At 67.1% G+C, this 114,013-nt stretch carries 108 protein-coding genes and 1 tRNA gene (1 of these 109 only partly in view); 70 read left to right on the forward strand and 39 right to left on the reverse strand.

Going from position 1 to position 114,013, the window contains the following annotated elements; all coding sequences use genetic code 11:
• The 3 genes from ASE96_RS02405 to ASE96_RS02415 all read left to right on the forward strand — a co-directional run.
• Positions 1–953: the final stretch of an acyltransferase family protein gene (locus ASE96_RS02405; protein ID WP_442853882.1), read on the forward strand. Its footprint begins 1,120 nt before the window's first position; 953 of the gene's 2,073 nt are visible here — the last part of the coding sequence; the start codon falls outside the window, past its left edge; it ends in the stop codon at positions 951–953.
• 178 nt (positions 954–1,131) lie between these two features.
• Entirely contained in the window at positions 1,132–2,643 is a 1,512-nt protein-coding gene (guaB, locus tag ASE96_RS02410) for an IMP dehydrogenase (protein ID WP_056425419.1), read from the forward strand.
• A 112-nt stretch (positions 2,644–2,755) separates the two neighbouring features.
• On the forward strand, positions 2,756–4,597 hold the full coding sequence (locus tag ASE96_RS02415; protein ID WP_056425422.1) for an ABC transporter ATP-binding protein: 1,842 nt from the start codon (positions 2,756–2,758) through the stop codon (positions 4,595–4,597).
• Between the two features lie 68 nt (positions 4,598–4,665).
• Here the strand turns inward: ASE96_RS02415 and ASE96_RS02420 are convergent, their stop codons facing one another.
• From ASE96_RS02420 to ASE96_RS19685, 5 genes are all read right to left on the reverse strand, one after another.
• Complete coding sequence (locus ASE96_RS02420) at positions 4,666–6,567, reverse strand: S8 family peptidase (protein ID WP_056425423.1); 1,902 nt, start codon at positions 6,565–6,567, stop codon at positions 4,666–4,668.
• A 188-nt stretch (positions 6,568–6,755) separates the two neighbouring features.
• Complete coding sequence (locus ASE96_RS02425) at positions 6,756–7,274, reverse strand: hypothetical protein (protein ID WP_056425426.1); 519 nt, start codon at positions 7,272–7,274, stop codon at positions 6,756–6,758.
• A gap of 62 nt (positions 7,275–7,336) precedes the next feature.
• The gene (locus ASE96_RS02430; RefSeq protein WP_056425429.1) at positions 7,337–7,975 is read right to left on the reverse strand and encodes a hypothetical protein; all 639 of its coding nucleotides are present in this window, start codon (positions 7,973–7,975) and stop codon (positions 7,337–7,339) included.
• A 272-nt stretch (positions 7,976–8,247) separates the two neighbouring features.
• Complete coding sequence (locus tag ASE96_RS02435; protein ID WP_235500078.1) at positions 8,248–8,709, reverse strand: hypothetical protein; 462 nt, start codon at positions 8,707–8,709, stop codon at positions 8,248–8,250.
• A 130-nt stretch (positions 8,710–8,839) separates the two neighbouring features.
• Positions 8,840–8,971, reverse strand: coding sequence for a hypothetical protein (locus ASE96_RS19685; protein WP_268753734.1), 132 nt, complete (start codon positions 8,969–8,971; stop codon positions 8,840–8,842).
• A 17-nt stretch (positions 8,972–8,988) separates the two neighbouring features.
• On the opposite strand from ASE96_RS19685, the gene ASE96_RS02440 reads away from it, so the two are divergent.
• From ASE96_RS02440 to ASE96_RS02470, 7 genes are all read left to right on the forward strand, one after another.
• Positions 8,989–10,125, forward strand: a complete 1,137-nt coding sequence (locus ASE96_RS02440; protein WP_056425431.1) for a GuaB3 family IMP dehydrogenase-related protein — start codon at positions 8,989–8,991, stop codon at positions 10,123–10,125.
• A gap of 73 nt (positions 10,126–10,198) precedes the next feature.
• Positions 10,199–11,950, forward strand: a complete 1,752-nt coding sequence (locus tag ASE96_RS02445) for a glycerol-3-phosphate dehydrogenase/oxidase (protein ID WP_056425433.1) — start codon at positions 10,199–10,201, stop codon at positions 11,948–11,950.
• Positions 11,951–12,020: 70 nt separating this feature from the next.
• Positions 12,021–12,509, forward strand: coding sequence for a PTS sugar transporter subunit IIA (locus ASE96_RS02450; RefSeq protein ID WP_056425436.1), 489 nt, complete (start codon positions 12,021–12,023; stop codon positions 12,507–12,509).
• A gap of 63 nt (positions 12,510–12,572) precedes the next feature.
• The gene (locus ASE96_RS02455) at positions 12,573–13,436 is read left to right on the forward strand and encodes an SURF1 family protein (RefSeq protein WP_056425439.1); all 864 of its coding nucleotides are present in this window, start codon (positions 12,573–12,575) and stop codon (positions 13,434–13,436) included.
• On the forward strand, positions 13,433–13,945 hold the full coding sequence (locus tag ASE96_RS02460; protein WP_056425441.1) for a DUF3817 domain-containing protein: 513 nt from the start codon (positions 13,433–13,435) through the stop codon (positions 13,943–13,945). The genes ASE96_RS02455 and ASE96_RS02460 overlap by 4 nt, the downstream gene beginning before the upstream one ends.
• A 225-nt stretch (positions 13,946–14,170) precedes the next feature.
• Entirely contained in the window at positions 14,171–15,760 is a 1,590-nt protein-coding gene (gene guaA, locus ASE96_RS02465; RefSeq protein WP_056425444.1) for a glutamine-hydrolyzing GMP synthase, read from the forward strand.
• 270 nt (positions 15,761–16,030) lie between these two features.
• A complete protein-coding gene (locus tag ASE96_RS02470; RefSeq protein ID WP_200912969.1) occupies positions 16,031–20,143 on the forward strand; it encodes an AAA family ATPase in 4,113 nt (1,370 codons plus the stop codon).
• A 133-nt stretch (positions 20,144–20,276) separates the two neighbouring features.
• Here ASE96_RS02470 and ASE96_RS02475 read toward each other — a convergent pair whose 3' ends face one another.
• From ASE96_RS02475 to ASE96_RS02490, 3 genes are all read right to left on the reverse strand, one after another.
• Positions 20,277–20,900 carry an RcpC/CpaB family pilus assembly protein gene (locus ASE96_RS02475; RefSeq protein WP_235500111.1) on the reverse strand — a complete coding sequence of 208 codons (624 nt, stop codon included), beginning with the start codon at positions 20,898–20,900 and terminating at the stop codon, positions 20,277–20,279.
• A 371-nt stretch (positions 20,901–21,271) separates the two neighbouring features.
• Positions 21,272–21,529: an FmdB family zinc ribbon protein gene (locus ASE96_RS02485; protein WP_056425457.1), complete on the reverse strand. Its 258-nt coding sequence runs from the start codon at positions 21,527–21,529 to the stop codon at positions 21,272–21,274.
• Between the two features lie 145 nt (positions 21,530–21,674).
• On the reverse strand, positions 21,675–22,310 hold the full coding sequence (locus ASE96_RS02490; RefSeq protein WP_056425460.1) for a 5-formyltetrahydrofolate cyclo-ligase: 636 nt from the start codon (positions 22,308–22,310) through the stop codon (positions 21,675–21,677).
• A 114-nt stretch (positions 22,311–22,424) separates the two neighbouring features.
• On the opposite strand from ASE96_RS02490, the gene galU reads away from it, so the two are divergent.
• The 5 genes from galU (at position 22,425) to ASE96_RS02515 (ending at position 26,152) form a co-directional block, all read left to right on the forward strand.
• Positions 22,425–23,342, forward strand: a complete 918-nt coding sequence (gene galU / locus ASE96_RS02495; RefSeq protein WP_056425463.1) for a UTP--glucose-1-phosphate uridylyltransferase GalU — start codon at positions 22,425–22,427, stop codon at positions 23,340–23,342.
• Between the two features lie 5 nt (positions 23,343–23,347).
• Positions 23,348–23,968 (forward strand): GNAT family N-acetyltransferase, encoded by a 621-nt coding sequence (locus ASE96_RS02500; RefSeq protein ID WP_056425466.1) that lies wholly within the window; start codon positions 23,348–23,350, stop codon positions 23,966–23,968.
• 141 nt (positions 23,969–24,109) lie between these two features.
• Positions 24,110–25,069, forward strand: coding sequence for a hypothetical protein (locus tag ASE96_RS02505; protein WP_082492530.1), 960 nt, complete (start codon positions 24,110–24,112; stop codon positions 25,067–25,069).
• 163 nt (positions 25,070–25,232) lie between these two features.
• Complete coding sequence (locus tag ASE96_RS02510) at positions 25,233–26,033, forward strand: SDR family oxidoreductase (protein WP_056425471.1); 801 nt, start codon at positions 25,233–25,235, stop codon at positions 26,031–26,033.
• A gap of 46 nt (positions 26,034–26,079) precedes the next feature.
• Positions 26,080–26,152, forward strand: a tRNA-Ala gene (locus tag ASE96_RS02515).
• A 316-nt stretch (positions 26,153–26,468) separates the two neighbouring features.
• On the opposite strand, the gene ASE96_RS02520 is transcribed toward ASE96_RS02515, so the two are convergent.
• Positions 26,469–26,798 (reverse strand): hypothetical protein, encoded by a 330-nt coding sequence (locus tag ASE96_RS02520; RefSeq protein ID WP_056425474.1) that lies wholly within the window; start codon positions 26,796–26,798, stop codon positions 26,469–26,471.
• 17 nt (positions 26,799–26,815) lie between these two features.
• The gene (locus ASE96_RS02525; RefSeq protein ID WP_082492531.1) at positions 26,816–28,018 is read right to left on the reverse strand and encodes a hypothetical protein; all 1,203 of its coding nucleotides are present in this window, start codon (positions 28,016–28,018) and stop codon (positions 26,816–26,818) included.
• A 297-nt stretch (positions 28,019–28,315) separates the two neighbouring features.
• On the opposite strand from ASE96_RS02525, the gene ASE96_RS02530 reads away from it, so the two are divergent.
• From ASE96_RS02530 to ASE96_RS02565, 8 genes are all read left to right on the forward strand, one after another.
• Positions 28,316–28,894: a hypothetical protein gene (locus ASE96_RS02530; RefSeq protein WP_056425482.1), complete on the forward strand. Its 579-nt coding sequence runs from the start codon at positions 28,316–28,318 to the stop codon at positions 28,892–28,894.
• Between the two features lie 509 nt (positions 28,895–29,403).
• A complete protein-coding gene (locus ASE96_RS02535; RefSeq protein WP_156367475.1) occupies positions 29,404–30,063 on the forward strand; it encodes an LGFP repeat-containing protein in 660 nt (219 codons plus the stop codon).
• A gap of 202 nt (positions 30,064–30,265) precedes the next feature.
• Positions 30,266–30,667, forward strand: a complete 402-nt coding sequence (locus ASE96_RS02540) for a VOC family protein (protein ID WP_056425488.1) — start codon at positions 30,266–30,268, stop codon at positions 30,665–30,667.
• A gap of 47 nt (positions 30,668–30,714) precedes the next feature.
• Entirely contained in the window at positions 30,715–31,224 is a 510-nt protein-coding gene (locus ASE96_RS02545; protein ID WP_056425491.1) for a hypothetical protein, read from the forward strand.
• 36 nt (positions 31,225–31,260) lie between these two features.
• The gene (locus tag ASE96_RS02550) at positions 31,261–31,728 is read left to right on the forward strand and encodes a GatB/YqeY domain-containing protein (protein WP_056425493.1); all 468 of its coding nucleotides are present in this window, start codon (positions 31,261–31,263) and stop codon (positions 31,726–31,728) included.
• 235 nt (positions 31,729–31,963) lie between these two features.
• Positions 31,964–33,067, forward strand: coding sequence for a methyltransferase (locus ASE96_RS02555; RefSeq protein WP_056426602.1), 1,104 nt, complete (start codon positions 31,964–31,966; stop codon positions 33,065–33,067).
• A gap of 60 nt (positions 33,068–33,127) precedes the next feature.
• The gene (locus ASE96_RS02560; protein ID WP_056425496.1) at positions 33,128–34,720 is read left to right on the forward strand and encodes an ABC-F family ATP-binding cassette domain-containing protein; all 1,593 of its coding nucleotides are present in this window, start codon (positions 33,128–33,130) and stop codon (positions 34,718–34,720) included.
• 105 nt (positions 34,721–34,825) lie between these two features.
• Positions 34,826–35,140 carry a hypothetical protein gene (locus ASE96_RS02565; RefSeq protein ID WP_056425499.1) on the forward strand — a complete coding sequence of 105 codons (315 nt, stop codon included), beginning with the start codon at positions 34,826–34,828 and terminating at the stop codon, positions 35,138–35,140.
• A 68-nt stretch (positions 35,141–35,208) separates the two neighbouring features.
• Here ASE96_RS02565 and corA read toward each other — a convergent pair whose 3' ends face one another.
• Positions 35,209–36,204 carry a magnesium/cobalt transporter CorA gene (gene corA, locus ASE96_RS02570; protein ID WP_056425501.1) on the reverse strand — a complete coding sequence of 332 codons (996 nt, stop codon included), beginning with the start codon at positions 36,202–36,204 and terminating at the stop codon, positions 35,209–35,211.
• A 75-nt stretch (positions 36,205–36,279) separates the two neighbouring features.
• Positions 36,280–36,777, reverse strand: a complete 498-nt coding sequence (locus ASE96_RS02575; RefSeq protein ID WP_056425505.1) for an Lrp/AsnC family transcriptional regulator — start codon at positions 36,775–36,777, stop codon at positions 36,280–36,282.
• A gap of 174 nt (positions 36,778–36,951) precedes the next feature.
• Between ASE96_RS02575 and ASE96_RS02580 the strand changes: the two genes are divergently transcribed.
• Positions 36,952–38,190 carry an MFS transporter gene (locus tag ASE96_RS02580; protein WP_056425509.1) on the forward strand — a complete coding sequence of 413 codons (1,239 nt, stop codon included), beginning with the start codon at positions 36,952–36,954 and terminating at the stop codon, positions 38,188–38,190.
• Between the two features lie 76 nt (positions 38,191–38,266).
• On the opposite strand, the gene ASE96_RS02585 is transcribed toward ASE96_RS02580, so the two are convergent.
• The gene (locus ASE96_RS02585) at positions 38,267–38,773 is read right to left on the reverse strand and encodes an Lrp/AsnC family transcriptional regulator (RefSeq protein WP_056425512.1); all 507 of its coding nucleotides are present in this window, start codon (positions 38,771–38,773) and stop codon (positions 38,267–38,269) included.
• Positions 38,774–38,905: 132 nt separating this feature from the next.
• Here ASE96_RS02585 and ASE96_RS02590 point away from each other — a divergent pair, with 132 nt between their 5' ends.
• Entirely contained in the window at positions 38,906–40,069 is a 1,164-nt protein-coding gene (locus tag ASE96_RS02590) for a trans-sulfuration enzyme family protein (RefSeq protein WP_200912971.1), read from the forward strand.
• On the opposite strand, the gene ASE96_RS02595 is transcribed toward ASE96_RS02590, so the two are convergent.
• The gene (locus ASE96_RS02595) at positions 40,059–41,408 is read right to left on the reverse strand and encodes an MFS transporter (protein ID WP_082492532.1); all 1,350 of its coding nucleotides are present in this window, start codon (positions 41,406–41,408) and stop codon (positions 40,059–40,061) included. The two genes, ASE96_RS02590 and ASE96_RS02595, sit on opposite strands and share 11 nt — an antisense overlap.
• A 90-nt stretch (positions 41,409–41,498) precedes the next feature.
• Between ASE96_RS02595 and ASE96_RS02600 the strand changes: the two genes are divergently transcribed.
• The gene (locus ASE96_RS02600; RefSeq protein ID WP_056425519.1) at positions 41,499–42,482 is read left to right on the forward strand and encodes a LysR family transcriptional regulator; all 984 of its coding nucleotides are present in this window, start codon (positions 41,499–41,501) and stop codon (positions 42,480–42,482) included.
• Between the two features lie 145 nt (positions 42,483–42,627).
• Here ASE96_RS02600 and ASE96_RS02605 read toward each other — a convergent pair whose 3' ends face one another.
• Entirely contained in the window at positions 42,628–43,662 is a 1,035-nt protein-coding gene (locus ASE96_RS02605; protein WP_056425520.1) for a nitronate monooxygenase, read from the reverse strand.
• A gap of 36 nt (positions 43,663–43,698) precedes the next feature.
• Between ASE96_RS02605 and ASE96_RS02610 the strand changes: the two genes are divergently transcribed.
• The 9 genes from ASE96_RS02610 (at position 43,699) to ASE96_RS02650 (ending at position 52,713) form a co-directional block, all read left to right on the forward strand.
• Entirely contained in the window at positions 43,699–44,634 is a 936-nt protein-coding gene (locus ASE96_RS02610; protein WP_082492533.1) for a BadF/BadG/BcrA/BcrD ATPase family protein, read from the forward strand.
• Between the two features lie 45 nt (positions 44,635–44,679).
• Positions 44,680–45,132: an NUDIX hydrolase gene (locus ASE96_RS02615; protein ID WP_056425523.1), complete on the forward strand. Its 453-nt coding sequence runs from the start codon at positions 44,680–44,682 to the stop codon at positions 45,130–45,132.
• 362 nt (positions 45,133–45,494) lie between these two features.
• Positions 45,495–46,598, forward strand: coding sequence for a ribosome small subunit-dependent GTPase A (gene rsgA, locus ASE96_RS02620; protein ID WP_235500113.1), 1,104 nt, complete (start codon positions 45,495–45,497; stop codon positions 46,596–46,598).
• A 230-nt stretch (positions 46,599–46,828) separates the two neighbouring features.
• Positions 46,829–47,923 (forward strand): ABC transporter ATP-binding protein, encoded by a 1,095-nt coding sequence (locus tag ASE96_RS02625; protein ID WP_056425530.1) that lies wholly within the window; start codon positions 46,829–46,831, stop codon positions 47,921–47,923.
• Positions 47,923–48,693, forward strand: coding sequence for an ABC transporter permease (locus ASE96_RS02630; protein ID WP_056425534.1), 771 nt, complete (start codon positions 47,923–47,925; stop codon positions 48,691–48,693). Before ASE96_RS02625 ends, ASE96_RS02630 begins: the two co-directional genes overlap by 1 nt.
• Positions 48,690–49,436, forward strand: coding sequence for an ABC transporter permease (locus tag ASE96_RS02635; protein WP_056425536.1), 747 nt, complete (start codon positions 48,690–48,692; stop codon positions 49,434–49,436). Before ASE96_RS02630 ends, ASE96_RS02635 begins: the two co-directional genes overlap by 4 nt.
• Positions 49,433–50,395 (forward strand): ABC transporter substrate-binding protein, encoded by a 963-nt coding sequence (locus ASE96_RS02640; protein ID WP_056425539.1) that lies wholly within the window; start codon positions 49,433–49,435, stop codon positions 50,393–50,395. The genes ASE96_RS02635 and ASE96_RS02640 overlap by 4 nt, the downstream gene beginning before the upstream one ends.
• A gap of 166 nt (positions 50,396–50,561) precedes the next feature.
• Positions 50,562–51,782: a pyridoxal phosphate-dependent aminotransferase gene (locus ASE96_RS02645; protein WP_056425540.1), complete on the forward strand. Its 1,221-nt coding sequence runs from the start codon at positions 50,562–50,564 to the stop codon at positions 51,780–51,782.
• A gap of 76 nt (positions 51,783–51,858) precedes the next feature.
• The gene (locus ASE96_RS02650; RefSeq protein WP_056425542.1) at positions 51,859–52,713 is read left to right on the forward strand and encodes a polyphosphate kinase 2 family protein; all 855 of its coding nucleotides are present in this window, start codon (positions 51,859–51,861) and stop codon (positions 52,711–52,713) included.
• Positions 52,714–52,751: 38 nt separating this feature from the next.
• Here the strand turns inward: ASE96_RS02650 and ASE96_RS02655 are convergent, their stop codons facing one another.
• Together ASE96_RS02655 and xseA are read right to left on the reverse strand one after the other, a co-directional pair.
• Positions 52,752–52,982, reverse strand: coding sequence for an exodeoxyribonuclease VII small subunit (locus ASE96_RS02655; protein WP_056425544.1), 231 nt, complete (start codon positions 52,980–52,982; stop codon positions 52,752–52,754).
• A 52-nt stretch (positions 52,983–53,034) separates the two neighbouring features.
• Entirely contained in the window at positions 53,035–54,321 is a 1,287-nt protein-coding gene (gene xseA, locus ASE96_RS02660) for an exodeoxyribonuclease VII large subunit (RefSeq protein WP_056425547.1), read from the reverse strand.
• A 234-nt stretch (positions 54,322–54,555) separates the two neighbouring features.
• Between xseA and ASE96_RS02665 the strand changes: the two genes are divergently transcribed.
• Positions 54,556–55,398: a hypothetical protein gene (locus tag ASE96_RS02665; protein WP_056425550.1), complete on the forward strand. Its 843-nt coding sequence runs from the start codon at positions 54,556–54,558 to the stop codon at positions 55,396–55,398.
• 44 nt (positions 55,399–55,442) lie between these two features.
• On the forward strand, positions 55,443–56,534 hold the full coding sequence (locus ASE96_RS02670; RefSeq protein ID WP_056425552.1) for a 4-hydroxy-3-methylbut-2-enyl diphosphate reductase: 1,092 nt from the start codon (positions 55,443–55,445) through the stop codon (positions 56,532–56,534).
• 23 nt (positions 56,535–56,557) lie between these two features.
• Here ASE96_RS02670 and ASE96_RS02675 read toward each other — a convergent pair whose 3' ends face one another.
• Positions 56,558–57,859, reverse strand: a complete 1,302-nt coding sequence (locus tag ASE96_RS02675; protein ID WP_056425555.1) for a DNA recombination protein RmuC — start codon at positions 57,857–57,859, stop codon at positions 56,558–56,560.
• Between the two features lie 106 nt (positions 57,860–57,965).
• Between ASE96_RS02675 and ychF the strand changes: the two genes are divergently transcribed.
• From ychF to ASE96_RS02695, 4 genes are all read left to right on the forward strand, one after another.
• Positions 57,966–59,051, forward strand: coding sequence for a redox-regulated ATPase YchF (ychF, locus tag ASE96_RS02680; RefSeq protein WP_056425558.1), 1,086 nt, complete (start codon positions 57,966–57,968; stop codon positions 59,049–59,051).
• A 324-nt stretch (positions 59,052–59,375) separates the two neighbouring features.
• On the forward strand, positions 59,376–61,157 hold the full coding sequence (locus ASE96_RS02685; protein ID WP_056425562.1) for an ABC transporter family substrate-binding protein: 1,782 nt from the start codon (positions 59,376–59,378) through the stop codon (positions 61,155–61,157).
• A gap of 177 nt (positions 61,158–61,334) precedes the next feature.
• Complete coding sequence (locus ASE96_RS02690) at positions 61,335–62,876, forward strand: ABC transporter permease subunit (protein ID WP_056425565.1); 1,542 nt, start codon at positions 61,335–61,337, stop codon at positions 62,874–62,876.
• Positions 62,873–63,973 carry an ABC transporter permease gene (locus ASE96_RS02695; RefSeq protein WP_056425567.1) on the forward strand — a complete coding sequence of 367 codons (1,101 nt, stop codon included), beginning with the start codon at positions 62,873–62,875 and terminating at the stop codon, positions 63,971–63,973. Before ASE96_RS02690 ends, ASE96_RS02695 begins: the two co-directional genes overlap by 4 nt.
• Positions 63,974–64,006: 33 nt before the next feature.
• On the opposite strand, the gene ASE96_RS02700 is transcribed toward ASE96_RS02695, so the two are convergent.
• A complete protein-coding gene (locus ASE96_RS02700) occupies positions 64,007–64,636 on the reverse strand; it encodes a PH domain-containing protein (RefSeq protein WP_056425569.1) in 630 nt (209 codons plus the stop codon).
• 79 nt (positions 64,637–64,715) lie between these two features.
• On the opposite strand from ASE96_RS02700, the gene ASE96_RS02705 reads away from it, so the two are divergent.
• The 5 genes from ASE96_RS02705 to ASE96_RS02725 all read left to right on the forward strand — a co-directional run bounded on the left by ASE96_RS02705 (position 64,716) and on the right by ASE96_RS02725 (position 72,224).
• Positions 64,716–66,545 (forward strand): ABC transporter ATP-binding protein, encoded by a 1,830-nt coding sequence (locus tag ASE96_RS02705; protein WP_056425572.1) that lies wholly within the window; start codon positions 64,716–64,718, stop codon positions 66,543–66,545.
• Positions 66,546–66,797: 252 nt separating this feature from the next.
• Positions 66,798–68,483 (forward strand): peptide ABC transporter substrate-binding protein, encoded by a 1,686-nt coding sequence (locus tag ASE96_RS02710; protein ID WP_056425575.1) that lies wholly within the window; start codon positions 66,798–66,800, stop codon positions 68,481–68,483.
• A 141-nt stretch (positions 68,484–68,624) separates the two neighbouring features.
• Positions 68,625–69,554, forward strand: coding sequence for an ABC transporter permease (locus tag ASE96_RS02715; RefSeq protein WP_056425578.1), 930 nt, complete (start codon positions 68,625–68,627; stop codon positions 69,552–69,554).
• Complete coding sequence (locus ASE96_RS02720) at positions 69,544–70,494, forward strand: ABC transporter permease (protein ID WP_056425579.1); 951 nt, start codon at positions 69,544–69,546, stop codon at positions 70,492–70,494. The genes ASE96_RS02715 and ASE96_RS02720 overlap by 11 nt, the downstream gene beginning before the upstream one ends.
• A gap of 11 nt (positions 70,495–70,505) precedes the next feature.
• The gene (locus ASE96_RS02725; RefSeq protein WP_056426610.1) at positions 70,506–72,224 is read left to right on the forward strand and encodes a dipeptide ABC transporter ATP-binding protein; all 1,719 of its coding nucleotides are present in this window, start codon (positions 70,506–70,508) and stop codon (positions 72,222–72,224) included.
• Positions 72,225–72,336: 112 nt separating this feature from the next.
• On the opposite strand, the gene ASE96_RS02730 is transcribed toward ASE96_RS02725, so the two are convergent.
• Positions 72,337–73,011: an SGNH/GDSL hydrolase family protein gene (locus ASE96_RS02730; RefSeq protein ID WP_235500081.1), complete on the reverse strand. Its 675-nt coding sequence runs from the start codon at positions 73,009–73,011 to the stop codon at positions 72,337–72,339.
• A 430-nt stretch (positions 73,012–73,441) separates the two neighbouring features.
• On the opposite strand from ASE96_RS02730, the gene typA reads away from it, so the two are divergent.
• The 3 genes from typA to ASE96_RS02745 all read left to right on the forward strand — a co-directional run bounded on the left by typA (position 73,442) and on the right by ASE96_RS02745 (position 76,931).
• Complete coding sequence (gene typA / locus ASE96_RS02735) at positions 73,442–75,370, forward strand: translational GTPase TypA (RefSeq protein WP_056425584.1); 1,929 nt, start codon at positions 73,442–73,444, stop codon at positions 75,368–75,370.
• A 34-nt stretch (positions 75,371–75,404) separates the two neighbouring features.
• Positions 75,405–75,782: a hypothetical protein gene (locus ASE96_RS02740; protein ID WP_235500082.1), complete on the forward strand. Its 378-nt coding sequence runs from the start codon at positions 75,405–75,407 to the stop codon at positions 75,780–75,782.
• A gap of 339 nt (positions 75,783–76,121) precedes the next feature.
• The gene (locus tag ASE96_RS02745) at positions 76,122–76,931 is read left to right on the forward strand and encodes a type IV toxin-antitoxin system AbiEi family antitoxin domain-containing protein (RefSeq protein ID WP_056425591.1); all 810 of its coding nucleotides are present in this window, start codon (positions 76,122–76,124) and stop codon (positions 76,929–76,931) included.
• 468 nt (positions 76,932–77,399) lie between these two features.
• Here the strand turns inward: ASE96_RS02745 and ASE96_RS02750 are convergent, their stop codons facing one another.
• A complete protein-coding gene (locus ASE96_RS02750) occupies positions 77,400–77,666 on the reverse strand; it encodes a putative acetyltransferase (protein WP_235500084.1) in 267 nt (88 codons plus the stop codon).
• Positions 77,667–77,831: 165 nt separating this feature from the next.
• On the opposite strand from ASE96_RS02750, the gene fdxA reads away from it, so the two are divergent.
• From fdxA to ASE96_RS02775, 5 genes are all read left to right on the forward strand, one after another.
• Entirely contained in the window at positions 77,832–78,158 is a 327-nt protein-coding gene (gene fdxA / locus ASE96_RS02755) for a ferredoxin (RefSeq protein ID WP_056425597.1), read from the forward strand.
• A gap of 12 nt (positions 78,159–78,170) precedes the next feature.
• Positions 78,171–79,319: a succinyldiaminopimelate transaminase gene (gene dapC, locus ASE96_RS02760; RefSeq protein ID WP_056425600.1), complete on the forward strand. Its 1,149-nt coding sequence runs from the start codon at positions 78,171–78,173 to the stop codon at positions 79,317–79,319.
• A 227-nt stretch (positions 79,320–79,546) separates the two neighbouring features.
• Positions 79,547–80,830: a citrate synthase gene (locus ASE96_RS02765; RefSeq protein ID WP_056425602.1), complete on the forward strand. Its 1,284-nt coding sequence runs from the start codon at positions 79,547–79,549 to the stop codon at positions 80,828–80,830.
• A gap of 186 nt (positions 80,831–81,016) precedes the next feature.
• Entirely contained in the window at positions 81,017–81,655 is a 639-nt protein-coding gene (locus tag ASE96_RS02770; RefSeq protein WP_056425604.1) for a TetR/AcrR family transcriptional regulator, read from the forward strand.
• 58 nt (positions 81,656–81,713) lie between these two features.
• Entirely contained in the window at positions 81,714–82,325 is a 612-nt protein-coding gene (locus ASE96_RS02775; protein ID WP_056425605.1) for a hypothetical protein, read from the forward strand.
• Positions 82,326–82,410: 85 nt separating this feature from the next.
• Here the strand turns inward: ASE96_RS02775 and ASE96_RS02780 are convergent, their stop codons facing one another.
• Both ASE96_RS02780 and dapD read right to left on the reverse strand, forming a co-directional pair.
• Entirely contained in the window at positions 82,411–83,262 is an 852-nt protein-coding gene (locus ASE96_RS02780) for a hypothetical protein (protein ID WP_442853874.1), read from the reverse strand.
• Positions 83,263–83,329: 67 nt separating this feature from the next.
• On the reverse strand, positions 83,330–84,340 hold the full coding sequence (gene dapD, locus ASE96_RS02785) for a 2,3,4,5-tetrahydropyridine-2,6-dicarboxylate N-succinyltransferase (RefSeq protein WP_056425608.1): 1,011 nt from the start codon (positions 84,338–84,340) through the stop codon (positions 83,330–83,332).
• 141 nt (positions 84,341–84,481) lie between these two features.
• On the opposite strand from dapD, the gene dapE reads away from it, so the two are divergent.
• Complete coding sequence (gene dapE, locus ASE96_RS02790) at positions 84,482–85,606, forward strand: succinyl-diaminopimelate desuccinylase (protein WP_056425611.1); 1,125 nt, start codon at positions 84,482–84,484, stop codon at positions 85,604–85,606.
• Between the two features lie 93 nt (positions 85,607–85,699).
• On the opposite strand, the gene ASE96_RS02795 is transcribed toward dapE, so the two are convergent.
• The 4 genes from ASE96_RS02795 to ASE96_RS02810 all read right to left on the reverse strand — a co-directional run bounded on the left by ASE96_RS02795 (position 85,700) and on the right by ASE96_RS02810 (position 88,982).
• The gene (locus tag ASE96_RS02795) at positions 85,700–86,533 is read right to left on the reverse strand and encodes an amino acid ABC transporter permease (protein ID WP_056425613.1); all 834 of its coding nucleotides are present in this window, start codon (positions 86,531–86,533) and stop codon (positions 85,700–85,702) included.
• A complete protein-coding gene (locus ASE96_RS02800; RefSeq protein WP_056425615.1) occupies positions 86,530–87,180 on the reverse strand; it encodes an amino acid ABC transporter permease in 651 nt (216 codons plus the stop codon). Before ASE96_RS02800 ends, ASE96_RS02795 begins: the two co-directional genes overlap by 4 nt.
• A 98-nt stretch (positions 87,181–87,278) precedes the next feature.
• Positions 87,279–88,157 carry a glutamate ABC transporter substrate-binding protein gene (locus ASE96_RS02805; protein ID WP_056425617.1) on the reverse strand — a complete coding sequence of 293 codons (879 nt, stop codon included), beginning with the start codon at positions 88,155–88,157 and terminating at the stop codon, positions 87,279–87,281.
• Positions 88,158–88,226: 69 nt separating this feature from the next.
• Complete coding sequence (locus ASE96_RS02810) at positions 88,227–88,982, reverse strand: amino acid ABC transporter ATP-binding protein (RefSeq protein ID WP_056425621.1); 756 nt, start codon at positions 88,980–88,982, stop codon at positions 88,227–88,229.
• Between the two features lie 199 nt (positions 88,983–89,181).
• Between ASE96_RS02810 and ASE96_RS02815 the strand changes: the two genes are divergently transcribed.
• From ASE96_RS02815 to ASE96_RS18715, 4 genes are all read left to right on the forward strand, one after another.
• Positions 89,182–90,141 carry a TIGR00730 family Rossman fold protein gene (locus ASE96_RS02815; protein ID WP_442853875.1) on the forward strand — a complete coding sequence of 320 codons (960 nt, stop codon included), beginning with the start codon at positions 89,182–89,184 and terminating at the stop codon, positions 90,139–90,141.
• A 43-nt stretch (positions 90,142–90,184) separates the two neighbouring features.
• The gene (locus ASE96_RS02820) at positions 90,185–90,547 is read left to right on the forward strand and encodes a DivIVA domain-containing protein (RefSeq protein ID WP_056425624.1); all 363 of its coding nucleotides are present in this window, start codon (positions 90,185–90,187) and stop codon (positions 90,545–90,547) included.
• Between the two features lie 59 nt (positions 90,548–90,606).
• Positions 90,607–91,926, forward strand: coding sequence for a glycosyltransferase family 39 protein (locus ASE96_RS02825; protein WP_056425627.1), 1,320 nt, complete (start codon positions 90,607–90,609; stop codon positions 91,924–91,926).
• 244 nt (positions 91,927–92,170) lie between these two features.
• Entirely contained in the window at positions 92,171–92,338 is a 168-nt protein-coding gene (locus tag ASE96_RS18715) for a DUF3117 domain-containing protein (RefSeq protein ID WP_082492535.1), read from the forward strand.
• A 120-nt stretch (positions 92,339–92,458) separates the two neighbouring features.
• On the opposite strand, the gene ASE96_RS02830 is transcribed toward ASE96_RS18715, so the two are convergent.
• Positions 92,459–93,091 carry an O-methyltransferase gene (locus ASE96_RS02830; protein ID WP_056425630.1) on the reverse strand — a complete coding sequence of 211 codons (633 nt, stop codon included), beginning with the start codon at positions 93,089–93,091 and terminating at the stop codon, positions 92,459–92,461.
• 298 nt (positions 93,092–93,389) lie between these two features.
• Between ASE96_RS02830 and sigE the strand changes: the two genes are divergently transcribed.
• The 3 genes from sigE to ASE96_RS02845 all read left to right on the forward strand — a co-directional run bounded on the left by sigE (position 93,390) and on the right by ASE96_RS02845 (position 95,544).
• On the forward strand, positions 93,390–94,025 hold the full coding sequence (gene sigE, locus ASE96_RS02835; protein WP_056425632.1) for an RNA polymerase sigma factor SigE: 636 nt from the start codon (positions 93,390–93,392) through the stop codon (positions 94,023–94,025).
• An 8-nt stretch (positions 94,026–94,033) separates the two neighbouring features.
• Complete coding sequence (locus ASE96_RS02840) at positions 94,034–95,068, forward strand: anti-sigma factor (RefSeq protein ID WP_156367476.1); 1,035 nt, start codon at positions 94,034–94,036, stop codon at positions 95,066–95,068.
• An 80-nt stretch (positions 95,069–95,148) separates the two neighbouring features.
• A complete protein-coding gene (locus tag ASE96_RS02845) occupies positions 95,149–95,544 on the forward strand; it encodes a hypothetical protein (protein ID WP_056425639.1) in 396 nt (131 codons plus the stop codon).
• Here ASE96_RS02845 and ASE96_RS02850 read toward each other — a convergent pair.
• From ASE96_RS02850 to ASE96_RS02860, 3 genes are read right to left on the reverse strand one after another with little or no spacing between them, the layout of a single operon-like run.
• A complete protein-coding gene (locus tag ASE96_RS02850) occupies positions 95,541–96,707 on the reverse strand; it encodes an Mrp/NBP35 family ATP-binding protein (protein WP_056425641.1) in 1,167 nt (388 codons plus the stop codon). The two genes, ASE96_RS02845 and ASE96_RS02850, sit on opposite strands and share 4 nt — an antisense overlap.
• An 11-nt stretch (positions 96,708–96,718) precedes the next feature.
• Entirely contained in the window at positions 96,719–97,507 is a 789-nt protein-coding gene (locus tag ASE96_RS02855; protein WP_056425643.1) for a DUF1003 domain-containing protein, read from the reverse strand.
• Entirely contained in the window at positions 97,488–98,771 is a 1,284-nt protein-coding gene (locus tag ASE96_RS02860; RefSeq protein ID WP_056425646.1) for a magnesium transporter MgtE N-terminal domain-containing protein, read from the reverse strand. Before ASE96_RS02860 ends, ASE96_RS02855 begins: the two co-directional genes overlap by 20 nt.
• A gap of 77 nt (positions 98,772–98,848) precedes the next feature.
• Here ASE96_RS02860 and ASE96_RS02865 point away from each other — a divergent pair, with 77 nt between their 5' ends.
• Positions 98,849–99,775 (forward strand): general stress protein, encoded by a 927-nt coding sequence (locus ASE96_RS02865; RefSeq protein WP_056425649.1) that lies wholly within the window; start codon positions 98,849–98,851, stop codon positions 99,773–99,775.
• 95 nt (positions 99,776–99,870) lie between these two features.
• On the opposite strand, the gene ASE96_RS02870 is transcribed toward ASE96_RS02865, so the two are convergent.
• Entirely contained in the window at positions 99,871–101,454 is a 1,584-nt protein-coding gene (locus ASE96_RS02870) for an aminopeptidase P family protein (RefSeq protein WP_056425651.1), read from the reverse strand.
• A gap of 92 nt (positions 101,455–101,546) precedes the next feature.
• Between ASE96_RS02870 and ASE96_RS02875 the strand changes: the two genes are divergently transcribed.
• Positions 101,547–102,392 carry a PHP domain-containing protein gene (locus ASE96_RS02875; protein WP_056425654.1) on the forward strand — a complete coding sequence of 282 codons (846 nt, stop codon included), beginning with the start codon at positions 101,547–101,549 and terminating at the stop codon, positions 102,390–102,392.
• Positions 102,393–102,474: 82 nt separating this feature from the next.
• Here the strand turns inward: ASE96_RS02875 and ASE96_RS02880 are convergent, their stop codons facing one another.
• From ASE96_RS02880 to ASE96_RS02890, 3 genes are all read right to left on the reverse strand, one after another.
• A complete protein-coding gene (locus ASE96_RS02880; RefSeq protein WP_056425657.1) occupies positions 102,475–103,344 on the reverse strand; it encodes a DNA-methyltransferase in 870 nt (289 codons plus the stop codon).
• 8 nt (positions 103,345–103,352) lie between these two features.
• Positions 103,353–105,104, reverse strand: coding sequence for a DEAD/DEAH box helicase (locus tag ASE96_RS02885; protein ID WP_056425659.1), 1,752 nt, complete (start codon positions 105,102–105,104; stop codon positions 103,353–103,355).
• A gap of 314 nt (positions 105,105–105,418) precedes the next feature.
• A complete protein-coding gene (locus tag ASE96_RS02890; RefSeq protein WP_056425663.1) occupies positions 105,419–106,918 on the reverse strand; it encodes an RNB domain-containing ribonuclease in 1,500 nt (499 codons plus the stop codon).
• 41 nt (positions 106,919–106,959) lie between these two features.
• Between ASE96_RS02890 and ASE96_RS02895 the strand changes: the two genes are divergently transcribed.
• A complete protein-coding gene (locus tag ASE96_RS02895; protein ID WP_056425666.1) occupies positions 106,960–107,631 on the forward strand; it encodes a ferritin-like fold-containing protein in 672 nt (223 codons plus the stop codon).
• Between the two features lie 58 nt (positions 107,632–107,689).
• On the opposite strand, the gene ASE96_RS02900 is transcribed toward ASE96_RS02895, so the two are convergent.
• Positions 107,690–108,412 (reverse strand): thiamine phosphate synthase, encoded by a 723-nt coding sequence (locus tag ASE96_RS02900; RefSeq protein WP_056425669.1) that lies wholly within the window; start codon positions 108,410–108,412, stop codon positions 107,690–107,692.
• 151 nt (positions 108,413–108,563) lie between these two features.
• Here ASE96_RS02900 and thiO point away from each other — a divergent pair, with 151 nt between their 5' ends.
• Genes thiO through ASE96_RS02920 form a run of 4 tightly spaced genes read left to right on the forward strand, consistent with a single transcriptional unit; the run spans position 108,564 to position 111,373 of the window.
• Positions 108,564–109,934, forward strand: a complete 1,371-nt coding sequence (thiO, locus tag ASE96_RS02905) for a glycine oxidase ThiO (protein WP_082492536.1) — start codon at positions 108,564–108,566, stop codon at positions 109,932–109,934.
• Positions 109,931–110,167: a sulfur carrier protein ThiS gene (gene thiS / locus ASE96_RS02910; RefSeq protein WP_056425671.1), complete on the forward strand. Its 237-nt coding sequence runs from the start codon at positions 109,931–109,933 to the stop codon at positions 110,165–110,167. The genes thiO and thiS overlap by 4 nt, the downstream gene beginning before the upstream one ends.
• Before the next feature lie 5 nt (positions 110,168–110,172).
• Complete coding sequence (locus ASE96_RS02915) at positions 110,173–110,991, forward strand: thiazole synthase (RefSeq protein WP_056425675.1); 819 nt, start codon at positions 110,173–110,175, stop codon at positions 110,989–110,991.
• Positions 110,992–111,037: 46 nt separating this feature from the next.
• A complete protein-coding gene (locus ASE96_RS02920) occupies positions 111,038–111,373 on the forward strand; it encodes a 4a-hydroxytetrahydrobiopterin dehydratase (protein WP_056425678.1) in 336 nt (111 codons plus the stop codon).
• On the opposite strand, the gene ASE96_RS02925 is transcribed toward ASE96_RS02920, so the two are convergent.
• From ASE96_RS02925 to ASE96_RS02935, 3 genes are all read right to left on the reverse strand, one after another.
• Entirely contained in the window at positions 111,370–111,672 is a 303-nt protein-coding gene (locus ASE96_RS02925) for a hypothetical protein (protein WP_056425681.1), read from the reverse strand. The genes ASE96_RS02920 and ASE96_RS02925 overlap by 4 nt on opposite strands.
• Before the next feature lie 70 nt (positions 111,673–111,742).
• Entirely contained in the window at positions 111,743–111,967 is a 225-nt protein-coding gene (locus ASE96_RS02930; RefSeq protein ID WP_056426621.1) for a DUF3107 domain-containing protein, read from the reverse strand.
• Positions 111,968–112,028: 61 nt separating this feature from the next.
• Positions 112,029–112,694 (reverse strand): TetR/AcrR family transcriptional regulator, encoded by a 666-nt coding sequence (locus tag ASE96_RS02935; RefSeq protein ID WP_056425684.1) that lies wholly within the window; start codon positions 112,692–112,694, stop codon positions 112,029–112,031.
• Positions 112,695–112,778: 84 nt separating this feature from the next.
• Between ASE96_RS02935 and moeB the strand changes: the two genes are divergently transcribed.
• Positions 112,779–113,990, forward strand: coding sequence for a molybdopterin-synthase adenylyltransferase MoeB (gene moeB / locus ASE96_RS02940; protein ID WP_056425687.1), 1,212 nt, complete (start codon positions 112,779–112,781; stop codon positions 113,988–113,990).
• Positions 113,991–114,013: the final 23 nt, after the last annotated feature.

A 114,013-nucleotide genomic window follows, 5' to 3' on the forward strand; every position in this document is an offset into this window, starting at 1 on the left:
ACTGGCCCCAAGGCCGTGCCTGGCGCACCGCCGTCGTGATCGCTGCGTGCGGCGCGCTCCTGGCCGGGCCGGTCTCCGTGTGGCAGAGCAAGATGATGGCCGACGAGGCCGCCGCCGCCGCGCAGCCGAAGGAACTGACCCCCGGCGCGGCCGCCCTGAAGCCCGAAAACGCCGGCAAACCGACGCCGGAGGCCAAGATCATCCCGGCTCCTCTGGCAATGAAGAACGAGTGGGCCGACATTGACGGGCTGTGCACGGACGGCAACGTCCCCAGTGATCCCCTTCTGGCGGGCTGCCTGCAGAACAGCCGCCCGGACAAGGTCACCAAACGCATCGTGGTGCTCGGCGACTCCCACGCCCAGCAGTACATGGCGGCGCTCGGCCCGATCGCGCGCAGCCACGGCTGGGAGGTCGTGGCCCTCCTGAAGGGCAACTGCCGCTTCGGCGGGGAGTCCCCGGACCGCGACGCCGAGTGCAACGCCTTCAACAAGGCCAGCGCCCAGTACGTCCTGGACCACAAACCCGACGCGGTCTTCACCGTCGCGTCACTGACGCACAAAGAGGCACCCTTCGAAACCGAGGTGCCGCAGTACCTCGAGGGAATCAAGCCGTTCACCGATGCCGGCATGGAAGTGGTCGGCATCCGGGACAACCCGCGCTTCCACCTGAACATGCCCGAATGCGTCCAGAAGAACGGGCCCGAGGCCTCGGAGTGCAACGTGCCGCTGCAGGAGTCCCTCGCCGGGTCCTCGCCCCTGGACGCTTACCGTGGGAAGGTGCCCGGGCTGCACCTGATGGACCTGAGCGACTTCATCTGCGCCGACGGGATCTGCCCGGCCGTCGTCGGGAATGTCTACGTCTACAAGGATGACAACCATCTGACCAAGACGTATGTCCAGACCATGATCCCCATGTTCGAAAAGCGGCTGCTCAAGGCGACCGGCTGGAAGTGACGCAGCGGCGTCCCCGGCCGGTGCCGTTGCTCACATTACCGCCCCGGAATATGGGGATCGCCGCCAAGGTTCTAGTATTTATTCAACACTTCTGCACAGGCCATGCCCGTAATGACGGGCTGGTCATCTGTTGCAATCCCTACCCGTGAACCCCGTAACCAAGGTAAGAGGCGCACTCATGACCCAGCCCGAACACAACCCCTTCGGCTTCATCGGACTGACGTATGACGACGTCCTGCTGTTGCCCGGCCACACGGATGTCATTCCCTCCGAGGCCGACACCTCCTCCCGGATCTCCAAGCGCATCTCGGTCCAGACGCCGCTGCTGTCCGCGGCGATGGACACCGTGACCGAATCGCGGATGGCGATTGCCATGGCACGCCAGGGCGGCCTCGGCGTCGTGCACCGGAACCTCTCCATCGCCGACCAGGCGGACCAGGTGGACCGGGTCAAGCGCAGTGAATCCGGCATGATCACCAACCCGCTGACCATCGGCCCCGAAGCCACGCTGGCCGAGCTGGACGAGATCTGCTCGCATTACCGGGTCTCCGGCCTGCCAGTGGTGGATGAGGGCATGCGGCTGCTGGGCATCGTCACCAACCGCGACACCCGCTTCGTCCCCGAAGCGGACTTCCCGCTCCGCCTGGTCAGCGACGTCATGACCAAGATGCCCCTCGTCACGGGCCACGTCGGCATCAGCCGCGAGGAGGCCTCGCACAAGCTGGCCACCAACAAAATCGAAAAGCTCCCGCTCGTTGATGAGCAGGGCCGGCTCAAGGGCCTCATCACCACCAAGGACTTCACCAAGGCCGAGCAGTACCCGCTGGCCACCAAGGACGACGAGGGCCGGTTGCGGGTCGGCGCGGCCATCGGGTTCTTCGGCGACGGCTGGGAGCGGGCCATGGCCCTGATCGACGCCGGCGTGGATGCACTCTTCGTCGACACCGCCAACGGGCACTCCCAGGGCGTCCTCGACATGATCCGCCGGCTGAAGTCCGATCCCGTGGCAGCACACGTGGACATCATCGGCGGCCAGGCCGCCACCCGCGAAGGCGCCCAGGCGCTGATCGACGCCGGTGCCGACGGCATCAAGGTGGGCGTGGGTCCCGGCTCGATCTGCACCACCCGCGTGGTCGCCGGCGTCGGCGTCCCGCAGATCACCGCGATCTACGAGTCCGCCAAGGCCGCCATTCCCGCCGGCGTTCCGCTGATCGCCGACGGCGGACTGCAGTACTCGGGCGACATCGGCAAGGCCTTGGTCGCCGGCGCGGACACCGTAATGCTCGGTTCCCTGCTGGCCGGCTGCGACGAGTCCCCGGGCGACCTGATCTTCGTCAACGGCAAGCAGTTCAAGCTGTACCGCGGCATGGGGTCCCTCGGCGCCATGCAGACCCGCGGGAAGAACACCTCCTACTCCAAGGACCGCTACTTCCAGGCCGACGTCTCCGGCGACGACAAGCTCATCCCGGAGGGCATCGAGGGCCGGGTGGCGTACCGCGGCCCGCTGGCCTCGGTGGCGTACCAGCTGGTCGGCGGCCTCCGCCAGACCATGTTCTACACCGGCGCCCCGACCGTGCCGGAGCTCAAGGCCCGCGGAAAGTTCGTCCGGATTACGGCGGCCGGACTGAAGGAGTCCCACCCGCACGACATCCAGATGACGGTGGAGGCCCCGAACTACGGTTCGCGCTAACCCGCGTTGATATGCGGCAAGCAGGCCATGGGGATCTCTCCCCATGGCCTGGTTGTTTCTGCGCACGGTAGCGTCGAAGCCGCCTGTCGGCGCCCGCAACTAGGCTGGAGGCATGTCTGAACTTCTGCCCGCGCGTGAGCCGAAGCGCAAACTGGCTCTGAAGCCCTACGCGCGGGCTGTGGCGCAGGTGCTGCGCGTCAGTTTCCGGGCCTCGCCGGCCGCCGTCGTGATGAAGGTCCTGGGTTCGCTGATCTCGGCGCTGCTGCCGCTGGTCACCACGTACTTCGCCGCCTTGACGACGACGTCCCTCGCCGCCGCCTATGCGGGCGACGCCGCGGCCGGGCAGCAGGCGATTGTCTACGTGATCATCACCGCGGCGCTGGGATTGTTCTGGGGCGCGTTCAGCAGTGTGGACCGGTACATCCAGCAGCTCATGAGCTTCAAGGTGGGCGCGATCGTGGGCGACCTGATGTATGAGCGGTTCCTGGCCCTCGAATTTTGGCGCTATGACGACAAAGAGACAGTGGACCTGTACGACCGGGCCAAGCGCTTCTCCGATTCCTACGCCCGCGTCCTGGACCGGATCGCCGCCATCTTCACCCAGCTGGTCTCGGTCATCCTCGCGATCGGTGCCCTGATGCTGGTCAGCTGGTGGATCGCGGTAATCGTCCTCGTGGCGATCGTGCCCAGCGTGTACCTGCAGTTCAAGCTCTCCCGCGAGCAGATCGCGCACTGGAACACCCAGGTCGATTCGCGCAGGCAGCGGCGGATGATCGAAACCAACCTCCTGCGGCCCCAGCACATCGCCGAGATGCGCCTCTACGGGATCGTCGGATACCTGATGGGGCTGCGGTCCCGGCTGCGCGACGCGGACGAACGGAGGCGGCTGGATTTCCAGAAGCGCTACATTCCCAAACAGCTCGCCGCGGACGCCCTGCAGTACGGCGCGGAGGTCGTCTCGCTGATCTGGGTGGTGGGGCAGATCATCGCCCGGGCGCAGCCGGTGGGGCAGTTCCTCTACGTCCAGCAGATCGTCAGCCGCGCCTTGTCCACCGCCAACAGCCTCGTCTCCTCGCTCAGCTCAATCGACGAGGACCTGGCGAACCTCAAGGACTACGAGCTCTTTATGGCGATGCCCGTGCACTCCGACCACGCCCCGCCCCTGCTGCAGGCACCCACCACCGTGGAGCTGCGGGACATCAGGTTCACGTACACCGGCAGCGAACTGGAGGTCATCAAGGGCATTTCCCTGACCATCCGCGAGGGACAGCACATTGCGATCGTGGGGGAGAACGGCGCCGGCAAGTCCACCCTGATCCGGATCCTCGCGGGACTCTACCGGCCGGACTCCGGGCAGGTGCTGCTCGACGGCGTCGACCTCGCCGCCGTCGACGTCAAGTCCTGGCACCGCCATCTGGCGGTGCTCAGCCAGGAGTTCCTGAAGTACGAGTTCGCCACCGCGGCGGAGAACATCCTCTTCGGCGACGTCGAATCACCGCGCGACGACGATCGGATCCGCCGCTCCGCGGCTGATGCGGAGGCTCTGGAGTTCATCAACAGGCTGCCCAACGGGCTGGACAACCACGTCAGCAACTGGATGGAGGACCCCCGCGGACGGAAGGGGAGCGGGTTGTCCGGCGGCCAGTGGCAGCGGCTCGCGATGGCCCGGAACTTCTACCGGAACGCCTCCTTCATGGTCATGGACGAGCCCACATCGGCCATCGACGCCCTGGCGGAACACCGGATCTTCACCCGCCTGTTCGCCGACCGCAGCAGCACCATCATCGCGATCAGCCACCGCCTCGCCACCATCGAGAAGGCCGATGTCGTCTACATGCTCGAGGACGGCCGGATCGTGGAACAGGGTACCCACAAGGAGCTGGTGGCTTTGCGGGGCCGCTACTTCCGGATGTTCGAATCCCAGCTCACCGTGGACGAGACCGAAGGCATCTGAGGGGGCACGAAGAATGGGCATGTCCTCCCGGGAGGGAGGGCATGCCCATTCCTGGGGCGCGGGCGCTGCTACGAGGTCGTCACCGAGGTGTCGTCCACGAAGAAGTAGGTCTTGAGCGAGGAATCCTCCGCGCCGAGGAAGCGCAGTGTGACGCTCTTTCCTTTGAAGGAGGACAGGTCCAGGGTCTTCAGCACATAGCCGGTGGACTTGTTCAGATTGGAGTAGGTGGCCAAGGTGGTGGTGACGCCGCTGCTGATGGCTTGGATCTTCAGCGTGTCGTAGGCGGTTCCGGTGGTGGTCTCGTCGGTCAGGGTCTTGAGGTAGAAGGACAAGGTGGAACCGGTGACGGAGGACGGGATGGAGATGGCTTGGTCGAGCGTGTACGACGTCGACGACCCCCAGCCGTTCAGGCCGGCGAAGCCGCTGCCGGTGCGGGCGTTCGTTCCGGTCTCAAACGTGTCCGCGTGGTTGGAGGTCCAAGAGGCCGAACCGCTCTCGAAGCCGGGGTTCAGCAGCAGGTTTCCCGACGGCGGCGGGGTGGTGCCGCCGAGCAGCCCCATGGTGGCCGTGGCATCGGAGAGGCCGGCGCCGCAGCCCTTGGTGCAGCCGCCCGGCATGGCCCGGGTGCCCTGCCGGAGCGTGGACTCGACCTGGGCCGGAGTGAGGGCGGGGGACTTGGACTTGATTAGGGCCACGAGGCCGGCGACGTGCGGGGTTGCCATCGAGGTGCCCTGGTAGCTGGCGTAGCCGGCGCCGCCGGGCGTCGTGGTTCCGGTGTTGATCGTGGAGAGGATGCCGCCGCCGCTGACCCCGGTGTCCCCGCCGGGAGCCGTGAGGTCCACGGTGGCGCCGTAGTTGGAGTAGTAGGAGAGGGCGCCGCTCGGGTTGCTGGCGGCCACGGTGACTACCGAGTTGCAGTTGGACGGGCGGAAGCCGGAGGCATCCTGGTTGCTATTGCCGGCCGCCACCACCACGGTGGTTCCCCGGGACACGGCGGCGTCGATGGCGGCCTGGTATGTGGTGCCGCAGGCGCCGGAGCCGCCCAGGCTCATGTTGATGACCTTGGCCGGGTTGGCGTTGGCGGGGACGCCGGAGACTGTGCCGCCGGAGGCCCAGATGATGGCGTCGGCAATGTCGGAGAGGGACCCGCCGCACTTGGCCAGGACCCGGACCGGGACCACCTTGGCGTTGGGCGCCACACCGGCCACGCCGGTGGCGTTGCCCGTGACGGCGGCAACGGTGCCGGCCACGTGGGTGCCGTGCCAGGAGGAATTGGAGGCCGCGGTCTGTCCGCATTCGCCGGCGGCGTACCAGTCGCCCTGGTCCTGGGCGTTGGCGTCCCGGCCGTTCCCGTCGCGGGCCGCAGTGGCGTCCGAGACGAAGTCATAGCCCGCCAGCACGTTGCTGTCCAGGTCCGGGTGCGCCGTGATGCCGGTGTCGATCACGGCGACGGTGGAGCCGGAGCCGGTGGAGACGTCCCAGGCGCCGGGGATGCGCATGCCGTTCGCCGCGGTGAAGTCCCACTGCTCGGCATAGCGCGTGTCGTTGGGCGTCAGGACCGCCGACATGCGGGCATCGGGTTCGACGGCGTTGACCTGTCCGGACGCGACAATCTCGTTCATGAAGTCCCTGGCGGCCTGGTCGGAGAGTGCCTTGTCGGAGGCGATCAGGGTTCCTCCGGTGGCCAGGGCGCGCAGCTCCTTCACACTGACCCCCTGCTGCCGGGCCGCCTTGCCCCACGCGTTCGCGCGACCGTTGGGGGTGGCGTTCCCCGGGGTCTTCTTAAAGCTCACGATGAACTGCGTGTACGCCTCGCCGGCGTTGACGTCCGGCGCCGGGAGGTTCTCCGAGGCAACCGGTCCGGTGCCGGGGGCGGCGAGCACCGGGCTGACGGCGAGGGTCATGGTGCCGACGACGGCGGCCAGCGACAGGGCCAGGACGCGGGACTTCCTGAGTGATGCACTTCCCATGGGTTCTGCTTTCTTTAACCGGGCATTGCGGAACGCCGGAACGGGGTGTGGAGGCCGGCGGGCGAGATCCCCGGCGGGCCGAAAGCAAACCTAGAGGCATTTTCACGATTTGTAAACCATTGACAAATGCTGTCAAGTCGGTGTGAACTATCGATTATTTTTGGGTGCGTCGGGTCTTCCGGCCCGCGTCAGCGGCGTTCAAGCCACTGCGCGTACAGCGTGGGACTTTTGATCATGAGCCGGCGCGTATAGGCAAGGCCCACAGCCAGGCCCAAAGGCCAGATCGCCAGCATTCCCAATAGCGGCAGAGATTTGGGTGAGCCGCCCCTGGGCGTGAATAACACCAGTGCACCAACACCCAGCGCGCTGGCGATCAGGATGGTCCGGACCATGATGGGAGTGGTCCGGATTCCCTGTTTCACCCGGGGGATGTCCGATCCGGGTTTGGGAGGTCTGCGGGTGAACCGATGCCCGGCCGTGAGGGCCCAGCCCAAGGCCGCGGAGACCGCACCCAGACTGGCTAGGACAATGCCCGCTTTCGCGCTCTGGCCAACGGCCAGGGCGAGTCCGGCCTGGACCGCGCCGGATACAGACAGGACTGCCGGGTACCACCAGGCGGAGAAGACCCAGGACCTGCGCTGGGCCAAACCGAATGCCGTGCCCTCGGGGTCCACCCCCGTGTCCGTTCCAGTGATGTCCGGCGTCATTGATTCCCCCAATGTTGTTCCGGCGCTCCGCCGGACTCCGAACCCAAACTAGCCCATCCCTGTCAGCCCTGAGATGGGTACTTCTTCCCATCGCCGCCGACCTGGAGCACCGTGGTCCGGACCCGCGCCAGGCTGGGCTCCGGGGGAACGCTGCTGAAACCGAACGTGACGGCGGGCCGGATGGCGGCCAGGGACCCGGCGTCGCCGCCGTCCCAACTGACGCTCGCCGAGTCGATGCGGTGCAGGTCGGTGACGCCGTAGTACTCCTGCCGCCCGCCCCTGGCCGCGCCGGCGGTGCGGACCCCGGCGCTCAGCCGGGCTGCGAGCGGGCTGACGGCCCGCAGCCACCGCGGATGCACGGCCACCGGCCGGGGGACCAGCCTGGCAAAGGCGCCCAGGCTTGTCCGGGCCCCGACGGCGGCACGGATCCGGAGCGGGCCGGCGTCGACCCTGAGCCGGTGCCCGCTGCGGGACGCGGCGACGTCAACCACCCGGGTCTCGTCGAAGTTGTAGACCTCAGCGATGAAGTCACCCACCTCTTCGGCCGGGGCGAGCAGGATCCGGTGGCCGGAGGGCAACTCCACCATGGCGTCGGCGAAGGCACCGAAGGGGGACTGCTGCCAGAGGCCCACCACCACGCGCAGGCCGGACTCCGTCCCGATCCCGGCGATGTGGCCGTCGAAAACCCAGCGTTTCGTCATCCCGCCAGACTACTGGCCGAGGCGCAGATGCTGCGCGTCAGATCCGGTGGATGCCCGTCCCCGCAGGACTCCTGCCTGCAGTCACTACAGGGGGCCGTAACCCGCGTTCCCGTGTGGATCGCGCCAAATGGCCAGATCGCCTTCCACCGCTGCGCGGAGCCCCGGGTCTGTCTGGATCCTTCGCCGGAAGGACCGCCGGGCCCGTCCCAGAACTACGGACGGGATGAGGATAAAGGCTGCCAGGAGAGCCACAATGAGAACGTACGCGCCGCTCACAGCGAGCAGCGTCGCAGTTCCCCGGGGGGGGCGATCCCGGGGAGAGCGGTGGCCAGAAGACCGCCCAGAATGAGGGCCAGCACGGAGACCATCATGACGCCGCCGCGCGCCGACCCCGGGCCACGGGCGATGAGGAGCCTTTTGGTGTTCGGCAGTGTGGCACGTACCCGCTTCCAGGAGACCAGGCCCAGCACAGTCAACGCAACGCCCGGCAAGCCGAGGATCAAGACCCAGGCGGGGTTGCCTGACATGGCCGAGACGAAGCCGCCCGCCAGGAGCAGGAGAGGCCCGGATCCGATGGCGCTGCTCCATGCCGCAGTGAGGGTGCCCTGGGCATCAGCCAATTGCCGCAGACGGGAGGGTGCGTTGGGCGGACTGACCCGTGCCAGTTCCGGAGAGGTCCAGTAGTCAAGCGTGTGCGCGGTCTGGCCCGCGGGGAAAGGAGTTGGAACGCTCATGTCGGCTATTGACCCATGGATTTTGACAGTGACCGCAACCGTTCAATATCGGCGCCAAAGAGGCCAGGGGTCATTGGTGGTCCTCCAAGGGGTAGGGCAAGGACGCTCGTCGAGGCCCAATTTCCTCAGGTTATGGCATTTCGTGGGCAGCTGCCATGGGCAGCACTGCCCATGGCAGCTGCCCGCTGCAGCCCCGGGCACGTTCCGGCTCCACGGTCACGCCGGGCCGCAGCGGCCCGCCATCGGCGTCGCGCGCGCTCACTGGGATAACCTAGAGCAGTGACTTACGAGATTGAGATTGGCCGAGGCAAGCGTGGGCGTCGTGCCTACTCCCTGGATGACATTGCGATCGTCCCCAACCGACGTACGCGTGACCCCAAGGATGTATCCGTCGCCTGGCAGATCGATGCCTACAAGTTCGACATGCCGGTCATCGCGGCGCCCATGGATTCTGCCATGTCTCCGGAAACTGTCATCGCGCTGGGCCGCCTCGGCGGGCTCGGCGTCCTGGACCTTGAAGGCCTCTGGACCCGCTACGAGGATCCGCAGGCCGTGCTGGACCAGATCGGCGCGCTCCAGGACGAGACCAACAGCCCTGCCGTCACACGCCGCATGCAGGAGCTCTACCAGGCCCCGATCCAGCCGGAACTGATCACGTCCAGGCTCGCCGAGATCCGCGCCGCCGGTATCACCGTGGCCGGCTCCCTCACCCCGCAGCGGACCCAGGAACACTACAAGACCGTCGTTGCCGCCGGGGTCGACATCTTCGTCATCCGCGGCACCACCGTCTCGGCCGAGCACGTCTCGAAGGACCACGAGCCGCTGAACCTCAAGCAGTTCATCTACGAACTCGACGTTCCCGTCATTGTCGGCGGGGCCGCCGGCTACACCCCGGCGCTGCACCTCATGCGGACCGGCGCCGCCGGCGTGCTGGTCGGCTTCGGCGGCGGAGCCACAAGCACCACCCGCCGCGCCCTCGGCATCCACTCGCCCATGGCGTCCGCCATCTCCGACGTCGCCGCCGCCCGGCGCGACTACATGGATGAGTCCGGCGGCCGCTACGTCCACGTGATCGCCGACGGCGGCATGGGATCCTCCGGTGACATCGTCAAGGCCATCGCCATGGGGGCCGACGCCGTGATGCTGGGCAGTGCCCTCGCCCGCGCCGAGGAAGCGCCCGGCAAGGGCTGGCACTGGGGCCAGGAAGCGCACCACCTTGAACTTCCCCGCGGCGACAGGGTCAACGTCGGCACCGTCGGGCCGCTCGAAGAGGTCCTGTTCGGACCGGGTCATCACACCAGCGGAACGTCCAATCTGATCGGTGCGCTGCGCCGTTCGATGGCGACCACCGGCTATTCGGACCTCAAGGAATTCCAGCGCGTCGACGTCGTGGTGTCGCCCTACGCCGGGAACTGACGCCCCCTGCCCATCCGGGGAAGTTGGAAGTAGTGTGGTGCACTACGAGCTTTGATCCGGATGGAGGCGTAAAATGAACAGTTTTCCCGGCGGTTCTCCCAAGACCGGTGGTGCCCTGGGGCCTGCGGAACGCGAAGCTTCGCTCGCGGTACTCAGGGGCACCACGGACCCGGGCAAGGAACTCGACATCCTGATCGTCGGTGGCGGAATCGTGGGGACCGGTGCCGCCCTGGACGCTGTCACGCGCGGCCTCAGCGTCGGCATCGTCGAGGCCAACGACTGGGCCGCAGGCACGTCCTCCCGTTCGTCGAAGCTCATCCACGGCGGCCTCCGCTACCTGGAAATGCTCGACTTCGCCCTCGTCAAAGAGGCACTTCACGAACGCGGCCTGATTCTCTCCGCGCTCGCCCCGCACCTCGCCCGCCCCGTCCCGTTCCTGTACCCGCTCACCAAGCCCTTCCTCGAACGGCCCTACGTGGGCGCCGGCATAGCCCTCTACGACGCCATGTCCATCTCCACCGGCCAGCGCCGGGGCGTGCCGTTCCACAAGCACCTGAGCCGCCGGGGGACGCTGCGGGCAGCGCCGAGCCTCAAAGACGACGCCTTCGTCGGGTCCATCCGGTACTACGACGGACAGGTCGATGATGCCAAATACTGCGCCAACCTGGTCCGGACCGCGGCCTACTACGGCGCCCACGCAGTGAACCAGATGTCCGTCGTCGCCTTTCTCCGGGAAGGCGAACGTGTGGTCGGCGCCAAAGTGGTCAACCATGAAGACGGCTCCACGTTCAACATCAAGGCCAAGCAGGTCATCAACGCCACCGGCGTCTGGACGGACGAAACCCAGGCCATGGTCACGGACCGCGGCCAGCTCAAGGTGCGCGCCTCCAAAGGCATTCACCTCGTAGTGCCGCGGGACCGCTTCCAGTCGACCGTGGGCCTGATCCTGCGGACCGAGAAATCGGTGCTCTTCGTCATCCCCTGGGGCCGGCACTGGATCATCGGAACTACGGACACCGACTGGCACCTCGACAAGGCCCACCCCGCCGCATCGAGCAAGGACATCGACTACATCCTCGAGCATGTGAACCGGGTCCTGAAACGCCCGCTGACGCGCGAGGACGTCGAAGGGGTCTACGCCGGGCTCCGCCCGCTGCTGGCCGGTGAAAACGACTCCACGGCCAAACTTTCCCGCGAGCACGTCGTGGCGCACCCGGTTCCCGGCCTCGTTGTGGTGGCCGGCGGCAAATGGACCACGTACCGGGTTATGGCCAAGGACGCCGTGGACGAGGCGACGCGCAGCATGGACGAACGTGTCCCGCCCAGCTGCACGGAATCCATTCCGCTGCTGGGCGCCAGCGGATTCAAAGCCGCGTGGAACCGCCGGAACCGGATGGCCGAGGAGACCGGGGTCCACGTAGCGCGGATCGAGCACCTGCTCAACCGCTACGGTGCCATGGCCCCCGAGGTGCTGGCGCTCATCGCCGGGAATCCGGAGCTGGCCGAGCCGCTGCCCGGCGCGGACGACTACCTGGCAGCCGAAGCCGTGTACGCCGCCACTCACGAAGGCGCCCGCCACGTGCAGGACGTCCTGACCCGCCGGACCCGGATTTCCATCGAGGCCTGGGACCGCGGTGTGTCCGCCGCGCCGGTAGTCGCTAAACTGATGGGAGAAGTCCTCGGCTGGAGCGATGCCCAGCGCGAGGGCGAGATCAAGCACTACCTGGCCAGGGTCGATGCCGAACGGCTCAGCCAGGAGCAGCCGGACGACGAATCCGCCGACGCCGCACGAATGGGCGTCGAGGACATCGTTCCGCTGCGTTGACCGGCAGCGTCCGCCGGCAGCCTCGACCCGAGGCTGCCGGCGGACTCACGCCACTTCGAAGGGATGCCTCTTGGCGGAACCACTGGACCGGTATGATGCCGAGCTCACCACCCCCGACATGGTGATCCTCGAGTTGGACGCCACCGACAAGATTGATGCGGCCGCCCAGTTGGCTGAACGGATGCATGCCGCCGGACGCATTTCCGATCTGGAGGGCTTCCTTCAGCACGTCAACGCCCGTGAACACCAATTGGCCACGGGCCTGCCGGGCGGCATCGGCCTGCCCCACGCCCGCAGCGAATTCGTCACCCGAACCTCCATTGCCGTCGGGATCACGAAATACGGCAAGGCGCTGGACTTCGGCGCCGCGGACGGACCCGCCACGGTGGTCCTGCTGATCGGCACGCCAGCCAGTTCCTTCTCCGACCACCTCGAAGTGCTCGCCACCCTGGCCCGGTCATTGTCGAAGGAGTCGTTCCGCGATTCGCTCCGCCGTGCCTACGACCCCGAAGTGATCGCGGAACTCATCAACTCCAGCCTGGTCTTCTTCGACCACTAGGGATCTCCACGCTTCCCACAGGCCGTTTCGCTGTTCTACACGCGGACGAAGTACGGTTAAGGGGTGCTGAAAACTGCCCTCAAACCCCGCTGGATCGCCGGACTGGTGTTCGCGATCGTCGTTTCCGGGGTGTTTGTGCTGCTCAGCCAGTGGCAGTTCGGGCGTTCGACCCAGCCGGAGGTGACGGTCGCCGCCACCACCGAGGAACCCAAACCGCTGACCACGGTGCTCCGGCCCGGGGACTTCTTCCCGGGCTCGGTCGCTGACCAGATCGTCACCGCCACCGGTACGTACGATCCGCAGAAGCAGGTCCTGGTCCCGGGCCGTTTGAACGGCGGTGCCACGGGGTACTGGATCGTCTCGGCCCTGGCCGTGAAAGACGCCCCCGTCCTCACCGGAGCCGGCGCGTCACCGCAGACCTGGATCCCGGTTGCCCGCGGCTGGGTTGCCGAGCCCGCGGACGCCGCGGCGCCGCCGTCGGGCGTTATTGAACTGACCGGACGGCTGCTGCCCTCCGAGGCCCCGCTGCCGGGCACCGACGCCGGCGCCGGGCGGGCCACCGCCGTCTCCGTTGCGGAACTCATCAACATCTGGGACATCAGCAGTTACCCGGGCTTCGTTACCGCGAATTCCGAGCTTTCCGGCGGCACCGATGTCAGCGCCGCCGCGTCCGGCGGACAGGCGAAGCCGCTGAACATCGGCCCGCAGCCGCCGGCCGAAAAGATCAACTGGCTCAACCTCTTCTACGCCGCTGAATGGGTTGTGTTTGCCGGCTTCGCGCTGTTCATCTGGTGGCGGCTCGTGCGGGACGACTACCGCCGCGACCTCGAGGACGCCCTCGACGAGGAGCAGGAAGCTGCGGAACGGCCCGTCCCCGACCCTGACCCCATCGAACCGCACCCCACCGACCCGAAAGTGCAATCATGATCGAGCCCCAGCCGGCCATCCAGCCGCAGCAGTCCAACGCAACGGGAAACACGCCCGGCAAAAAGCGCCGCTTCGGCGGAACCGAGGCCCAGATCCGTTCGGCGCTGAAGTTCTACAAGGTGCTCGCCTACATGACCGGCACCATGCTGCTCCTGCTCTGCGCCGAGCTGATTGCCCGGTACGCGTTCGGCCAGTACCTCTTCCTGGGCGGAACCAACGCCGTCACCGGCGAGCCCTTCGGCTTCGGGTTCGCCGACGCCGAGCCGCCCGGCGTCATCGGCGGCGTGAATCTCTCCATCGCGGTGCTGATCGTGCACGGCTGGATGTACGTCGTGTACCTCATGTCCAACTTCCGCCTGTGGTCGCTGATGCGCTGGCCGTTCCTGAAGCTGATCGTTCTGGCTCTCGGCGGCGTCGTGCCGTTCCTGTCTTTCGTCGTGGAGAAGAAGTTCCACGCCGAGGTGGAGGCCGAGCTGGCCGCGAACCCGCAGGCCCCGCAGCGCTACTGATCCCGCGCCGTGTGCAGCCTGACCTGCGAGGAGGCGCGCCGGGCGCAGATCAGGGCGAATGCCGCCCGTCGATTCGCCCTGAGCTGCACCCGCGCCCGAGTGGCCGCCCGGCCAGCCTTGCCGCCGCCGGGCTTCTGTGTGAGTTCGCTTACCCGGCCGGCGTTTGCGGGCCCGGACCGGCTTCTCAATGTGCAGGCGGAGGGCGCCGCAAAGTAGGCTAGTACGGTGACTACTCCCACTGCATCCCAGACGTCCCACAAGCCCGTGCTGGTTGTTGACTACGGTGCCCAGTACGCGCAGCTGATCGCCCGCCGCGTCCGGGAAGCGAACGTGTATTCGGAAGTGGTTCCGCATACCTACAGCACCGAGCAGCTCCTGGCCAAGAACCCCGCCGCCATTATCCTCTCCGGCGGTCCCGCCAGCGTTTACGCCGAAGGTGCGCCCAGCGTAGGCGCGGACCTCTTCGAGGCCGGAATCCCGGTTTTCGGCATTTGCTACGGCTTCCAGGCCATGGCCAACGCCCTCGGCGGCAAGGTGGCCCAGACAGGGCTCCGCGAGTACGGCGCCACCGAGACCACGACGATCGGTGAAGGCCGCTCCATCCTGGACGGAATGCCCCAGCACCAGAGCACGTGGATGAGCCACGGCGACTCCGTGCACGAGGCTCCCGAAGGCTTTGAGGTCCTCGCGACGACTGCGGGCGCCGACGTGGCCGCCTTCGCCAACGAAGAAAAGAGCCTCTACGGAGTGCAGTGGCACCCCGAAGTGAAGCACTCGGCCTACGGCCAGCAGGTGCTGGAAAACTTCCTGTTCAAGGGCGCCAAGCTGGAACCGAACTGGACCACCGGCAACATCCTCGAGGAGCAGGTCGATCGGATCCGCCAGCAGATCGGCGATGCCCGGGTCATTTGCGGCCTGTCCGGCGGCGTTGACTCCGCCGTCGCCGCAGCACTGGTCCAGCGGGCCGTCGGCGATCAGCTGACCTGTGTGTTCGTGGACCACGGACTGCTGCGCGAAGGCGAAGCCGAACAGGTCGAACGCGACTTTGTGGCCGCGACCGGCGTCAAGCTCTACGTCGCCAATGAGCAGGAGCGTTTCCAGTCGGCGCTGGCTGGAGTCAGCGACCCGGAGACCAAACGCAAGATCATCGGCCGCGAATTCATCCGTGCCTTTGAGGAAGCCGAGCTGGCCATCATCGCCGAGGCGGCCGCCCACGGCGAGAAGATCAAGTTCCTCGTGCAGGGCACACTGTACCCCGACGTCGTCGAATCCGGCGGGGGCGAGGGCGCCGCGAACATCAAGAGCCACCACAACGTGGGCGGATTGCCGGAAGACCTGCAGTTCGAACTTGTGGAGCCGCTGCGTGCACTGTTCAAGGACGAGGTCCGCGCCGTCGGCGCCCAGCTGGGCCTCCCGCAGGAAATCGTCGGACGCCAGCCGTTCCCCGGACCGGGCCTCGGCATCCGGATCGTCGGTGAAGTCACCAAGGAGCGGCTGGACCTGCTGCGCAAGGCCGACGCCATAGCGCGGGCCGAACTGACCGCCGCCGGACTCGACAACGAGGTCTGGCAGATGCCGGTTGTGCTGCTGGCGGATGTCCGCAGCGTCGGCGTCCAGGGCGATGGCCGCACCTACGGCCATCCGATCGTGCTGCGCCCGGTCTCCTCCGAAGACGCCATGACGGCTGACTGGTCGCGACTGCCCTACGACCTTCTGGCCAAGATCTCCAACCGCATCACCAACGAGGTGGACGGCGTGAACCGCGTGGTGCTCGACGTGACCAGCAAGCCGCCGGGAACGATCGAGTGGGAATAGCCCGCTAAAGGGCGAATGAAGTGGCCGGTCTCCTGGGGAGGCCGGCCACTTTGCGTCTGACCGGGACATCCGGGAGCGGGAAGGTGCCGCTCTGGCAGCAGATGACGATCCTGCAAATTCCGGTCGAATTTGCGTCCCGCCAGTGTTGCGGAGCCTCACCGGCACCGGATTCGGGCTACCCTCGAAAGCATGCCGGTATGGTCCAGGACGTCCCGCGCGAGCACGGTAACCGTGAGCACAGTGAACGCGAGCACAGAAAAGAAGGCAGCAGTGTCAGTTGGTCAAGGCCACCCCGAGGGCTCCGAGGAGCTCAGGAAATGGCTGTCGGGGCTCAAGCCCGTCACCGGAGCAGACACCATGCTGCGCTTCACCAAGACGCCTGAGGGCTCCATCGACCTGACCCACGCCCATCCCTCCGGCCTGGCGCAGCTGATGGCCGGCCGGCGCACCCGGCTCTCCACCCTGATCCGTGACCACCAGCAGTACGTCATCGCAGCGCGGGCCTCCCGCAACCTGCGCTCCAAGATCTTCGAACTCTCCAACGACCGCGGCATCGATGCCGGATACTTCTCAGCCGGCACGGTCGTCTGGACGTCCGCCGTCGGTGGCAAGCCCCAGCGCGTCTCCGCCCCGGTCATGCTGGCTGCCATCTCCCTCACAGCCCGGCCGGGCGAAGACGACTACGAACTGCAGCTGACCGAACAGGCCAAGATCAACCCCGCGCTGATCCGCCACCTCAAGACGATCCACGGGATCGTCTTCGACGTCAGCGCCATCACCCGCATGGCGTACAGCACCGCCCGCTTCGATCCGCAGCCCGTCCTCGAACGCCTGGGCACGCTCATCCAGCCGATCCACGGCGCCGAGGTGGAGCACAACCTTCTGGTTTCCACCTTCGCCGACCTGTCCGGGAGCCTCGAGGACCCCTGGATCAACGCGAACCATCCCCTTGTGACGGCGCTGGGCCGCGCCGCCGCCGGCGGGCCGGTGGAGGTCCCCGAGCTCAAGAACGGGCGCTTCCCGAGCACCGACGAGCGGGATCCCGCCGATGAACTGCTGCTGCTCGACGCCGACACCGACCAGCAGTACGTCGTCGACGCCGTCCGCGCCGGAGACTCCCTCGTGGTCAGCAGCCCGCCGGGCACCGGCCAGACCCAGACGGCCATCAATACCATTGGCGCCCTGGTCGATCAGGGCAAGACCGTTCTGGTGGTGGGGGACAGGCGCGCCAGCCTGGGCGAAATCTCCGCCGAGCTGGACACCCTGGGGTTGGACTCCACCCTCTTCCAGCTGGCCGGCAACACAACTCCACTGCAGCTCAAAGGCCAGCTGGTCCGGGCCATTGTGCGCAACGAGAAGTCCCTCGAACCCCAGCTCAGCAACCTGCACACCACTCTGATCGAGCACCGTCACGCCCTCCGGGACCACGTCGCCTCGCTGCACAACGTCCGTCAGCGATGGGGCTGCTCACCCTACGAGGCCATGCAGTCGCTGGCCGAGCTGACGTCCATCCAGCCTGCACCGGCCACCACCGTCCGGCTCAAGCGCAGCGTGCTCGACAGCATCCGGGACCGCGAGGAACTGGCCGGGCGGCTGCGCCGGGCGGCCGAACTGGGGAGTTTCAGCCGCGCGTCGACGACGAGCCCCTGGCACGGCGCCCGCCTCCTCACCCGCAAGGAAACCCAGGAAGCGCAGCAGGTGGCGAGCTCCGTTGCCCGGAAGCTCCCGGAACTGCGCGAACTGATGAACGGCGTCGCCGAGCACGCCGAGATCCGCCTTGGCCGTACGTTTGCCGAGTGGGGAGACCAAGTGGAGCTTCTTGTCGCGGTGCGCGGGAGCCTCGACAAATTCACCGCTGACATCTTCGACCGTCCGGTCCACGACCTCATCTCAGCCACCGCGGCCTCCTCCTGGCGCCGTGAACGGAACATCGAGATGCCGTCCATGCAGCGCTCCCGCCTGCGCCGCGTGGCGAAGGAATACGTCCGCCCGGGCGTCCACATCGCCGACCTGCACAGCTCCCTCGTCCTGGTCCAGGAGCAGCGGGCCGCATGGTCGGACTATGCCACGACGCAGCGCCACCCGGCGGTCCCGTCCGGCCTGGCGGAAATCATTGCCCTGTACCGCGAGCTGGAAGCCGAACTGGTCGAATTGGGCCAGGCCGTCCGGCACACCGCGGCCGGCGGCGAGTTGCACACCACGCCCTATGAGGAACTTATGGAGCGTCTGGTGCGGCTTGTTGCCGATACCGGGACCCTCGAGACCCTGCCTGAGCGAACGCTCCTGGTCGAAAACATGCGCGAGCACGGCCTCGGCGAACTCCTGGCTGACCTTGCCGAGCGTGAAGTGCCGGCCGATTCCGTGGCCGCGGAGCTAGAGCTCGCCTGGTGGCAGTCCGCGCTGGAAGCCATGATCAGCGGGGACGACTACCTGGCCATGTCCGACGGCGACGCCCTGCGACAGCTCGAAGCCGAATACCGCCTCGCGGACAACGCCCACATCGCCAGCGGCGCGGCCCGGCTGCGCTGGAACCTCGCCGAACGCTGGCGGGCCGCCATCGCGGAGCACCCGCGGCAGGCTGAGCTGCTGCGCAGCCTGCTCAAGGACGGCCGGGTCACCCTGCCGGCCCTGACCGGGCAGGCCGCGGAACTGCTGCCCATGCTGGTGCCCGTGTGGTCCGTCAGCCCCTATCTCCTGACGGCGGTCCTGCCGGTGGAGCAGCGGTTCGACGCGGTGGTCATCCTCGACGCCGAGGCGACATCGCTGCAGGCAGTCCTGCCGGCCGTCGCCCGCGCCAAACAAGTCATTGCCTTTGGCGACGACAGGATTGCCAGCCCGCGGACGTTCACCGTCAGTGTGGAGCGGCTTGCCGCCGGCGAGAGCTCCCACCAGGGTGTCGAGAGCGCGTACAAAGCCCTGTCCACCGTGCTGCCCGTATGGAACCTGCGGACCGTCTACCGCGCCGTCGACGAAGACCTCGTACGGCAACTGAGCAAGGGTTTCTACGACAGCGGGCTCCGCCGGTTGCCGGAGGGCCAGTCCGCCACCGGGCTGGACCGGGCCCTGACCGTTGAATATTTGCCGGACGGTACGGGACTGCCCAGCGCGGACCACGACGGTGTCGAGTCGGTGGTGGCCGAGGTCAACCGTGCGGTGGAGCTTGTCTTCGAACACGCCCGGCTGCGGCCCCGGACCTCCTTGGCCGTCGTCACGGGCAGCCTCCGGCACGCGGCCAGGATCGGTGAGTCCATCCGGTTGCAGCTGCCCAACTATCCGTTGCTGGCCAGCTTCTTCACGGCAGGGGACGAATCCTTCCGGGTGGTGGACCTGGACCGCGCCCAGGGCCTGGTCCGCGACCACGTGATCTTCTCCCCGGGCTACGGCCGCACCCCGCACGGACGTGCGCTCCACAGCCTCGGCCCGCTATCCGCGGACGGCGGACGGGCCAAGTTTGCCCTCGCCATGACGCGGGCACGCCGGTCGCTGCACGTGTTGAGCTGCTTCCGCCCCGAAGATCTGGACGTGACCCGGCTAAGCCACGGCGCGGTGGACTTCTACGAGCTCCTGGACCGGGAAATCGCGGGCAACTCCGATCTCGGCAGCCCGGCGTCGCGCGCGGCCGCCAGCGAACAGGCGCTCGGAGCGGACCCCCTCGTGGCGGACCTCGGGGACCGGCTCCGTGCCAGGGGCGCCCGTGTCTGGCACCAGTACGACGGGGCGCTGAACATGGTTGCCGCGGCCGACCCGCTGAGCACCCTGGGCCAGGACGACGCCGAAATTCCCCGGCCGGTTGCAATCGAGTCCGACGGCACCGAGCACTACCGCCGGCTGTCCGTCCGCGAACGCAGCAGGCTGCGCCCGCAACTCCTGGAGCGACTCGGCTGGCGTTACATGCCACTATGGACCATAGAGGTTTTCACCGATCCTTCGGCCTGCGCCGACCGGATCGGCGGCTACCTTGGCTTGGAAAAGCCGGCCGTGACGCACCGGAAGCAGGCATCGCCGGGATTCTTCGACGACGACGTCGAGAACCTGGCCGTCAACGAAGCGCAGGCCTCCAACGGGCGGGCCCCGTCCGCATGGTCGGAGCGCGCGTTTGAGTACAGGACAGATCAGGGCAGTAAGGAGGCCGGCGGCATGACTGCAGACGGCGGCACGCGAAACAACGGTGACATCCAGAACGACGAGGACGTCCAGGTCGACGGAAACGTCCAGGACAACGGGCGGGATCATGAGCCGAAACCGGCCGCGCCGGTGACGGTCCCGGCAGGGGTGCTGCCGAACAAGGCCGCCGAAGACGATCCCCGCCGCTGGGGCGACGAGCCCGGCGGCTATGACCACGACTCCTGGCTCCAGGAACAGAAGCCCCCGCACTGGGGCTAAGGACCTACCGAGCCCGCGCCGCAGCTGCCCGGGCTTCGGCGGAATGGGCCGGCCGGTAGCTCCGGCTGGGGCGAGTTACGCGGGGGACCGCTACGCGCGGAGCCCGCCACCGTGGCCAGCTACGCGGGGACCGCTACGTGGGGCCAGCCCGCACCAGAACGAAGAACAGCTTCCCTTGGGTGGAGGCACCGGCGAGACGGCGCGCCTGTTCGGCGTCGGCCGCCACGACCATAAGGCCGTCCGCTTCCCCGGCGGCCAGCCATTGGCCGGCATCGCCGCCGTTCCCGGAAGTCCACAGCACCGGCACCGCGGCCGCCAGCAGCCGGGACGCCGCGGGCTGATCGAAGCCGTCACCGGTTGTCATGACCACATTGACGAGCTGTCCGGGCGAGAGCAGCTGGATGGAAGCGGGATCGGCCATCCGGAGCGGCACGGCCGCAGATCCCGGCGGGCTGCCCGCCAGCAAACCGGGTCCAAGGAGCTGGGCGTCGGAAAGCAACTGACCTTTGCGGAGCGCTACGGCAAGCTGACGGCCGCGAGGGGAGTCGTTGGCGCCAAAGCTGCCCGCAGTCACGAGGCCGCGCGGGATGTCCAGGACCGTCAGGTCGTCCGGGCCGAGTGTCCTCCCGGCCGGGAGGTCCCTTGCTGCGGCGAAGGCGGAGACCGTGTAGGCCGGGGCCGGCGTCAACTGTTGCACCGTGATACCGGCCGCGATGCACAGGAGCAGCGCCACGGTCAGACGGCGGTTGCGGTCCAGCCAGCGGACCGTCCGCCGGAAGTGCCGGCCGGCGGGTCTTTGGCCTCGCGGTGAAGTTCCGGAGCCCGGGCGGCCGGGGCGTCGTCCGGGGGAACGGCCGATCCTGAGGACTGACGAAGGGCGCAGCGCGCCACGGAGTAAGACACCTCGCGGTAAAAACCCTCGCGGTAAAACACCATGCAGTAAGCCAAGGGGGATGCCCGGCCGGAGGCTGCCGGGTGGCGGAACGGAATGCGCAAAGGTGGCCATGGCGCGACACTACGCACCATTACCAAACCCGTGCAGGGGCAGCCTGGGCTATGTGGAGAAAGGCCTGCTGGTTCCGCGGACCGGCGGCGGGGCGCGGCTGGGCCGGAGCCCCGCGGGACGGCCTAGCTGGCGGAGGCGGCGGCGGGCGCCGGAGTCGCTGCCGGGGTGGGAGCGGGGGCGGGGGAGACGGTGCTGCCCTTGGCATCACGGGAGTCGGTCCGGTAGAAGCCGGAACCCTTGAAGACGACGCCAACGCTGTTGAACTTCTTGCGGAGGGTCCCCTGGCACTCGGGGCAGGACGTGAGGGAGCTGTCGGTGAACGACTGCACGATCTCGAAGGCGTGGCTGCAGTCCTTGCAGGCGTATGCATACGTGGGCACTGGAAATCCTCCTCTGGGACAAACGAGCAGGTCCCGTGCTGTCCGGTCGGGATCATCGCCGCAATGTTTCTCGGCGGAATCCGTCCCTTAGCAGTCGCAGGGCCTGAGTGCTAATTCTATCACCCCGCCGCGCGGCTCCCATGCGCTATGGTTGAACCCGCAGCAGGCCGCCCGGGGTCAGGGCGGCGGCCACTTTCCGGTCGAAGGACTCTGCCGGGATGCTGCCGGCGGGCAGCACCTCGGCGTCATACACGATGGCGGCCGTCGGCACGGGGGGCAACAGCCCGCCGTCGGACGCCAGGGGCCGGGACGGCAGGAGGGCGGCCAGCGCCGCCAGGAACTTGTCGTAGTACCCGCCGCCTTGACCGATCCGGTTACCGGAAAAGTCGACGGCGGTGGCCGGCAGGAAGATGCCGCTGGCGGAACGCATGACGGTTGTGTCGTGGCGTTCGCCTGCGGGCTCCTGGATCGGAGCGTAACGGCTCCGGACGGATTCGGAGGCCGGCGTCCAGTACACCCAGCTCAGTGCCAGCTCGGGTTCGCAGACCGGAAGCAGGATGCGGTGCCCGGCGGTATGCAGCGCTTTCAGCAGCGGCAGCGTCGGAGGCTCGACGCCGACGCCGAGATATGCGGCGAAGGTGCCCGGTTTGCTGCCGGACAGTTCGGCTGCCCAGGCGAGTCCGTGCCGTGCGATGGCCTCTCCGGCGCTCTCCAGCCCGGCCCGGGTCAGTGTGGCACGGCCGGCCCGGTGCCCGGCCCGGATTTCTGCTTTCGTCAGCATGGTCTCTGGCTCCTCCGCCTCGTGTCCCTCGGCCGGGCGCGGCCCGGTAAGCAGATACTATTCCGGCGGCTCGAATGATTACCGAATGTTTGGTCCCTCCGTTAGATTAGTCGAGTGACTACACTCAACTCTCCCGTCCGCAAGGCCGTCATTCCCGCAGCCGGCCTCGGCACCAGGTTCCTTCCCGCCACCAAGGCCATGCCGAAGGAAATGCTTCCGGTCGTGGACAAGCCCGCCATCCAGTACGTCGTGGAGGAAGCCGTCAACGTCGGCCTCAACGACATCCTGATGATCACCGGACGCAACAAGCGCGCGCTGGAGGACCACTTCGACCGCGTTCCCGCGCTGGAAGCAACTCTTGAGGACAAGGGAGACACCGCCAAGCTGGAATCCATCCAGGCGGCGAGCAACCTGGGGGACATCCACTACGTGCGCCAGGGCGATCCCATGGGCCTGGGCCACGCCGTGCTTCGGGCCAAGCAGCACGTTGGCTACGAACCGTTCGCCGTCCTGCTGGGCGATGACCTGATCGATGCCCGCGACGAACTGCTCAGCACCATGATCGAGGTCCAGGCCAAGACCGGCGGTTCGGTGGTTGCCCTGATCGAGGTGGATCCCTCCCAGATCAGCGCCTACGGCTGCGCCGATATCCAGGCGGTCAACGGCGAAGAGTATGTCCGAATCAACCACCTCGTCGAGAAGCCCGACGTCGCCGATGCCCCGTCGAACCTCGCCGTCATCGGCCGCTACGTCCTCCACCCGGCAGTCTTCGAGGTCTTGGAACACACCGCACCCGGCCGCGGCGGCGAAATCCAGCTGACGGACGCCCTCCAGGAACTGGCCGCCGGCGAAGGTGAAGGCTACGGAGTGTACGGCGTTGTGTTCCGCGGCCGCCGCTACGACACAGGCGACAAGCTCAGCTACCTCAAGGCCTGCGTGCAGCTGGCCTGCGACAGCGAGGATCTGGGCCCCGGCCTGCGGGAATGGCTGCCCGAGTTCGCCGCCAGCCTCACACCCAGCCTGACCAAGTAAATCCCGTGGGGGGCAGCTTCAACTGGCCGGCGACCCTTGAGTGCGGCGACCTCGTGCTGCGCCCCATCCGGTACCGGGACCGCAAGGAGTGGACCGAGGTCCGCTCCCGCAACAGCGAGTGGCTGGCCCCCTGGGAAGCGTCCAACCCCGCTCCCGGCGGCGGCCTCCCCGACTACCGCCAGATGGTGCGCTCCCTCAAGGCCCAGGCTGCCCAGGGAACTGCTCTGCCTTTCCTGATCACTGCCTGGACCCCCGGTTTCCGGGAGCCTGTGATCGTGGGCCAACTGACGGTGTCCTCCATCGTGTGGGGATCGGCGATGATGGCCACCCTCGGGTACTGGGTGGACAAGGACCGGGCCGGACAGGGCATTGCCCCGACCGCTGTGGCCCTGGCGACGGACTACTGCTTCCAGACCCTCGGCCTGCACCGGATGGAAATCAACATCCGCCCGGAAAACGCGCCCAGCCTGCGGGTGGTCGAGAAACTCGGCTTCCGAGACGAGGGTTACCGGCCGCGATTCCTGCACATTAACGGCCAGTGGGCAGACCATCGGAGCTTCGCGCTGACGTCCGAAGAAGTGCCGGAGGGGCTCCTGGCGAGGTGGCTACAGAACCGGCCCGCATGAGCGGTCAGACCCTTCCTGACCAGCACAGACGTTATGAATGCAGTCAATTGACACTTGTCCCGCGACACACCGGGGACAATGCGGCCCGGCGCACTGCATTGCTCATACGGTTTTGATGTGGACTTCCCTCTTAGCAGCTCTGTGATCCTTGTCATTGCTGTTGCGCTCTGGATCGTGTGGGTTGCACCCTACATACTCCGGAACGGCCGCCACCAGCTGCAGCCCGCCGGCGAGTTCGTGGCGGACCTCATTGATCCAGAAACAGCCCCGCAAGCCGGCCACGTCATGAAGATGGCGGCCCAGCAGGAGAAACCCATGCCCCCTACCCAGTCCACCGTGTCCGGCCCGGGAACGTCCGGGTCCGACCGCGTCCGCCAGCCCGCATCCACCGGTCCGGCGTTCAAGATCCGCTATGGCCGGTTGACGCTGGCGCTGACGGGTCTGCTCTCGCTGCTGACGGGGATAGTGTCCGCAGTCCTGCGGATCTTCGGCACCGGTCCTGTTTGGCTGCCAGTCGTCGCGTTTCTCGGCGCCGCGTTCGCTGTCGTCGTGCTCCGCCGGCTCGCCGTCCGGGACCGCCGCCGCAAAATGAACGCCGCGTTTCGATCGGCCATGAGCGCCCCGGCACGCCCGGCCCGGTCCGCCCCGGAGCGCACACCGCTTCTGGAACCGGCAGGGGAACCCGGCGAACGTGCCGAGAGCCCGCTCTTTGACGCCCAGGCCGACGCGGCAGAGCGCAAACCGGCGCCCAAGCCGCTGACCGCCCAGGAACTGCGCCAGGCGGCCCTGGCGGAAGCGGTGGCTTCGGGCGACACGTCCGTCCGCCGCAGCGCGGAGTTCCAGGCCGTCGAAGGATCCAGCTGGGAGCCGGTGGAGGTCCCCAAGCCCACCTATGTTGAGGCGCCGAAGGCCGAACGGGCGGCCCCTGAGCCGCTCGACCTGCCGGAAGCCCCGAAGGCCGTGGGGAAGCCGTCGCTCAAGCAGGGTCTCCCGCAGGCATCGGCTGGCACCGCCGGCCCGGACAGCGAGCAGAAGCCCCTGGGCAAGGCCCAGAGCGCCCTCAGCAACCTGGACGACGTCCTGCAGCGACGCCGGGCCTGAATTTTCTATCGAGCCCCGGGCAGCCAGTCATGGCCGCCCGGGGCTTTGCCGTGTCCGGGCGCCGGTGTCCTTCAGATCAGGACGGGCCATTTAGTACCGGCCCTTCTGAATCCGGCTCGCCCGGGGCGTCCGGAAATCGGGCGAAGGCCGGTAGCCTCAGGGCATGACAAGAATCTGTGTTGCCGGCGGTACCGGCCAGGTGGGCCGCGAAGTGGTGCGGCGGGCTGTCGCGGGCGGGTACGGCGTGGCGGCCCTCTGCCGGCATCCGCTGCCCGCCGGTGCCCCGGCCAGGGTCGACGGCGCGGAGTACTTCCCCGCCGACGTCACCACCGGCGAGGGGCTGGCGGCGGCACTGGCGGGGGCCGACGTCGTGATCGACTGCCTGGAGGGGCGCTCCGGGAAGGATCTGAAGAACTTCGCCGACGGCGGCGCCCGGCTTCTCGCCGCGGCCCAGGACGCCGACGTGTCCCGCGCCGTGATGCTGTCCATCGTCAATTGCGACCGGAGCAGCTTCGGCTACTACGCCTCGAAGGCGGCCAAGGAACAGGTCTATGAGCGCTCCGGGCTGGACACTGTCGTGATCCGGGCGACGCAGTTCCATTCCCTGCTGGCGGCCATGTTCGGGGCCGGCTCGACGCTGCGGATCATTCCGGTGATCAAGGGTGCCCGGTTCCAGCCGATCGCGCCCGCCGACGTCGCCGCAGCCCTGCTGGAGGCGGCACTCGAACCGCCGGCGGGCGTGCGGCATAGCGTCCGTACTGTCGGCGGGCCCGAGATCCAGGAGATGGAGGAGTTCGCCCGGCAGTGGAAAGCCGTCACCGGTTCCAGCGGCCGCCTGGTGCGGCTGCCGCTGCCGGGTGCCATGGGAAACTACCTGCGCGCCGGGCTGAACCTGGTACCGGAGGAACGCCACGCCGGTGAGACATTCAGCGGCTGGCTGGCAAAGAACGCGGATAGTTTGTAGCCTAGGGAAACCGGCAACGCCGTACCTTCGGGAACGGCGTTGCGTCGGGGCTATAGCTCAGTTGGTAGAGCGCTTCGTTCGCATCGAAGAGGTCAGGAGTTCGAATCTCCTTAGCTCCACAGATTGCAGGGGTTTTCGAGTCATCGGGACCCTGAATGCACTGCCCCGTGGACGCCCCCCGAAGTCTGGGCGCTGGGGATTCCGCCGCTAAGGCGCCCGAGCCGCTGAAGCCCAGCTCATGTCTCACCGTCACACTTGGCCGACGCCCGATCAAGACGGCGCACACCGCCCTCGGGCTCGCCAAGTCAGCGCTCACCCAAGATCCCACAGGGTGCCTCCACATGTGTCCAAGGGTGCCAGGAGTCGGAGGCTCGTGGCACCCGGACGCGGTTCCATGCACTCTATGTGCGGGGCATGGCACGGAATACTTTCCGGTCAGGCCCTGGCTTCGTACTGCTCCAGCAGCCGGGTCAGGGCGGACAGGGTGTCCGCGGCCATTTCCGGGGTCATGTCATCGGGGGAGACGCTGACAAACGGGCCGACCTTGTCGATGAGGCCGGCGCCTTTTTCGCCTTCCTGGCGGACATGATATTCGTCGACCCGGGCCGTGGAGGCACCGACCGTGACCTCAAGGATGAAGTGCCGCTCGGATTCGTTCTCCGAGGAGTCGGCGTTGGCGAATCCCGTGCTGGTGCCCTTGTCGGCCCAGGCGGGACATACCGGCCAGCCCTCGTGCGTTGTGCTCGCCGGATGATGATCAGGCAATCCAGCGGCCGTCGCTGTTACCGCCAGATGTTCACGGTAGTGCCACGCGCCGGGGTGTAGCTGATGGAGCCGTTCTGGTAGTTCTGGACCGTTTCGCCGAAGGAGAGGAATTCGACGGAAGTCGGATAGCCCAGGCGACCGCGTTCTGCGCCGGTCGCTGCCCATGCGCTCCGGATAGCTCCGAGAACGGGCCAGGCCCCGCTTGCGGGGGAGTAGTAAATGGCACCGTTCTTGAACTGGTACCGCTGGTAGACACCGCCGTTCTTGAGCCCGGCGATCTCATTGGTGATCGGGTAGCCGATCTTGTCGAACACGTACGGTATTCCCCACGCGGACCGGATGGCTCCCAGGACGTAGTGGGCACCGGACACGGGGGTCCAATATATTTCGGAAACTTTGGAGCCAGACACAAACTGCTGGTAGACGCCGCCGCGTGGTTGTCCGCCGACCTCCTCGCCGGCCGGGTAGCCGAGCTTACTGCGCTCGGCACCTAGCGATGCCCACAGGGCGCCGATCGCGCCGTGCATGATCCGTGCCTGACGTACAGGGTCCCAGTAGATGGAACCGCCCTGATACTTCTGGTAAACATCGCCCCTGCGGAACTCACCGCCGTTGGCCACTGGGATTTCATCGGTGATCGGGTAGCCGAGCAGCCCGTTCTGGGAGCCCGCCGCCATCCACCTGTTGCCGATCCCTCCCCTGGCGATGCGCACACCTGTCGTGGGGGAGGAAGCGATCGTGCCGGCAACGAAACGCTGCGTCGAGCCGCCGTTCTTCAGGCCGGTCTGGGTGTCGCTGGTCGGGTAGCCGAGGAAACCCTTCTGCGCTCCCGCGGCGATCCACTTGGCACCGATGCTGCCCTCAATCACATGAGCGCCGGTCGCAGCCGTGTAGTAGATCGAACCGTGTTCATACATCTGCATGGAGCCGCCATTGGTGAGCCCAGTGACCTCGGTGCCGACTTTGCTTCCGAGCCTGCCCAGCAAAGCCCCGACGGAAGTCCACTTGGCCTCAATGGGCGAGGGGACTGGGGTCGGAGTGGGCGTCGGCGTGACAACGGGTGACGGCGCTGGGGTAACCGTGGAAGTAACTGTGGGCGTAGGCGTGGGCTCTGTGTCAGCGAACGCTGACGAGAGGGGTGATATGGCGACGAGGATGATGCCGGCAGCGGCAACACTGGCACCCCAGGCTTTAGCCGACCGGCGTTTCGTTGGATCCAAAGAAGCTTGCCCCCAGATGTAGAAGATAGTCCGCCTTGACGGTGAAGGTGCCGGTCCCGATTACCCACCCCCGGGCGACACTGAACCCGAGCCTAGGCTCCATGACCCGACTTGTCATCAGGTATTGCTGTGAAGAATTGATTGGACCAAATCCGTCACATGACCATCGAGCGCCCAGCATGGCCCCGCCGATGGTCTTCTGTTGGATACCGAAATCCCTTGAAACGCCACGGCACCGGTGCCACACTGCCCTTGTGGAGTGCGGGGGCTGGGGTCCTGCCAGATGAAAGGATCCCGATGCGCACAAAACCACTAACCCGGACCACGGCGCTCATCGTCTTTACCGCCGTCATTTTTGGCACCGCCGCGTCCTGCAACCCCGGCCAATCCGAGAGCGCCATTCAACTGACCCGCGGCGCCGCATCCAAGGTTTTCGGCTCACTTGGTCGGGAGACCGGCGAAATCAAGGCGGCCACCTCGGTGGTGCCCGATCTGGCAGCCCGCTACGGGGCGTCGGCTGACGAGGTTGCCGCTGTCGCAGCCACCGCGGACAACTACCAGGGCTGGAGATTGCCCCAACAGCGCATTGACCGGATGGTTGCCGCCGCCGAGAACGCAAAAGACAACGCAGCCGTCTCCGCCGGCGTCGACGTTGCGTGCGACTGGATGGCGGGGGACATTTCGACCCCGGACGCGTTCAATGAGTCCGTGGCAGCGGCAGCGGCAGGCATGCTACAAAGCGACGCGGATGCGTTCCGTGACGCCACCGTTGACCTGGCCGACGACTTGGCCGAGATCAAGGCGGAGGGCTCACCCGCTGACAAGGCAGCCGCTGTCTGGCTGTGCTATGCCTATGGGGTAGTACCGGCGGGCTAGCCGGGCCCGATTGCCGGTAGGATCCGGGCATGAACGGCATCACTGAGCTGACACAAGACATGGCCGGCACGTAAGGTGTGCGGACCTCCTCCGGCACCGCGTACCTGGCCGTCCGCTCCCGCCCCGGCAGCGAAACAGCCGAGTCCGCTACTCGGCTCGGACCGTTATTGGCAGCCTGATAATGACGAATGGAACCCCTGAAACCCGGGGGGACATCCACCCGACGCCGGCCAAGCCCCGACCATCAATTCGTCCGGACAGAGATCCACGATATGCCCGCCCGCCACGGCGCGACACCCGGTGCTACCCTCCCGTACCGCCGGTAGGTTACGATTCCCGAAACCGGGCAATGCCGGCAAATTTTTGGGGGAAAATTGTACGCGAAAGTTCTTGGGGCCGTACTCGGCCTCGGCATCATCAGCGGCGCTATCGTGGCAGCCGCACCGGCACAGGCTGCCACAGTCGGCGGCGTGTCCGTTCCAGCTCCCGCACAGTCGCCGCCGTTGGGCATGACGACTTCGATCAGCCGCATCGCGGTCCAGTACAACCTCGGTTCGCCGCTGGGTCTGACGGTTACCGGGTTGAAGGACGGGGGCGCATACCGGCAGTACCAGCGCGGCTTCGTCGTCTACTCGCCGGCGACGGGCGCACAGGTCTCCCGCGGCGCGATCCGGACCGCCCACGGCAAGCTCGGCTACGAAAAAGGCCGCATGGGCTACCCGACGTCCGGTGAGCTGCTCAGCGCCAACAAGACCAGCACCTACCAGCGCTATCAGCACGGCACGATCGTCTGGAACGCCACGGCCGGCGCCCACGCCATCGCCGGGGCCATCGGCGCCAAATGGGTGGCCGCGGGCGGCGCCAACGGGAGCCTGGGGTACCCGACATCTGACGAAACCGGCCTCAATGGCCGCGGAGCGTCGCAGTCCTTCCAGGGCGGCACCGTCGTGTGGTCGTCCTTTACCGGCGCCCGCATCATGAAGGGAGCCATCCGTACCGCGTGGATCAAGAACGGCGCGCAGGCCGGACAGCTGGGCTACCCCGTCACCGACGAGCAGGCGCTTCCTCTCGGGGGCGTCATCCAGAGGTTCGAAGGCGGCACATCCATCACCTGGACCCCCAAAGCTGGAGCCGTAGTCAACCCCGGGGTGCCGCACTCGAACATCTGACAAACCGGGCGCAGCATCTGGCCTAACGGCCGCGGATATCCCCGCAGACATCAGGATCTGCGGGGATTGTCCGTGCCGGAGTAGACATCCGCTGGGACAATGGCACTCCCTCTCGGCCGCGTGGAATGGACGCAGTTAGGGCCGCCAGATGCCGCCGGTAAATCGCCGCGGGCAGGACTTTCGGCATCTGTATGCTGTGCTCATGACGTCACCGCAGATCTATGTCAGTTTTCCCGGCACGGCGCGTGAAGCACTCGGCTTCTACGCGGACGTGTTCGGCGGAGAGCTCTCGTTGTTCACGTACGAGGAGTTCAGCCGCAGCGACGGCCCGCCGGACGCCATTGCGCACGGAGTACTCGACGGCGTGGTTGCTTTGGCGGGATCGGATGCGGCAGCCGGCCAGACAACTGTCCGGTTCGAAGGCCTCATGCTTTCGTTGCTGGGCACCGCCGAACCGGCGGTTCTCCACGAGTGGTTCGACAAACTCGCCGATGGCGGCCGGGTGATCGACCCTCTGGCCCCGAAGCCCTGGGGCGCGTCGGACGGCCAAGTCATGGACCGGCACGGACTTCACTGGCTCATCGGATACGAACCTGCGCCCTGAGCGACAAAACAGGTGCCCGCGTTCGGGGTGAGGCTTAGGCTAAACGCATGACGCCGGCACCCTCCCCGACTCCCGTCCCCGTCGAGGTCTTCATCCACTCCGGCCCGGCCGAGTGGTGGCAGATCCTCGCCGCCCTGGGTCCGCTCGCCGTTCTGTTCGGGGCCGGCATCGCCGGGTTCATCGGCTGGAACACCCTGAAGCAGAAGTCTGTCGCGGACAACCGTGCCGAGTGGTGGAAACGCACGCAGTGGGCGCTCGATGCCGTCTATTCGGGGGACACGAAGCGGGGCACGGTCGGGCTGAAGGTCCTGTGCGTGCTGGGTGAAAGTGAGCTCGCCGGCAGCGGAGAGCTTGCAGTCCTTGAAGCCGCTTGGGAGGAGCCCCTCAACGCCGCCGAACGGCAGCTCGCCGTCGAAGGCCGGACGGCGCGTGCCCCCGGGGCCGTCGACAAGGACGAACGCGCGATGGAAGTCGCCGCCGCGCGGCTGCGGCTGCTCACCGACCAACGCCTGGGCAAGCCAACCCCGGAATGGGTCACGACCCTGGCCGCGGAGTAGTCGACGGATATCCTGTCTTATGACACGAGGAGAATCATGACCACCCTGAAAGAACGCCTGCACGCCGACGTCGTCAGCCACATGAAGGACCGCAACAAGATCGCCCTCACCACGGTGCGCAATGTCCTGGGCGAAATAGAAACGCGGGAGAAATCCGGCAAGACTCCGATCGTGCTGGACGACGCCCAGGTGACGTCGCTGCTCCAGAAGGAAGCAGCCAAGCGCCGCGACACCGCCCGCATCTACACCGAGGCGGGGGAGTCGGAGCGGGCCGCAGCCGAAATCGCCGAAGCTGAAATCATCGAAGCCTACCTCCCCAAGGCGCTGACAGCGGCCGAAGTGGAAGCAATCGTCGACGAGGTCATCAAGTCCCTCACGGCAGACGGAACCGAGCTGACCATGCGTCAGCTGGGCGCGGTGATGAAGCCGGTGACCGCCAAGGTCGCCGGCCGCTTCGACGGCAAGGCCGTCAGCGAGATCGTCCGCAGCCGCATCTCGTCCTAGGGAAGGTCCGGATGCGTGGCGGGCGGGCACCAGCACCCGCCTGTATCCTGAGTAGGTACGCCAGTGGCAGCATCCGGCGTCGCGGACTCCCGCTGTAACCGTCAGTCTCCGATCAGCCTCCCTCGGACTCTGGGATTGGAACTCTCTTATCGCTACCGCCGTGCCGGGCCCCGTGGACGTCCCTGCGCCCGCCTCCACGCCCCCGCAGACCGCCGCAGCGGGTGAGCCCGCCGTCGTGACGTGGGCCGAGGCAGGCCACAGCAGGACGGCTCGCTGGCGGTCGGCGAACGGACGGCCCGCGCCCGTACGGATCGAAGTGGTCACCGACTCCCTGACGGCCGACGAGGCACACCGGATGGCGTCCCAGGGCATCGCAATGCTCTGGCAGGGTGACTTCCACAATGCCCGGCAGATCCTCAACGCCATGGACCGGCGGCTGGGCACCGGGAAGAAGAAGGTCGCGGACACCCCGGCCGATGAGTTCTACCGGCACCGCCAGGCCCGCTCGCACCGTGCGCGCATGCTCGGCCTGCTGCTGATCCCGCTCGATCCGGGCCCGGTGGTGCCCCTGCGGCGTTCCCCGGATGTCCGGCAGGCCGCCGAGGAAGCCTATGGGGACATCGGCGGACCATCGGTTGTCTCCCTCCACGAGCTTGTCGGGGCCATCGGCGCCCACCAATGGCGAAAGAACGGCGTCTACGTCGAGGCCCTGCAGGGCCGCATCCATCCGCACTACGGCACGTTCTTCCCCACCCGCAGCGAGTATGTCGACCTGGTGGCCGCCGCTCCGCTGCCTTCTGACACGCTGGCGTTCGACGTCGGGACAGGCACCGGCGTGCTCGGCGCCGTTCTGGCCCGCCGTGGCGTCAAACGTGTGGTGGCCACCGACAATGAACCCCGCGCGATTGCCTGCGCCACGGAGAACTTCCGGCATCTGGGCGTCCAGGACCGGGCGGAGGCTGTCCTGGCCGACATGTTCCCGGCCGGCCGCGCGCCGCTCATCGTGTGCAACCCGCCGTGGATTCCGGCCACCCCGCACTCCTCGCTGGATAACGCCGTGTACGACCCCGGCAGCCGGATGCTGTTCCGGTTCCTGAACGAGCTCTCCGGCCACCTGGAGCCGGGCGGGGAGGGCTGGCTCGTCCTCTCGGACCTGGCCGAGCACCTGGGCCTGCGGACCCGTGAGCAACTGCTGGGCGCCATCGACGCGGCCGGGCTGAGCGTGCTGGAACGGCTCGACACCCGGCCAACCCACCCCAAGGCATCCGACCGCAACGATCCCTTGTTCGCGGCCCGGGCGGCCGAGGTCACCTCACTGTGGCGGCTCGCCGTCCGCTAGCGTCCCGCTCCGCCGCACGCATCAATACCCTTCCCCACCTAACTTGAGAGATTCAAACTCATGAGCCTGATCCGACTGCAAGACGTCAGCGTGCGCTTCGACAACACCCAGATCCTCCGGGAAGCGTTCTTCCGCCTCGAAGCGGGGGACCGGGTGGGCCTGATCGGCAAAAACGGTTCCGGCAAGACCACCATCCTCAAGCTGGTCCTCGACCAGGTGGCACCGGACACGGGCACCGTCACCCTGGAACCGGGGACCAAGGTGGGCTACTTCTCGCAGTTCTCCGAACTCGACGGGGACGCCACGATTCTTGAAGTCCTCGACGCGCTGTTTTCGGAGATCAAGGCCGTCGAAGCCGAACTGGCCGCCATCGACGCGGCCATCGCAGCCGATCCCGCGGAAACCGAACTCCACCGGCTCATCGGCCGGCAGGCTGAGCTGTTCGCGGAGATGGAACGGCTCGACGGCTGGGACTACCCGCGGCGCATCGACACGGTCCTCACGACCCTGGGCTTCGATGAGGCCCACCGCACCTGCGCGATCGACGAACTGTCGGGCGGCTGGCGCAACCGTGCAGCCCTCGCCAAGATCCTCCTCGAGGTCCCTGACGTGCTGCTGCTGGACGAGCCCACCAACTTCCTGGACGTGGCCGGCGTGGAATGGCTCGAAAGCTGGTTCCGGGACTTCAAGGGCGCCGCGATCATCGTCTCGCACGACCGAAAGTTCCTCGACGCCGTCGTCACCCGGATCATCGAGGTGGAGAACTTCCACTTGCATGAATACCCGGGCAATTTCGGCGAATACGTCGTCCAGAAGCAGTTCCGTCTCAAAACCCTGGAGCAGCAGTTCGTGCACGAGTCCGAGCTCTTGGCCTTCGAAGCCGAAGGGATCGCGGATCGCCGCGAAGCTGCCAAGGCGGCCAGCCGCGGTCTGGGCAACCAGCTGGCCAAGATCAAGAAGTCCCGCACGCCCCGCCCCGTTGACCAGATCGTCACCGAGATCTACGGCGGCCTGCACGTCAAGGACGTCCTCTGCCGTGTGGAGGGACTGGGCAAGTCCTACGGCGAGAAGCTGCTGTTCGACGATCTGAGCTTCGAGATCCGCCGCGGCAACCGGATCGTGGTCCTCGGCTCCAACGGCAGCGGCAAGTCCACTCTCCTGAAGGTGCTGACGGGAGAAGAGCAGGCCGACACCGGCGACGTGGCCTGGGCCAAGGGACCCGGGTTCGTGTCCTACAACCAGATGCTGGCGGACCTCGACGACGCCGACACCGTGTCCCACGCGGTCAACGCGCTGCCTGACAGCCTGGCGTTCAGCGCCACCAGGAAATCCGTTAACCGGTTCCTCGCGATGTTCCAGTTCTCCGAGGCGGACCTCAAGCAGAAAATTGGAAACCTCTCCGGCGGGCAGAAGGCACGTGTCGCCATGGCGCAGTGCCTCCTGTCCGGTGCCTCGGTCCTGTTGCTCGATGAGCCCACCAACCACCTGGACATGTCCAGCACGCAGGTCATGGAACGCGCGCTGGTGCACTTCCCGGGGGCCGTCGTGGTGGTCAGCCACGACCGGTTCTTCAGCGAGAAGATAGCCAACCGCCACCTCGTGTTCGGCGCTGACGGCGCGGCCCCCGGGGAAATCGACGTGCGGGCCGCCTAGGGGCGGTCGGTCCCAGACCGCCGGTGAACTCAAGTCGCCGACGGCGTCGTCCGGAGAATGCGACCGCAGCCCCTCAGAGCGCCGTACCCGCGGGATAATGGAAACATGACCGAACAGGACCAGGACCGCGACCCGTGGGATGAGTTCGACAGCCTCAAGCCCGCGGGACCGGACCGCGTGGAGGGCTACCCCGGGGGCGAGCCCCTGGGCTTTGGCTTCCGCACGGGAGTCCGCAGCGCGAAGGTGGCCATCGGCTTCGCCGTCTACGCGCTGGCCTTGGGAACCACCCTGGTGGTGATCGGAGCCGTCGACTTTATCGGCGCAGGCCAGTGGCTGCTGCTGGGGCTTATGGTCCTGGTCGAGGCGGTCTTTGTCCTGGCCTTCAGCCGCCTGGTCGCGCAGGCCCGGCAGCGCCGCTGACCGCGCGCTCACGACGCCAGGACTCCGCCCCCGCCCTGCCGGTGGGCCCGGGCGCCGGGGCCTTTGGGCTAGAGCCAGCCCTTGTTCTTGAAGATGCCGTACATCAGGGCGGCCGTGCCGGCCATCAGCCCGATCGCCATTGGGTAGCCGAAACTCCACTGCAGTTCGGGCATCGCGTCAAAGTTCATGCCGTAGATACCGGCGACAAATGACGGTGCAAATAGGATGGCGGCCCACGACGAGATCTTCTTGACCTGCTCGTTCTGCTCGGCACTGGCCTCGTTCTGGCGGTTGGCGGTCAGCGTGCCGTCGAGCGTGAGGGCGTTCTGCAGGAGGTCCCGGAAGGAATCCGCCCGGGAAATCAGCCGCTCCACGTGGTCCTCGACGTCGCGGAGGTTGTGCTGGAGCTCGGAATTGATCTGGTACTTTTCGAAGCCGCGCCGGAGCAGCTGCATCATGGCCGGGAGCGGATGGATGGCGCGCTGGAACTGGATGACTTCACGCGCCAGTTCGTAGATCCGCCGGGACACCTTGGGGTCGCCGCTGAAGAGCTGGTCCTCGATCTCGTCGATGTCATTCTCCAGCCCCGCCACCACGGGCACATAGTCGTCCACCACCTGGTCCATCAGCGCATAAAGCACAGCCTCCGGGCCGTGGCACAGGAGGTCGGGGCGCCGCTCCAGCTTTCGCCGCACCTGGGCCACCCCGCCGGTCTCGGCGTGCCGGACGGTGACGACGAAGTTCTTGCCGGTAAACACGTGGAGTTCGCCGAATTCCACGGTTTCCGTCTCATCCAGGTACCGCGCCGGGCGCAGCACGGTGAAGAGATTGTCGTCGTAGCGTTCGAGCTTGGGGCGCTGGTGGGCCGAAATAGCGTCTTCCACGGCGAGCCGGTGCAGACCGAACTCTTCTGCGACGGCGGCCATTTCGTCCTCCGTCGGCCGGTAGAGGCCGACCCACGCCATTCCGCCGTGCCGGCTCAGGGTTTCGAAGGTCTGCTCGAGGCTCTGCGGCTCGGCGGTGCGGACGCCGTCCACATAGACGGCGTTATCGATGATAGTCACGGGCCCATTATCCCGTCTTCCGCGGTCGCGGCCGCGCGGGCACCGTTGGCCACGGCGGGCGGCGGGCCGGGGAGATCACTTTGGCCGGGCGGGGGCCAGGGAGCTGCCCTGGGCCAGCCGGCTGATCAGCGGTTCGGTGCGGTACTGGATGTGCGTGTGGAGGGCAAGGACCGTCTCGGTCCGGATGACGCCCCTGATCCGGAGGATGGAGCGCAAGGCGGCCTGCAGGTTGTGCGTGTCGGTGGCCACCACGCGGCACCACACATCCCCGCGTCCGGAGATCTCATGGACTTCCAGAACCTGTGCGATCAGGCGCAAGGCGCCCACCACGCCGTCGAGTTCCCGGTGGTTGACCTCGATCGTGACGAAGGCGACGACGTCGTACCCCACCGCTTCAAGATCGATCTCGCGGCCGCCGTCGTGCAGCAAACCGGAGCGCTGCATCCGCCGCACGCGGGACTGCGCGGTGTTGCGGGCAATGCCCAGGGTGTCGCTGAGTTCACCGATCTGGATCCGCGGATCCCGGATCAACTCCAGCAGGATCTTCAGGTCCGTGGGGTCCAGACTGTTCAAATCATCACTCCGGTTCACTCTGGCAGCACTCGATTGACTGTTTTGATCAATTTTGCCATGCATTTCAGCTGTGGAGATCAGCCGTCCGTCATTCTGGACGTATCGAATTTTCACGGGCTGGCGGTTCCCCCACCACAGGGAACACGCGGCCCGCTTCCACGTAAGGGCACGGACATGACGGTCTTCAGTGAACTCCGCATGCGCCCGGCCACGGCAGACCGCTGGGGCTGGGACGCTTCCACCACCGCACGGCTGGTGATGGCCGGCGTCGTGATTTTCACGCTCCTGGTCGGCGCGAATCTCGCCACCCCGCTGTACCCGCTGCTGCAGGCCAAGCTCGGGATCACGGCGCTGGACGTCACCGTAGCCTTCTCCGCGTACGTCCTGGCGCTGGTGGCCACCCTGATCCTGGCCGGCCACTGGTCTGACCACATCGGCCGCCGCGCCGCCCTGGTGCTCGCCGTGCTTGTTGGCCTCGCGGGCGGTTCCGTCTTTGCCACTGCGGACAGCCTGTTCGCGCTGTGCACCGGCCGGGCCCTGCAGGGCATTGCGGTGGCCCTCGCCACCGGCGCCAGTTCGGCGGCCCTGCGGGAGCTGCTGCCCAGCCGCCCCGAATGGGCCTCGAGGTTCACCCTGCTGGCGTCCGCCGGCGGTGTGGCGGCCGGCCCGGCCATCGGGGGAGTGCTCTCGCTGCTGCCCGGTCCCACCTCCACGCCGTACTTCCTGCATTCTGTGGTTCTCACCGCACTGCTGGTTCCGCTGTACCTTCTCAAGGCCCGGCCGGCGATCACCTCGATTGCGGGTCCGCAGCCGCTGCGCGTGCTGGCGCCCCGCCGGCCGTCGGTGTCCAGCGAAGCACGGGGCGCGTTCTGGCTGGCTGCCTCGGTGGGGTTCCTCAGCTTCACCGTCTTCGGCTTCTGCCTCTCCCTTGCGCCGGGCTATTTCGCCCAGATCGTCCACGCGGATTCGCGCCCGCTGATTGGCCTGCTGGCAGGGTTGACCCTCGGGTCCTCCGCGCTCAGCCAGCTGCTCGCCGTGCGGGGACGGTTCGTGGTGCCGATGGGACTTGCCGTTCTGGCCGCGTCGGTGCTGCTCATCGCGGCGGCTGCCGCCTGGAACAGTCCCTGGCTGCTGATTGTCGCGAGCATCACCGCCGGCATCGGCCAAGGTGTGTCCTTCCGGACCGTCTTCAACGATGTGGCCGGGAAGGTCGAGGCCTCGCGTCACGCCCAGATCATCAGCACCGTCTACGTCATTACTTACCTGGGCAGCGCCATTCCCGTCATTGGGCTGGGGCTCGCGGCCGGCGTCGTCGGCCTGCAGACGGCGGTTGCCGGCTTCGTCGTGGTCTGTGCCATCGCGGCGGCGGTCCTCGCCGGCATGACGCTGCGGGCGGCGCTGCGCCGCGGCTGACGGCCCGGGAAGGGCGTTACGCGCCTCCTGCGCCAGCCCGGGGCGCCGGAGCGTTGAGCTCGGGCCCGCGGCCCGTTTAGTCGGGCAGCGGGCCCTGGTTGCCCTGGATGTGGTCGAACACGAGCGTGGTTTCGGTGTGGCCCACCACGGGATCGGTGGCCAGGTTGTCCAGCACCCAGTCGCGGAGGTCCTCGGTGGTGGCCACCGCGATGTGCAGCAGGTAGTCCACCGAACCCGAGGTGTGGAAGGTCGACAGCACGGCCGGGAGTTTGGGCACCCGGGACGTAAAGCGGTCGATCTGTTCGCGGTCATGGGCGCGCAGCCTGACGGCGATGAGGGCCTGCACGGAGCGGCCGATCGCGGACAGGCTCAGCTTCGCCTCGAAGCCCTGGATGATCCCGCGGTCGGACAGGGCGCGGGTGCGCATCAGGGCCGTGGACGGGGCAATCCCCACGAGTTCAGCCAGCTGCTTGTTGGAGATGCGGGCGTCGGCGACGAGTGCCGCGAGCAGGCGCTCGTCGATAGCGTCCAGCGGCTCGCCGGCACCCGCTCCCGGCCGAAGATTCTTCGCACTGCTACTCACGGATCCTCCTTGAAGTGTTGTCAGTTCATCATAAACGGCACATTCCAACACTTCCATTCATGCCCCCTACAAATCTCCGAATTATTGCCAGATACTTGCGGCATTCAATGGTGAATATTCATAAGGAGCAACGTGCTTTCTCAAGACTCGCTGGCCGTCCACGCCGGCCGGACCGGCCTCACTGAATTGGGCGTGCACGCAGTGCCGATCGATCTTTCCACCACGGCGCCGCTACCCTCCGTGCACGACGGCGGTCTCGCTTATGAGCACATGGCCACGGGTGGCACCCACATGGAGGGGCAGAGCACCGTCTACCAGCGGCTCTGGAATCCCACCGTGGCACGGTTCGAGGAGGGCGTGGCGGTCCTCGAAGAGACCCCGGAGGCGGTGGCGTTCGCCACCGGCATGGCGGCGCTCAGCGCGGTGCTGCTTGCCGTCGTCGCCACCGGAAAGAAGCACGTGGTCGCGGTGCGGCCACTGTACGGGGGGAGCGATTACCTGCTGGCCTCGGGGGTGCTCGGCAATGAGGTGACGTTCACTGCCCCGGAGGGTGTCCATGCCGCGCTCCGGCCCGACACCGGCCTGGTGATCCTCGAGACGCCGGCCAACCCGAGCCTGGAACTCGTCGACATTGCCCGCGTGGCCGCGGCGGCCGACGGCGTCCCGCTCCTGGTCGACAACACCTTCGCCAGTCCGATCCTCCAGCGGCCCTTCCGCCACGGCGCGGCCATGGTCCTGCACAGCGCCACCAAGTTCCTCGGCGGCCACGGAGATGCCATGGGCGGCGTGGTGGCCGCGGCGCCCGAGTGGACCACGAGGCTGCGCCAGATCCGGGCCGTCACGGGCGGAATCCTCACACCCTGGCCGGCCTACCTGCTCCACCGCGGACTGGCCACGCTCCCTGTCCGGGTGCGCGCCCAGCAGGCCGGCGCGCAGAAAGTCGCGGCGGCCCTGGCCGAACACGGGCTGGTCCGGCGGGTCTTCTACCCGGGGCTGCCCGAGTGCGACCCGCAGGGTCTGATCGGGACGCAGATGTCCGGTCCCGGCTCGCTGATCGCCTTTGACGTGGGCACTGCCGGGCACGCGGAGCGGATTCCCGGTGCGGTGAGCATGATCACGCACGCGGTCTCGCTCGGCGGCATCGACACTCTGATCCAGCACCCGGCCGGACTGACCCACCGCCCGGTCGCCGCCGAGGCCAAACCGCACGCCAGCCTGCTGCGTGTGTCGGTCGGACTGGAGGACCCGGCCGACGTCGTGGCCGACCTCGTGCAGGCCATCGAAGCTACGCGCTAACGCCGCTCGCTTTAGCCGCGGGCGTCTCAGCCACGGGCGCCGGGCGGGCGGGATGCACGACGGCGGTGATCACCGCCGTCGTGCAGGCCAATCCGATGACGGTCAAGGCCAGCGCCGTCCAACCGAGCGACTGGAACACCAGCCCGCCGGCCCAGCCGATGACGCTGGATCCAAGGTAGTAGGCGAGGTTGTAGAGGGACGCCGCCTGGGCCCGGCCGGTCGTGGCGATCACGCCGGTCCAGCCGGCGCCGATGCTGTGCGCCGCGAAGAAGCCTCCGGTGAACAGCAGCAGGCCTGCCATGATGAGCGCCAGCAGCTGGGTCAGCGTTAGCGCCAGGCCCGCCACCATCAGGACCGTTCCCGCGATCAGCACCGTGCGCCGCCCGAACCGCGCCGCCAAGCCCCCGGCCCAGCGGGAGGAGACTGTTCCGGAGAGGTAGGCCAGGAAAATCAGGCTGATGATGGTGGCAGGCAGTCCGAAAGGTTCGCCGGAGAGCCGGAAGCCAAGGTAGTTGTAGACGGCCACAAAGCCGCCCATCAGCAGGAACGCCTGGACGTAGAGGGCGAGCAGGCGGGGGTTCCGGCCGTGGCCCGTCAGCGTCCGAAGTGCCCCGCGGAAGCCGCTGGCCGCCGCGGCCGTGAAGCCCCGCGCCTGCGGGACCAGAAGCAGGAACAGGGCCGCCGCGGCGCCGGCCAGGATGGAGACGGCCAGGGCCGCAGCCCGCCATCCCCACAGTTCACCGACCACACCGGCCAGCAGCCGGCCGGCGAGTCCGCCCAAGGTGGTCCCGGCGACGTACGTTCCAGCCGCCAGCGCGGCGTGGGCCTTGTTGACCTCCTCGTTGAGGTAAGCGATGGCGATGGCCGGGATGCCGCCCAGTGCCATGCCTTCGAGCATCCGCAGGCCCAGCAGCATCGGGAAGCTGGTGGCGAGCGGGACCAGCAGGCCCAGGGCGGTGGCGGCGGAGATGCCCCACATCATGGCCCGGACGCGCCCGATCCGGTCGGCCAGGAAGGACCACGGAAGAACCGTTAAGGCCAGCCCTACGGTGGCCAGCGAAATCGTGAGTGCCGCTTCAGCCGCCGTGACCTGCAGGTCGGCCGCCATCATAGGCAGCACCGCCTGGGTGGAATACAGCTGGGCAAAGGTGGCCACACCGGCGAACGCCAGCCCCGCGAGAATTTTCCTGTAGGCGGCGGATCCCTTGGGGTGTCCCGGCCAGGCGGGAATCCCGACGACATCCGAGCCGGTGGGCGCCGGGCCGGTCCCGGTCCCGGCGGCGTCCGTCGGGGCGCGTTCGGGGCCAGCGGGGTGGCGGAGGAGTGGAAGTCGTGGCATGTCCCCAGAATAGGCTTCAGCTGAACATGCTTCCAATGCATGATTCTCATAGAATTCATAGCGAATGCGCAATGATTTGGAGGGCAGGCAATGGACGTCGAGCACAAACACCTGGTGCAGCTGCTGCCGCTGTTGCCCCTGCTGGCCGAGCTCGGGCGCACTCAGCACGTCACCGCTGCCGCCGAAGTGCTGGGAGTGCCTCAGTCGACGGTGAGCCGGGGTATCGCCCGGGCCAGCAGCATCATCGGGACGGAACTGCTGATCCGTGACGGCCGCGGCGTGCGGCTGACCCCTGCCGCCAAGGCGCTCCTGCCGCACATCGAGGCCGCGCTGGACGAGTTCCAGGCCGGACTGGACCTTGTCCGGCACGAATCGGAAGTGGTGCGCGGACGGATCGCAGTGTCCTTCCAGCACACCTTCGGCGAGGCGATGCTGCCGCTGCTGATCAGTGCCTTCCGCAGCCGGCATCCACAGCCGGCCTTCGCGCTTAGCCAAGGCGCCCGGGACGGTTGCCTGGCCGAACTCGCCGCCGGCGACGCGGACCTTGCCCTGACCGCCCCGGTCGCGGCGCCGAGCCGGCTGATCTCCTCGGCAGCGCTGTACCGGGAACCGCTGCGGCTCGTCGTCCACCACCGGCATCCCCTCGCCAAGCGCCGCCGCGCCCGCCTCGAGGAGATCCGGCAGGACCCGTTCGTGGCCATGGGCCCGGGCTACGGCATGCGCTCACTGACCGACGCCCTGTTCCGGGAGGCGGGATTCCGGCCCCGGATCGCCTTCGAGAGCCAGGACTCCCACACGGCCCGCGGACTCGTCTCGGCAGGCCTCGGCGTGAGCATCCTCCCGCCCGGGGAGGTGGCCCCCGGGCGCCACACTCCGGCCCAGTCCGGGGATCTCGGCTGGGTGGAGCTCGCCCTGGATTCAGGCCTGGCCTTCCGGGAGATAGGCTTGGCCTGGCGGGAACGCCGCGGGGGAGCCGACGCAGAGCCGGACCCGGTGCGGCTCTTCCGGGAGCTGGTGCTCAGCGAGGGCCCCGCATTGCTCGCCGGCTTCGTCCGGGGACGCGCGGGCGCCTGAGTCGCGCCGTGGCGTCGGGGTGCCGGAGCTGGCCAGTGGCGCCAGATCGCCGGAACGGTCCAGCGAAACGGCACGGCTCCGGCGACCTCAGCGAATTCGGCGACCTAGACGGTGCACGGCGGCCGGGGCGCGGTGCGGCGATGCGTCAGCCCAGCAAATCAGCCATGACCTCCGCCACGGAGCCGGCCCGTGCCTGCCGCCAGCCCGTTCCTGCCCAGAGGTTCAGCCGCTCCGCATCCCCTGCGGCCGCGGCAGCCGCGCGCAGGGGAGCGGTGAGGTGGTGCACGGCGGGATAGGCCTCTGGCGCGTCGGGGTGATCCAGGACAAACTCATTGACGAGTGCCCGGGCCCCCCGCCCCGTGAAGGCCCTCGTCAGCCGGGTTTCCGTGAAACGCGGGCTGGCGAGGGCGTCTTTGTGCAGCTGGCGCGCGCCGCTCTCGTCGGTGCGGAGGAATGCGGTGCCCAGTTGTGCCGCCTCGGCCCCTGCCGCGAGGACTGCTTTCAGCCCGGCCCGGTCCATCACGCCGCCGGCAGCGACCAGCGGGAGTCCGACGGCGGACCGCACCCGGGTGACCAGCTCGGCCGTCGTGCCTGGCCGGATTGCATCGCGGCCGCCGGCGTCCCGCTGGAATGCCGCGCTGTGACCCCCGGCGCTCGCATGCTGCACCACCAGTGCATCGACGCCCTGCCCGGCGGCCTCGAGCGCCTCGGCAACAGTGGTCACTGTGGCGAGCACGGTGGAACCTGCCCGCTGCAGGGCACGCACGACGCCGGTCCCGGGCAGCCCGAACGCGAAACTGACCAGTTCCACCGGGTTCTCCCGCAGGGCGTCGATCTTGCCGTGCCAGTGGTCGTCGTCGTCGAGCCGCAACGGCGGGACCTCCACGCCGTATCGACGTGCGTCCGGCCGCAGCCGGGCGCGGTATTCCTCTAGCTGCGCCAGCACGGCGCCGGAAGGAACCTGCTGGGCGGGATCGGGAACGAAGACGTTCATGCCGAAACGTGCCCCCGCGGCACGGGCGCTGCTGATGTCCGCCTGCATGGCTTCCACAGTCTTGTAGCCCGCGGCCAAAAAACCCAGTCCGCCGGCCTCATGCACGGCTGTGACGAAGTCCGGAGTAGAGGTCCCGCCGGCCATCGGAGCAGCAATGACCCGGGTACCAAAGATGTCGTGCGACATTGCTCACTCCTGTGCGTGATTCAGTAGGCTGTTCCGGTGACCCATTCTGACATCCCGCCCGCGGCGGACACCGTTCCCTCCGTTCCTGCCGCCGGCGCCGTGATCGGCCTTGACATCGGCGGAACCAAGACCCGCGGCGTCCGGTTCGAGGGCGGCGCCGTTGTGGCCGACGAATCGGTGGGCAGCTCCAACGTCCAGAACGTCAGCCGCGAAGTGGCGGCGCTCAATCTTGCCGAGCTCTTCGCCCGGATCGGCGGCGGGACCGTCTCCCGGGTGTATGCGGGAGCCGGCGGCATCGATACCGACGCCGACGCCGAGGCCCTCACCGCCCTGATCGCGCCGCATGTGCCGGGCGCCCGGATCACAGTGGTCCACGATTCGCGGCTCCTGCTGGCCGCCGGGGGAGCAAGTACCGGCGTGGCAGTCATTGGCGGCACCGGCTCGGCCGCCTGGGGCCGGAACAGTCTCGGCGAGGAGGCCCGCGCCGGCGGCTGGGGCTATCTGCTGGGGGACGAAGGCAGCGGGTACTGGCTGGGCCGCGAGGCCGTCCGGCACAGCCTGCGCCGGATGAACCAGGGGCTGGAACCGGACGAATTGACCACTGCCCTGCTGGCCTCCTGCGGCGTGGATGATCCCAACAAGCTGATCGCACTCTTCCATTCACCGGACACCGGACGCCGGTACTGGGCCGAGCGAGCCCGGCTCGTGGTTGATGCCGCCGACGCCGGCCACGCCGCCAGCCGGGAACTCGTGGACCAGGCCGGCCGCGACCTCGCCGGGCTCGCGGAGCAGACGGTCCGGCAACTGCGCATCGACGGCCCGGTGATCCTCGGCAGCGGACTGGGCATGAACGTCCCGCGCCTGCAGGAATCCTTCCGCGCAGCCCTGGCCGCCGCAGGAATCACCGACGTACGCATCCTGACGCAGGATCCCGTCTTTGGTGTGCTCCAGCTGGTAGCCGAGCAGGGCTGACGCGGCCTTCGGGCTACGACACTGTCCGGCCACTACGCTGGAGGGATGAGCCTGAACTTCGATACCCGTCCCGCTGCCTACGCGGTCATCATCCGCGACGGCGCCATCCTGCTGGCGTACTGGAAGCAGGGCGGCAAGGAAGGCTGGACCCTGCCGGGCGGCGGGCTGGACCTGGGCGAGCACCCGGTCGACGGCTGCCGCCGCGAAATCCATGAGGAAACCGGATACCACGCCGAGGTGGGCACCATGCTGGGGATCGACGTCGGGCACTGGCCCGCGGAAATCCGGATCGACGGCGGAGAACGCGATTTCCAGTCCCTCCGGCTGATCTACGAGGCAAGGATCACCGGCGGGGAACTGCGGCACGAGGTGGACGGCAGCACAACGCACGCGGCCTGGATCCCGCTGGAGGACGTCGAAGGGCTCAACAAGGTCTCGCTCGTCGACGTCGCGCTCCGGCTCCACCGGGAGCGGCCGCTGGACGGCAAACTTTCCTGACGGATCCCCTAGCCAGGCCGGGCGGGCGCGGCTATTCTAAAAAAGCCGCGGGGAGGCCCCTGCGGAACCGGCAGCAGACGGCACAGCGAACGACGGCGGAACGGGGAGGTGGAGACGATGACTGCAATAGTCCTGGGCGCAACGCGCACCAAAATCAGCCACGTCATTATTCCTGCCCCGGCCATCAGCACCAACTAGCCGCACAACCGCTGCCAGATCCCACCCGCAGCGCGGCACGTGCACCGGGGCCCATCAAAGGGTTTTCGTTGACTAGTTCTCTTGCACGTCCGGGCGCTCACGGCGCCACCAACACCACCAACAACTTTCCCGAAGGTCCGGCCGGCTACGGTTTCACCACCGCCATCGCCGAACGCTTCACCGCCCATCCAATTCCGGGCGGCACCGGCGCGGGACGGGTCATCCGCGTGGACCGCAACCTGGTCCTCGTCGCCACGCGCGATGCGACACTCCACCTGCCCTACCCCAGCGCCGGGGAGCTCCCCGCCACAGGGGACTGGGTCTGGCTGGGATCCAACACCGCGGGGGAGCCTGCCATTACGGGGATCCTGCCGCGCCATTCGGAACTGAGCCGCAAGCGTGCCTTCGAAGCCTCGTCGGAGGCGCAGGTCCTCGGCGCGAACATGGACATCGTCGGCGTCGTGGTGCCCGTGGACCGTCCACTGACCCACAACCGGCTCGAGCGCACCCTCGTCGCGGCCTGGGACTCCGGAGCCACCCCGCTCGTCATCATCACCAAGGCGGACCTCGCGGACGTCGCGGATGACGTCGTCGGCAAGGTGATCCTCCAGGCCGCCGGCGTCGCGGTGGTGACCACCTCCGCCGAGCAAGGCGACGGCCTCGATGAACTGCTGGGGCATCTCCCGCCCGGCGGCACCCTTGTCTTGCTGGGTCCCTCGGGGGCCGGGAAATCCACCCTCATCAACGCCCTCGTCGGCGGCGATGTCCAGGAAACCGGGGCGGTCCGGGCTGGCGACGGAAAAGGTAAACACACCACCACGTCCCGGGAACTCGTGCCCCTGCCGGGCGGCGCCGTGCTAATGGACACCCCGGGGGTGCGCGGCTTCGGGTTGTTCGACGCCGACGGCGGGATGGAGGAGATGTTCGGCGATCTGGAGGAACTCTTCGGGCAGTGCCGGTTCGCCGACTGCGCGCACGGCAGCGAGCCCGGCTGCGCCGTGCAGGCCGCGATCGCGGAGGGCAGGCTGGATGACCGCCGCTGGGCGAGCTACTTGAAACTCCAGCGCGAACTCGCGGCCTTGGCCCGGCGGCACGATTCGGCCGCCCGCCGCGCCTACGCACGGGAGTGGCACCAGAAAATAGTGGCGGGGGGCAAGAGCCAGCGGTCGGCCGAACGGGACAGCCACGAGGAGGTCGAAAGGCAGCGCGCCAAGCGGGGCGGCAAAGGCCGGGGCCGGGCAACCGGAGGCGGCCGGCAGAGCCGCTGACCCTCGCGGAGCGGTGGATGGGTGCCACCGGGAAATATTTCCGCGCGGCACCCATCCACCTGCGGAGTGGCACCGAATTGCAGTGTCAGCCACCGCGCTGTTGATAAGGTCCCTGACTTTGTCGGCTGGGCTGGCTAGGCTGAGTTCTACGTGCTTTACAGCAAAAAATCGGCGAGTCTATGATCAGTTGGCTGGTCCGATGTTGGCTCCAACAGTTAGGTATGCCCGGAATGGCTGAAGCCATGATCGAGTTCCAGAGCGTCACCAAGCAGTACCAGAGCGGGCAGCCTGCCGTGGATGAGCTGACCATGTCCATAGACAAAGGCGCCATCACCGTCTTTGTCGGGCCTTCGGGCTGCGGCAAGACCACCTCGCTGCGAATGATCAACCGCATGGTGGAGCCGACGTCGGGAACCATCACCGTGGGCGGCGAGGACGTCACCTCGGTGCCCGCGGCGAAGCTGCGCCGGTCCATGGGCTACGTCATGCAGTCCTCCGGGCTGATGCCGCACCGTTCCGTGCTGGACAACATCGCCACCGTCCCCCGGCTCAACGGCGTGGGCAAGGCCGAGGCGCGGAAGCGCGCGCAGGAACTGCTCGACGTCGTCGGGCTGGCCTCCGTCCTTGGCAAGCGGTACCCCTCACAACTGTCCGGCGGCCAGCAACAGCGCGTGGGGGTGGCCCGGGCGCTTGCCGCGGACCCGCCCGTGCTGCTCATGGATGAACCCTTCAGCGCCGTGGATCCTGTGGTCCGCGATGAACTGCAGCAGGAACTCCTCCGGCTCCAGCGGGACCTGGCCAAGACCATCGTCTTCGTCACCCACGACATTGACGAGGCCACTGTCCTCGGCGACAAGGTGGCAGTCTTCGGCCTCGGCGGCAAACTCGCCCAGTACGCGACGCCGGAGGAAATCCTGCGCGCCCCGGCCAACGACTTTGTGGCGTCCTTCGTGGGCCGGGACCGCGGTTTCCGGCACCTCGCCTTCAGCACGTCCGACGGCGTCACCGTGCACCCGGTCCAGACGATCACCCCGGAAGAACTTGAGCGTCCAGGCAATGCTTCCGGCGAATGGCAACTGGTGGTCGACGAGGCCCTGCGGCCCCTGGGCTGGTCTGGCCCGGGCAAGGGGACCGCAACGGTTCCCGGCGGATCACTCTTCCGGAAGGGTGACACTCTCCGCCGCGCCCTCGACGCGGCACTCTCTTCACCCTCGGGCCTCGGCGTCGCAGTGGACGCGGACGGCCGGGTGGCCGGCGTCATCATCGCCGAAGAAGTCCTCGCCGTGATCGAGTCGGACCGCCACTTCCGCCAAGGTGCGCTCTGATGGAATGGTTCCTGGCCAACAGCGCGCAGGTCTTCAGCCTCGCGGGCCAGCACCTGGTCCTGGCCATCTTGCCGATGGTGTTCGGGGTGCTCATTGCGGTCCCTCTGGCCCAGGTCGCCCGGCAGAACCGGGGACTCCGGTCTGTGGTCCTGACGGCTTCCTCGCTGCTCTACACCATCCCGTCCCTGGCGCTGTTCATCATCCTGCCGACCGTCCTTGGAACCCGGATCCTGGACCCGGTCAACGTTGTGGTGGCCCTGACCATTTACGCCGTTGCCCTGTTGGTGCGGGCCACCCTGGACGCTTTTGACTCGGTGGACGAGGATCTCCGGCAGGCTGCCGTGGCCATGGGGTTCAAGCCGTTCGCCCGCTTCCTGCAGATCGATCTGCCGCTGTCCCTGCCGGTGCTTTTCGCCGGGTTGCGGGTGGTGTCGGTTAGCAACATCTCGCTGGTCAGTGTCGCGGCGCTGCTCGGCATCGGCAACCTTGGCATGCTCTTCACTTCGGGTCTGCAGCGTGATTTCGTCACCGAGGTGGTGGTGGGCATCATCGCCATCCTTATCCTCGCGCTGCTGATGGACGCCGTCCTGGTCCTGCTCGAGCGGCTGCTGACCCCGTGGACCCGCGCCGCGGCGTCCACCGGCGGCAGCGCCGATCCAGGTGCGGGCCAGGACAAGACCGGCCAGGACAAGACCGGCCAGGATAAGACCGGCACAGCTGCCGCGGCGTTACGGCTTTCCGACTCACAGACCGCGGGAGGTGCCGCATGAGCAACGTCGTCACGGACACCATTGCCTGGCTCACCGATCCCACGAACTGGTCCGGCAGCGCTGGAATCCCGACCCGGCTGGCCGAGCACCTGCTCTACACGGGTCTGGTGATGGCGATCGCCACGGCCATCGCCGTCCCGATCGGACTGTACGTGGGGCACACCGGCCGCGGGCGGGTGGCCGCAGTGGCCGTCGCCGGTGCCCTCCGGGCCCTGCCAACCCTCGGCCTGCTCACGCTCTTTGTCCTGCTGGCCGGGATCGGGCTGATGCCCCCTATCTGGGCCCTCGTCATCCTGACCGTCCCGCCCCTGCTGGCCGGCACCTACGCCGGCATCGCCAGCGTGGACCGGAATGTCGTCGACGCCGCCCGGGCTATGGGTATGACGGAACTCCAGGTGCTGTTCCGCGCAGAGTTCCCCAACGCACTGCCCGTGATGTACGGCGGGTTCCGGACCGGCGTGCTGCAGGCCATCGCCACGGTCTCCGTCGTGGCCTACATCAACCTCGGCGGCCTCGGCCGGTATCTCTTCGACGGGTTGGTGCTGTCCGATTTCCCCCAGATGCTGGGAGGGTCGCTGCTCATCGCCGCCCTGGCCATCGCCGTCGACCTTGTCCTCGCCCTCATTCAGAGGCTGTTCCTGTCCCGGGGCGCCTCGTCACAGCCAGACCGGAGCCAGCAGGCTGCGGTTGATCTCACAGACCCCGTACCCGCGGGGACTGTTGTCCAAGGAGGTACGTCATGAAGGAAACCCGCCAACGAGCACTCGGCAGGCGCGCAATCGGCGGCCTGGCCGCCGGCGTCGGCCTGGCCATGGCACTGTCCGCCTGCGCAGGATCATCCGATCCGCTCTCAACCGCACCGGCGACGGGCGGGGCCACCTCCGGTTCGGGTTCGGCCCTGGTGATCGGTTCCGCCGATTTCCCGGAGAGCCAGATCATCGCCGAGGTCTATGCCGGGGCGCTCAACGGTGCCGGTGTCACCGCGAGCACCAAGCCGAACATCGGTTCCCGCGAGGTCTACTTCAAGGCCGTCCAGGACGGGTCGGTGGACATCATCCCGGACTACAGCGGAAACCTCCTGCTGCACGTCAGCCCGGACGCCACCGAGGTCTCGGCGGAGGACATCTACAAGGCCCTGCCGGGCAAGCTGCCCGAGGGACTGGCCGTGCTGGAGGCCTCCAAGGCCGAAGACAAGGACGCCATGGTGGTCACCAAGGCCACGGCAGAGAAGCACCAGCTGAAGTCGATCGAAGACATGGCGAAGGTCTGCAGCGAATTCGTGGTGGGCGCACCGGCGACCTTCGCCGAGCGCGCCTACGGCCTGCCGGGCCTGAAGAAGAACTACAACTGCGTGCCCAAGAAGTTGGAGCCGTTCAGCGACGGCGGCGGGGCCGTCACGCTCAAGGCCCTGCTCTCCGACCAGGTCCAGGTGGCCGACATCTACACCACCACCCCGTCCATCGCGGACAACGACCTGGTGGTGTTGGAGGACCCGAAGAACAACTTCATCGCCCAGCAGGTCCTTCCGCTGTACAACTCGGCCAAGATGACCGACAAGGCGAAGGAAACCCTGAACGCCGTGTCCAAGGTGCTGACCACAGAGGACCTCATTAACCTCAACCGCGCGGTCAGCGGCAGCCAGAAGCAGAATCCCAAGGATGCTGCGGCCGCCTGGCTCAAGGAAAAGGGACTGGTCCAGTAGCAGTTCCTCAACGGACCTTCTGACGTTCGACGGCGGCTGCCGGATTCCTCGGGTTACCGGGGGAGCCCCGGCAGCCGCCGTCGTGCGTTTCCCGCCTGTGACGGCGGAACCCCGCTGTGAGACACATCTCAACGGAAGTACATCCGCCATATGGCATATTTGATGGATGGCAGAATTCAAGCAGTCCACCAAGCTTCATAATGTCCTTTACGACATCCGTGGACCGATCCTTCAGGCCGCCCAGCAGATGGAGGCAGAGGGTCACCGCATCCTCAAACTGAACATCGGCAACCCCGCCCCCTTCGGGTTTGAAGCGCCGGACGCGATTCTGGTGGACATGATCCGCCACCTGCCCCATGCCCAGGGCTACAGCGATTCCCGCGGCATTTTCTCCGCCCGGACGGCCGTCTCGCAGTACTACCAGACCCGCGGCATCCAGAACATCCACGTCGATGACATCTACCTGGGCAACGGCGTCAGCGAGCTCATCACGATGTCCCTCATGGCGCTGCTCGACGACGGCGACGAGGTCCTGATCCCCACCCCCGACTATCCGCTGTGGACCGCCTCCGTGGCCCTCGCCGGTGGCCGTCCCGTGCACTACCTCTGCGATGAGGACTCGGGCTGGCAGCCGGACCTCGAGGACCTCGAAGCCAAGATCACTCCGCGCACCAAGGGCATCGTGGTGATCAACCCGAACAACCCCACCGGTGCGGTGTACCCGGAGGAAACGCTCAAGAAGATCGTCGCCCTGGCCGAGAAACACGGGCTGGTCCTCTTCGCCGACGAGATCTACGAGAAGATCCTCTACGAGGACGCCGTCCATGTGAACATGGCCGCCCTGACCGGCGACGACGTTCTGTGCCTCACGTTCAGCGGCTTGTCCAAGGCTTACCGCGTGTGCGGCTACCGGGCCGGGTGGATGGCCATTTCGGGGCCTAAAAAGGACGCCGCGGACTATCTCGAGGGCATCAGCCTGCTCGCGAACATGCGCCTGTGTGCCAACGTCCCGGCCCAGCACGCGATCCAGACGGCTCTCGGCGGGTACCAGAGCATCAACGACCTGATCCTGCCCGGCGGGCGCCTGCTCGAGCAGCGGAACAAGGCCTATGACATGCTCAACGCCATTCCCGGGGTCAGCACCCAGCAGGCCCGGGGCGCCATGTACCTCTTCCCGAAGCTCGATCCCGAGGTCTACCACATCCGCGACGACGAGAAATTCGTCCTGGACCTGCTCCGCGAACAGAAGATCCTCGTCTCGCACGGCCGCGCCTTCAACTGGGTCCGCCCGGACCACTTCCGGATGGTCACCCTGCCGCTGGTCAAGGACCTCGAAGAGGCAATCAACCGCATGGCGGACTTCCTGAGCCGGTACAAGGGGAACTAGCCTAGGGCTCAGCAGCGCGGCACGGGCAGTCGTCCGGGGTTGAACGGCGGCTGCCCGAACCGGAAAGAGGCTTGTCATGGCAGACATCGTGGGATTCAAGGAGCACCCCGCCGAGACCCTGATGGTGGGCAAAGGCTTCAAACTGAAGGATGCGGATCCGGACGCCACGCCGGGCTACCCGGGGGACAAGTCCGACGGCGAGGCGCTGCTGGCCGACCTGGATGACAACCTCGCGCAGCTCCAGGAGCAGCTGTTCGCAGAGTCCCGCTTCGGGGGCACCAAGCGCGTGCTGCTCATCCTCCAGGCAATGGACACTGCCGGCAAAGGCGGGATCGTGACCCACGTCATGGGGGCCATGAACCCGCAGGGGGTCCAGATGAAGTCCTTCAAAGCGCCGACTCCGGAGGAGAAATCCTACGATTTCCTCTGGCGGATCGAGAAGGAAGTGCCTTCGGCCGGAATGGTGGGTGTTTTTGACCGGTCCCACTACGAGGACGTGCTGATCCACCGGGTCCACCGCTGGGCGAGCCCCGAGGAACTCGAACGCCGGTACATCGCCATCAACGAGTTCGAGGCCCGGCAGGCGGCCGCCGGAACGAAGATCGTCAAGGTCATGTTGAACATCAGCCGGGACGAGCAGAAGGACCGGCTGCTGGCCCGCCTCGACGAGCCGTCCAAGCTCTGGAAGTACAGCAGCAATGATCTCAAGGAACGCGCGTTCTGGGGCGACTACATGGACGCCTACCAGAAGGCTTTCGAGAAGACGGGTACCGAGACAGCCCCGTGGTACGTCGTCCCGGCGAACAAGAAGTGGTATGCCCGGATCGCCGTCCAGCAATTGCTGCTGGACGCGCTGGAAGGCTTCAAGCTGAAGTGGCCGGTCCCGGATCTCGACGTTGCGACGGAACGGGAACTGGTGGAGCGGTCCTGACTGGCTAACCGGGCAGCCTGCGGGCCGGCTGGGTGCGGCTAGCCGTCCTGCGCGGGCTGGTCCCGCGCCGCGGCGAGCCGCTTGCGGGCGCCTTCGAGCCACTGTTCGCAGCGTTTGGCCAGCGCCTCGCCGCGTTCCCAGAGCGCCAGCGACTCCTCCAGGCTCGCCCCGCCGGCTTCGAGCCTGCTGACAACTCCGATGAGCTGCTCGCGGGCCTCCTCGTAACTCAGTCCCTCGATGTCGGCGTTGGGCGTGGTTTCTACTGCCATGGCGTGGTGCTCCTTGCTGTGCGTCCCACAGGACGGATCGTTCGGGTGGTATTTAGTCTTCTGCCGGTTCCTGGCCGCCGGTCGACTCCGCGGTGAACCGGCCCCCGGCCACGCGGACCGTCAGCGGGGTGCCCGACGGCGCCTGGTCGGGGTGCCGCACGACGTCCCGGCGGACCCCGGGCGCCGACCCGGCGTCGGCCAGCTGGACCACAGCGTATCCGCGGTCCAGGGTCTTTTGCGGCGACAGGGCCCGGACCTGCGCCTTGAGATGGACCAGTTGGTCGGCGGCCCGGACGACAGCGGCGGTGACTGCCGCCTGGGAGCGGCCCTTGAGCCGTTCGACGTCGTCGTGCCGGTGGCTGACCATAGCCTCCGGGGAGGCCAGGACGGGGCGGGAGCGCAGCGAGGCCAGGCGGTCCGTTTCGCGCTCGACCAGCCGGGTGGCGCCGCGGCGCAGATGGTCCCGGGCCTGCCGGACGCGGACAAGCTCTTCCGCAACGTCCGGGACGATCCGCTTGGCGGCATCCGTGGGCGTGGAGGCGCGCAGGTCCGCGACATCGTCAAGGATGGGCCGGTCGGCCTCGTGGCCGATCGCACTCACCACCGGAGTGGAGGCGGCGGACACGGCACGGATGAGTTCTTCGTTGCTGAACGGCAGCAGGTCTTCCAGGGCACCGCCGCCGCGGGCGATGACAATCACGTCCACGTGGGGGTCTGCATCCAGCTCGCGCAAGGCAGCAATGACCTGCGCGACGGCGGTGTTGCCCTGGACGGCCACCTCGCGGACGTCGAATTCGACGGCGGGCCAGCGAAGGGCCGCGTTGCGCAGCACGTCCTTCTTGGCATCCGAATCGCGGCCGGTGATCAGGCCGATCCGGTGGGGGAGCAGGGGCAGGCGCTTCTTGCGGGCGTCGGAGAACAGCCCTTCCGCAGCGAGGGCGTGGCGCAGCCGCTCGATCCTGGCGAGCAGATCTCCCAGGCCCACCGGCCGGATGTCCTTAACGGACATGTTCAGCCGTCCCGTCTTCAGCCACATCTCGGCCTTGAGCAGGGCCACGACTCTGGAACCGCGTTCCAGCGGGATTTCCTGCCGGTCCAGGACATTGGTCCAGACGGAGGCCGGGAGGGAGATCTCCGCGTCGATGTCCCGCAGTGTCAGGTAGGCGTTGGTGCCCCGCCGGTTCATTTCGATGACCTGGCCCTCGACCCACGCGGACGGTGCGCGGTCGATGTGCATCTTGAGTTTTTGGGACAGCAGCTGCAGCGGCCACGGGTTGTCCGGGCTGGTTTCCGCCGCCGTGGCCGGCACGGTTGTGGCTGCCGCGAGGTCCTCAGACATGCCGGGACTCCAGGGCGGAGGTGGACTTGTGCATATGGGTGGTTGTCCTTTGCCGGGGCGGGGCTGTCAGCAGGTACACCCCTCAGTGATTGCGCGTCCAGGAGGGCCACCGGCAGACAGCTCGAACTTGTCAGTTTCAACTCTATCCATAGCTCTATCATCGGGCTCCGACTTTATTGATCCACAGGCCGCCCCCGTAGGATGGCACTACCCAACAACCTCCTAGGAATTCTTGTGCGCACTTTTGTCTCGGCCGTAGCTGTACTCATCGGGCTTGTCCTGGCAGCCGTTGCCGTTCCGGCCATGTGGGTGGACAGGAATCTGGTCCAGGAGGATGGTTTTGTGGCGTTCACCGCGCCGCTGGGCAAGGACCCGGTGTTCCAGCAGCGGCTGGCCGGGGCCGCCGTCGGAAGTCTCGGTGCGGAGCAAATCCCCGGCGCGCTCAGGGGACTCGTCACACCCGTCCTGGAAAGCGCTGCCCAGTCCCTGACGGCCATGCCCGGCTATCCCGATGCCTGGACCGAAACACTGCGCAAAAGTCACCGGCTGAACTTCGCCGACCCTGCGACGCTACCGGCCGAGGCCGACGGCGCCACCTCGCTGACCCTGGACCTCGCGCCCCTCGTCGGCCTCGTGGCCAAGCAGGTAGCGGATGCCACGACCCTGCCGCTGGAGGCCCCGGACCAGCTGCTGATTGCCATCGGGCAGCCCGAACACCGGCAGGTCCTCGACCGGGTGGCCGCCTTCGCGCCAATGGGCTACGCCGTGGCTGTCGGTGCGCTGATCGCGTTCGCCCTGGCCTTCGTGGCCGCCCGGCGGCGCTGGACTGTCCTGGCCGGCATCGGGCTGGGAACGATGGTGCTGGCCGGAGCCTGGAAGCTGGCTGCCGACGCCGTCGCGGCCGCGGTGACCGGAACGTCCAGCGGCAACGAAGTCGCCGAGATCTTCAAGAGTGAGTTTGTCGGCGCGGCCAGTTCGAGTTTCGGGCAATGGATCGTGGCGGCGGCCGTGGTTGGCGGTGTCCTGCTGGCAGCCGGACTCGTCCTGCGCGTCGCCGGCGTGCGCCGCCGCGCCTGAGGCCCCCACACCGGCGGCCCGCTCAACACCGGTAGCATTGGGGCATGACCTCCACTGCTGTTTCCATTCCGATGCCCACCGTTCCGCGCCGGCGGCGTACGCCGGAGGAAGTCCTGGCTGCAGCCCCCGTCGACGGCCCGAAAAGGGTCCTGCTCGCTGCCCCGCGCGGCTACTGCGCCGGCGTCGACCGGGCGGTCATTGCGGTGGAAAAAGCGCTGGAGCACTACGGTCCGCCGGTCTACGTCCGCAAGCAGATCGTCCACAACGTTCATGTGGTCAGTTCCCTTGAGGAAAAGGGCGCCATCTTCGTTGACGAGACTGACGAGGTCCCCGAGGGCGCCCTGGTGATCTTTTCCGCCCACGGTGTGTCGCCGGCCGTGGTCCAGTCCGCCGAGGACCGGGGGCTGCGGACCATCGACGCCACGTGCCCGCTCGTGACAAAGGTGCACAAAGAGGCGGTGCGCTTCGCGAAGGACGACTTCGACATCCTGCTGATCGGCCATGACGGCCACGAGGAAGTCGAAGGAACCGCGGGGGAGGCCCCCGAACACATCCAGATCATCAACGGCCCGCACGAGGTGGACAAGGTCACCGTCCGAGACCCGGAGAAGGTGATCTGGCTTTCCCAGACCACCCTCAGCGTGGACGAAACCATGGAAACGGTCCGGCTCCTCAAGGAACGTTTCCCCACCCTGCAGGACCCGCCTAGCGATGACATCTGCTACGCCACCACCAACCGCCAGGTGGCCATCAAGAAAATCTCACCGCAGGCCGACCTCGTGATCGTGGTCGGATCGGCCAACTCGTCGAACTCTGTCCGCCTCGTGGAGGTGGCGCTGGAGTACGGAGCCAAGGCCTCCTACCGTGTGGACTTCGCCAACGAGGTGGACGAGGCCTGGTTTGAGGGAGTGGCCACTGTCGGCGTGACCTCGGGTGCCTCGGTGCCGGAAGTCCTGGTCAAGGACGTCCTGCGCCTGCTCGCCGACTACGGCTACGGCTCGGTCGAGGAAGTCGTCACAGCCGAGGAGGACCTGCTGTTCTCGCTGCCGAAGGAGCTTCGCGCCACGCTGAAGCAGGCCGGCGACGTGTCCCGCGCCCTCGGCGGCCGCGGGACACGGCCCTCACAGACTTCCTAGGAGTTCTTTTCCGCGGCCGTGTCTTAGGCTGCGGACTCCCGGTCTTCGTCGTCGCGGGCATCATTCAGCGATCCCTCCGTCGCCCGGCCGCCGGACCCGGCCTCCGGCCCGCTTCCGGGCTGGAGTTCCGGGGCCGCCACGGACCGCGGCGTCGCCTCCACGGCTGCGGGCGTCGTCAGACCGGCCGCGTCCAGTGCGTTGAGCTTCCGTGCCGTCGGCAGCACCCGGGCCTCCAGCGTCCCCACCATGGAGTTGTAGCGGTCCACGGACGTTTTGAGGGAGGCGCCGAGCTTGGTGACGTTCTCGCCGAGCGTCCCCATCCGCTCATAGAGCTGGTGGGCGAGTTCGAAGAGCTCCCGCGCGCTGTCCGTCAGCACGTCCTGGCGCCAGGTGAAAGCGACGGACTTCAGGACCGCCAGCAGCGTGGAGGGGGACGCCAGCACGACATTCCTGGACAGGGAATAGTCCAGCAGCGCCGGGTCCGCGGACAGTGCGGCGGCCAGGATCGACTCGGCCGGCAGGAAGCACACCACAAGTTCGGGGGAGTTGCCCGGGATGTCCCAGTATTTCTTGCCGCTCAGCGCATCCACGTGGGCCTTCAGGGCCTTGGCGTGGGCCAGCAGATGGGTCTGCTGGCCGCCCAGGAACTGCGCGTGCTGCTGACCGCCGGCGGACGCCCCAAGTTCCTGCGCCGCGAGGTAGGACGTGAGCGGTACTTTGGCGTCAACCACCAGCTGCTTTCCGCCGGGCAGCTGCACGACGAGGTCGGGCCGGACACTCGTCTCCGCCGCTGAGCCGTGTTGCTGCCCGCTGTGAACTTGTTCGTGGAAATCGACATGGCGCAGCATCCCGGCGGCCTCGACCACGCGGCGCAACTGGACTTCCCCCCACTGGCCCCGGGCGCTGTTGGACCGAAGAGCCGATTCCAGCGCGTGCGTGGAGCGCAGGAGCTGTTCGTCGGACAGCCGGGCTTCCTGCAGCTGCTGGGCAAGCTGGCCGTACTGCTCCAGCCGGTCGCGCTCCAGCAGGGACACCTGCTGCTGGACCGCAGTGAGTTTTTCCGCCACCGGCGCCAGCGCCCGCAGCACACTGCCGTCCTGGTTCCGGGATTCGCCCAGGTCGCGGTTCTGCGCGGCCAGCAGGCGCCTCTCGGCGTCGGCTGCCGCGAACTGGGCACTGACCTCGGAGAGCCGGGCGGAGACGGCGTCGAAGTCCTGCTCCACGGCAAGTGAGCGGCGCCGGAGCAACACGTAGACCACCGCGGCGCCGGCGACGGCGCCGACGAGCAGCATGAGCAGGGCAAGAATCAATGCAAAAGCTTCCATGCCTTCACTTTGGCACGCCCCTGCGACAGTTTCCGGCCGGCGCCCTGCGGACAGCGATCCCGGGCCGTCACAGGGTCCCCGGCCACAGCGGGTAGAATTAGTACTCGTGGCTCTTACTATTGGCATCGTCGGACTGCCCAACGTCGGCAAATCAACTCTTTTCAACGCACTGACCCGCAACCAGGTGCTCGCAGCGAACTACCCGTTCGCCACGATCGAGCCCAACGTCGGCGTCGTCAACCTGCCGGACCCGCGGCTCGCCAAGCTGGCCGCCGTCTTCGGCTCCCAGCGGCTGCTGCCCGCGCCGGTGTCTTTCGTGGACATTGCCGGGATAGTGAAGGGCGCGTCGGAGGGTGAAGGCCTGGGCAACAAGTTCCTCGCCAACATCCGCGAGGCCGAGGCCATCGCCCAGGTTGTCCGCGTGTTCGATGATCCCGACGTCATCCACGTCGACGGCAAAGTGGATCCCGGCTCCGACATGGAGACCATCAACACCGAACTGATCCTGGCCGACCTCCAGACGATCGAAAACGCGATTCCGCGGATCGAAAAGGAAGTCAAAATCAAGAAGCGGGAAGCCGCAGAGCTGGCTGCCATCAAGGCGGCCCAAACCGTGCTGGAACGCGGCGACACCATCTTCTCCTCGATCAAGAGCGACAAGCTGGAGATGGAGCACCTCAAGGAGCTCGGCCTCCTGACCGCCAAGCCGTTTATCTACGTCTTCAACGCGGACGAAGGCATCCTCGGAAACCCGGAGAAGCAGGCGGAACTGCGGGCCATGGTGGCGCCGGCAGACGCGATCTTCCTCGACGCCAAGCTCGAATCCGACCTTGTCGAGCTCGACGAGGAAGAGGCCCGCGAAATGCTGGAAATGAACGGGCAGGACGAATCCGGCCTGGACCAGCTGGCCCGCGTCGGTTTCCACACCCTCGGGCTGCAGACCTACCTCACCGCAGGACCCAAGGAGACACGGGCCTGGACCATCCACCGGGGTGACACCGCACCGCAGGCCGCCGGCGTGATCCACTCCGATTTCCAGCGCGGCTTCATCAAGGCCGAAGTTGTCTCCTTCGACGACCTCATCGAGGCCGGATCCATGGCCGAGGCGAAGTCCCGCGGCAAGGTCCGCATTGAAGGCAAGGAATATGTCATGGCCGACGGCGACGTCGTGGAGTTCCGCTTCAACGTCTGAGGGCTTGATGATGTCATCAAGTAATTAAGGATTAACTCGAGAAGCCCCGATTTCTACATCGGGGCTTTTCCTGTGTCCGGGGAGATTAGCGCGGAGCCGCCGCTCCGTCAATACCCCCGGCGGAATTCTGCAGGGCAATCGCAGCCGAATGTTGCAGCTCTGTAACGAACTTTACAGTTGGTCAACTTTCGTCGCTTCGCGCTGATTTTGAGGTTTACGCTACATCCCATGTGAGACGCACCACACTGCCGCTGGGGGAGTGTGGACGTCTGCCCGGTGCCTACGGCCTCGGTCTCAACCACACCACAGAAACAAGGAGGCGGAATGCGCTTCGGTCGTATTTCCAAAGCAGTGGGCGTGGCAGCAGCAGCTGCCCTCGCCCTCAGCGCCTGCGCTGGCACCAGTGGCGGGTCATCCCCGTCGACTGCTGCGGCAGCAAGCAAATCAGGCGGATCTGCAACAGTCGTGGAGGTGAACGCGTTCAACACGTTTAACCCCAACACGGCGGACGGCAACACCGACATCAACTCGAAGATCAGCTACGCCACCCACTCGGGTTTCTTCTACATCGACAATAAGCTGAACGTTGTACGCAACGAAAAGTTCGGCAAGATGGAAAAGGTCTCGGACAACCCGTTGACGGTCAAGTACACCATCAACGACGGCGTGAAGTGGTCGGACGGTACTCCCGTTACCGCAGCCGACCTCGTGCTGCAGTGGGCCGCCTTCTCCGGCTACTACGACGATGCCAACGCAGAGGCCAAGACCGGAACGTCCTACTTCTCCTACGCCGGCGACCCCACGGGCATCGCCCTGACGGACTTCCCGGAGCTCGGCGAAGACGGCCGCTCCATGACGTTGAAGTACTCCAAGCCGTTTGCTGACTGGGAAATCGCCATTGGCGGCCCCGGCATCGACATCCCGGCCCACGTCCTGGCCAAGAAGGCCGGACTGGCGGATGCCAAGGCATTCGTCGACCTGGTCAAGGGCATGCCCCGCGGCGATGCCAAGGCACCCAAGCCCGCCAACGCGCAGCTGAAGGCCATGGCGGACATGTGGAACACCGGCTTCGATTCCAAGACCCTGCCGGCCGATCCCAACCTGTACCTCTCCAACGGCCCCTACATCGTCAAGGGTGTCAACCAGGACCAGTCCCTGACCATGGTCAAGAACAAGGACTACAACTGGGGTCCGGAAGCCATGCTGGACGAGATCACGGTCCGCTACATCGGTTCCGCTCCCGCCCAGGTTCAGGCGCTTAAGAACGGCGAAGCCGACATCATCGCACCGCAGGCATCGGCTGACACGGTGGAGCAGCTCAAGGCCCTCGAAAGCCAGGGCGTTACGGTCGAGGTCGGAAACCAGCTGTCCTACGACCACATCGACCTCAACTTCTCCGGTGTATTTGCCGAGAAGAATGTCCGCGAAGCGTTCATGAAGAGCGTCCCGCGCAAGGACATCGTTGACAAGATCGTCAAGAAGCTGGACCCGGAGGCCAAGCCGCTCGATTCCCAGCTGTTCGTGCCGGACCAGGCCCTGTACACCGAGTCCGTCAAGGACAACGGCTCCTCGGCCTACCAGGATGTCGACATCGAAGGTGCAAAGAAGCTCCTCAACGGTGCCACGCCTGAAGTCCGCATCATGTACAACAAGGACAACCCCAACCGTGCCGACGCGTTCGCACTGATCAGCGAGTCCGCCACCAAGGCAGGCTTCAAGATCGTCGACGGCGGCCTGGGCAAGTCGGACTGGGGCAAGGCCCTCGGTGACGGCTCCTACGATGCCACCATCTTCGGCTGGATCAACTCGGGTGTCGGCGTCTCCGGCGTTCCGCAGATCTTCAAGTCGGGCAACGACTCCAACTTCAACCAGTTCAGCGATCCGGAAGCCGACAAGCTCATGGATGAACTGATTGTCACCACGGACAAGACCAAGCAGGATGAGCTCATCAAGCAGATCGACCAGAAGATCTGGGCTTCCTCTTACGGCCTTCCGCTGTTCCAGGCAGTCGGCGTGGACGCTTACAGCGACCGCATCACCGGCGTGAAGTACATGCCGAACCAGACCGGTGTCTGGTGGAACTTCTGGGAGTGGGCACAGAAGTAGCCGACGACCGCAAGTGACACTTGCTAGCTAAAGGCGTCGGGACCGGGCAATTTGGTCCCGGCGCCTTTCTAGCGAACCCCCTCATGATGGCGGGCCCGCCCCGCCATCGCGGGAAACGGCCAAACTCTGCGACCGGTCCGGGCAACCCCTGGGCCCGAATACCGAGGTTCTATTCCAATGGTGACCTACATAGTCCGGCGGCTTATCACTGCCGCCCTCATACTTCTTGGTGCATCCTTTCTGGTGTATCTCCTGACAGCGGCGTCAGGCGACCCCCTCGAGGAATTCCGCGCCAGCAGCGCTCCCAACAAACAGCAACTGATGGAAGCACGCACCGAGTTGCTGCAGCTGGACACACCAGCACCCATCCGGTATTTCCACTGGCTCGGCGGTGCGGCGCAATGCCTCATCCCGTTCGCCAACTCGTGTGACCTGGGCAAGAACATCGCCGGCCAGCCCATTACCGACGCCCTCGGGCACGCACTGGTCCAGACACTGACCCTGGTCACCGGGGCCACCGTGCTGGCGATCCTGATCGGCATCACGCTCGGCATCATCACGGCACTGCGCCAGTACAGCACGCTGGACTACGGCGTGACCTTCATGGCCTTCCTGTTCTTCTCCCTCCCGATCTTCTGGGTTGCGGTCCTCCTGAAGGAGTTCGGCGCCATCGGGTTCAACAACTTCCTCAGGAATCCTGAGATACCCATACCGGCAGCCCTCGTCATCGGCGCCGTCATCGGTGTGCTGGCGGCCGTGACGGTCGGCGGCGAGATGAAACGCAGGCTGCTCATCGGCGGCGTCGTGTTCCTGTTTGCCGCGGCCGTGCTGATGTACTTCTCCGCCACCGAGTGGTTCAAGAACCCCGGGCTGGGCCCGCTGGTCATTGCGATCGCCGGCGTCGGGATTGCGTTCGCCGTGACGCTGCTCTCGGCAGGCCTCAAGAACCGCAAGGCGCTGCAGTCGGCGCTGATCGCCGTCGGCGTCGGGCTGGTTGTCTACTTCGTCATCCAGCCGTTGCTCGATCAAGCGACGTTCCTGATGATCGTGCTCCTCGCGATCGCGGCGGTCCTCGTCGGGATGGGCATTGGCTACCTGATGGGCGGCTACGACCGCGGCCAGTCCATGCGGGCTGCCGCGCTCACCTCGTTCCTGGTGGGGTTCCTGATCCTGCTGGACCGTTTTATGCAGGCGTGGCCCGAGTACTTCAACAACAGCCGGGTCCGCGGCCGCCCCATTGCCACCATCGGCGCCAGCACCCCGAACATCGAAGGCGACTTCTGGACCCTGAGCCTGGACTCCTTCACGCACCTGATCCTTCCGACCATCGCACTCATCCTGATTTCGCTGGCCGGATACACCCGGTTCACCCGCGCCTCGATGCTGGAAATCATGAACATGGACTACATCCGGACCGCCCGGGCCAAGGGCCTGTCGGAACGGACCGTGGTGATGCGCCATGCCTTCCGCAACGCGCTGATCCCGATCGCCACGATCGTTGCCTTCGACATCGGCGCGCTGATCGGCGGCGCCGTCATCACCGAAACCGTCTTCTCCGTCCGCGGCATGGGCTTCCTGTTCCTCGACGGCATCACGCACGTCGATCCCAACCCGGTGATGGGCGTCTTCCTCTGTGTGGCCATCACGGCCATGGGTTTCAACCTCATTGCGGACCTTGCGTACTCCGCACTTGATCCACGCGTAAGGGTAAAAGCATGAGCCAGCCAAGTCAGCAGGACGAGATCGTGGCAGAAGACGCGGGGCTGCCGCAGTCCGCGGCAGGCATCGAGCCGGTCCTCGAAGCCAAGGGCCTGAGCCAGGGGCAGATTGTCCGGAAACGGTTCCTGGGCCACACCGGCGCCATCATCGGACTCGTCGTTTTCGCCATCATCTTTGTAATGGCATTCACGTCCGTGGGCTACTGGGGCATCCCCGGCTGGTGGAAATACAGCCACGACGAGGTTGCCCCTCTGGTCAACGACGGCGTGCCCACGGCTTCGCTGTGGCCGCTGGCCTGGGGCGAACACCCCTTCGGCCAGGACCGCATCGGCCGTGACCTCTTCGCCATGACCATGCGCGGCGCCCAGCAGTCCATCACCGTCATGGTGGTGATCGGCCTCATCGCCGGCTTTATCGGCGTCGTGGTCGGGGCGCTGTCCGGGTACTTCCGCGGCTGGACCGAAGCGGTGCTGATGCGCCTCACCGACGTCATCATCATCATCCCGGGCCTGCTGCTCGCCGCCGTGATGGCACAGATGGCCGGCCGGCGGGACTCCGGCGGCTGGTTCTCCTCCTTCGCCAGCAACAACGGCATCCTCGCGCTGGGCATCTTCCTCGGCCTGATCACATGGGTGGGACTCGCCCGCCTGATGCGTGGGGAGTTCCTCTCGCTGCGTGAACGCGAGTTCGTGGACGCGGCACGGATCTCGGGCGCCAGCAACGCCAGGATCATCTTCAAGCACATCCTGCCCAACGCCGTCGGCGTGTTGATTGTCAACATCACGCTGACCATGTCCGCCGCGATCCTCACCGAGACGGCACTGAGCTACCTCGGCGTCGGCGTGAAGGCTCCGGACACGTCGCTGGGGTTGCTCATTTCGCAGAACCAGGAGGCTTTTGCTACCCGGCCCTGGCTGTTCTGGTACCCCGGCCTCTTCATCGTCCTGATCTGCCTGAGCATCAACTTCATCGGTGACGGCCTGCGGGACGCGTTCGATCCGCGGCAGAAGAAATTCAACGCCAAGAAGGCCAAGGACGCCGGACATCCGCTCGAGCCGACACCTGTCACCGCGTTCGACGGAACCAAGGACGACTAGGTGCCCACGCCCCGCAGTGCCTGCACGGCCGAGCTACCGGGCGGCGACCGTCCAGTAGCTGGCCGCCAGCAACAGTACGACGGCGGCAGCCGCCGCCCAGCGGTACGTCACCTTCACCGCGGTGGCGGCGGCGTCACCGGCGGCAAGCGCGCCGCTTTCCACCAGGTCCTGCCAGCGGGTCCGTACGATCCGGGCTGCCTGACCGGAATCGGTGGTCTTGAGATCCCCGGGGCGCACGGACTGGCCGGGACCGTAGCTAGTTGCGGGCAGGCCCCTGAGGTCCTCCGGCTGGGCGTTGCGCCCGCCCCAGATTCCGGGCGCGGGCGCTGCCCAGGCCGCGTAGCTCTTGTGCGCCGTGACCAGGGTGAGGGCAAAGCGGGTGTCGACATGCACCAGCGCTTCCCAGGGCACCACCACGGAGCGGAACGGGTTCTCCAGCGTGACCCCGTGGTCGTGGACCACGACGGCGGGCATCCAGAACAGCTGCCAGCCAAGGAACGCGATCAGCAGCAGCGGAGCCGTTCCGGCCAGGGCCGCCGGCCCGGCAGTGATCACCGTGACCACGATGCCCAGCGCCGCAACCGACCAGGACAGCCAGGCGAACCAGGTGTTCGTTCGGGCCTTGAAGATTTCAACGGTACCGGCATGCGGCGTAGAGCTCATGCCCCTAATAATTCAGTATTCCGAGCCGCAGCACTAATCCCCGGTGAACCGGCGGCCCGGGTGGAAGGAAAGCCCCATCATGACTGACTTCATCACCCTCGATCCGGTTGTCGCCCCTGCTCCGGGGAAGAACGAACCCGTGCTGGAGGTCCGCGGGTTGAGCGTCGACTTCGGCGTGGACAAGAAATGGGTTCCGGCCGCAATTGGTCTGAACTACGAGGTGCGTGCCGGCGAAGTGCTGGCGATCGTGGGCGAGTCCGGATCCGGAAAGAGTGCCAGCTCGATGGCCCTGCTGGGTCTGCTGCCCAGTAACAGCCGGGTGACCGGAAGCGTCAAGCTCGCCGGGCAGGAGCTGCTGGGGACGAACGAAGCGAACATCCGCGCGGTCCGCGGCAAGGAAGTGGCCGTGATCTTCCAGGAGCCGATGACGGCCCTGAACCCGGTCTACACCGTGGGCGCGCAGATCGTGGAGACCGTTCGGCTGCACAGCGAAGTGTCTCCCGACGAAGCCCGGCTCCGCGCCCTGCGTATGCTCGAGCTCGTGGAGCTGCCCGACCCGGAGAAGGCCTTCCGCTCCTATCCCCACCAGCTCTCCGGCGGCCAGCGGCAGCGCGCCATGATCGCCCAGTCCCTGTCCTGCGATCCGAAGCTGCTCATCGCGGATGAGCCCACCACGGCACTCGATGTGACCGTCCAGGCGGAAATCCTGGACCTCATGCGGAACCTGCGCAACAAACTGGACAGCGCCATCGTCCTGATCACGCACGACATGGGCGTCGTGGCTGACCTTGCGGACCGGATCGCGGTGATGCGCCGCGGCGTAATCGTCGAAACCGGCACGGCCGCCGAAATCTTTCACAACCCCCAGCACGAATACACCAAGGCCCTGCTGGCAGCCGTTCCGCACCTGGGCCAGGGAGGCTCGGACGCCGCCGTGGAAGTGGACGTTACCGCAGCCCTCGCCGCCGCCACGCACGCCGAGCTCACCTCCATTCCGGAGGAGCAGCTCCTTCGGCGCGAACGCGAGAACGCCGCTGCCCTCGCCGCCGCGGAAGCTGCAAAACCGCAGGGCCAGCCGGTACTGGAGCTGACCGATGTGGCCATCGAATACCCCAAGCAGGGCCGGGTCCCCGCGTTCCGCGCCGTGGAGGGCGCCAACCTGGTGATCTATCCGGGGCAGGTTGTCGGACTGGTGGGGGAGTCCGGCTCAGGCAAGACCACGATCGGCCGCGCCGCCGTCGGCCTGCTGCCGGTGGCGGCCGGCACCATGAAGGTGGTCGGCCAGGACATTTCGGCCGCGAAGAAGAACGGTCGGCAGCTGCACGAGATGCGCCGCCACGTCGGCATGGTCTTCCAGGACCCGTCGTCGTCGCTGAACCCGCGGCTTCCGATCGGCGAGAGCATCGGCGAGCCGATGTTCCTGGCCGGGGTGGCGAAAGGCGTCGAGCTGCAGAGGCGGATCGAGGCGCTCCTGGATCAGGTGGAGCTCCCGCGCAACTACCGTAACCGCTACCCGCACGAGCTCTCCGGCGGGCAGAAGCAGCGTGTGGGCATCGCGCGGGCCCTCTCGCTCAAGCCGAAGCTGATGGTCGCGGACGAGCCCACCTCGGCCCTGGACGTATCCGTGCAGGCCAAGGTGCTCGATCTGTTCCAGAACCTCCAGAAGGAGCTCGGCTTCGCCTGCCTCTTCGTCACCCACGACCTCGCCGTCGTCGATGTGCTGGCGGACAGGATCTGCGTGATGCAGCGCGGCCGCATCGTCGAGCAGGGCACCCGCGACCAGATCCTGCGCAACCCGCAGGAACCCTACACGCAGCGTCTCCTGGCCGCCGTGCCGCTCCCGGATCCCGAAAAACAGCGGGAACGCCGCGAGTTGCGGGCGCAGCTGATGGCGGCAGATCCGAGTTAACTGCCCCTAACCGGGATCGCCGGGCGGCGAATACTACCAGCCAGTAGCGTGTGACTTGAAATACATTGCGCTTGACGCTATCGGTCACGCTTTTGTCGGGTCACGGTTTGGCAACAGAGTTCCAACATCTGGACATTCTGGGGTTAGGCTACTCGTATATGTAGGCCACGTCACAGGGGATACCCCTGTGCCTGCCTGCGGGGAAACATAAGTTTTTCCCTCACGAACTCCCCCAAACTCATAGGAGGCGGAATGCGTTTTTCGCGCACTTCCAAAGCACTGGGCATGGTGGCCATCGCCGCTCTCGCCCTGACCGGATGCGGCGCCGGAGGCGGCACCTCAAACGGTGCTGACCAGGCTGCCGGCGACCCCAACAAGGTCATCACCGCTTACAGCAACGAACCGCAGAATCCCCTGATGCCCGCCAACACCGGCGAAGTCTACGGCGGCCGCGTCGTCGAGCTCCTCTTCGAGGGCCTCACCAGCTACGACGCCAGCGGCAAGTCGGTTAACGCCCTGGCCGAGTCCATAGAATCCGCGGACGGCCAGAACTACACCATCAAGGTCAAGACGGGGACCAAGTTCACCAACGGCGAGGAAGTCACCGCCAAGAGCTTCGTTGATGCCTGGAACTTTGCCGCGTTGAGCACCAATGCGCAGGGCAACAGCAGCTTCTTCGAGTCCATCGAGGGCTACGACGCCGTCAGCGCCACCAAGACGCAGAAGGGTACGGACGGCAAAGAGGTCGACGTCCCCGCGCCTACCGCCCAGACCCTCTCCGGGCTGGTCCTGAAGGACGACTCCACCATTGAGGTCAAGCTGGCCCAGCCGGAAGCCGACTGGCCGCTGCGCCTGGGCTACTCGGCGTTCATGCCACTGCCCGCCGAGGCCATCAAGGATCCGAAGAAGTACGGCGAGAACCCGGTCGGCAACGGCCCGTACAAGATGGAGAAGGAAGGCGCCTGGCAGCACGACAGCCAGATCGCCCTCGTCAAGAACCCGGACTACAAGGGCGCCCGCGAAGCCAAGAACGGCGGCGTGACCTTCAAGTTCTACACCGATCCGGCCCCGGCCTACACGGACATCCAGGCCAACAACCTGGACGTCACGGACGTACTGCCCACGAATGCCCTGAAGACCTACACCATGGACTTCCCGGAGAACAACCTGAACAAGCCGTACGCCGGCAACGCCACCCTGAACATCCCGGGCTACCTGCCCGAGTTCAAGGGCGAAGCAGGCCAGCTGCGCCGCCAGGCACTCTCCATGGCGATCAACCGCGACGAGATCACCAAGGTCATCTTCTCCGGCACTCGCATCCCGGCCAAGGACTTCACCTCCCCGGCCATTGACGGCTACAACGAAAACGTGGCCGGTTCCGAGGTCCTGAAGTTCGATGCCGCCAAGGCGAAGGAACTCTGGACCAAGGCTGACGCCATCACCCCGTGGCCCGCAGACAAGACCCTGCAGCTCGCGTACAACACTGACGGCGGCAACAAGGAATGGATCGACGCCGTTGCCAACAACTTCAAGAACAACCTGGGAATCAAGGCCGAAGGCCAGCCGTTCGCCAAGTTCGCTGAAATCCTGGAGCTGCGCAGCGCGAAGGAACTGCCGGGTCTGACCCGCGCCGGCTGGCAGGCCGACTACCCGTCGCTGTACAACTTCCTGGGCCCGCTCCTGAAGACCGGTGCCAGCGCCAACTACGAGGGCTACTCGAACCCCGAGTTCGACAAGCTCCTCAACGAGGGCCTGGGCGCCAAGTCCACGGACGACGCCAACAAGAAGTTCACCCAGGCACAGGAGATCCTGTTCAAGGACCTCCCCAACCTGCCGCTGTGGTACAACGCACGCCAGGCCGTCTGGAGCCAGAATGTCACGAACGTTGACTCCGGCTGGAACGGTGTTCTTCAGTACTGGGCCATCACGGCCAAGTAATTTCCTGGGTTCCTGGAACTCATTCACACATCACTAAAGCTTGGGGGTCCGGCCTTTGCCGGACCCCCATATGCTTGAAACCGGCAGGAAGCTGTCCCCCATGATTCCCCTTTGTTCCACCCATTCACCGGAGGAGCTGCTGTGATCCAGTTCATCCTCCGGCGCCTGCTGCAGGTCATTCCGGTATTCCTCGGAACCACCCTGCTCGTCTACTTCATGGTCTTCGCCCTTCCGGGCGACCCCATCCGCGCGCTCTTCGGGGACCGCCCGCCGAGCGAGGCCGTCATCGCCCAGCTGCGCCAGCAGTACAACCTGGACGAGCCGTTCTGGGTCCAGTACGGACTGTTCCTGAAGAACCTCTTCACCTTCAACCTCGGCGTCGACTTCACCGGCCAGCCGATCGCCGACACCCTGGCCCGCGTCTTCCCGGTCACGGCCATGCTCGCGATCGAAGCGCTCGTCATCCAGGGCGTGTTCGGCATCGCCTTCGGCCTCGTCGCCGGCCTGCGCAAGGGCGGCATCTTCGACAGCTCGGTCCTCGTGCTGTCGCTCGTTGTGATCGCCGTCCCCACCTTCGTGCTCGGCTTCGCGCTGCAGCTGCTGATCGGCGTGCAGCTGGGGTGGGCCAAACCCACGGTCGGCTCCAACGTCACGTGGGGGAGCCTGATCCTTCCCGCGGTGGTGCTCGGCATGGTGTCCTTCGCCTATGTGCTGCGCCTGACGCGTGCCTCCGTTATCGAGAACATGAACGCCGACTACGTCCGCACCGCCACCGCCAAGGGCCTCGCCCGCCGCCAGGTGGTGACGACGCACGTCCTGCGCAACTCCCTGATCCCCGTGATCACTTACCTCGGCGCCAGCCTGGGTGCCCTGATGGGCGGCGCGATCGTGACCGAAGCCATCTTCAATGTCCCCGGCGTTGGCCAGAAGCTCTACCAGGCCATTCTCCGAAGTGAAGGCCCCACCGTCGTCGCCATCGTGAGCGTCCTGGTGCTGGTCTTCGTACTCGCCAACCTGTTGGTCGACCTGCTGTACGCCTGGCTTGACCCGAGGATCCGCTATGAAAACTAACCGCAAAGCCGAACACTTCGTTGCCCCGGTCGAGGAAACCCCGCTGCTGGCAACGGACGCTGTCAAAACCGACGACGCCCCGCTGAGCCTCTGGGCGGACGCGTGGCGCAAGCTCCGCCGTCGTCCGCTCTTTATCATTTCCGCGGTCATGATTGCGCTGATCGTCATCGTTGCGGTCTTCCCGGGCCTCTTCACCCAGGTTGATCCGGACAACGGCTGTGTGCTGGCGAACTCCAACGGCGCCCCCACCGAAGGGCACCCCCTCGGTTTCACCTTCCAGGGCTGCGACATCTATTCGCGCATCATCCACGGCACCCAGGCCTCGCTGATGGTCGGCGTGTTCTCCGTGATCTCCGTGTTGATCATCGGCGTCACGCTCGGCGCCCTGGCCGGCTTCTTCGGCGGCTGGATCGATACGGTGATCGCCCGCCTCGGCGACATCTTCTTCGCCCTGCCGATCGTCCTCGGCGCGCTCGTCCTCACCCAGCTTCCGCTCATGCGCGAAAACCGCGGAGTGGGAACAGTGGTCCTGGTCCTGGTGGTGCTCGGCTGGCCGCAGATGGCCCGCATCACCCGTGGCGCCGTCATCGAGGTGCGCAACGCCGACTTCGTCACCGCGGCCCGATCGCTGGGTGTCTCCCGGGTGGGATCCCTGGTCAGCCATGTGCTCCCCAACGCGCTGGCCCCGATCATCGTGCTCGCCACCATGGAACTCGGCGTCTTCATCGTCGCCGAGGCCACGCTCTCGTTCCTCGGAATCGGCATGCCCGGTTCCGTGATGTCCTGGGGCAATGACATTTCCGCCGCGCAGGCATCCATCCGCACCAACCCGGCTGTCCTGCTCTACCCGGCAGCAGCCTTGTCCATCACCGTGTTGAGCTTCATCATGCTGGGCGATGCCCTCCGTGATGCTCTCGATCCGAAGAGCCGTCAGCGATGAAGGAGGCAATCATGACAACTTCCGACGTCACGATCCACGAAGCCGGAACGCCGGCCGACCGGCCACTGCTGGAAATCCGCGATCTCGCGATCTCCTTCACGACCGGCAGCGGCGAGGTCCAGGCCGTGCGCAACGCACACCTGACCATCATGCCGGGCGAGACGGTGGCCATTGTGGGCGAGTCCGGCTCCGGCAAGTCCACGACCGCGCTGGCAGCAATTGGCCTGTTGCCCGGCAACGGCCGGGTTGCCGGCGGGCAGATCCTGCTCGATGGCGAAGACATCTCGCACGCTTCCGAGAAGCGCATGATCGAATTGCGCGGCAACATCATCGGCATGGTTCCGCAGGACCCCATGTCCAATTTGAACCCGGTCTGGAAGATCGGCGACCAGGTCAAGGAGACGCTGAAGGCCAACGGCCGCCCCAGCGGCCCGGACGACGTCGCCAAGGTCCTGGCCCAAGCCGGCCTGCCGGACGCCGCCCGGCGCGCGAAGCAGTACCCGCACGAGTTCTCCGGCGGCATGCGCCAGCGCGCGCTGATCGCCATCGGCTTGTCCTGCCAGCCGCGCCTGCTCATCGCCGATGAGCCGACGTCGGCCCTGGACGTGACCGTGCAGCGCCAGATCCTGGATCACCTCGAAAAGATGACCTCGGAACTGGGCACGTCCGTGCTGCTCATCACCCATGACCTCGGCCTGGCCGCCGAGCGTGCCGACAAGGTTGTGGTCATGTACCGAGGCAACGTCGTCGAGGCCGGTCCGTCCCTGGAACTGCTGCAGAACCCGCAGCACCCCTACACCCAGCGGCTGGTGGCTTCGGCGCCGTCGCTGGCGTCACGGCGGATCCAGGTGGCCAAGGAACTCGGCGTCGCAACGAACGATCTGCTGGTTCCCGGTGACGGCGGTGCGGCCAAACCGGCCATGACCGAAGACGTGCTGCAGATCCAGAACCTGAGCAAGGTCTTCAAACTGCGTGCGGGATTCGGCAAGTCGACCGACTTCACCGCCGTCGACGACGTTTCCTTCAACGTCAAGCGCGGAACGACGACGGCGATCGTGGGCGAGTCGGGTTCCGGCAAGTCCACCGTGGCGCAGATGGTCCTGAACCTCCTGGAGCCGACCTCCGGCAAGATCATCTTCGACGGCGTCGACACCTCTGTGCTGAAGCCCAAGGAGATCTTCGCTTTCCGCCGGCGGGTGCAGCCGATCTTCCAGGACCCCTACGGATCCCTCGACCCGATGTACAACATCTACCGCACCATCGAGGAACCGCTGCGGGTCCACAAGATCGGGGACAAGGCCAGCCGGGAGAAGAAGGTCCGCGAACTGCTGGACCAGGTGTCGCTGCCGCAGTCCACCATGCAGCGGTACCCGAATGAGCTCTCGGGCGGGCAGCGCCAGCGCGTCGCGATCGCACGTGCCCTGGCACTGGATCCCGAGGTGATCATCTGCGACGAGGCCGTGTCCGCCCTGGACGTCCTGGTGCAGGCGCAGGTGCTGAACCTGCTCGCCGAACTGCAGTCCAGGTTGGGCCTGACCTACCTGTTCATCACCCATGACCTCGCGGTGGTGCGGCAGATCGCCGACCACGTGTGTGTCATGGAAAAGGGCAAGCTGGTGGAAACCGGTTCCACGGATGAGGTCTTCGAAGCTCCGCAGCGGGACTACACCAAGGCGCTGCTCAACGCGATCCCGGGTGCACGCCTGATGCTGCCGCCGGAAGTTGCCTGAGCCTAGGCGCCCGGCTGCTCCCAAGACCAAGCCGCGTCAATAAGCGAGCCGGCGCCCACCTGAGGTGGGCGCCGGCTCGCTTGTTTTCTGCTGCTGTCTGTTGGGCCAGGTTCTACACGAGACCGAGTGCCTCAAGACGCTTGCTCAGCAGGATGGCCGCGGCCTCGTGTCCCTCAGCGTTCAGGTGGCGGTCGTCGGCCAGGTACCGGGAGAGCCCGTAGCGGGTCAACCAGTCACCCACGCTGACGAAGGAAAGTCCGTACTCCTTCGCAACCGCTCCCAGCAGGGAATCAACCTGCGTCCGGCGTCCGCCGCCGGCTTGCGAGCCCCTCGCGAGCGTGCCCACTAGCACTACTTCGGCAGCGGGGTAGCGGTCTTCAACGGCCTCGATCAGGCGCTCGGCGTGCTCCTCGATATCGAAATCCGATGCTCCCTTCGAAGCATCGTTTCCACCGCCTTCGATGACGACCAGCGGAGGCGCCCCGTAAGGCAGGTGCCAGTCACCGTTCTCCAAGGCATCGATGTAGTTGCCGCGCGTGAGGCTGCCGGCCACAAATCCGGTGCCACCTCCGCCGCAGAACACGACGTCGTAGCCGAGGCTTCCAAGGGCAAGCCTGGGCCAACTCTCCGAGGGCTCGGACTGGGAATCGCCAATCAGTACCGCGGTGTTCTCAATGTCTCTGACGATGATTTCGTTCCTGCCGTTCGCAGGATTCAGGAAAAGCGAGCCCGCGGGCAGGTTGTCTGGTGCTGCGGCCGCTTTCCTGCCTGCGGAGCCTGCAGCCACCGGTTGTCCGGGGCCAGCCGCTGCGGCTACGGGAAGTCCCTTCACGCGCTCCGAGACCTTGGCTGGTGCCTCTGATTCCAGAGCAGGGGTGCAACCGCCGAGGAACAGGCCGGCAGCGAGTATGGGTGGGAGGATCCGGGCCATCGTCGGGGCACTGCGCAAGTCGGCCCCCCAAGTTCGTAGTTACTCCAAGCAATCATGGGGCATAGGGATCTGAAAATCCAGTGACTTTACTCACATGTTATGCGCCGATCTGCCGCCCTTGCCGCCCTGCCGCTCCGCCGGGCGCGACGGATTTTAGGCCAACAAAAGCCCTAGCGTTTAGAATGGATGAAGGTGCCCTGTGCCAAAGGGGCGTATCCGTCGTGCGTTCCGGTTGGAAATGTCGCGATACCACAGCTGACTTCACCACTGAATCGAGCAATAACGCATGTCTGAAACCACCACCAACACCGCGGTAGCCACTGCATCGCGCAGTGACCTGCGCAACGTCGCGATCGTGGCCCACGTTGACCACGGCAAGACCACCTTGGTCGACGCCATGCTCAAGCAGACCAATTCCTTTGCCGAGCACAACCACCTCGAAGACCGGGTCATGGACTCCGGCGACCTCGAGCGTGAAAAGGGCATCACCATCCTGGCCAAGAACACCACCGTGGCCTACAACGGACCGTCCTCCAAGGGCGAGACCATCACCATCAACGTCATCGACACCCCCGGCCACGCCGACTTCGGTGGCGAGGTGGAGCGCGGACTTTCCATGGTCGACGGCGTTGTCCTCCTCGTTGACGCCTCTGAGGGCCCGCTGCCCCAGACCCGCTTCGTCCTCCGCAAGGCCCTCGCGGCCCACCTGCCGGTGATCCTCCTGGTCAACAAGACCGACCGCCCCGACGCGCGGATCGAAGAGGTTGTCCACGAATCCATGGACCTGCTCCTGGGCCTGGCCTCCGATCTCGCCGACGAAGTTCCGGACCTCGACCTGGACAAGATCCTCAACGTCCCCGTCGTCTACGCCGCCGCCAAGGTCGGCCGCGCCTCCCTCGAGCAGCCCGCAGACGGCTCCGCCCCGGAGAATGAGGACCTGGAGCCGCTCTTCCAGGCCATCATCGAGCACATCCCGGCCCCCACCTACAACCCGAACGGCGTCCTCCAGGCGCACGTCACCAACCTGGACGCCTCCCCGTTCCTCGGCCGCCTGGCGCTGCTGCGTATCTACAACGGCACCCTCCGCAAGGGCCAGACCGTTGCGTGGGCCCGCGCCAACGGTGAACTGAAGAACGTCAAGATCACCGAACTGCTGGCCACCAAGGCGCTGGACCGCGTCCCGACCGATTCCGCCGGCCCCGGCGAGATCGTCGCCGTCGCCGGTATCGAGGAAATCACCATTGGTGAGACCCTGACCGACGCCGAAAACCCGCAGCCGCTGCCGCTGATCACCGTTGACGATCCGGCCATCTCCATGACCATCGGTATCAACACCTCGCCGCTCGCCGGCAAGGTCAAGGGCGCCAAGGTCACGGCCCGCCAGGTCAAGGACCGCCTGGACAAGGAACTGATCGGTAACGTCTCCATCAAGGTGCTCCCCACCGAGCGCCCCGACGCCTGGGAAGTCCAGGGCCGTGGCGAGCTCGCCCTGGCCATCCTGGTCGAGCAGATGCGGCGCGAAGGCTTCGAACTGACCGTCGGCAAGCCGCAGGTTGTCACCCGGACCGTTGACGGCAAGATCCACGAGCCGATGGAACACATGACCATCGACGTGCCGGAAGAGTACCTCGGCGCCGTCACGCAGCTCATGGCCGCCCGCAAGGGCCGCATGACCAACATGGCCAACCACGGCACCGGCTGGTGCCGCATGGAGTTCATCGTTCCGGCCCGTGGCCTGATCGGTTTCCGCACCAAGTTCCTCACGGACACCCGCGGTGCCGGCATCGCAGCCTCGATCTCCGAGGGATACGAGCCGTGGGCCGGCCCGATCGAATACCGCACCAACGGTTCGATGATCGCCGACCGCGCCGGTGTTGTGACGCCGTTCGCCATGATCAACCTGCAGGAACGCGGCTCCTTCTTCGTGAAGCCGACCTCCGAGGTGTACGAGGGCATGATCGTCGGCGAGAACTCCCGCGCCGATGACATGGACGTGAACATCACCAAGGAAAAGAAGCTCACCAACATGCGTGCCGCTTCCTCCGACACCTTCGAGAACCTGACGCCGCCGCGCGACCTGACCCTCGAAGAGTCGCTCGAATTCGCCCGCGAGGACGAGTGCGTCGAGGTCACGCCGGACTCCATCCGTATCCGCAAGGTCATCCTGGACACCAACGAGCGTGCCAAGGCCAACCGCGCCCGCGCGAAGGTCTAGTCTCGGCGTTCCGCGCTGAAGCAACGGATCCTTTGTGAAGAGAAGAGCTGCCGGTACGGCAGGCGGTATTGCCGCCGCCGTGCCGGCAGCTCTTTTTGCTGCCCTCGCAGGCACGATGCTGCACGGGCAGGACATCTTGGTTGCCGGCGTCGAGGTGCCGTGGGGCGCCGCCGCCGCGCTGGTGCTGCTGGGCGCCGTCGAGCTGTGGCTCGGTGCCGCGTTCCGGTCCGTGCTCCCGACGGCGGCGTGCGGCGCCCTCTGTTACGCCCTGGCGGGCTGGTGGTCCACCCTCGGGGAGGGCAAGCGCCTGATTATCGGTGACCTGGCCGGGAACCTCTGGATCTACGGCATCGCGGTGGTCACGCTGGTGATGCTGGCCTGGTGCGGGCGCTACCGGCCGGCCCGCGCCTAGCCGCGCCGCACCGCCAACCCCGCCCGCGGGACATGCCCATTCTTCGCCCTCCGCCCGGCGGGACATGCCCAGTTCTTGAGGCCACGGGTGGACATATCGGCCCTATGTCCATCCGCTTCGGTCTCCGCTGGACATGCCCAGCCGTCTCGCCACCGCCGCCCCGGGACATGCCCAGTTTCCGCGTCACGCCGGGGGCCAGGTCCATTGGTGGGCGTGTACCGGTGCTCGCCAGAGCTCGGAACATGTTCCACCGCGGCAGAGCACGCCGGGCATGCGTTTTTGCACATAGCGAGGCCCCGGCCCTGTTCCGGTCGTTGGCCCCGGCGTCACGATGTCCGCATGGTCAATATCAACTCAGTGCTTTCAACCTACGACGGCGTCGCCCGCGCCAAACACCTTGCTGCCGCCGGCGTCTCAGACTTCCAACTCAAATCCGCGCTGGCTCGCGGTGCAGTCTCCCGCGTGGCACGCGGCGTTTACGCAGTGCCCGACGCCGACCCCGGGCTCATCGCGATCCGCTCGCTGCCGGCGGAACCTGCCTGCGCCACAGCGGCGCAGTTCCAAGGTCTCTGGGTGCTCGAGCCGCCCCCGCAACCTCATATTGCGGTTACCCACAGCCGGCGCTATCCGGGATTCGTTTGCCATCGTTCCGCGGCGCCGCCGACCCTTCTGGACACCGTGGTGCAAAGCCTGCGATGCCTTCCCGACCTCGATGGCCTCGTCATTGCCGAATCCGCAGTGGTGCTGAAAGGCATGCCGCTCGCGGCTCTGCGTCAGAGGCTGGCAGGCCGCAATGATGCGAGGGAGCGCCGGATGGTGGACAGCATAGTCACGCAATCGCAGTCCATTATTGAGTGCATAGCCCGGTACTGGCTGCGGAGGGCTGGGTTCCATGTGGAATCCCAGGTCAACATCCCCGGGATGGGCCATCTTGATCTCATGGTCGACGGCCGGCTGGGCATTGAGACCGACGGGGCGAGCTTCCATATGGACCGGACAAGCTTCGAGGAGGACCGGCGTCGGTGGAACGTCACAACCCGGCTCGGCATCCCGACGCTGGTGGTCAGCTACGCGCTACTCCTGAACCGGCCCGAAGAGTTCATCGCCATGGTCCGCGACGCACTGAACAGCCTTCCCGCCGCTGCCTAGCATTGGACATGCCCTCCGGGATTGAAGGTTTGTCGAGGGCGATGTCCAGTCTTCCCCGCCCCTGCTGGACATGCCCACCCGTCCGCCGTCGCGAACACTGGACATGCCCACCCGTCCCGCCGTCGCGAACACTGGACATGCCCACCCGTCCGCCGTCGCGAACACTGGACATGCCCACCCGTCCGCCGTCGCGAACGCTGGACATGCCCACCCGTCCGCCGTCGCGAACGCTGGACATGCCCACCCGTCCGCCGTCGCGAACACTGGGCAAGTCCCGCGCTTTGCGCAGCAAATGGACATGAAGCCAATATGTCCATTGGTCAAGGTAGGGGAGGGCATGCCCCATTGAGGGGGCGGGACGGACTGCTCAGGGGACGGCATGTCCATTGTTCGCCGTCGCGACCGCTGGGCATGTCCCGTGGTTGCGGCGGCGGATGGACATGAAGCCAATATGTCCATTGGTCACGCTCAGGGGAGGGCATGTCCGCCGCCGGGCTGCGCCCGCGGGGCCCGGCGCGGCGGGGGCGGCGGCACAGCCTTGGCGGCCACCACCAGCGCCAGGGGAATGACCACCTCGGACGTCCTGGTCCGCACGGTGCACGCACTGTCGGTGCGGGCCGCCAGCTCGCCGAGTGCGTCGGTCAGCCCGCCCTCGATTCGGTACCGGACCACCACCCGGGTCCCGAGGTCGGCGGCAGCCAGGAACGCTTGGGGCGGCGGCATCGAGGAACTCACCCGTTCATACTAGGCGGGCCGGATTCAATAGTGCGGACCCGTGTGACGCCCGGCTAGGTTCGCGGGAACCGGCTGGGAGATAATAGGCTCAGAAGTCAGCAGCCGGCGCTCAGGCCGGGAGCAGTTTCCGGCCGTCGCCGGAACCAACGTGGAGAGGCCAGGGACGTGACGTACGTAATCGCGCAGCCGTGTGTAGATGTCAAGGACAAGGCATGTATTGAAGAGTGCCCCGTCGATTGCATCTATGAGGGTGAGCGTTCCCTGTACATCCACCCGGACGAGTGCGTGGACTGCGGTGCCTGTGAGCCGGTCTGCCCCGTCGAAGCCATCTACTACGAGGATGACACCCCCGAGGAGTGGGCTGACTACTACAAGGCCAACGTCGAATTCTTCGATGTCCTGGGCTCCCCGGGCGGGGCGGCGAAGGTGGGCAACACCCACACGGACCACCCGATGATCGCGGCCCTCCCGCCGCAGAACCAAGAGAGCTAAGGCGGGTCGCCCGTGACATCTGCGCTGCGCAGCTTCGGCCTCAGCCTGCCCGATTACCCGTGGGAAGCCCTGGCGCCGTACCTCGCCAGGGCGGCCGAACACCCCGGGGGAGTAGCAAACCTGTCCATCGGAACGCCGGTGGACGGCACCCCCGAAGTGGTGCAGGCGGCCCTGCGCGCAGCAGCCAATGCCCCCGGGTACCCCACAGTCCACGGCACGGCCGGGCTGCGGGAGGCCATCGCGGCGTGGTTTGAGCGCCGCCGCGGCGTTCCCGGGCTGGATCCGCAGGACATCATGCCCACGGTGGGCTCCAAGGAACTGGTGGCCTGGCTCCCGTTCCTGCTGGGCCTCAAAGCCGGCGACGTCGTTGTCCGCCCCACGGTCGCATACCCCACCTACGACATCGGCGCCACGTTCGCCGGTGCGGAACACATCGCCGCTGACGACCTCGACGAGCTCGACGCCGCCACCCGCGCCCGGGTGCGCCTGGTCTGGGTCAACTCGCCGGCCAACCCGACCGGCAGCGTCCGCGACGCCGAATCCCTTCGCAGGATCGTCCGGCAGGCCCGGGAACTCGGTGCCGTAGTGGCCTCGGACGAGTGCTACGCCGAACTGGGCTGGGGCGAATGGGACGTCCAGCGTGACGGCAGTCCGGTGCCCAGCATCCTGGACCCCCTGGTTGCCGAGGGCTCCCATGAGGGCCTCCTGGCTGTGTACTCGCTGAGCAAGCAGTCCAATCTGGCCGGCTACCGCGCCGCCTTCGTGGCCGGCGACCCGGCCATCATGGCGAACCTCGTCAACAGCCGCAAACATGCGGGCATGATTGTCCCCTACCCGGTCCAGGAAGCGATGCGGGTTGCCCTCGGCGACGACGCCCACGTCCAGGCGCAGAAGGACCTCTACCGCGGCCGCCGGGAACGGATTGTGCCGGCGCTGGAGCGTTTTGGCCTGACCATCCACGAATCCCGGGCCGGACTCTACCTCTGGGCCACTGCGGGTGAAGCCACCTGGGACACGGTGGGCCGGCTCGCGGACCGCGGGATCGTCGTCGGTCCGGGGGTGTTCTACGGCGACGCCGGCAATGGATTCATCCGGGTCGCGCTGACGGCCAGTGACGAGCGGATAGACGCCGCCGCCGCCCGCCTGGCCACAGGGCCGTAACAATGCTGTGACGCGTGCCACAACGGGCGCGGTTTGGGTGGTTCCGGAGCGCCTCGGATTAGTACCACCCGGAATCTGACGGTAGTTTTTAACTGACTATCAATGGTGGCTTTCCACAAGAAGGCAGCGCGGCCGTTGGAATCCGTATCTAAACAGGTTCCGTGGGCGGCTTCACCAGAAGTTGGACCAGCTTTCTACAGAGGCCCCGACGCCTCAGAGGAGACTCCATGACTGAGACCACCAGCGCAACCCTGCGCCATGCCGGCGGCGAGCTCGAACTCCCGCGCATCCAGGTTGTAGAAGGAAACGAAGGCTACGACGTTTCCAAGCTGCTGAAGCAGACCGGTGCCGTCGCCTTTGACCCCGGTTTTATGAACACGGCGGCGACCACTTCCGCCATCACGTACATCGACGGCGACGCCGGTGTCCTGCGGTACCGCGGCTACCCGATCGAGCAGCTCGCCCAGCACTCGAGCTTCCTGGAAGTTTCCTACCTGCTGATCTACGGCAACCTGCCAACCCCCACCGAGCTGGAAGCCTTTGACCAGCGGATCCGCCACCACACACTGCTGCACGAAGAGCTCAAGGGCTTCTTCAGCGGCTTCCCGCGTGACGCCCACCCGATGCCTGTCCTGTCCTCGGCAGTATCCGCGCTCTCCACGTTCTACCAGGACTCGCTGGATCCCTTCAACGCCGAGCAGGTTGAGGTCTCGACCTACCGGCTGCTGGCCAAGATGCCCGTCATTGCCGCCTACGCCCTGAAGAAGAGCATCGGCCAGCCCATGCTCTACCCGGACAACTCCCACAACCTCGTGGAGAACTTCCTGCGCCTGAGCTTCGGCCTTCCGGCCGAGCAGTACGAGGTGGACCCGGTGGTTGCCAAGGCGCTTGATCTGCTGCTCATCCTGCACGCCGACCACGAGCAGAACTGTTCGACCTCCACGGTCCGGCTGGTCGGTTCCTCCAACGCCAACCTCTTCGCCTCCGTGTCCGCCGGCATCAACGCACTCTTCGGCCCCGCCCACGGCGGCGCCAACGAGGCCGTGCTGAAGATGCTGCGCCAGATCCAGGCCGACGGCACCAAGCCCGAGGACTACATGGAGAAGGTCAAGAACAAGGAGGACGGCGTCCGCCTCATGGGCTTCGGGCACCGCGTCTACAAGAACTACGACCCGCGCGCCAAGATCGTAAAGGCCACGGCCCACGAGATCCTCACCAAGCTCGGCGGCAACGACGAACTCCTGGACATCGCCCTGCGCCTCGAAGAGAAGGCCCTGAATGATGACTACTTCATCCAGCGCAAGCTCTACCCGAACGTGGACTTTTACACCGGCCTGATCTACAAGGCCATGGGCTTCCCGGAGAAGATGTTCACCGTGCTCTTCGCGATCGGCCGGCTTCCGGGCTGGATCGCACAGTGGCGTGAAATGATCAGCGACCCCAATACCAAGATCGGCCGCCCGCGGCAGCTCTACATCGGCGAGCCGGAGCGCAACTACCCCTCCGTGTAGCCCGGTAGTCCGCAAAAGACCCCAGCACTACGACGCCGGCCGCTCACCTTTCCAAGGGTGCGCGGCCGGCGTCGTTGTGTCCGGGACCGTTTCAGGACGGACGATTGTGACTATCTCCGCAGGTGGGAGCCCTGCCAGCCGGTGTGGCCCCACGTCGTTCGGGCACATCCGTGCTAAAAAAGACTAATGCCCAAATTTGTCGACGCCGCATTGCGGCGCCAGGAAGTGGTCGAAGCGGTCTTCCGGATCGTCGCAGCGGACGGACTCGAAAGGGCTTCGCTCCGCGAGGTCGCGGACGAGGCGGAACTGGCCGTTGGATCGGTCCGCCACTACTTCGCCAGCAGCGACGAACTCCTGGCCCATTCCTTCGGGGTGGTCGTGGACCGGATCGTGGACCGGCTGGCAGCAGCGGATGACCGCCTTGCGGAGGCGCAGCCCGGCACCCCGGAACACCGCCAAGGCGTATTAACCCTGCTGGGCGAGTTTCTTCCCCTGGACGAGGAACGCGCGGTGGACGCCTGCGTCTGGATGGCGTTCAAGAATGCCGCAAGGACCAAGCCGTTCCTGGCCGCGGAAGCCGACCGGAGCCACCGCGCCGTAGCCGCAATCGTCGGGCGGCTGGTGATGGAGCTGTCGTCAGCCCGCGGCACCGACGTGACCATGGACCAGCAGCGGCTGGTCACCGAGGCCGAGCGCCTGCTGGCCACCCTGGACGGGCTCACCATGCACGCCCTGCTGCAGCCCGAATGGATGACCGCGCAGATGTGCAACGATGTGTTGGAGTCCCATCTCGCGGGCCTGGGCAGCTACGCTGGCAGCCATTAACGTGCGTTAACTTCAGGAATAGACTGGGAACGTACGTCTTGCCAAGGGAGGCAATTGGATGCACCACACAGGCGGGCCGGGCTGGCGGATCACCATGGACACTTCGGGTCCCATGCTCATTGCACTGTACGTTCGTGACGCTGCCGGACTGGACAGCGCTGGGCACCCGGCACTCTGCCAGGCGGCACCGAAGATCCGGCCTGCGGACCACACGCACCTCGTTGCCGAGGTAGGCGGACTCGGTGCCCTCAAAACCGAATGGGAAGCCTGGTGGGAGCAGCTCCTGAAGGCGCATCCCGAGATGTCCCCGGAACTGGGTCCGCCCGGCTTCCGCAGCTTCAGCAATTCCCCCGCGCTCCGGCGCGTGCTGCAGGCGCATTTTGGGGCTGCCCTGTCGTGGGCCCGGGAGCGCCGCGGCGAGTACCTGTCCCTGGAAGCCGAACGCGAAGCCGCGGGCGGCGTTCAACTGCTGCAGGACATGGTGGATGACCGGCTGCTTGAGGTGGGCCGGGCCGCCAATGACTTCACGTTGACCATCATCGAACTGCCCCTTGCCGAGCCGAGGGCCTGGTACCTGGAGCCCGACAAAATCATCATGAGCTCCGACCTGATGTCCCAGCCGGAGTTGTTCCGCAGCTATGTGCAGCCCGTGGTGGACCTGCTGGTCTGAGTCCGGCCGCGGGCGCTGAGTCCGGCGCAGGCGCCCCTCGGAGCACTTCAGGCTCCTGTGTCCCGCCGGGGGCAGGGAAAAGCGTCTATGGGGTCGGTGCCTCGGCGACGGTGACCCGGACCTGTCCGGCCGGCACGTCGGAGGGCTGCCAGCCGTCGCGGTCCTGCCGGGACCAGCCGCGGCCTTCGGCCTGTACTTCCGTGATGGACAGTGCCTTGGCGTTGGCAACGGCCCACTGAGCCAAGGCCCAGGCCCGCGTTCCCTCGGCGTCCAGGACGAGTGTGCTGCCATCCGTGGAGGCCGGAACGTCGCCGAAGGCGGCTGTCAGCCGCTCCTGCACGGCAGCCGGGTCGCCGGCCTCGTCGGGGGCGCGCAGCGAGCAGTCCAGGCCCGCGGCGGTCTGCCCGCTCAACGACGAGGCGAAGGCGCGGGCCATGACCTCGTGTTGGGCGTAGGCGTCCGGGTACGCGGAGCGCTGGACCCGCTGCGCGGCTTCGGTTATGTTCAGCGCCTGGTAGTCGGGGACCTTCGCGAGGGCGTCGTAGAAGGCGTTGCTTGCGTGATACGGGTCCATCACCTGTTCCGCAGTGCCCCAGCCCTGCGAGGGCCGCTGCTGGAAGAGGCCGCGGGAGTCCGGGCCTGCCTGGTCGCCATGGCTGATGTTCCGGATTTTGGACTCCTGCATGGCCGTGGCGAGTGCGATGCTGGCGGCCCGTGCGGGGAGCCCCCGGCGGACGGCGACGGCGGTAATGAGGCCGGCGTTGGCGGCCTGGTCCGTTGCGAGTTCGGCGCTGCCGCCGCCGACGGCCGTGCAGCGTTCGGTGATGAGGACTTCCGACCGCTGCACGAACGAAACCGCCGTGTAAACCCCGCCCGCGACCATTGCCAGGGTCAGCAGCAGCACAATTCGACGGCGCAAGCTGCCTTTGCGTGCCACGTGACTACTCCCTCAGGCCCGTCCGGGCCGGTCCATGCTGATGACGGTTGATTTCCCGCACCCAACCTTAGTTGGCGTGCAGGGCCTCGTTGAGTTCGACGGTCTGGCCCTTGCGCGGGAGGACCTCGACTTCACCGGTGGAGGAGTTGCGGCGGAACAGCAGGTTCGGGACACCGGAGAGCTCCACGGCCTTGACGATCTGGCTGGTGTCCTCGCCGTCGGCGTCCTTGGCGCCGACCACGCGGACGCGCGTGCCGGCCGTGACGTAGAGGCCGGCTTCGACGACGGAATCGTCGCCGATGCTGATGCCCACGCCGGAGTTGGCGCCCAGCAGCACCCGCTCGCCGAGGGAAATCTTTTCCTTGCCGCCGCCGGACAGGGTCCCCATGATGGAGGCGCCGCCGCCGACGTCGGACCCGTCACCGGCGACGACGCCGGCGGAGATGCGGCCTTCCACCATGGACGTGCCCAGGGTGCCCGCGTTGAAGTTGACGAAGCCTTCGTGCATAACCGTGGTGCCCTCGGCGAGGTGCGCGCCGAGGCGGACCCGGTCGGCGTCGGCAATGCGGACGCCGGAGGGGATGACGTAGTCGACCATGCGGGGGAACTTGTCCACACCGTAGACGGTGACGGCGCCGCGCTTGCGCAGCAGGGCGCGGGTCAGTTCAAAGCCCTCGACGGCGGCGGGACCGAAGTTGGTCCACACGACGTTGGGGAGTTTGCCGAAGATGCCGTCCAGGTTGATGCTGTTGGGCTGCACCAGGCGGTGCGAGAGCAGGTGCAGGCGCAGGTAGGCGTCGGCAGTGTCGGCGGGGGCTTCGTCGAGGTGGATCTGGGCGAACACGACCTTCTGCTCGGTTCCCCGGTCGGCGTCGGCTCCGGTTGCGGCGATGTCCAGCAGGGCCGGGTCCGCGTTTGCCACGTCGCGGAGGTTCTCCGCCGCTGTTCCGAGGGCCGGTGCCGGGAACCAGACGTCCAGCACCGTGGCATCACCGTTGCCGGTGGCGATGGTTGCGACGCCGTAGCCGTAGGCGGAGCGGGGGTCTGCGGGCACAGCGGAAGTAGCGGTTTCAGTCATGCCACAAGTCTATAGACGGCGCACGCGCTCCCCGAAACCGGTGACGGCCCAACCGGCCGGCAGCGGGGGCCGCTGTGCCGTCGCAAATGACCGCAGGCGTCAGTCCGTTGAGGCAGGCCGGCGGGCATATACAGTGGAACGGTGACTGAGCATACTGCCCCTGCCCGCCTGGACCTGCGCCAGGACGTTGCCCTGCTGACCGCGGACATCATCGACATTTTCAGTGTGTCGGGGGAGGAGCGCCGGTTGGCCGACGCCGTGGAGCATGCCCTCCGCTCCGTTCCGCAGCTGGAAGTGGTCCGCGACGGCGACTCGATCATTGCCCGCACCAACCTTGGCCGCGCCGAGCGTGTCATCCTCGCCGGGCACCTGGACACGGTGCCGCTGCCCACCACCGAGGGCTCCCTGGGGACCGTCCCGTCCTACTGGCCGTCGGGGGCCCCCGGCGAGGGGATACTGTACGGCCGCGGTGCCACCGACATGAAGGGCGGCGTCGCGGTCCAGCTGGCCCTGGCCGCGGGCCTGTTCGACGGCGGCGCGGAACCGGACAAGGACATCACCTTCGTCTTTTACGACCACGAGGAAGTCGAGGCCGTCAAGAGCGGACTCGGCCGGCTCGTCCGGAACCACGGCGGCCTCCTGGGCGGGGACTTTGCGATCCTGCTTGAACCTACAAACGGGACGGTGGAGGGCGGCTGCAACGGCACGATCCGCTTCGAAGCGACAACGACCGGCGAAGCCGCGCACTCCGCCCGCGCCTGGATGGGCAGCAACGCGATTCATGCCGCCGCCCCGATCCTGGCCAGGCTTGCCGCGTATGAGCCCCGGACCATTAGCGTGGACGGCCTGGACTACCGGGAAAGCCTCAACGCCGTGAAGGTCAACGGCGGGACCGCCGGCAACGTCATCCCGGACCGGTGCGTCGTGGAAATCAACTACCGGTTCGCCCCGGACAAGACCCCGGATGAGGCGGAGCGTCACGTGCGGGAACTGCTGGAAGGCTTCGACGTCGTCCGGACCGACAGCGCCGCCGGCGCCCGGCCCGGACTGACCCACCCCGCTGCGGCGTCCTTCGTCGCTGCGGTCGGTGCCGCGCCGAAGCCGAAATACGGCTGGACCGACGTCGCGCGGTTCAGCGAGCTGGGCATCCCGGCCGTGAACTTCGGGCCCGGCGACGCCCTGCTGGCGCACAAGGACAACGAACACGTCGACGCCGATGCGATCCGCGATTGCCTGCGGGCGCTGCGGAGCTGGCTCACGGAGTAACCACGGAGCACGTAAAAAGGTCCGGAAGCCCTTGCGGGATTCCGGACCTTTTTGTGTGCGGGGCGGTCTGCGCCGGGACTGCTTCGCGCGAAACTACTTGGCGGGGATCCCCGCGACCGGGACGTGCACCACGCCGCCGGCGGCCTTCTTGGATCCGCGCTTCTCAATCCAGATCGCGAGCCGGGAGACGGAGAAGTTGATGGCGATGTAGATCGCCGCCGCCACGAAGAACACCGGGAACAGGTAGTCCGGGCCCAGGAAGTCGGCCATGATCTGCACTTTGCGGAGCAGTTCCTCGTAGGACACGATGTAGCCCAGCGAGGTGTCCTTCAGGAGGACCACAAGCTGCGCCACGAGGGAGGGCAGCATGCGCCGGATCGCCTGCGGCAGTTCGATGCTGCGCCGGGACGCGAAGCTGGTGAGGCCGATCGCGAGGCCTGCTTCACGCTGGCCCTTGGGCAGGGACTGGATGCCGGCGCGGATGATCTCGGCGAAGATCGCCGAGTTGTACAGCACCAGGCCGGCGACGACGGCGACGAAGGATCCGGTCGCGAACACCAGCAGCACGAAGAACATCATCAGGACCACGGGCATGCCGCGCAGGAATTCCAGCACGATCCGGGTGGGGATGCGGATCCAGGCGACGTCGGAGATGCGCATGAGGCACAGCACCAGGCCCAGCGGGAAGGCGATGACCGCGGCGACCGCGGCGGCGGTGAGGGTCGCGCCGATGCCGTTGCCGATCAGCACCCAGACGTCTGGAATCTGGAAGACAGCCCAGCGTTGTGGTTCGAAAATGCCCTGCTGGGCGAGGATGGAAATGGACCACCAGAGCAGTCCGGCGATGGCGATGACGCCGATGATGGAGCCGATCAGGGAGACTCGGCGGGCCTTAGGGCCGGGGACGTCGTAAAGGACCGAGCTCATCGGGCGATCGCCACCTTTCGTTCAACCAGGTTGGCGATGTAGCCAAGCGGGACGGTTATCAGCAGGTAGAAGAAGGCGACGCCGACGAGGACCCACAGCACGGCGTCTCCGTTGGCGTTGGCGAGCTGGCGGCCGTAGCCGAAGAGCTCCATCACGTAGAAGGCGCCGGCCACCGAGGAGTTCTTGACGAGGGCGATCAGGATGTTGATCATGGGCGGAATCACCGTGCGCAGCGCCTGCGGAAGGATGATGAGGGTCAGGACCTGGCTGAACTTCATGCCGATGCTGCGGGCGGCCTCGGCCTGGCCGACCGGGACGCTGTTGACGCCGGAGCGCACCGCTTCGGCGATGAACGCCGAGGTGTAGGCGCTCAGGGCGATGATGGCGGCGACCTCGAACTGTTGGAACGTCACCCCAAGCCGGGGCAGGACCACGGCGGCGAAGAAGAATGCGATAGTCAGCGGGGTATTCCGGACGATCTCCACGTAAGTCATGCTGAAGCCGCGCAGGGCGGCGACGGGCGAGACGCGGGCTGCCGCGAGCAGGGTGCCGAAAATTAGTGCGAAGATCCCCGAGACCACGGACAGGAAGAGGGTTCTGAGAAAACCATCCACATACGCGGGAAGGTTATCAATGATGACGTCCATAGGTTCCTTAGGCTGCCTTGAGGGGAGTGGTGCGGGGGATGGGAATGGCGGTTGCCGGGGCCGCGTCGGGCGCGTGCCCCGGCAACCGCCACACCTGCCTAGTAGCGGTCGATCGTGGGAAGTGCGGGAGTGGTCTTGATGACCGTTCCGGCAGTGGTTTCCCAGGCCTTCTTGTAGGAACCGTCCTTGTCGGAGGCTTCCAGCTGGTCGTTGATCCACATGCGGAACGCGGTGTCGTCCTTCTTCAGGCCGATGCCGTAGGGCTCCTTGGTGAAGGTCTGATCCGAGGCCAGCTTGAAGGCGTCCGGTTCCTTGGACACGAATCCGGCCAGGATGACGTTGTCCGTGGTGATCGCTTCGACCTGCTTGTTGCGCAGCGGCTCAAGGCAAGCGGAGTAAGTGGCGGCCGGGACGAGGACTGCTCCGTACTTCTCGACGATCGTGGCGGCCGGGGTGGAACCGGTCACGGAGCAGACGTTTTTGCCCTTGACGTCCTCGGGCTTGGTGATGGTTGTGTTGTCCTTGTTGACCATCAGCGCCTGGCCGGCCTCGTAGTACGGTCCGGCGAAGTCGACTTCGGTCTTGCGCTTGTCGTTGATCGTGTAGGTGGCGACGATCATGTCCACCTTGCCCTGCTTGATGAACTGCTCGCGGTTGGCGGAGACGGTCTCCACCCACTCGATCTTGTCAGCGGGGATGCCCAGCTTCGCGGCGATCAGCTTGCCGATTTCCACGTCGAAACCGACGGGCTTGCCGTCGAGGCCTTTCTGGCCGAACAGCGGCTGATCGAACTTGGTGCCGATGACGATCTTGCCGGCAGATGAAAGCTTGGCCATGGTGGTGTCGGCCGCGAAGCTCGGCTTCTCTGCCACAGGCGGGTTGGACGTGGTGCTGCTGCCGCCGCAGGCGCTCAGGCTGAGCGCCAGCGCCGCGGACGCGGCAACCAGAAGGGATTTCCTTCGGAAAAATGCCTTCATGACATTCCTTTCATTGGACGGCCGCCTTGCGGCGGCCGGGGTGCGAACTCGGAGGGAACTCGTCAGGGATCAGTGGGTCAGCAGCTTGGAGAGGAAGTCTTTGGCGCGGCTGCTCTTGGGGTTGTTGAAGAACTCTTCGGGGGTGTCATCCTCGACGATCTGGCCGGCGTCCATGAAGATCACGCGGTCAGCGGCCTTGCGGGCGAAGCCCATCTCGTGGGTGACCACGATCATGGTCATGCCTTCCTTCGCCAGCTGGATCATGACGTCGAGGACTTCGTTGATCATTTCCGGGTCCAGGGCAGAGGTGGGCTCATCGAAGAGCATGACTTTCGGCTTCATGGCCAGGGCACGGGCAATCGCCACGCGCTGCTGCTGCCCGCCGGAGAGCTGCGCCGGCAGCTTGGGCGCCTGGTGCCCGACGCCGACGCGTTCCAGCAGCGCCATGGCGTCCTTGTCGGCTTCGGTCTTCGAGAGACCCTTGACCTTGATGGGGCCGAGGGTGACGTTCTCTAGGATCGTCTTGTGGGCGAAGAGGTTGAATGACTGGAAGACCATCCCGACGTCGGCCCGCAGTTTGGCGAGTTCCTTGCCCTCTTCGGGCAGTTCCTTGCCGTCGATCTTGATGACGCCGTCGTCGATCGTTTCCAGGCGGTTGATGGCCCGGCAAAGTGTCGACTTGCCGGAACCCGACGGTCCGATGACGACAACAACCTCGCCCTTGCGGACATTCAGGTTGATGTCCTTCAGGACGTGCAACTGGCCGTAATGCTTATTGACGGCGTTCAGGGAGACGAGCGCGTCGCCGGGCACTTGAGTAGTCATAAGAAGAATCTAGCGAACATTGCGGCTTTATGACCGCAATCACTCCGACTTCCTAGAGATCGTGATTCAAGAGATACCTGCAGGTCAGAGTGTCTGATGTGGCGTCGGGTACCCTGCGGTGCCCACCGGAGGTTCTGGCCGCGGCACCCGGGCGCCCGGGCCGCGCCGGACGGGCGCCGCCCGATTTCCGCGCTAACCTGTGGGCATGAGTACCGACCCGCAGTCCGCGCCAACCGGAAAGCCGGCCTCGGCGGCAGCCGGAAAACCAGCCGGAAAACCAGCCGGAAAACCAGCCGCCACCACAGCCGGGCAACCCGCTGGCAAGGCCTCCGGCGAACCCCGCGACACGCCGCCCCCGGCCGGCATCCGGCACAAGGGGCCCCTTGAGCTGCGGCGCAAGGCGGCCAGAGTCACGATGTCTGACCGGACGCTGCTGGACACCAAGGGGCCGGGCCAGTTTGTCCACACGGATCCGTGGCGGGTCCTGAGGATCCAGAGCGAGTTCGTTGAAGGGTTTGGCGCGCTGGCCGACCTGGGCCCGGCGGTGAGCGTCTTCGGCTCGGCACGGACCGTGCCCGGCAGCCTGAACTATGAACTCGCCGTCGAGGTGGGGCGGCAGCTCGCCGAAGCCGGCCTCGCCGTCATCACGGGCGGGGGCCCGGGCTCGATGGAGGCCGCCAACAAGGGCGCAGTCCAGGGCAACGGGGTGTCAGTGGGCCTCGGCATCGAACTGCCCTTCGAGCAGGGGATGAACCAGTGGGTGGACCTCGGGATCAACTTCAGGTACTTCTTCGCCCGCAAGACGATGTTCGTGAAGTACGCCCAGGGGTTCATCGTGCTGCCGGGCGGCCTCGGAACCCTGGATGAGCTCTTCGAAGCGATGGTCCTCGTCCAGACCCGGAAGGTGACCTCCTTCCCGATCGTCCTGCTCGGGACGGCGTTCTGGAGCCCGATGGTGGAATGGATCCAGAACACGCTTGTCTCCGAGGGCATGATGTCCGAGGAGGATCTGGACCTGCTGCAGGTGGTGGACGATCCCGCGCTCGCCGTGGAGCTGGTGGTGGAAGGCGCCGCCCGGCACCGGAACCCCAACGGCAGCAGCACCGGCAACGGGTCCACCAATGGGACCGCCAACGGAAACCCCGGCACGCGGGGCTGACACGCCACCGGCCGGACCCGCCGTCGTCTGGCACGATGGGGGAGTGAGCTTCTTCCTGGTTTTCCTTGCGATTGCGCTGGTTGGCGCCGCCTTTTTCCTCGGTGCCGGCCGGCCCTCGAAAGTCTTCCGTGGCCGCCGCGGGGCGGACGACGGCGGACTCCGCGCCTTCGATGACGGCTTCGACCAGCCGGTCGCGAACCTCCCGCCTGTGCTGCTGCCGGCCGAGGCAGAACCGTCCGACGTCGACCGCCTCCGTTTCGCCGTGGGCCTGCGGGGCTACCGGATGGACCAGGTGGACCAGGTGCTGGACGAGTTGCGGGACCAGCTCGCGGCCAAGGACCGGCAGATCGCGGAGCTGGGTACCGCCACTGGACGCCCCCGGCACAAGCCCGAGCAGGCTCCGTGAGTGGTGACCACGCCCGTCCGGAGGCGCCTGAGGCGGAGCCGCGGCCACACCGTGGTCCGGTGGCACGCCCTGCCCGCGGGCGCGGCGGGCCGGACCCGACCGCGGCAGCATGGAGCGTCATCGCAGCAGCCGGCGCCCGGGTGGCACGCTGGCCCTGGTGGGTCCAGGTGGGCGGACTCTATGTCGCCGCGCGGTTCGTCAGCGCCTGCATCTTCATGGCCGCCGCCCTGCACCAGGGCGTCAACCCCTGGTTCCCCGCCAAACCGGACTATTGGTCCTTCGTCAATATCTGGGACGCACGCTGGTACGGGGAAGCCCTGCAGAACGGCTACCCGGAGGTCCTCCCCACCGACGACGCGGGCAACGTGCAGGAGAACGCCTGGGCCTTCTACGCGCTCTTCCCCATGCTGGGCCGGGTGGTCGCGGGGCTGACCGGGATGCCGCCGGCGGCCGCGCTGACGCTCATCGCCCTGGTGGCGGGGCTGGGAGCGGCCCTGGCCATCTACAGCCTGTTCCGGCGCAAGGCATCGCACCGCACAGCGCTCTGGGCAACGGTGTTCGTCGCCACCTTTCCGGTCTCTCCCGTACTGCAGGTACCGTACGCCGAGTCGCTGAATCTGCTCCTGCTGGCAGCCGCCCTGCTCCTGGTGGTGGATCGGCGGTACCTGCTGGCCATGCCCGTCGTGGTGCTGATGTGCCTGTCCCGGCCCACGGGCGTGCCTTTCGCGGCGATGGTGGGGCTGCTGTTCCTCCACCGGGCGTGGCAGTACTACTCGGCGGCCCGCGGACCGTCAGTCGCGGAGGGCTTCGGCGTCCGGGGCGCCAGGCCGTCCGGGACCGGGACGTCCAGCACCGTGCCGCACAGCGGCCCCCAGCTCTGGTCCTTGGCCGGGTTGACCGCGGTCAGCGGTATCGGCGCCCTCATGTGGCCGGCCATCGCCTGGGCCGTAACCGGTGATATCCAGGCCTACACCAAAACGGAAACCGTCTGGCGCGGCCACGACCTGGTGCCGTTCAAACCCTGGTTCGACACCGGCGTCCTGCTCTTCGGCCCGGTGCTGGGACTGCTGGCGCCCTTTGTCTTCGTGTCACTGTTCACCTTGTTCATGACGTGCCGCCCGGTGCGGGCGCTGGGCACGGAGTTGCGGCTCTGGTGCGCCTGCTACATGGGCTACCTGCTGCTCTTCCTCCACCCGCAGACAAGCACCTTCCGGATGCTGCTCCCGCTCTTCCCGCTGGCCCTCAGCGCGGCACTCGTCTCCCGGTCCCGCGCGTACCGCAGCACGGTGGTGGTGATGTTCCTGCTGCTTCAGATCGTCTGGATCGTCTGGTTGTGGGCCTGGGCTCCGCTGCCCGGCGGAGGGGACTATCCGCCGTGACGCGCGGCACCTTTCGCGGCTGCCGGAGCAGCATCGGTGGGATCAGGACGCGGCGCGTCGGAAAGTCCAACGATTAGCTACAGTCGCGTTGTTACGCGATAATAGATGGTAAGCAAGGACAAGAAGCAAACTGAGTTTATGGCCCTGATGGCTTTCATCACGGCCTCCGGGCAGCTTGATTGACTAAGCGGACGCAGCCCGGCCGGGCTGGTATGTCACTGGACTAATGGAGGGGATATTCCTTATGGCGGCTATGAAACCACGCACCGGCGACGGCCCGATGGAAGTTACCAAAGAAGGGCGCAGCTTGATCATGCGCGTCCCGCTCGAGGGCGGCGGGCGGCTTGTGGTCGAGCTGAACACTGCGGAAGCCACCAACTTGAAGGAATGCCTCGTCGGCGTTACCGAGTAACTGCACGGCACTCTTGGACAGAAGGGCCATGAAGCTGCCCGTGACCATCCTGTTCCCGTTGCTTTTCTTCATCTTCCCGGTGCTCTTTATTGCGCTGCCGGGGCCGGGACCTCATGAAGGTTACTTTTTAACGGCTACCAGCAGGCCGTCGCCGGTGGGCAGCATGGCCGATGCGAGGCGGTCGTCTTCGCGGATGGACCTGCCCACTTGGCGCAGGACGACGGTGGTGGCCTCGCGTGCGGCCGGGTTGGCGACGCGGTCCTGGTCCAGGGCATCGTTGACGATCAGCAGGCCGCCGGACTTGAGCAGGCGGACGGCCTGTTCCACGTAGCCCGGGTAATTCGGTTTGTCCGCGTCAATGAACACCAGGTCATAGGCGCCGTCCGTCAGCCGTGGGAGGACGTCGCGGGCACGGCCGGAAATGGTCCGCGTGCGGTTGGCCGGGCTGCCGGCCTCCTGGAACGCCTCGCGTGCGGCTTTCAGGTGCTCGACGTCGACGTCGATGGTGGTCAGTACGGCGTGAGGACCCAGGCCGCGCAGGATGCAGACGCCGGAGACGCCCGCGCCCGTGCCGATTTCAACCGCGGTCTGGGCTTTGGACGACGCGGCCAAGACGGTCAGGACGGCCCCGACGCCCGGGCCGACCGGGGTGACGCCCAGTTCGAAGGACCGTTCGCGCGCGTGCAACAGAACCTCATCCTCGGCAGGCAGATCTTCTGCGTAGGACCAGCTCGTGGACTTATCGGCGCTCATGGAATTCGCTTTCTGGGCGGCAGGGGATTGTTTAGTCCAGCGTACTGTGTCAGGTGCTGACCGGCCGGGAGGCGCCCCCGCTGCGGGCCGGGATGGCGGGCACGGCGGCACAGCGCCGGACCGGCTTCCAGTTCCGCCGTGGGCGGAAGGAGGCCCGGCGTCAGGAAATTCCCAGCTTATGTTGAAATGATGGAGATCCGCTCATCCGCGTGGTGATCGGCGTCGAATCTAGGGTGAAGGAGCTTGCGCCCGCAAGCACCGTCCACGGCGTAAGCACCATCCACGAGGGGAGCGGACAATGTCGGTAGTGGCAGCTGTCCCTGCAACTGAAGAGTCCCTGCCTGCGGCGGAAGGGGAATGGGTCCGGCCCACCTGGGAGGAAGTGGTGACCAACCACTCCGCGAAGGTGTACCGCCTCGCGTACCGGCTCACCGGCAACAAGTACGACGCCGAGGACCTCACCCAGGAAGTGTTCGTCCGCGTGTTCCGCTCGCTCGAGAACTTCAAGCCCGGCACCCTGGACGGCTGGCTGCACCGGATCACCACCAACCTCTTCCTGGACCAGGCCCGGCGTAAGAGCCGAATCCGCTTTGACGCGCTGGCAGAAGACGCCGAATCCCGCCTGCCCGGACGCGAACCCGGGCCGGAACAGAGTTTTGAATTCAACAACCTTGACGTCGATGTCCAGGCCGCCCTGGAAGAGCTGCCCCCGGACTTCCGCGCCGCCGTCGTGCTCTGCGACCTCGAGGGGCTGTCCTACGACGAGGTGGCCGTCGCCCTGGGCATCAAGCTCGGGACTGTCCGCTCCAGGATCCACCGCGGACGGACCATGCTGCGGGAGAAGCTGGCGCACCGCGACCCGCGGCCGCAGCAGTCTGCCAAGACCTCGCTGAAGCCGCGGCTCAAGATGCCGCGCATCGCCGGTCTCCTCTGAACCAGGCGATGCGTCTGCTGAAACGACTGTTGCGCCGCGGCCATGACAGGCGGCGCCAGCACGTGGAATCGTGTGCGGAATGCCGGCTGCGGCTGCGCCGGGAGCGTGAGTACCTGGAGCGGCTGCGGGGTGCTGAAGTCCCCATGGCCAGCGATGACCTGACGGCGCGACTGCTGGCTCGCACCGAGGAACTGGCCCGAAACGGGCAGCCTGCGACGTACCGACTGTCCGCCGACGTACCTGCTGCCCGCGGCTTTCGTCCGGCAATCCGGCCTGCCGTGCTGGTCGCCGGCAGCGCCGTGGCCGCAGCGGCCCTGCTCGGAGGATCGGCCTACCTGATGGGCGGCGAGCCCGCCCCGCTGGCCGGCGGAACGCCGGCCTCAGTTTTCCTGCAGCGGGACCTCTCAGCCTCCGCGCCGGCCGCCGCCGACGCCGCGGCGGGGCCGCCCGCCGGCTGGAGCCTCACCGGCGAACCGGATTTCACCCCGGACGGAGCCCTCACTGCGGCGCAGCTCTCCACGCTGCGCTCCGAGGGCTGGACGTGCCCCGAGCTCCGTGAACTCGGCTATCACCTGGTCTGGGCCCGGGGCGGGGTGCTGGCCGGCGTCAACATTGTGGAACTGCGCCTCACCGACGGCCGGCATTTCGCGATCATCCTCGAACAGCACGGCAGCCGGCCCGCGCGGTCCGCTACGCCGGGCGATGTGTCGCATTCTTCCCCGCAGGCGCCGGTCAATGTGCTCACGGGCCGGTCGGCGGCGTCGGATGGCTTTACCACCGAGACGGTTCCGGCCGGCGGGGTCCTGTGGGTCAACCATGCTTCCCCCTTCGCGGCCATCTACGAGTCCGGCGATGCCACGTTCACCTACGTCTCGGACCAGGCAGCGGAGCAGGCCGACGACGGCCTGGCCGCATTGGTGCGCGCCGGCACCCTGTCGCCGGGTGCGGCCGGCGGAGACGGGGCGGGGACCGGCGCCGGGCACAACGTCACCGCCCGGCTGGAGCGCGGCCTGGGCAGGATTCTGGAGCTGCTGGCCCCGTGACCGGCGGTTCTGCCGGGGCCATGCACCGTGTGTCAGGGCCGAATCGTCCCAGCTCCAATTGAGAGGGTAATCTTCCTACAGTGCTTGGAATCAATGGACCGGAGTTCTTACTTCTGCTGATCATCGGACTTCTGGTGATTGGTCCAAGCAGGCTGCCCGAATACACCCAGAAACTTGCCAACATCGTCAAGGAAGTCCGCCGGATGGCGTCCGGGGCGCGGGAGCAGATCAAGGATGAAGTCGGCATCGATATCGATGATGTCGACTGGAAGAAATACGATCCCCGGCAGTACGATCCGCGCAGGATCATCAAGGAAGCGCTGCTGGACGATGACACCAAGCCGGTCAGCACCGGCGCCCCGGCCGCCGCAGCCACCGTGGCTGCAGCCTCCGCGGCCGCGGACCGCCGTCCGGCCCGCGTGATGGAGCGCCTCGGGGACGGCGAGCCCGCACCCTTCGACTCGGAAGCTACCTAGCGCGGCTGCAGGCCCAGGGACAGTCCGCTCAGCCCGCGCGGGGCCGCGGAGAGCTTCCCCGCGATGTCCAGTAGCGCCACAGCGGACGGCGTCTCGGGACGGCCCAGCACCAGGGGAACCCCGGCGTCGCCACCCTCCCGCAGCAGGATGTCCAGCGGGATCTGTCCCAGCAGCGGAACGTCGGTTCCCACCGTGGCGGACAGCCGTTCGGCCAGCACAGCGCCGCCGCCGCTGCCGAACAGCTCCATCCGGCCGCCGTCGGGCATTTCCAGGTAGGACATGTTTTCCACGACCCCGGCGACGCTCTGGCCAGTCTGGGTCGCGATGGCTCCCGCCCGCTCGGCCACGTCCGCGGCAGCAGCCTGCGGCGTGGTCACCACCAGGATCTGCGCTTTCGGCAGGAGCTGCGCCACGGAGATGGCGATGTCTCCGGTTCCGGGCGGAAGGTCCAGGAAGAGCGCGTCGAGGTCGCCGAAGTAGACGTCCGTGAGGAACTGCTCCAGGGCCCTGTGCAACATGGGCCCGCGCCAGGCGACCGGCTGGTTGCCGGTGACGAACATACCGATGGAGATGACTTTGACGCCGTAGGCCACCGGCGGCAGGATCATGTCGTCCACCCGGGTGGGGGCCTGGGTGATGCCCATCAGCGCCGGGACGGAGAAGCCGTAGACGTCCGCGTCCACGATTCCCACGCGCAGCCCCTGGGCGGCCAGCGCGCAGGCGAGGTTCACCGTCACGGAGGACTTGCCCACCCCGCCCTTGCCGCTCGCGACCGCATACACCTTGGTCAGCGAGCCGGGTTCGTTGAACGGGATCCCGCGCTGCCCGCCCGGGCCGCGGAGCTGTTCCTTGAGGGCGTCGCGCTGCTCCTGTGTCATGACCTTCAGTTCGACGTCGACGCCGGTTACTCCGGGTACGGCGGCCAGCGCGGCCTCGCAGTCAGCGGTGATGGTGCCGCGCAGGGGGCAGCCGGCAATGGTCAGGAGCACCGCCAGCCGCACCCGGCCGCCGTCGGAGACCTCCACCGTGTCCACCATGCCCAGCTCGGTGATGGGACGGCGGAGTTCGGGGTCGATCACGGTGGCCAGTGCGGCGTGGACTGCCTGCTCCACGGAAGTGGCCGGGGAGGTGTCCTGGAGGCTGTTGTCCTGGGTGGGGTTCATGCGGTGAATGCTCAGCTCTCGGGGGAAGCAGGGTGTGCCGGGGCTCCGGCGGTGTCCGGCGAGCCGCCTCGAAGCGTGTCCGGCGTCGTGGTGGCTCGCTTGCTGGTTCTGGGCTCGTTCCTGCCGTCGGCCTTGACCCGGGGGATTTGCTGGGTGCGGGGGCTGCGCTGCTTGTCGCGCCGTTCCTTCAGCTTTTCCTTGACCTTGTCCCGCGGCGACTCGTGCGCGCCGGCCGAGGGGTCATGGGTGCGCAGTTCCTCCTGCGCCTCCAGCATGTCCTCCAGCAGGCTGCGGAGTTCGGCCCGGACGTAATCGCGGGTGGCGACTTCCCGCAGGGCGATCCGCAGCGACGCGAGTTCCCGGGTGAGGTACTCGGTGTCGGAGAGGTTCCGCTCGGCGCGCTGGCGGTCCTGCTCCAGGGAGACGCGGTCACGGTCGTCCTGCCGGTTCTGGGCCAGGAGCAACAGGGGAGCCGCGTACGAGGCCTGCAGCGAGAGCATCAGGGTCAGCAGGGTGAAACCGAGGGCCCGGGAATCGAACTGCCAGTCCTCCGGGGCAAACGTGTTCCACGCCAGCCAGATCACGACGAACACCGTCATGTAGACCAGGAACTGCGGCGTGCCCATAAAACGGGCAAAGCCTTCCGTGGTCTGGCCGAACGCGTCCGGGTTGGGGGAGAACTTCGGCAGGATCCGCTGCCGGCCGCTCAATGGGGTATCGAGGCTTCCCTTGGACGATTTGCTGCCCGTCCGGACGTGGGGGTTCCGTGGTGCGCTGTTATCAGCCAATGCGGCCTCCAAGCTTCCTTATCGGGACATCGTCCTCGTGGGCGCGCCAGTCATCGGGCAGCAGATGATCCAGCACATCGTCAACAGTCACCGCCCCCACAAGCCGACCGTCGCTGTTGACGACGGGGAGCGAGTTGAGGTTGTAGGTGGCCAGCGTGCGGGCCACCTCGCTGATGTGGGCCTGGTCGGACACCGGTTCCAGGGTCTTGTCCACGAGGTTGCCCAGCGGTTCGGGCGGCGGGAAGCGCAGCAGTTGCTGGATGTGGACGACGCCGAGGAAACGGCCCGTGGGGGTCTCCAGCGGCGGCCGGGCAATGAAGATCGACGAGGCCAGGGCAGGGGAGAGCTCCTCGCGGCGGACGTGCGCGAGGGCTTCGGCCACGGTGGCCTCCGGGGGCAGGATGACCGGAACCGGCGTCATCAGGCCGCCGGCGGTGTCCTCGTCGTATTCGAGCAGCCGGCGGACGTCCTCGGCACCTTCGGGTTCCATCAGCTGGAGCAACTCTTCGGCCTGGGCGCTGGGGAGTTCGGCGAGAAGGTCGGCGGCGTCGTCCGGGTCCATCTCCTCGAGCACGTCCGCGGCGCGGTTCACGTCGAGGGCGGAGAGGATCTCCACCTGGTCGCCTTCGGGCATCTCCTGCAGGACGTCGGCCAGCCGTTCGTCCTGGAGTTCGCTGGCCACCTCGAAGCGGCGCTTGTCGCTCATCTCCTGCAGGGCCTCGGCGAAGTCGGCAGGCTTCAGGTCCTCGTGGGTCGCGACGAACGCGGTGGCGGCCTGGGGCTCGGTGCGGGCGCCCTGCTGCGCGTCGGCCCAGTCAATGATCAGGGTCTCGTTGCGGCGCAGCCTGCTCAGCGGTGAGAGGGAGTGTCCGCGGCGGACGAAGAGCTTGCTGACAAACCAGTCGCCGGAGCGGTGCTTGTCCATCGCGATGTCCTCGATCGTGGCGTCCCCGCTGCCGTCGGCGAGGGTGACGCGGCGGTCGAACATTTCGGCCACCACCAGGGTTTCGGCGCCGCGTTGTTCGAAGCGCCGCAGGTTCACCAGCCCGGTGCAGATGACCTGCGTCTGGTCGATCGAGGTGATCCGGGTCATCGGCACGAAGACCCGCTTCTTCCCGGGAACCTCGACGACGATGCCCACCACGTGCGGGGCGCCCCGGGTGCCGCGGGAGAGCACAACGACATCGCGCAGCCGGCCCAGACGGTCGCCCAGTGGGTCGAAGACGTCGAGTCCGAGGAGGCGCGCGACAAACACCCGCGAAAGATTTGTGCTCACCTGTACAGGCTACCGAGTCCGCTCTCTTTTAGCTGAATTTGCAGCCAGTGCCCAGCCGGATAGGTAAGAATAGGCATATGTCAAACATTTTTGGAGCTCCCAGGGCTGGCGCCCCCAACGGCCCGGACGAGGCGCGCAGTGTTCCCAAGGGCGACACTGTTGGCTCCTACAACTCCTACCTGGATGCCCAGAAGGCGGTGGACTACCTCGCGGACCAGCAGTTCCCGGTGCAGATGGTCTCGATCGTCGGTAACGACCTGAAGATGGTTGAGCGGGTCACCGGCAGGCTCTCGTACCCCCGGGTGGCACTCTCCGGGGCGCTGAGCGGCATGTGGTTCGGCCTGTTCGTCGGCGTGATGCTGTCCTTCTTCTCCGAGACGGGCGGGTACTTCTCGATTGTGACCTCGGTGCTGATGGGTGCGGCGTTCTTTATGCTGTTCGGCATCGTCACCTACGCCATGCAGCGGGGGAAGCGGGACTTCACCTCCACGAGCCAGGTGGTGGCGACCAACTACGACGTCGTGGTTTCCTTCGAAGCGGCCAACGAGGCGCGCCGGCTGCTCCACCAACTGCCAATGACGCAGCATGACGCGTCGGCGTCCGCGGGTACTCCCGGCTATTCCCAGCGCGACTACCAGCATCAGCCGTACCAGCCCGGTCCCGAGCAGGGTTCCCGGCAGCCCGGCCCGGAAAGCCATGCTCCGCAGCGCCCCGCGGGCTGGAATGACCCCTACGGCCAGCGGGCTCCCGAGTCCGGCGGACAGCCTGACGGCGGATGGCAGCCTCCTAACCAGCAGCCCGGCAACCAGCCGGCGGTAAACCAGCAGCCTGCGGAGCCTTCCCGCCAGCCGGACGGATCAACCGACGCAGAGCAGGCCGCTGAAGAGCCAGCCAAGCCCAGCGGGTTCGCCTACCCGGACCTGCCCGACGGCCGCCCGCAGTACGGCGTCCGGGTCACCGATGCACCCAAGCAGGATCCCGGCCAGGACGGCTCGCGGCACTAGCTTGTAACGCAGAAGGCCTCCGCCCGGAGTGATCCGGGCGGAGGCCTTCTTTGTGTCAGCAACTTTGTGGCAGCGGCTGCGGGTGGGGCGCGCCGCTACGGCGTCTGGCCGTCTGCTTCCTGGTAGATTCCCGCCATCCAGGACTCGACGTCGTCGGCCTTGCGGGGCAGTGCCGCGCTGAGGTTGACGGGGCCATCGGCGGTCATCAGGATGTCGTCCTCGATGCGCACGCCGATGCCGCGGTATTCCGCGGGAATGGCGAGGTCCTCGTCCTTGAAGTACAGTCCGGGTTCGATCGTGAAGACCATGCCGGGGGTAAGGATGCCGTCGAGGTACAGCTCGCGCTTGGCCTGGGCGCAGTCATGCACGTCCAGGCCCAGGTGGTGGCTGGTGCCGTGCGGCATCCAGCGGCGGTGCTGCTGGCCCTCGGCACTGATGGCCTCCTCCACGGAAACCGGCAGCAGGCCCCAATCGGCCAGCCGTTCCGCCAGTACGGTGGTCGCGGCCGTGTGGATGTCGCGGAACCGGGTGCCCGGCTGCGCGGCGGCAAAACCGGCGTCGGCGGCGTCAAGCACGGCCTCGTAGACCTTGCGCTGGATGTCGGAGAACGTGCCGGTGGCCGGCAGGGTGCGGGTGATGTCCGCGGTGTAGAGGGAATCCGCCTCGACCCCGGCGTCGAGGAGCAGCAGTTCGCCAGCGTTGACCTTGCCGGTGTTCCGGGTCCAGTGCAGCACCGTGGCGTTGTTGCCGGAGGCCGCGATGGTGTCGTAGCCGAGCTCGTTGCCTTCCTCCCGGGCGCGGGCGAAGAACGCGCCTTCGACGACGCGCTCGCCGCGCTGGTGGGTGAGCGCCCGCGGCAGGACCTTGACGACTTCGGTGAACCCCTGCACGGTGGCGGCGACGGCGGTCTTCATCTGCTCGATTTCCCACTCATCCTTGAGCAGGCGCAGTTCGGACAGTGCCTCGGAGAGCTTCTCGTCGAGGGCGTCCAGGATGCCCAGGTCCAGGTTCTCCGGGTCCTTGGCGGTGTTGTAGCGGGCAGTATCCACGAGGGCGTCGATGTTCTCGTCCACCTTCCGCACCAGCCGGATGGAGATCCCGCCGATTTCGGGGGCGCCGACGTTCTTGGTGATTCCGAGCTCCAGCTCGCTGATGTGCGCGGTGTCCAGGCCGAGGCGGGCCTTGAACTCGGCCAGGGTGGGACGGGCGCCGATCCAGAATTCGCCGGAGCGGGAGTCGGCGTAGAACTGTTCGGTATCGCGGCCGGCCAGCGGACGGAAGTACAGCGTGGCGCGGTGGTGGCCGCCGTCGTCGCCCTTGCCTTCCTCCACGGGCTCCAGGATGAGCACGGCGTCGGGCTCGTGGTCCAGGCCCAGGCCGGTGAGGTGCGCGAAGCCGGAGTGCGGGCGGAAGCGGTAATCGCAGTCGTTCGAGCGGACCTTCAGCGGACCGGCGGGAATGACCAGGCGTTCGCCTTTGAACTGCTCTGAAATGGCGCGACGGCGGGTGGCGGCGTGCCCGGCGACGGCGTCGCGTTCCGGCAGCTGCTCGCTGGTCGGGGCCCAGTTGCTGGCCATAAACGCCTTGAAGGCGTCGGAACTGGGCCGCTGGGAGCGGTTGTTGACGCGCTCATCGAGGGGCTGGGAAGCGGAGACTTGGGTGTTATCTGCATCGTTCACCGTCCCATAGTCTCACCAGCGGAGCGGCTTAGGCCAACAGGCCGGGGCGTTGAACCGGGGGCGCCGCCGCGTCGATCTACTAGGCTGATGAGGTGAGGATCGACCTGCATGCCCACTCGAACGTTTCCGACGGCACCCAAGCACCCGGCGCCGTGATGGCTTCGGCTGCGGAGGCGGGCCTCGACGTCGTGGCCCTGACCGACCATGACTCCACCGACGGCTGGGCCGAGGCCGCGGTGGGTGCCCGCGAATACGGTGTGGCGCTGGTGCCCGGGATGGAGATTTCCTGCCGGACGACGGAGGGGATCAGCGTGCACCTCCTCTGCTACCTGCACGACCCCGCGCACCCCGGGCTGCTGGAGGAAATCACCAAGGCCAAGGACGCCCGCTTCACCCGGGCCGAGCGGATGGTCAGCCTGCTCGCGGAGGACTACCCGCTGAGCTGGGACGATGTGATCCACCATGTGGCGCCGGGCGCCACCCTGGGCCGGCCGCACATCGCCGACGCGCTGGTCGCCGCGGGCGTGGTGGCGGACCGCACCGAGGCATTCGATTCCATCCTGACCTCGCACTCACGCTATTACGTGCAGCATTACGCGCCGGACCCGGCGTTCGCCGTCGAACTGGTCCGCGCGGCCGGCGGCGTGCCGGTGTTCGCCCATCCCGTGGCGTCCGCCCGCGGACGGATCGTGGGGGAGCGGACGTACCAGGAAATGATCGACGCCGGGCTGGCGGGGCTGGAAATCGACCACCGGGACAACCCTGAGGAGGGCCGGGCGTTCCTGCGCAAACTCGCGGCCCGGCACGGCCTGCTGGTTACGGGGTCCTCCGACTACCACGGGGCGGGGAAACCGAACCTGCTGGGCGAGAACCTCACCTCGCCCGAGGTGTTTGCCCGGATCGAGGAACAGGGAACCGGAACCCCCGTGGTCCGCTGACACGCCCCCGCCCCGCCCGTTGAGCTATCAGTTTTGGTCCCCATCGGGCCGGAATAGCCCCGATAAGTGATAGGGCAACGGGCTAATGTGGGAAAACGGTGAAGGTGGCGTGCGGGGCGAGGCGCTTGGCCATGACGTCGATCGCGGGCTGGTTCTGGTCCACGCAGACGAACTTCCGGTCCAGTTTCGCGGCGACGGCGCCGAGCGTTCCCGAGCCGGCGAAGAAGTCCAGGCACCAGTCGCCGGGCCGGCTGGAGGCGGCCACGACGCGGCGGATCAGTCCCTCGGGCTTCTGCGTGGGGTAGCCGGTCTTTTCCTTGCCGGTGGGGGAGACGATCGTGTGCCACCAGACGTCGGTGGGCAGCTTGCCGAGTTCGCGTTTGGCCGGGGTGACGAGGCCGGGCGCCATGTACGGTTCACGGTCCACCTCGACGCTGTCGAAATGGTACTTCGCGGGGTTCTTGACGTAGACGAGGATGTTGTCGTGTTTGGTGGGCCAGCGGAATTTGGCGCGCGCACCGTAGTCGTAGGCCCAGATGATCTCGTTGAGGAAGCACTCGCGGCCGAAAATAGCGTCGAGCATGACCTTGGCGTAGTGCACCTCGCGGTAGTCCAGGTGCAGGTACAGGGTGCCGTCGTCCGCGAGCAGCCGCCACGCCTCGACGAGCCGTGGCTCCAGGAAGGTCCAGTAGTCGCTGAACGCGTCATCGTACTTGTGCAGGGCGCCCTTGATCGTGTCGTAGGAGCGGCCCTTGAACCCGACCCGGTCGCCCTCGCCGCCGGCGTTGAGCACCATTTTGGTTTCCTGGCGCTTCTGGACCCGGCCCGTGTTGAAGGGCGGGTCCACATAAATCAGTGTGAAGGCGCCGTCCGGCAGCGTCGGGAGGTACTCCGCGTTGTCCGCGTGTACCACCAGACTGCTGCCGTCCGGCGCCCAGACGGTGTTAGTCATAAAGGGGTTTAGACCTCGGTGCTGCGGGCCGGAGCCCCGGCCTGCGGCTCGCCTGCGACCACTTCGCCGTTGCGGCGGCGCGTCCGGGTGCGGCGGCGTGCACGGGTGGCGCGGTCAACCTCGGTCGGCGCGCTTGCGGTAGCCGTGGCCGGAGCCTCGGCAGCGGGCCCGGTGCTGGCGTCGGCCTCTGCGGGACGACGACGGCGGTCGCCGGAGCGGCCGCTGTCTTTTCCGCCGCCGGCGCCACCGCTGCGGCGGGTGTCGCGGCCGCTGTCGCGTGAGCCGCCGCGGCTTCCGTCGCGGCCGCCCGTGCTGCCGCCGCTACGGGCACTGTCGCGCCCGCCGCTGCGGGCGCTGTCACGGCCGCCTGTGTTCTTCTTGCCGGTCTCGCCCAGGTCCTCCAGGACTTCGGCGTCGACGCCGGCCAGCACGCGCTTGTCGCGGGGAAGACGGCCCTTGGTGCCCTCGGGGATGTCGAGTTCCTCGTAAAGGTGCGGCGAGGAGGAGTACGTTTCCACCGGCTCCGGGACGCTCAGGCCCAGGGCCTTGTTGATCAGGCCCCAGCGGGGCATGTCGTCCCAGTCGACGAAGGTCACGGCCGTGCCCTTGTTGCCGGCGCGGCCGGTGCGGCCCACACGGTGCAGGTAGATCTTTTCGTCTTCGACGCACTGGTAGTTGATGACGTGCGTGACGTCGTCGACGTCGATGCCGCGGGCGGCGACGTCGGTGGCGACGAGGACGTCCACCTTGTTATTGCGGAAGGCGCGGAGCGCCTGCTCGCGGGCGCCCTGGCCGAGGTCGCCGTGAATGGCGGCTGCGGCGAACCCGCGATCCACGAGTTCCTCGGCAACCTTGGCGGCGGTCCGCTTGGTCTTGGTGAAGATGATGGTGCGGCCGCGGCCGCGCGCCTGCAGGATGCGGGCCACCACCTCGATCTTGTCCATGCTGTGGGCACGGTAGATCAGCTGGCGGATGTCGCGCTTGGTGAGGCCTTCGTCGTCCGGGTCGGCGGCGCGGATGTGGGTCGGCTGCGTCATGTAGCGGCGGGCCATGGCGATGACCGGGCCCGGCATGGTGGCGGAGAACAGCAGCGTCTGGCGGACGGCCGGCGTGCCGGCGATGAGGGTCTCGACGTCGGGCAGGAAGCCGAGGTCCAGCATTTCGTCGGCCTCGTCCAGGATGACCATTTTGACGTTCTTCAGGACGAGGTGCTTCTGCTTGTACAGGTCGATGAGGCGGCCGGGCGTGCCGACAACAACTTCGACGCCTTTCTGCAGGGCCTCGACCTGCGGCTCATAGGCGCGGCCGCCGTAGATCGTGGTGATACGGGCGTTGCGCTTGCGGGCGGCGTTCTGCAGGTCGCTGGCAACCTGGACGGCCAGCTCGCGGGTCGGGACGATCACGAGGGCCTGCGGGGCGCCGGGGGCCGGGAGCAAGTCGAAGCCCGCGTCGTCCGGGCCGACGACGCGCTGCAGCGCCGGGATGCCGAAGCCGAGGGTCTTGCCGGTGCCGGTCTTGGCCTGGCCAATGATGTCATGGCCGCTCAGCGCGACCGGCAGGGTCATGGCCTGGATCGGGAAGGGGTGGGTAATGCCGGCGTCGGCAAGGGACTCCACGATATCGGCGCGGACGTTGTAGTCGGCGAAGGACTTTTCGGCGATCTCGTGCGGCTTTTCGTCCGAGATGATGGTCTCTTCCGGCTCGATCGTTTCCGTTCCGGAATCGTCGGTCAGAAGCTGGTGCGTGTGCAATTCACTCACTAGGGGAGTTTCCTTATTCATTTTGGGCTGCGCTGCTTGCTCAACGGGGCCGGCCGGGTGGCCGTTCCGGAGCACGCTCAGGCGCGCAAGCAAATCCAGTGGAAGCCGATCGCGGGCTATCTAAATGCTGGCACTGGGGACCAGCGGGTCTGTCTCAAGATCGCGTAGGGGCGGGCTTGTTGAATTCGAAAATCAAGGAAATCAACGACCGGGCATCCATATCTACCCTTCCAGTCTAGCTGTACCCGGCCCTGATTCTCGACGGACCGCGCTGACTCGCAAAAGATGGGCGCGCGGGAACGCGGCCTCTTTGCCTAGCCGACCAGCTCCAGCCGGACCTCGCGGGTGGCAATGTCGGAGGACAAAATCCGCACCCGCACCTGGGTCCCGGGTTCCAGTTCGCCGGGGCAGCGGGCTGTGACCGCGGGCTCGGCGATCTGCACGATCCCGGAGGGCCCGTTGCCGTTGCCCGGCTTGGTGCCGCCGTTCCCGTTCTTGCCGTTCCCGTTCTTGCCGTTGCGGGCGGGTTTGGATCCGGAGATCACCACCGCGTCGAACTCCTGGCCGACATGGTTGACCAGCAGGGCGGCCTCGACCGTGTCGAGCGAGAGGCGCTCCAGTTTCGCGGCCAGCTGGTCCGAGGCCCCCATGATCGAGGGCAGGGACGGCAGGGCCTCGCGGGCCCACGAAGGGACCTCGGTGCCGTTGCTGAGTGCCTCGCAGATCACCAGGACGAAGCGGTCGATCAGCCGGCGCAGCGGGGCCGTGGAGTGGGCGTAGGCGGCGCCGATCGCGGCCTGGATGGCGGCCTCGGGAACCGTTCCGTCGAACGGTGTGTAACCGGCGCCGCGAAACAGCATCCCGGCCGAGTGCACGATCGCCAGCTGCTGCGGGTCCGTGGGATCGAGGGTGCGCAGGTATTCTCCGTAGCTCATTTCGCCGTCCCAGGGCTTTCCCAGCGCGCGGGTCTGGCGGTGGAAATGCGCCAGTGAGGCCGCATCCGGGGCCGGCATGGTGCGCAGGATGCCCACCTTGCCCTGCAGCATGATCCCGGCGGCGGCCATTCCCGTCATCAGGGAAATCTGCGCGTTCCAGTCCTCCACCGGCAGCGGCGGGGCAGCGACAATCCGGTAGCCGCCGTCGGGCAGCTGTTCGATTTCCTGTTCCGGCATGTTCAGGCTGGCGCCGCCGCGAAGCCGTTCCAGCTCCACCCGCTTGTTCCCGACTTCCTTGAGCAGCTGCAGCACGGGCTCGGCGGTGCCGGCGTCGAGATCGGCCTGCACCCCCGGGTAACTGAGTTTGGCGCGGCTGCGGACGGCAGCGCGCCGGACCCGCACATCGGATACGTCGGCGGCGGAGTCCAGCTCGAATTCCCACACGAACGCGGCACAGGTCTGGCCGGCCAGCAGGCTTCCGGCTTCCTCGCTGATGACTTCCGGGTGCAGCGGGATCCGGCCGTCAGGGGTATAGAAGGTCTGGCCGCGGCGGCGCGTCTCGGCGTCGAGGGCCCCGCCCGGTGCCACGAAGGAGGGGACGTCGGCGATGGCGTAGTAGACCTTGTAGCCCTCACCGGAACGGTCGATGAACAGGGCCTGGTCCAGGTCGGTGGAAGACTCCGGATCGATGGTCACGAACTCGATGTGCGTGAAATCCAGCTCCGGCAGCTCGTGGCCGGCCACCGCCTCCTTGGCCTCCCGGAGCGCGTCCTCGGGGAAGGGGCCCGGCAGTTCAAGCGTTGTGCGCAGCGCGCTGAGCGCCTCGGCAAGCTGGTTCTCCTGCCGGTGGACGCTCGGGGTCAGGCGATGATGGGACACGAAAATCAGATTAGCTTCATTTGCGCCATTAGTCTTGGATCATGAGTACATCCCCGGCCGATCCCGCCCGTTACAACAGCTTCCTCAAGGATCTGCTCGGTGTGATGGCCTACGGCGAGTTGTCTGCCTTCGAGCGGCTTTCCTCCGATGCGAGGTATTCACCGTCCCTGCACGACCGCGCGGTCCTGGGCCGGATCGCCGTGATCGAGTTCCAGCACTACGAACTGGTGCGCGCCAGGCTCGAGGGGATGGGCCTGGACGTGGAGGCTGCCATGCTGCCGTTCCAGCCGTCCGTGGACCACTTCCACGAACGCACCCGCCCGGCGGACTGGTACGAATCCCTCATGAAGGCGTATGTGATCGACACCGTCTCCGCCGATTTCTACCGCGCCGTTTCGCGCTACGTCGACGCCGGGACGCGGGCCCTGGTGGAGCAGATCCAGGCCGATGAGGAGGCCACAGCGGTGCTGCGGGAGCGGCTCAAGACCGCCCTCGCCGATGACCCGCGGCTGGCGTCCCGGTTGGCGCTGTGGGCCCGGCGCCTGCTGGGGGAAGCCCTGACCCAGGCGCAGCGGGTAAGTTTTGAGCACGCGTTCCTCGGCGGACTGGCCGGCGCGGATGAGGACGCGTCCAAGGAACTGGTCCGCGGGCTGATGGCGGAGCTCGCGGCCAACCACGCGCGCCGGATGACGCAGCTCGGCCTCACCGGCTGAGCCTGCCCGGACCGGCCCCGGCCCTGCCCGGACCGGCCCTGACCGGTTCCCGTTGCCCTCAGTCCTCCGCGGCGTCGAGCGCGTCGAGCAGGGCGCGGGCGGCGCCGGCGGGATCGTCGGCCTCGGTGATGGCGCGGACCACCACGATCCTGCGTGCGCCCGCCTCCACCACCTGCTCCACATTTCCGAGGTCAATGCCGCCGATCGCGAACCACGGCACCGTGCCTGCCGCTGTGCCTTCGGCGCTCTTCCCCTCCTCACTCTTTCCCGCAGGGGCCTGAGCGCGGCGGATCGCGTCCGCCGCGTAGCGCACCAGCTCGAGTCCGACTGCGGCGCGCCCCGGCTTCGTGGGGGTGGCCCACACCGGCCCGACGCAGAAGTAGTCCAGGCCGCCGCGGACGGCTGCGGCGGCAATGGCCGCGTCCACCTGCTCAGGGGTATGGGTGGACAGCCCGATAATGGCGTCCTGGCCCAGGAACGTCCTGGCGGCCCCGAGGGGTATGTCCTTCTGCCCAATATGGAACACCGGAGCTTCGGAGAGCGAGGCGAGGTCCGCCCGGTCGTTGACGGCCCAGAGCCGGCCATGACGGTGGGCCGCCCGGTGCAGGACCTCGAGGAGCTCCAGCTCCTCCGCCGCCTCCAGTGACTTGTCGCGCAGCTGGATGATGTCGACGCCGCCGGCAAATGCCGCGTCGACGAAGTCCGCAAAGTCGCCGCGGTCCTGTCTGGCATCGGTGCAAAGGTACAGGCGGGCAGCGGTGGGGACGGCATCCTGGCTCATGCCTCCAGCCTAGTTCCTCTAAACTGGGCCAATACCGCGGGAGCCCGCCGCCGATCACGCCACCAGCGTCCGGCACCGGCAGGCTGAGAGGGCGTCAGAGCCGACCGCTTGACCTGATCCGGTTAGTACCGGCGTAGGGAAGGACTCCTCCATGGGCACCACATCCGCCCCGGGCACGGCCGCGGGCCGTGAAGCCACGACGGCTGCCGCCGTCGCTGATGACGCGGAAACCCGAAAATGTTACGACGTTGCCGTGATCGGCGGCGGCGTGGTCGGCCACGGGATCGCTTGGGCAGCACGACGCTCGGGCCGTTCTGTTGCCCTGATCGATGACGCCCCCGGAAGCGGAGCCAGCTGGGCTGCCGCCGGCATGCTCGCCCCCGTGAGCGAACTGCACTACCAGGAAGAAGCCCTCCTGGAGCTGATGCTCGAGTCCTCCCGCCTCTGGCCGGCTTTTGCCGCCGGACTTGAGGGCGGAGCGGGGGACACCGGGACGGTCACCGGCGCCGCCAACAGCACCGGATACCTCACGACGCCGACGCTCGCCGTGGGGACCGACGCCGCCGACCGCCGGGCGCTCGCGGACCTGCGCACAGTCCAGCAGGCGTCCGGCCTGGCCGTGGAGCCGCTGACCGTCCGGGAAGCGCGCGTGCGCGAACCGCTCCTGAGCCCGGGCATCTCCTGCGCTTTCGACATTCCCGCCGACCACCAGGTGGACCCGCGCCGGCTGCTCGCCCGCATCCGGGAACTGCTCGCTGCGGACAGTGGCTGCCAAGCCATCGGCCGGCGCGCTGAGGGACTGGTCTGGCGGGACGGGCGGGTGGCCGGCGCCACCCTCACCGGCGGCGGCTCCGTCCGGGCCACCGAAACCATTGTCGCCAACGGCCTGGGGGCGAACGCGCTCGCGGGCCTTCCGGCCGGGCTCCGGTTGCCGCTGCGGCCGGTCCACGGCGATATCCTCCGGCTCCGGGTGCCGGAGAAACTGCGCCCGCTGCTGACCTCCACCGTGCGGGGACTGGTCCGCGGGGTATCGGTCTACATCGTGCCCCGGCAGGACGGCACGGTGGTCATCGGTGCCACGCAGCGGGAGGACGCCCCCGGCGAAAGCAGCCGGGCGGGTGTTCCGTCCGGCGGAGTCCCGGCCTGTTCCGCAGTGTCTGCCGGCGGTGTGTACCAGCTGCTGCGCGACGCCATGCAGCTGCTCCCCGCCGTCGCCGAACTCGAACTGCTCGAGGCCACCGCCCGGGCACGCCCCGGGACCCCGGACAACGCGCCGCTGCTGGGCCGGGTGGCCGGTCCGGGAGGGCAAGGGGACACCGCGGGGCTGATCATCGCGACCGGGTTCTTCCGCCATGGAATCCTGCTCACGCCCGCAGCTGCGGAGATCTGCCGGCAGCTGCTGGACGGCACCCAAGACCCCCGCTGGTCCCGTTTCCGGCCGGACAGGTTCGCCGCCGGACCGCGGGACACAGCACCCACCAGCACCCACCACACCCCTGAGCACAGCAAGGAAACGGTATGAACATCACACTGAACGGAAGCGGGCACACGCTGCCCGACGGCGCGTCGGTGAGCACCCTCGTCAGCGGTGTCACCGGCCGGACGCTGGCCCCGAACGGCCAGGCCGTGGACGGCCGGAAACTCGGGGTTGCTGTGGCCCGCAACGCCGAGGTGGTGCCCCGCAGCCAGTGGCACGGGACCGCGCTCGCCGACGGCGACGACATCGAACTGGTCACGGCGGTACAGGGAGGATGAAAAACATGGAGGAAACCACCCTCGCGGCGGCGCCTGGAGTCTCGCTTGCCGCCGCGGATCCGTTCACGGTCGACGGCGTGCAGCTGGGGTCGCGGCTCATCATGGGCACCGGCGGAGCGCCGAGCCTGGACGGCCTGGGGGCCGCGCTGCTGGCCTCGGGTACCGAACTGACCACCGTCGCGATGCGCCGCTACTCGCCCGCGGAGGCAGGATCGCTGTTTCAGCTGCTGCTGGACCACAACATCCGGGTGCTGCCCAACACGGCGGGCTGTTTCACGGCCCGGGACGCGGTGCTGACCGCCGAGCTGGCCCGCGAAGCCCTCGAAACGGACTGGGTGAAGCTGGAAGTCATCGCGGACGAGCACACCCTGCTGCCGGACGCCGTCGAACTTGTGGAGGCCACCGAGCAGCTCGTGGGCCGCGGGTTCAAGGTTTTTGCATACACCAACGACGACCCCGTACTTGCCCTGCGGCTGGAGAACCTCGGCGCCGCCGCGGTGATGCCGCTGGGCGCGCCGATCGGCACCGGCCTGGGCATCCTGAATCCGCACAACATCGAATTGATCGTCTCGCGGGCCTCGGTGCCCGTGGTCCTCGACGCCGGAATCGGCACCGCCTCCGACGCCGCACTGGCCATGGAGCTTGGCTGCGACGCCGTGCTGCTGGCGACGGCCGTGACCCGGGCGCAGAACCCCGTTTTGATGGGGGAAGCCTTCAAGCACGCGGTGATCGCCGGTAGGCTGGCAAAAAGGGCCGGGAGGATCCCGCGCCGGGAGCACGCGCTGGCTTCCTCGGCCATGGAGGGCCGGGCCGAATTCCTGTAGGCCGGTCCGGCGCAGCACCTGTCCTACTGAGCAAAGGGAGCCTGCCATGACGGCAACCGAGGACGTCCTCACCGAGAGTCAGATCGACGCCGCCCTGGCGGAGCTGCCGGACTGGAGACACCGGCTCGGGGGCCTAGTCACGGTCTACAAAGCGCCGACGGCCGCCGCGGCGCTCGAGCTGATCGCCGCCGTCGGGAGCCTGGCCGAAGCACAAAACCACCACCCGGATCTGGACTGGCGCTTCAGAAGGGTGTTCCTTCGCTACAGCTCCCACGACGCCGGAGACAAAGTCACACGGCGGGACGTCGCCGCGGCAACTGCCGCCGGCGCGGCAGCAGCCGGGCTCGGCGCCACCGCCGAGCCCGGCCTAGTCGACGGCTAGTAGCGCAGGATGGCGGTGAGCCGGGCAGTGTCGCGCGCGGTGCGCGTCTTGCCCAGGTACAGCACGGCCGCCACGGCGGCAACTGCGCCCAGCACCATGGGCAGCACCCACGGAATCCAGGTCAGCCCGGGCTGGTAGCCCAGGCCGGCGGCGACGAAGACGATCCAGCTCACCATCCCGGCGGTGAGCGATACCCCTGCGGGGACCGCAATGCCGTACTTGGCGTGCCTCTTGTCGTTGGCCCAGACCACAAAGCCCGCGGCCACGGTCACCAGGGCAACCACAATCAGGGAAAGCATGTTCGGACTCCTTGCGGATCTGGGGACGGGGCCAGCAGCGAAGCTGCCCCGCGGGCGGGCGCGGTGGTTCTTAGAGGGCGCCGAAACCGACGCGACGTACCTCTTCGGCGCCGATTTCAACATAACCCAGGACGTTCGCGGGAACGATGATCTGGCGACCCTTTTCGTCCGTCAGGCGCAGCTCGGTGCCCTTGGTGATGGCTTCGCCGACCACCTTGGCCACGGCGTCGGCGTCCTGGGCCGACTCCAGCACAATTTCGCGGCCGATGTTCTGAATGCCGATCTTTACTTCCACAGCGAGGCCTCCCAGCCAATCAAAGTCCAACAAATATCAAAGCGTCATCTCTATTTGTAGTCTAGGTTTCCTTGGGGAAGCGTGAGATTCCGCGCCAAGCTAAACGGTAGATCAGATCGCTGGCCACATCGAGGTCAAGATTGCCGTCGGTTTCCAGCCAGTAGCGGGCGCTGACATGCGCCAGTCCGGCGAGCCCGCGGCCCAGCAGCTGGGCCTCCAGCTCGGGCAGCTTCGTGTCCTCGGCGATGACCCGGGCAACGGCGTCGGCGAAGGTTTTGTTGAACGTTTCCAGCCGGGCGCTGACATGGGGGTCGTTGACCAGGTCCGACTCAAACACCAGGCGGTGGGCCTGGTCGTCGCTGGCGATGAAGCGGAAGTAGGCCCGCATGACCGCCTGGACGCGCTCGTCGTTGTCCGTGGTGGAGTTGAGCGCCCCCAGCAGCAGCCCGGTCAGCTTGGTCAGCTGGCTGTCCAGCAGGGCCAGGTACAGATCGCGTTTGGACGGGAAGTGCTGGTAGAGCACGGGCTTGCTGACGTGGGCGGTTTCGGCGATTTCGTCCATCGCGGCACCGTGGTAGCCGTTGGCGACGAAGACTTCCTGGGCGGCCGCGAGCAGCTGCGCCCGGCGTTCATCACGGGGCAACCGCGCCGATCGCTGTCCGCTTCGTGCCGGCGCGTCCGGCGACTTTCCTGCGTGACTCCGCTCAACCGGTGCCTCATGAACCACTGTCGGCCTTCTTTCCCTTGCTGTTACGTCCACTTTACGTGGCGGTAATATGACCTGGCGGTATCTTCGGGCATAGATTGAAGTATGGCTTCCAAGTTCACCCCCACCGCAACCCCCGCAACCCCGGAAACCGCGCCCGGACCGCTGGTGGAGCCCGCGGACGGCTTGAGTCCGGAAGAAGTCGAACGCTACTCCCGGCACCTCATCATCCCGGAAATCGGGGCAATCGGGCAGCGCCGCCTGAAAAACGCCAAGGTCCTCGTCATCGGCGCCGGCGGCCTCGGCTCTCCCGCACTGTTGTACCTGGCCGCCGCCGGAGTCGGAACCCTGGGAATCGTCGACGACGACACCGTGGACCTGAGCAATCTCCAGCGCCAGGTGATCCACGGCGTCACGGATGTGGGCCGGCCCAAGATTGAGTCCGCCCGTGACGCCATCGCCGCCCTGAACCCCTTGGTGGAGGTCCGGCTGCACAACGTCCGCCTCGACGCCGGCAACGCCCTGGAACTGTTCGCCGGCTACGACCTTATCCTCGACGGCGCCGACAACTTCGCGACGCGGTATCTGGTGAACGACGCCGCCGCTATCCTCGGCAAGCCCTACGTCTGGGGCTCGATCTTCCGGTTCGACGGGCAGGTCAGCGTCTTCTGGGAACAGCACGGCCCCACGTACCGTGACCTGTACCCGGAAGCGCCGCCCGCGGGTTCCGTTCCGTCCTGCGGGGAAGGCGGCGTGTTCGGGATGCTCTGCGCTGCCGTGGGCTCGCTGATGGTGACGGAGGCCGTCAAGCTGATCACCGGCGTCGGGCGTTCCCTGCTGGGCCGGGTGGCACTGTTCGACGCCCTCGGCGGGAGCTGGCGCGAAATCAAGGTCTCCCGGGACCCCGAGGCGGAGCGGATCACGGAATTGACGGACTATGAGGCCTTCTGCGGCATCACCCCGGCCGCGGACGCAGGCACGGAGCATACCGTGACGGCAACGCAGCTGGCCACGATGCTGGCCTCCCGCACGGCCGGACTCAAGGACTTCCAGCTGGTCGATGTGCGGGAAACAGGGGAGTACGAGATCGTCCGGATCGACGGGGCCGTCCTGATCCCGCAGGGCCGGATCCTCGCCGGCGAGGCGTGGCACGAGCTGCCGCAGGACACGGACATCGTCTTCCACTGCAAGGCCGGGACGCGGTCCGCGGCCGTCCTCGCCGCCGCCCGGGCTGCGGGCTATGAGCGCGTCAGCCACCTTGACGGGGGAATCCTGGCCTGGGTGCGGGATGTGGAGCCGGACAAGCCGGTCTACTGACCGTTGGCCTGACCTTTAGCCGG

This window comes from Arthrobacter sp. Leaf69 (genome assembly GCF_001422645.1).
Classification (GTDB): Bacteria; Actinomycetota; Actinomycetes; order Actinomycetales; family Micrococcaceae; genus Arthrobacter.

Coding starts and splice junctions, on each gene's coding strand:
- ASE96_RS02625 (WP_056425530.1), top strand. CDS start 46,829: ATGGCTGAAGCCATGATCGAGTTCCAGAGCGTCACCAAGCAGTACCAG.
- thiS (WP_056425671.1), top strand. CDS start 109,931: ATGAACATCACACTGAACGGAAGCGGGCACACGCTGCCCGACGGCGCG.
- ASE96_RS02710 (WP_056425575.1), top strand. CDS start 66,798: ATGCGTTTTTCGCGCACTTCCAAAGCACTGGGCATGGTGGCCATCGCC.
- sigE (WP_056425632.1), top strand. CDS start 93,390: ATGTCGGTAGTGGCAGCTGTCCCTGCAACTGAAGAGTCCCTGCCTGCG.
- ASE96_RS02720 (WP_056425579.1), top strand. CDS start 69,544: ATGAAAACTAACCGCAAAGCCGAACACTTCGTTGCCCCGGTCGAGGAA.
- ASE96_RS02880 (WP_056425657.1), bottom strand. CDS start 103,344: ATGACTAACACCGTCTGGGCGCCGGACGGCAGCAGTCTGGTGGTACAC.
- ASE96_RS02420 (WP_056425423.1), bottom strand. CDS start 6,567: ATGGGAAGTGCATCACTCAGGAAGTCCCGCGTCCTGGCCCTGTCGCTG.
- ASE96_RS02415 (WP_056425422.1), top strand. CDS start 2,756: ATGTCTGAACTTCTGCCCGCGCGTGAGCCGAAGCGCAAACTGGCTCTG.
- ASE96_RS02605 (WP_056425520.1), bottom strand. CDS start 43,662: ATGTCGCACGACATCTTTGGTACCCGGGTCATTGCTGCTCCGATGGCC.
- ASE96_RS02745 (WP_056425591.1), top strand. CDS start 76,122: ATGGTCAATATCAACTCAGTGCTTTCAACCTACGACGGCGTCGCCCGC.
- ASE96_RS02640 (WP_056425539.1), top strand. CDS start 49,433: ATGAAGGAAACCCGCCAACGAGCACTCGGCAGGCGCGCAATCGGCGGC.
- ASE96_RS02650 (WP_056425542.1), top strand. CDS start 51,859: ATGGCAGACATCGTGGGATTCAAGGAGCACCCCGCCGAGACCCTGATG.
- ASE96_RS02510 (WP_056425471.1), top strand. CDS start 25,233: ATGACAAGAATCTGTGTTGCCGGCGGTACCGGCCAGGTGGGCCGCGAA.
- ASE96_RS02895 (WP_056425666.1), top strand. CDS start 106,960: ATGAGTACATCCCCGGCCGATCCCGCCCGTTACAACAGCTTCCTCAAG.
- ASE96_RS02900 (WP_056425669.1), bottom strand. CDS start 108,412: ATGAGCCAGGATGCCGTCCCCACCGCTGCCCGCCTGTACCTTTGCACC.
- ASE96_RS02630 (WP_056425534.1), top strand. CDS start 47,923: ATGGAATGGTTCCTGGCCAACAGCGCGCAGGTCTTCAGCCTCGCGGGC.
- ASE96_RS02535 (WP_156367475.1), top strand. CDS start 29,404: ATGACGACTTCGATCAGCCGCATCGCGGTCCAGTACAACCTCGGTTCG.
- ASE96_RS02560 (WP_056425496.1), top strand. CDS start 33,128: ATGAGCCTGATCCGACTGCAAGACGTCAGCGTGCGCTTCGACAACACC.
- ASE96_RS02705 (WP_056425572.1), top strand. CDS start 64,716: ATGACTGACTTCATCACCCTCGATCCGGTTGTCGCCCCTGCTCCGGGG.
- ASE96_RS02795 (WP_056425613.1), bottom strand. CDS start 86,533: ATGAGCTCGGTCCTTTACGACGTCCCCGGCCCTAAGGCCCGCCGAGTC.
- ASE96_RS02530 (WP_056425482.1), top strand. CDS start 28,316: ATGCGCACAAAACCACTAACCCGGACCACGGCGCTCATCGTCTTTACC.
- ASE96_RS02925 (WP_056425681.1), bottom strand. CDS start 111,672: ATGCTTTCCCTGATTGTGGTTGCCCTGGTGACCGTGGCCGCGGGCTTT.
- ASE96_RS02690 (WP_056425565.1), top strand. CDS start 61,335: ATGGTGACCTACATAGTCCGGCGGCTTATCACTGCCGCCCTCATACTT.
- dapD (WP_056425608.1), bottom strand. CDS start 84,340: ATGACTGAAACCGCTACTTCCGCTGTGCCCGCAGACCCCCGCTCCGCC.
- ASE96_RS02915 (WP_056425675.1), top strand. CDS start 110,173: ATGGAGGAAACCACCCTCGCGGCGGCGCCTGGAGTCTCGCTTGCCGCC.
- ASE96_RS02865 (WP_056425649.1), top strand. CDS start 98,849: ATGTCAAACATTTTTGGAGCTCCCAGGGCTGGCGCCCCCAACGGCCCG.
- ASE96_RS02840 (WP_156367476.1), top strand. CDS start 94,034: ATGCGTCTGCTGAAACGACTGTTGCGCCGCGGCCATGACAGGCGGCGC.
- ASE96_RS02600 (WP_056425519.1), top strand. CDS start 41,499: ATGGACGTCGAGCACAAACACCTGGTGCAGCTGCTGCCGCTGTTGCCC.
- moeB (WP_056425687.1), top strand. CDS start 112,779: ATGGCTTCCAAGTTCACCCCCACCGCAACCCCCGCAACCCCGGAAACC.
- ASE96_RS02695 (WP_056425567.1), top strand. CDS start 62,873: ATGAGCCAGCCAAGTCAGCAGGACGAGATCGTGGCAGAAGACGCGGGG.
- ASE96_RS02810 (WP_056425621.1), bottom strand. CDS start 88,982: ATGACTACTCAAGTGCCCGGCGACGCGCTCGTCTCCCTGAACGCCGTC.
- ASE96_RS02635 (WP_056425536.1), top strand. CDS start 48,690: ATGAGCAACGTCGTCACGGACACCATTGCCTGGCTCACCGATCCCACG.
- ASE96_RS02460 (WP_056425441.1), top strand. CDS start 13,433: ATGATCGAGCCCCAGCCGGCCATCCAGCCGCAGCAGTCCAACGCAACG.
- ASE96_RS02595 (WP_082492532.1), bottom strand. CDS start 41,408: ATGCCACGACTTCCACTCCTCCGCCACCCCGCTGGCCCCGAACGCGCC.
- ASE96_RS02615 (WP_056425523.1), top strand. CDS start 44,680: ATGAGCCTGAACTTCGATACCCGTCCCGCTGCCTACGCGGTCATCATC.
- ASE96_RS02430 (WP_056425429.1), bottom strand. CDS start 7,975: ATGACGAAACGCTGGGTTTTCGACGGCCACATCGCCGGGATCGGGACG.
- ASE96_RS02670 (WP_056425552.1), top strand. CDS start 55,443: ATGACCTCCACTGCTGTTTCCATTCCGATGCCCACCGTTCCGCGCCGG.
- ASE96_RS02850 (WP_056425641.1), bottom strand. CDS start 96,707: ATGAACCCCACCCAGGACAACAGCCTCCAGGACACCTCCCCGGCCACT.
- ASE96_RS02445 (WP_056425433.1), top strand. CDS start 10,199: ATGAACAGTTTTCCCGGCGGTTCTCCCAAGACCGGTGGTGCCCTGGGG.
- ASE96_RS02545 (WP_056425491.1), top strand. CDS start 30,715: ATGACGCCGGCACCCTCCCCGACTCCCGTCCCCGTCGAGGTCTTCATC.
- ASE96_RS02540 (WP_056425488.1), top strand. CDS start 30,266: ATGACGTCACCGCAGATCTATGTCAGTTTTCCCGGCACGGCGCGTGAA.
- ASE96_RS02800 (WP_056425615.1), bottom strand. CDS start 87,180: ATGGACGTCATCATTGATAACCTTCCCGCGTATGTGGATGGTTTTCTC.
- ASE96_RS02765 (WP_056425602.1), top strand. CDS start 79,547: ATGACTGAGACCACCAGCGCAACCCTGCGCCATGCCGGCGGCGAGCTC.
- ASE96_RS02700 (WP_056425569.1), bottom strand. CDS start 64,636: ATGAGCTCTACGCCGCATGCCGGTACCGTTGAAATCTTCAAGGCCCGA.
- thiO (WP_082492536.1), top strand. CDS start 108,564: ATGGGCACCACATCCGCCCCGGGCACGGCCGCGGGCCGTGAAGCCACG.
- ASE96_RS02675 (WP_056425555.1), bottom strand. CDS start 57,859: ATGGAAGCTTTTGCATTGATTCTTGCCCTGCTCATGCTGCTCGTCGGC.
- guaB (WP_056425419.1), top strand. CDS start 1,132: ATGACCCAGCCCGAACACAACCCCTTCGGCTTCATCGGACTGACGTAT.
- xseA (WP_056425547.1), bottom strand. CDS start 54,321: ATGTCTGAGGACCTCGCGGCAGCCACAACCGTGCCGGCCACGGCGGCG.
- ASE96_RS02775 (WP_056425605.1), top strand. CDS start 81,714: ATGCACCACACAGGCGGGCCGGGCTGGCGGATCACCATGGACACTTCG.
- typA (WP_056425584.1), top strand. CDS start 73,442: ATGTCTGAAACCACCACCAACACCGCGGTAGCCACTGCATCGCGCAGT.
- ASE96_RS02725 (WP_056426610.1), top strand. CDS start 70,506: ATGACAACTTCCGACGTCACGATCCACGAAGCCGGAACGCCGGCCGAC.
- ASE96_RS02770 (WP_056425604.1), top strand. CDS start 81,017: ATGCCCAAATTTGTCGACGCCGCATTGCGGCGCCAGGAAGTGGTCGAA.
- ASE96_RS02655 (WP_056425544.1), bottom strand. CDS start 52,982: ATGGCAGTAGAAACCACGCCCAACGCCGACATCGAGGGACTGAGTTAC.
- ASE96_RS02580 (WP_056425509.1), top strand. CDS start 36,952: ATGACGGTCTTCAGTGAACTCCGCATGCGCCCGGCCACGGCAGACCGC.
- ASE96_RS02645 (WP_056425540.1), top strand. CDS start 50,562: ATGGCAGAATTCAAGCAGTCCACCAAGCTTCATAATGTCCTTTACGAC.
- ASE96_RS02435 (WP_235500078.1), bottom strand. CDS start 8,709: ATGAGCGTTCCAACTCCTTTCCCCGCGGGCCAGACCGCGCACACGCTT.
- ASE96_RS02805 (WP_056425617.1), bottom strand. CDS start 88,157: ATGAAGGCATTTTTCCGAAGGAAATCCCTTCTGGTTGCCGCGTCCGCG.
- ASE96_RS02830 (WP_056425630.1), bottom strand. CDS start 93,091: ATGAGCGCCGATAAGTCCACGAGCTGGTCCTACGCAGAAGATCTGCCT.
- ASE96_RS02685 (WP_056425562.1), top strand. CDS start 59,376: ATGCGCTTCGGTCGTATTTCCAAAGCAGTGGGCGTGGCAGCAGCAGCT.
- ASE96_RS02490 (WP_056425460.1), bottom strand. CDS start 22,310: ATGCTGACGAAAGCAGAAATCCGGGCCGGGCACCGGGCCGGCCGTGCC.
- ASE96_RS18715 (WP_082492535.1), top strand. CDS start 92,171: ATGGCGGCTATGAAACCACGCACCGGCGACGGCCCGATGGAAGTTACC.
- ASE96_RS02565 (WP_056425499.1), top strand. CDS start 34,826: ATGACCGAACAGGACCAGGACCGCGACCCGTGGGATGAGTTCGACAGC.
- ASE96_RS02550 (WP_056425493.1), top strand. CDS start 31,261: ATGACCACCCTGAAAGAACGCCTGCACGCCGACGTCGTCAGCCACATG.
- ASE96_RS02920 (WP_056425678.1), top strand. CDS start 111,038: ATGACGGCAACCGAGGACGTCCTCACCGAGAGTCAGATCGACGCCGCC.
- ASE96_RS02425 (WP_056425426.1), bottom strand. CDS start 7,274: ATGACGCCGGACATCACTGGAACGGACACGGGGGTGGACCCCGAGGGC.